The 115,343-nt window shown below is 55.3% G+C and carries 106 protein-coding genes, 1 tRNA gene, 3 rRNA genes and 2 pseudogenes (2 of these 112 cut by a window edge); 58 read left to right on the top strand and 54 right to left on the bottom strand.

Annotation, left to right across the window (positions count from 1 at the left end):
* The 3 genes in view from secB to JL05_RS00275 are tightly spaced (at most 57 nt apart) and all read right to left on the bottom strand, a layout consistent with a single transcriptional unit that may run on beyond the window.
* Window positions 1-332 carry the 5' portion of a protein-export chaperone SecB gene (gene secB, locus JL05_RS00265; RefSeq protein WP_004931139.1) on the bottom strand. The gene continues 139 nt to the left of window position 1, outside the view, so 332 of the gene's 471 nt are visible here — the first part of the coding sequence; it begins with the start codon at window positions 330-332; its stop codon lies off the left edge, out of view.
* 57 nt (window positions 333-389) lie between these two features.
* Window positions 390-638 (bottom strand): glutaredoxin 3, encoded by a 249-nt coding sequence (gene grxC / locus JL05_RS00270; RefSeq protein WP_019452217.1) that lies wholly within the window; start codon window positions 636-638, stop codon window positions 390-392.
* 28 nt (window positions 639-666) lie between these two features.
* On the bottom strand, window positions 667-1,101 hold the full coding sequence (locus tag JL05_RS00275) for a rhodanese-like domain-containing protein (protein ID WP_015379424.1): 435 nt from the start codon (window positions 1,099-1,101) through the stop codon (window positions 667-669).
* Window positions 1,102-1,398: 297 nt separating this feature from the next.
* Here JL05_RS00275 and gpmM point away from each other — a divergent pair, with 297 nt between their 5' ends.
* From gpmM to JL05_RS00290, 3 genes are read left to right on the top strand one after another with little or no spacing between them, the layout of a single operon-like run.
* Window positions 1,399-2,943 (top strand): 2,3-bisphosphoglycerate-independent phosphoglycerate mutase, encoded by a 1,545-nt coding sequence (gene gpmM / locus JL05_RS00280; protein ID WP_021504464.1) that lies wholly within the window; start codon window positions 1,399-1,401, stop codon window positions 2,941-2,943.
* A 9-nt stretch (window positions 2,944-2,952) separates the two neighbouring features.
* Window positions 2,953-4,287 (top strand): murein hydrolase activator EnvC, encoded by a 1,335-nt coding sequence (gene envC / locus JL05_RS00285; protein WP_028128084.1) that lies wholly within the window; start codon window positions 2,953-2,955, stop codon window positions 4,285-4,287.
* A 2-nt stretch (window positions 4,288-4,289) separates the two neighbouring features.
* Complete coding sequence (locus JL05_RS00290; protein ID WP_033631339.1) at window positions 4,290-5,243, top strand: divergent polysaccharide deacetylase family protein; 954 nt, start codon at window positions 4,290-4,292, stop codon at window positions 5,241-5,243.
* A 41-nt stretch (window positions 5,244-5,284) separates the two neighbouring features.
* On the opposite strand, the gene tdh is transcribed toward JL05_RS00290, so the two are convergent.
* Together tdh and kbl are read right to left on the bottom strand one after the other, a co-directional pair.
* The gene (gene tdh, locus JL05_RS00295; protein WP_004931152.1) at window positions 5,285-6,310 is read right to left on the bottom strand and encodes an L-threonine 3-dehydrogenase; all 1,026 of its coding nucleotides are present in this window, start codon (window positions 6,308-6,310) and stop codon (window positions 5,285-5,287) included.
* 9 nt (window positions 6,311-6,319) lie between these two features.
* Window positions 6,320-7,516, bottom strand: coding sequence for a glycine C-acetyltransferase (kbl, locus tag JL05_RS00300; protein ID WP_004931154.1), 1,197 nt, complete (start codon window positions 7,514-7,516; stop codon window positions 6,320-6,322).
* Window positions 7,517-7,756: 240 nt separating this feature from the next.
* On the opposite strand from kbl, the gene rfaD reads away from it, so the two are divergent.
* Genes rfaD through JL05_RS00330 form a run of 6 tightly spaced genes read left to right on the top strand, consistent with a single transcriptional unit; the run spans window position 7,757 to window position 14,130 of the window.
* Window positions 7,757-8,686, top strand: coding sequence for an ADP-glyceromanno-heptose 6-epimerase (rfaD, locus tag JL05_RS00305; protein WP_033631340.1), 930 nt, complete (start codon window positions 7,757-7,759; stop codon window positions 8,684-8,686).
* A 22-nt stretch (window positions 8,687-8,708) separates the two neighbouring features.
* Window positions 8,709-9,755, top strand: coding sequence for an ADP-heptose--LPS heptosyltransferase RfaF (gene rfaF, locus JL05_RS00310; RefSeq protein WP_033631341.1), 1,047 nt, complete (start codon window positions 8,709-8,711; stop codon window positions 9,753-9,755).
* A 2-nt stretch (window positions 9,756-9,757) separates the two neighbouring features.
* Window positions 9,758-10,723: a lipopolysaccharide heptosyltransferase RfaC gene (rfaC, locus tag JL05_RS00315; RefSeq protein WP_033631342.1), complete on the top strand. Its 966-nt coding sequence runs from the start codon at window positions 9,758-9,760 to the stop codon at window positions 10,721-10,723.
* Window positions 10,720-11,886, top strand: a complete 1,167-nt coding sequence (locus JL05_RS00320) for a glycosyltransferase (protein ID WP_033631343.1) — start codon at window positions 10,720-10,722, stop codon at window positions 11,884-11,886. Before rfaC ends, JL05_RS00320 begins: the two co-directional genes overlap by 4 nt.
* Before the next feature lie 28 nt (window positions 11,887-11,914).
* Window positions 11,915-13,156 carry an O-antigen ligase family protein gene (locus JL05_RS00325; protein ID WP_033631344.1) on the top strand — a complete coding sequence of 414 codons (1,242 nt, stop codon included), beginning with the start codon at window positions 11,915-11,917 and terminating at the stop codon, window positions 13,154-13,156.
* Entirely contained in the window at window positions 13,153-14,130 is a 978-nt protein-coding gene (locus JL05_RS00330) for a glycosyltransferase (protein ID WP_033631345.1), read from the top strand. The genes JL05_RS00325 and JL05_RS00330 overlap by 4 nt, the downstream gene beginning before the upstream one ends.
* 36 nt (window positions 14,131-14,166) lie before the next feature.
* On the opposite strand, the gene JL05_RS00335 is transcribed toward JL05_RS00330, so the two are convergent.
* Together JL05_RS00335 and JL05_RS00340 are read right to left on the bottom strand one after the other, a co-directional pair.
* Window positions 14,167-15,261: a glycosyltransferase family 9 protein gene (locus tag JL05_RS00335; RefSeq protein ID WP_033631346.1), complete on the bottom strand. Its 1,095-nt coding sequence runs from the start codon at window positions 15,259-15,261 to the stop codon at window positions 14,167-14,169.
* Between the two features lie 8 nt (window positions 15,262-15,269).
* Complete coding sequence (locus JL05_RS00340) at window positions 15,270-16,226, bottom strand: polysaccharide deacetylase family protein (protein ID WP_033631347.1); 957 nt, start codon at window positions 16,224-16,226, stop codon at window positions 15,270-15,272.
* A gap of 210 nt (window positions 16,227-16,436) precedes the next feature.
* Here JL05_RS00340 and rfaQ point away from each other — a divergent pair, with 210 nt between their 5' ends.
* Genes rfaQ through JL05_RS00355 form a run of 3 tightly spaced genes read left to right on the top strand, consistent with a single transcriptional unit; the run spans window position 16,437 to window position 19,749 of the window.
* Window positions 16,437-17,519 carry a putative lipopolysaccharide heptosyltransferase III gene (rfaQ, locus tag JL05_RS00345; RefSeq protein ID WP_033631348.1) on the top strand — a complete coding sequence of 361 codons (1,083 nt, stop codon included), beginning with the start codon at window positions 16,437-16,439 and terminating at the stop codon, window positions 17,517-17,519.
* Window positions 17,516-18,643, top strand: a complete 1,128-nt coding sequence (locus JL05_RS00350; RefSeq protein ID WP_033631349.1) for a glycosyltransferase family 4 protein — start codon at window positions 17,516-17,518, stop codon at window positions 18,641-18,643. The genes rfaQ and JL05_RS00350 overlap by 4 nt, the downstream gene beginning before the upstream one ends.
* Window positions 18,644-18,645: 2 nt before the next feature.
* Window positions 18,646-19,749, top strand: a complete 1,104-nt coding sequence (locus JL05_RS00355) for a glycosyltransferase (RefSeq protein ID WP_033631350.1) — start codon at window positions 18,646-18,648, stop codon at window positions 19,747-19,749.
* 41 nt (window positions 19,750-19,790) lie between these two features.
* Here the strand turns inward: JL05_RS00355 and JL05_RS00360 are convergent, their stop codons facing one another.
* A complete protein-coding gene (locus JL05_RS00360; protein WP_033631351.1) occupies window positions 19,791-20,804 on the bottom strand; it encodes a glycosyltransferase family 9 protein in 1,014 nt (337 codons plus the stop codon).
* Between the two features lie 125 nt (window positions 20,805-20,929).
* On the opposite strand from JL05_RS00360, the gene waaA reads away from it, so the two are divergent.
* The 3 genes from waaA to coaD are packed head-to-tail and all read left to right on the top strand — an operon-like array spanning window position 20,930 to window position 23,470.
* Entirely contained in the window at window positions 20,930-22,207 is a 1,278-nt protein-coding gene (gene waaA, locus JL05_RS00365; RefSeq protein ID WP_015379436.1) for a lipid IV(A) 3-deoxy-D-manno-octulosonic acid transferase, read from the top strand.
* The gene (locus tag JL05_RS00370; RefSeq protein WP_033631352.1) at window positions 22,208-22,981 is read left to right on the top strand and encodes a glycosyltransferase family 2 protein; all 774 of its coding nucleotides are present in this window, start codon (window positions 22,208-22,210) and stop codon (window positions 22,979-22,981) included.
* A 3-nt stretch (window positions 22,982-22,984) separates the two neighbouring features.
* Window positions 22,985-23,470, top strand: coding sequence for a pantetheine-phosphate adenylyltransferase (coaD, locus tag JL05_RS00375; protein WP_033631353.1), 486 nt, complete (start codon window positions 22,985-22,987; stop codon window positions 23,468-23,470).
* 5 nt (window positions 23,471-23,475) lie between these two features.
* Here the strand turns inward: coaD and mutM are convergent, their stop codons facing one another.
* From mutM to radC, 4 genes are all read right to left on the bottom strand, one after another.
* Window positions 23,476-24,291 carry a bifunctional DNA-formamidopyrimidine glycosylase/DNA-(apurinic or apyrimidinic site) lyase gene (mutM, locus tag JL05_RS00380; protein ID WP_028128080.1) on the bottom strand — a complete coding sequence of 272 codons (816 nt, stop codon included), beginning with the start codon at window positions 24,289-24,291 and terminating at the stop codon, window positions 23,476-23,478.
* Between the two features lie 81 nt (window positions 24,292-24,372).
* Window positions 24,373-24,540 (bottom strand): 50S ribosomal protein L33, encoded by a 168-nt coding sequence (rpmG, locus tag JL05_RS00385; RefSeq protein ID WP_002442576.1) that lies wholly within the window; start codon window positions 24,538-24,540, stop codon window positions 24,373-24,375.
* 11 nt (window positions 24,541-24,551) lie between these two features.
* Complete coding sequence (rpmB, locus tag JL05_RS24525) at window positions 24,552-24,788, bottom strand: 50S ribosomal protein L28 (RefSeq protein WP_004931195.1); 237 nt, start codon at window positions 24,786-24,788, stop codon at window positions 24,552-24,554.
* A 262-nt stretch (window positions 24,789-25,050) separates the two neighbouring features.
* Entirely contained in the window at window positions 25,051-25,734 is a 684-nt protein-coding gene (gene radC, locus JL05_RS00390) for a RadC family protein (protein ID WP_004931197.1), read from the bottom strand.
* A 183-nt stretch (window positions 25,735-25,917) separates the two neighbouring features.
* On the opposite strand from radC, the gene coaBC reads away from it, so the two are divergent.
* From coaBC to slmA, 3 genes are all read left to right on the top strand, one after another.
* Window positions 25,918-27,135: a bifunctional phosphopantothenoylcysteine decarboxylase/phosphopantothenate--cysteine ligase CoaBC gene (gene coaBC / locus JL05_RS00395; protein ID WP_033633512.1), complete on the top strand. Its 1,218-nt coding sequence runs from the start codon at window positions 25,918-25,920 to the stop codon at window positions 27,133-27,135.
* Window positions 27,113-27,571 carry a dUTP diphosphatase gene (gene dut / locus JL05_RS00400; protein WP_015379440.1) on the top strand — a complete coding sequence of 153 codons (459 nt, stop codon included), beginning with the start codon at window positions 27,113-27,115 and terminating at the stop codon, window positions 27,569-27,571. Before coaBC ends, dut begins: the two co-directional genes overlap by 23 nt.
* 250 nt (window positions 27,572-27,821) lie before the next feature.
* Window positions 27,822-28,418, top strand: a complete 597-nt coding sequence (slmA, locus tag JL05_RS00405) for a nucleoid occlusion factor SlmA (protein WP_004931203.1) — start codon at window positions 27,822-27,824, stop codon at window positions 28,416-28,418.
* A gap of 31 nt (window positions 28,419-28,449) precedes the next feature.
* Here the strand turns inward: slmA and pyrE are convergent, their stop codons facing one another.
* The gene (pyrE, locus tag JL05_RS00410) at window positions 28,450-29,091 is read right to left on the bottom strand and encodes an orotate phosphoribosyltransferase (protein ID WP_004931204.1); all 642 of its coding nucleotides are present in this window, start codon (window positions 29,089-29,091) and stop codon (window positions 28,450-28,452) included.
* 96 nt (window positions 29,092-29,187) lie between these two features.
* Entirely contained in the window at window positions 29,188-29,904 is a 717-nt protein-coding gene (gene rph, locus JL05_RS00415) for a ribonuclease PH (RefSeq protein ID WP_025160305.1), read from the bottom strand.
* Window positions 29,905-30,030: 126 nt separating this feature from the next.
* Between rph and JL05_RS00420 the strand changes: the two genes are divergently transcribed.
* Both JL05_RS00420 and JL05_RS24305 read left to right on the top strand, forming a co-directional pair.
* A complete protein-coding gene (locus JL05_RS00420; RefSeq protein ID WP_015379441.1) occupies window positions 30,031-30,894 on the top strand; it encodes a YicC/YloC family endoribonuclease in 864 nt (287 codons plus the stop codon).
* A 201-nt stretch (window positions 30,895-31,095) separates the two neighbouring features.
* Window positions 31,096-32,334, top strand: a complete 1,239-nt coding sequence (locus JL05_RS24305; RefSeq protein ID WP_050501212.1) for a tyrosine-type recombinase/integrase — start codon at window positions 31,096-31,098, stop codon at window positions 32,332-32,334.
* Here JL05_RS24305 and JL05_RS24530 read toward each other — a convergent pair.
* From JL05_RS24530 to JL05_RS00430, 5 genes are all read right to left on the bottom strand, one after another.
* Complete coding sequence (locus tag JL05_RS24530; protein ID WP_081877822.1) at window positions 32,318-33,574, bottom strand: 5-methylcytosine restriction system specificity protein McrC; 1,257 nt, start codon at window positions 33,572-33,574, stop codon at window positions 32,318-32,320. The genes JL05_RS24305 and JL05_RS24530 overlap by 17 nt on opposite strands.
* A 19-nt stretch (window positions 33,575-33,593) precedes the next feature.
* Window positions 33,594-35,129, bottom strand: a complete 1,536-nt coding sequence (locus tag JL05_RS25140) for an McrB family protein (protein WP_081877823.1) — start codon at window positions 35,127-35,129, stop codon at window positions 33,594-33,596.
* Between the two features lie 9 nt (window positions 35,130-35,138).
* The gene (locus JL05_RS24540) at window positions 35,139-36,140 is read right to left on the bottom strand and encodes a DNA-methyltransferase (RefSeq protein ID WP_072010075.1); all 1,002 of its coding nucleotides are present in this window, start codon (window positions 36,138-36,140) and stop codon (window positions 35,139-35,141) included.
* Window positions 36,141-36,218: 78 nt separating this feature from the next.
* Window positions 36,219-36,896: a competence protein CoiA family protein gene (locus JL05_RS25235; protein ID WP_139182636.1), complete on the bottom strand. Its 678-nt coding sequence runs from the start codon at window positions 36,894-36,896 to the stop codon at window positions 36,219-36,221.
* 58 nt (window positions 36,897-36,954) lie between these two features.
* Complete coding sequence (locus tag JL05_RS00430; RefSeq protein WP_139182638.1) at window positions 36,955-37,221, bottom strand: hypothetical protein; 267 nt, start codon at window positions 37,219-37,221, stop codon at window positions 36,955-36,957.
* Between the two features lie 273 nt (window positions 37,222-37,494).
* Here JL05_RS00430 and JL05_RS00435 point away from each other — a divergent pair, with 273 nt between their 5' ends.
* The 3 genes from JL05_RS00435 (at window position 37,495) to JL05_RS00440 (ending at window position 39,827) form a co-directional block, all read left to right on the top strand.
* Window positions 37,495-37,878: a hypothetical protein gene (locus JL05_RS00435; RefSeq protein WP_033631356.1), complete on the top strand. Its 384-nt coding sequence runs from the start codon at window positions 37,495-37,497 to the stop codon at window positions 37,876-37,878.
* Window positions 37,875-39,011 carry a relaxase/mobilization nuclease domain-containing protein gene (locus JL05_RS24545; RefSeq protein ID WP_072010076.1) on the top strand — a complete coding sequence of 379 codons (1,137 nt, stop codon included), beginning with the start codon at window positions 37,875-37,877 and terminating at the stop codon, window positions 39,009-39,011. The genes JL05_RS00435 and JL05_RS24545 overlap by 4 nt, the downstream gene beginning before the upstream one ends.
* 237 nt (window positions 39,012-39,248) lie before the next feature.
* Window positions 39,249-39,827 carry a DUF4755 domain-containing protein gene (locus tag JL05_RS00440; protein WP_033631357.1) on the top strand — a complete coding sequence of 193 codons (579 nt, stop codon included), beginning with the start codon at window positions 39,249-39,251 and terminating at the stop codon, window positions 39,825-39,827.
* Between the two features lie 454 nt (window positions 39,828-40,281).
* Here JL05_RS00440 and JL05_RS00445 read toward each other — a convergent pair whose 3' ends face one another.
* The 8 genes from JL05_RS00445 to JL05_RS00470 form a co-directional block, all read right to left on the bottom strand.
* Entirely contained in the window at window positions 40,282-40,698 is a 417-nt protein-coding gene (locus JL05_RS00445; protein ID WP_033631358.1) for a hypothetical protein, read from the bottom strand.
* Window positions 40,699-40,813: 115 nt separating this feature from the next.
* On the bottom strand, window positions 40,814-41,209 hold the full coding sequence (locus JL05_RS24310) for a hypothetical protein (RefSeq protein ID WP_046623967.1): 396 nt from the start codon (window positions 41,207-41,209) through the stop codon (window positions 40,814-40,816).
* A 27-nt stretch (window positions 41,210-41,236) separates the two neighbouring features.
* Window positions 41,237-43,114: a DNA-binding protein gene (locus JL05_RS00450; protein ID WP_033631359.1), complete on the bottom strand. Its 1,878-nt coding sequence runs from the start codon at window positions 43,112-43,114 to the stop codon at window positions 41,237-41,239.
* Window positions 43,115-44,461 carry a site-specific integrase gene (locus JL05_RS00455; RefSeq protein ID WP_033631360.1) on the bottom strand — a complete coding sequence of 449 codons (1,347 nt, stop codon included), beginning with the start codon at window positions 44,459-44,461 and terminating at the stop codon, window positions 43,115-43,117.
* Window positions 44,461-45,660 carry a tyrosine-type recombinase/integrase gene (locus tag JL05_RS00460; RefSeq protein WP_033631361.1) on the bottom strand — a complete coding sequence of 400 codons (1,200 nt, stop codon included), beginning with the start codon at window positions 45,658-45,660 and terminating at the stop codon, window positions 44,461-44,463. The genes JL05_RS00455 and JL05_RS00460 overlap by 1 nt, the downstream gene beginning before the upstream one ends.
* 334 nt (window positions 45,661-45,994) lie before the next feature.
* On the bottom strand, window positions 45,995-46,201 hold the full coding sequence (locus JL05_RS24315) for a helix-turn-helix transcriptional regulator (protein ID WP_016246690.1): 207 nt from the start codon (window positions 46,199-46,201) through the stop codon (window positions 45,995-45,997).
* Between the two features lie 93 nt (window positions 46,202-46,294).
* Window positions 46,295-47,152, bottom strand: a complete 858-nt coding sequence (locus tag JL05_RS00465) for a DUF6387 family protein (protein WP_033631362.1) — start codon at window positions 47,150-47,152, stop codon at window positions 46,295-46,297.
* A gap of 211 nt (window positions 47,153-47,363) precedes the next feature.
* Window positions 47,364-47,753: a hypothetical protein gene (locus JL05_RS00470; protein WP_033631363.1), complete on the bottom strand. Its 390-nt coding sequence runs from the start codon at window positions 47,751-47,753 to the stop codon at window positions 47,364-47,366.
* Window positions 47,754-48,124: 371 nt separating this feature from the next.
* Here JL05_RS00470 and JL05_RS00475 point away from each other — a divergent pair, with 371 nt between their 5' ends.
* The gene (locus JL05_RS00475; protein WP_033631364.1) at window positions 48,125-49,309 is read left to right on the top strand and encodes a NupC/NupG family nucleoside CNT transporter; all 1,185 of its coding nucleotides are present in this window, start codon (window positions 48,125-48,127) and stop codon (window positions 49,307-49,309) included.
* 34 nt (window positions 49,310-49,343) lie between these two features.
* On the opposite strand, the gene JL05_RS00480 is transcribed toward JL05_RS00475, so the two are convergent.
* A complete protein-coding gene (locus tag JL05_RS00480; protein ID WP_015379443.1) occupies window positions 49,344-49,778 on the bottom strand; it encodes a DUF3574 domain-containing protein in 435 nt (144 codons plus the stop codon).
* 253 nt (window positions 49,779-50,031) lie between these two features.
* Between JL05_RS00480 and JL05_RS00485 the strand changes: the two genes are divergently transcribed.
* The 6 genes from JL05_RS00485 to recG all read left to right on the top strand — a co-directional run bounded on the left by JL05_RS00485 (window position 50,032) and on the right by recG (window position 56,722).
* Entirely contained in the window at window positions 50,032-50,649 is a 618-nt protein-coding gene (locus JL05_RS00485; protein ID WP_025304704.1) for a trimeric intracellular cation channel family protein, read from the top strand.
* A 210-nt stretch (window positions 50,650-50,859) separates the two neighbouring features.
* Window positions 50,860-51,483, top strand: a complete 624-nt coding sequence (gene gmk / locus JL05_RS00490) for a guanylate kinase (protein ID WP_004931218.1) — start codon at window positions 50,860-50,862, stop codon at window positions 51,481-51,483.
* A gap of 54 nt (window positions 51,484-51,537) precedes the next feature.
* Window positions 51,538-51,813, top strand: a complete 276-nt coding sequence (rpoZ, locus tag JL05_RS00495) for a DNA-directed RNA polymerase subunit omega (protein ID WP_004931221.1) — start codon at window positions 51,538-51,540, stop codon at window positions 51,811-51,813.
* 18 nt (window positions 51,814-51,831) lie between these two features.
* Window positions 51,832-53,943, top strand: coding sequence for a bifunctional GTP diphosphokinase/guanosine-3',5'-bis pyrophosphate 3'-pyrophosphohydrolase (spoT, locus tag JL05_RS00500; protein WP_004931224.1), 2,112 nt, complete (start codon window positions 51,832-51,834; stop codon window positions 53,941-53,943).
* A gap of 5 nt (window positions 53,944-53,948) precedes the next feature.
* On the top strand, window positions 53,949-54,644 hold the full coding sequence (gene trmH / locus JL05_RS00505) for a tRNA (guanosine(18)-2'-O)-methyltransferase TrmH (protein WP_004931227.1): 696 nt from the start codon (window positions 53,949-53,951) through the stop codon (window positions 54,642-54,644).
* Entirely contained in the window at window positions 54,641-56,722 is a 2,082-nt protein-coding gene (gene recG, locus JL05_RS00510) for an ATP-dependent DNA helicase RecG (protein WP_033631365.1), read from the top strand. Before trmH ends, recG begins: the two co-directional genes overlap by 4 nt.
* 46 nt (window positions 56,723-56,768) lie before the next feature.
* Here recG and gltS read toward each other — a convergent pair.
* Window positions 56,769-57,979, bottom strand: a pseudogene (gene gltS, locus JL05_RS00515) (sodium/glutamate symporter).
* Window positions 57,980-58,219: 240 nt separating this feature from the next.
* On the opposite strand from gltS, the pseudogene JL05_RS00520 reads away from it, so the two are divergent.
* Window positions 58,220-59,618: pseudogene (locus JL05_RS00520) on the top strand (nucleobase:cation symporter-2 family protein).
* A gap of 128 nt (window positions 59,619-59,746) precedes the next feature.
* Entirely contained in the window at window positions 59,747-61,408 is a 1,662-nt protein-coding gene (locus tag JL05_RS00525; RefSeq protein WP_033631366.1) for an AsmA family protein, read from the top strand.
* 37 nt (window positions 61,409-61,445) lie between these two features.
* Here the strand turns inward: JL05_RS00525 and fabY are convergent, their stop codons facing one another.
* The 6 genes from fabY to JL05_RS25240 all read right to left on the bottom strand — a co-directional run bounded on the left by fabY (window position 61,446) and on the right by JL05_RS25240 (window position 66,697).
* A complete protein-coding gene (gene fabY, locus JL05_RS00530) occupies window positions 61,446-62,393 on the bottom strand; it encodes a fatty acid biosynthesis protein FabY (protein WP_004931235.1) in 948 nt (315 codons plus the stop codon).
* A 21-nt stretch (window positions 62,394-62,414) separates the two neighbouring features.
* A complete protein-coding gene (dtd, locus tag JL05_RS00535) occupies window positions 62,415-62,852 on the bottom strand; it encodes a D-aminoacyl-tRNA deacylase (protein WP_025304712.1) in 438 nt (145 codons plus the stop codon).
* Window positions 62,849-63,742 (bottom strand): virulence factor BrkB family protein, encoded by an 894-nt coding sequence (locus tag JL05_RS00540; RefSeq protein ID WP_004931239.1) that lies wholly within the window; start codon window positions 63,740-63,742, stop codon window positions 62,849-62,851. Before JL05_RS00540 ends, dtd begins: the two co-directional genes overlap by 4 nt.
* 51 nt (window positions 63,743-63,793) lie before the next feature.
* Window positions 63,794-64,384 carry a glucose-1-phosphatase gene (yihX, locus tag JL05_RS00545; protein ID WP_004931242.1) on the bottom strand — a complete coding sequence of 197 codons (591 nt, stop codon included), beginning with the start codon at window positions 64,382-64,384 and terminating at the stop codon, window positions 63,794-63,796.
* A gap of 166 nt (window positions 64,385-64,550) precedes the next feature.
* Complete coding sequence (typA, locus tag JL05_RS00550; protein ID WP_004931243.1) at window positions 64,551-66,374, bottom strand: ribosome-dependent GTPase TypA; 1,824 nt, start codon at window positions 66,372-66,374, stop codon at window positions 64,551-64,553.
* Between the two features lie 56 nt (window positions 66,375-66,430).
* Window positions 66,431-66,697 carry a hypothetical protein gene (locus tag JL05_RS25240; RefSeq protein ID WP_134942553.1) on the bottom strand — a complete coding sequence of 89 codons (267 nt, stop codon included), beginning with the start codon at window positions 66,695-66,697 and terminating at the stop codon, window positions 66,431-66,433.
* Window positions 66,698-66,743: 46 nt separating this feature from the next.
* On the opposite strand from JL05_RS25240, the gene glnA reads away from it, so the two are divergent.
* The 4 genes from glnA (at window position 66,744) to JL05_RS25245 (ending at window position 71,053) form a co-directional block, all read left to right on the top strand.
* Window positions 66,744-68,153: a glutamate--ammonia ligase gene (gene glnA, locus JL05_RS00555; protein WP_004931244.1), complete on the top strand. Its 1,410-nt coding sequence runs from the start codon at window positions 66,744-66,746 to the stop codon at window positions 68,151-68,153.
* A gap of 194 nt (window positions 68,154-68,347) precedes the next feature.
* On the top strand, window positions 68,348-69,397 hold the full coding sequence (glnL, locus tag JL05_RS00560) for a nitrogen regulation protein NR(II) (protein ID WP_004931246.1): 1,050 nt from the start codon (window positions 68,348-68,350) through the stop codon (window positions 69,395-69,397).
* An 8-nt stretch (window positions 69,398-69,405) separates the two neighbouring features.
* The gene (glnG, locus tag JL05_RS00565; protein WP_033631367.1) at window positions 69,406-70,818 is read left to right on the top strand and encodes a nitrogen regulation protein NR(I); all 1,413 of its coding nucleotides are present in this window, start codon (window positions 69,406-69,408) and stop codon (window positions 70,816-70,818) included.
* A gap of 112 nt (window positions 70,819-70,930) precedes the next feature.
* Window positions 70,931-71,053: a YshB family small membrane protein gene (locus JL05_RS25245; RefSeq protein ID WP_015379453.1), complete on the top strand. Its 123-nt coding sequence runs from the start codon at window positions 70,931-70,933 to the stop codon at window positions 71,051-71,053.
* Between the two features lie 34 nt (window positions 71,054-71,087).
* Here JL05_RS25245 and hemN read toward each other — a convergent pair whose 3' ends face one another.
* Both hemN and yihI read right to left on the bottom strand, forming a co-directional pair.
* Window positions 71,088-72,461: an oxygen-independent coproporphyrinogen III oxidase gene (hemN, locus tag JL05_RS00570; protein ID WP_033631368.1), complete on the bottom strand. Its 1,374-nt coding sequence runs from the start codon at window positions 72,459-72,461 to the stop codon at window positions 71,088-71,090.
* Between the two features lie 182 nt (window positions 72,462-72,643).
* Window positions 72,644-73,186 carry a Der GTPase-activating protein YihI gene (gene yihI, locus JL05_RS00575; protein WP_015379455.1) on the bottom strand — a complete coding sequence of 181 codons (543 nt, stop codon included), beginning with the start codon at window positions 73,184-73,186 and terminating at the stop codon, window positions 72,644-72,646.
* Between the two features lie 734 nt (window positions 73,187-73,920).
* Here yihI and yihA point away from each other — a divergent pair.
* Window positions 73,921-74,565, top strand: coding sequence for a ribosome biogenesis GTP-binding protein YihA/YsxC (gene yihA, locus JL05_RS00585; protein ID WP_004931258.1), 645 nt, complete (start codon window positions 73,921-73,923; stop codon window positions 74,563-74,565).
* A gap of 278 nt (window positions 74,566-74,843) precedes the next feature.
* Here the strand turns inward: yihA and spfP are convergent, their stop codons facing one another.
* Window positions 74,844-74,891: a small protein SpfP gene (gene spfP / locus JL05_RS25910; protein ID WP_071892919.1), complete on the bottom strand. Its 48-nt coding sequence runs from the start codon at window positions 74,889-74,891 to the stop codon at window positions 74,844-74,846.
* Window positions 74,892-75,082: 191 nt separating this feature from the next.
* On the bottom strand, window positions 75,083-77,881 hold the full coding sequence (gene polA / locus JL05_RS00590; RefSeq protein ID WP_033631371.1) for a DNA polymerase I: 2,799 nt from the start codon (window positions 77,879-77,881) through the stop codon (window positions 75,083-75,085).
* A gap of 497 nt (window positions 77,882-78,378) precedes the next feature.
* On the opposite strand from polA, the gene yihG reads away from it, so the two are divergent.
* A complete protein-coding gene (gene yihG, locus JL05_RS00595) occupies window positions 78,379-79,275 on the top strand; it encodes a 1-acylglycerol-3-phosphate O-acyltransferase, YihG family (protein ID WP_015379457.1) in 897 nt (298 codons plus the stop codon).
* Between the two features lie 42 nt (window positions 79,276-79,317).
* Here the strand turns inward: yihG and dsbA are convergent, their stop codons facing one another.
* The 3 genes from dsbA to JL05_RS00610 form a co-directional block, all read right to left on the bottom strand.
* The gene (gene dsbA / locus JL05_RS00600) at window positions 79,318-79,941 is read right to left on the bottom strand and encodes a thiol:disulfide interchange protein DsbA (RefSeq protein ID WP_004931264.1); all 624 of its coding nucleotides are present in this window, start codon (window positions 79,939-79,941) and stop codon (window positions 79,318-79,320) included.
* 29 nt (window positions 79,942-79,970) lie between these two features.
* On the bottom strand, window positions 79,971-80,957 hold the full coding sequence (locus tag JL05_RS00605; RefSeq protein WP_033631372.1) for a serine/threonine protein kinase: 987 nt from the start codon (window positions 80,955-80,957) through the stop codon (window positions 79,971-79,973).
* A 98-nt stretch (window positions 80,958-81,055) separates the two neighbouring features.
* Window positions 81,056-81,325, bottom strand: a complete 270-nt coding sequence (locus tag JL05_RS00610) for a YihD family protein (RefSeq protein ID WP_004931268.1) — start codon at window positions 81,323-81,325, stop codon at window positions 81,056-81,058.
* A 148-nt stretch (window positions 81,326-81,473) separates the two neighbouring features.
* Between JL05_RS00610 and mobA the strand changes: the two genes are divergently transcribed.
* Both mobA and mobB read left to right on the top strand, forming a co-directional pair.
* Entirely contained in the window at window positions 81,474-82,064 is a 591-nt protein-coding gene (gene mobA / locus JL05_RS00615; RefSeq protein WP_033631373.1) for a molybdenum cofactor guanylyltransferase MobA, read from the top strand.
* The gene (mobB, locus tag JL05_RS00620) at window positions 82,061-82,579 is read left to right on the top strand and encodes a molybdopterin-guanine dinucleotide biosynthesis protein MobB (protein WP_033631374.1); all 519 of its coding nucleotides are present in this window, start codon (window positions 82,061-82,063) and stop codon (window positions 82,577-82,579) included. The genes mobA and mobB overlap by 4 nt, the downstream gene beginning before the upstream one ends.
* A 72-nt stretch (window positions 82,580-82,651) precedes the next feature.
* On the opposite strand, the gene rrf is transcribed toward mobB, so the two are convergent.
* The 4 genes from rrf to JL05_RS00640 all read right to left on the bottom strand — a co-directional run bounded on the left by rrf (window position 82,652) and on the right by JL05_RS00640 (window position 87,723).
* Window positions 82,652-82,767: ribosomal RNA gene (rrf, locus tag JL05_RS00625) — 5S ribosomal RNA — on the bottom strand.
* 103 nt (window positions 82,768-82,870) lie between these two features.
* Window positions 82,871-85,778 (bottom strand): 23S ribosomal RNA (locus tag JL05_RS00630).
* Window positions 85,779-86,017: 239 nt separating this feature from the next.
* Window positions 86,018-86,093, bottom strand: a tRNA-Glu gene (locus JL05_RS00635).
* A gap of 88 nt (window positions 86,094-86,181) precedes the next feature.
* A 16S ribosomal RNA gene (locus JL05_RS00640) occupies window positions 86,182-87,723 on the bottom strand.
* The 16S, 23S and 5S rRNA genes sit together here with 1 tRNA gene alongside, the layout of an rRNA operon.
* Window positions 87,724-88,198: 475 nt before the next feature.
* On the opposite strand from JL05_RS00640, the gene JL05_RS00645 reads away from it, so the two are divergent.
* On the top strand, window positions 88,199-88,888 hold the full coding sequence (locus JL05_RS00645) for a FadR/GntR family transcriptional regulator (RefSeq protein WP_004933751.1): 690 nt from the start codon (window positions 88,199-88,201) through the stop codon (window positions 88,886-88,888).
* Window positions 88,889-88,955: 67 nt separating this feature from the next.
* A complete protein-coding gene (mdtD, locus tag JL05_RS00650; RefSeq protein ID WP_015379462.1) occupies window positions 88,956-90,371 on the top strand; it encodes a multidrug transporter subunit MdtD in 1,416 nt (471 codons plus the stop codon).
* Here the strand turns inward: mdtD and rbsR are convergent.
* From rbsR to kup, 7 genes are all read right to left on the bottom strand, one after another.
* On the bottom strand, window positions 90,368-91,369 hold the full coding sequence (gene rbsR, locus JL05_RS00655) for a ribose operon transcriptional repressor RbsR (protein ID WP_033631375.1): 1,002 nt from the start codon (window positions 91,367-91,369) through the stop codon (window positions 90,368-90,370). The two genes, mdtD and rbsR, sit on opposite strands and share 4 nt — an antisense overlap.
* 4 nt (window positions 91,370-91,373) lie before the next feature.
* Window positions 91,374-92,300 (bottom strand): ribokinase, encoded by a 927-nt coding sequence (rbsK, locus tag JL05_RS00660; protein ID WP_033631377.1) that lies wholly within the window; start codon window positions 92,298-92,300, stop codon window positions 91,374-91,376.
* A gap of 61 nt (window positions 92,301-92,361) precedes the next feature.
* Window positions 92,362-93,249, bottom strand: coding sequence for a ribose ABC transporter substrate-binding protein RbsB (gene rbsB / locus JL05_RS00665; RefSeq protein ID WP_033633514.1), 888 nt, complete (start codon window positions 93,247-93,249; stop codon window positions 92,362-92,364).
* 24 nt (window positions 93,250-93,273) lie between these two features.
* On the bottom strand, window positions 93,274-94,242 hold the full coding sequence (rbsC, locus tag JL05_RS00670) for a ribose ABC transporter permease (RefSeq protein WP_004933766.1): 969 nt from the start codon (window positions 94,240-94,242) through the stop codon (window positions 93,274-93,276).
* Between the two features lie 6 nt (window positions 94,243-94,248).
* Window positions 94,249-95,754: a ribose ABC transporter ATP-binding protein RbsA gene (gene rbsA, locus JL05_RS00675; RefSeq protein WP_033631379.1), complete on the bottom strand. Its 1,506-nt coding sequence runs from the start codon at window positions 95,752-95,754 to the stop codon at window positions 94,249-94,251.
* Between the two features lie 7 nt (window positions 95,755-95,761).
* Complete coding sequence (gene rbsD / locus JL05_RS00680) at window positions 95,762-96,181, bottom strand: D-ribose pyranase (RefSeq protein ID WP_033631380.1); 420 nt, start codon at window positions 96,179-96,181, stop codon at window positions 95,762-95,764.
* Window positions 96,182-96,353: 172 nt separating this feature from the next.
* Window positions 96,354-98,222, bottom strand: a complete 1,869-nt coding sequence (gene kup, locus JL05_RS00685) for a low affinity potassium transporter Kup (protein ID WP_015379467.1) — start codon at window positions 98,220-98,222, stop codon at window positions 96,354-96,356.
* A gap of 283 nt (window positions 98,223-98,505) precedes the next feature.
* Here kup and ravA point away from each other — a divergent pair, with 283 nt between their 5' ends.
* Window positions 98,506-100,014, top strand: coding sequence for an ATPase RavA (ravA, locus tag JL05_RS00690; RefSeq protein ID WP_139182610.1), 1,509 nt, complete (start codon window positions 98,506-98,508; stop codon window positions 100,012-100,014).
* 2 nt (window positions 100,015-100,016) lie between these two features.
* On the top strand, window positions 100,017-101,480 hold the full coding sequence (gene viaA, locus JL05_RS00695; protein ID WP_033631382.1) for an ATPase RavA stimulator ViaA: 1,464 nt from the start codon (window positions 100,017-100,019) through the stop codon (window positions 101,478-101,480).
* A gap of 6 nt (window positions 101,481-101,486) precedes the next feature.
* On the opposite strand, the gene asnA is transcribed toward viaA, so the two are convergent.
* The gene (gene asnA, locus JL05_RS00700; RefSeq protein WP_033631383.1) at window positions 101,487-102,479 is read right to left on the bottom strand and encodes an aspartate--ammonia ligase; all 993 of its coding nucleotides are present in this window, start codon (window positions 102,477-102,479) and stop codon (window positions 101,487-101,489) included.
* A gap of 155 nt (window positions 102,480-102,634) precedes the next feature.
* On the opposite strand from asnA, the gene asnC reads away from it, so the two are divergent.
* The 14 genes from asnC to glmU all read left to right on the top strand — a co-directional run.
* Window positions 102,635-103,096: a transcriptional regulator AsnC gene (asnC, locus tag JL05_RS00705; RefSeq protein ID WP_004933786.1), complete on the top strand. Its 462-nt coding sequence runs from the start codon at window positions 102,635-102,637 to the stop codon at window positions 103,094-103,096.
* A gap of 100 nt (window positions 103,097-103,196) precedes the next feature.
* Window positions 103,197-103,637 carry an FMN-binding protein MioC gene (gene mioC / locus JL05_RS00710; RefSeq protein WP_016929621.1) on the top strand — a complete coding sequence of 147 codons (441 nt, stop codon included), beginning with the start codon at window positions 103,197-103,199 and terminating at the stop codon, window positions 103,635-103,637.
* Window positions 103,638-104,017: 380 nt separating this feature from the next.
* On the top strand, window positions 104,018-105,907 hold the full coding sequence (gene mnmG / locus JL05_RS00715; protein WP_033631384.1) for a tRNA uridine-5-carboxymethylaminomethyl(34) synthesis enzyme MnmG: 1,890 nt from the start codon (window positions 104,018-104,020) through the stop codon (window positions 105,905-105,907).
* A gap of 138 nt (window positions 105,908-106,045) precedes the next feature.
* Window positions 106,046-106,666, top strand: coding sequence for a 16S rRNA (guanine(527)-N(7))-methyltransferase RsmG (gene rsmG / locus JL05_RS00720; RefSeq protein WP_015379471.1), 621 nt, complete (start codon window positions 106,046-106,048; stop codon window positions 106,664-106,666).
* 639 nt (window positions 106,667-107,305) lie between these two features.
* Complete coding sequence (atpI, locus tag JL05_RS00725) at window positions 107,306-107,689, top strand: F0F1 ATP synthase subunit I (protein ID WP_004933796.1); 384 nt, start codon at window positions 107,306-107,308, stop codon at window positions 107,687-107,689.
* 22 nt (window positions 107,690-107,711) lie between these two features.
* On the top strand, window positions 107,712-108,491 hold the full coding sequence (gene atpB, locus JL05_RS00730) for a F0F1 ATP synthase subunit A (protein ID WP_015376132.1): 780 nt from the start codon (window positions 107,712-107,714) through the stop codon (window positions 108,489-108,491).
* Window positions 108,492-108,540: 49 nt separating this feature from the next.
* Window positions 108,541-108,780: a F0F1 ATP synthase subunit C gene (gene atpE / locus JL05_RS00735; RefSeq protein WP_004093904.1), complete on the top strand. Its 240-nt coding sequence runs from the start codon at window positions 108,541-108,543 to the stop codon at window positions 108,778-108,780.
* Window positions 108,781-108,837: 57 nt separating this feature from the next.
* Window positions 108,838-109,308 (top strand): F0F1 ATP synthase subunit B, encoded by a 471-nt coding sequence (atpF, locus tag JL05_RS00740; protein ID WP_004933804.1) that lies wholly within the window; start codon window positions 108,838-108,840, stop codon window positions 109,306-109,308.
* A 14-nt stretch (window positions 109,309-109,322) separates the two neighbouring features.
* Window positions 109,323-109,856 (top strand): F0F1 ATP synthase subunit delta, encoded by a 534-nt coding sequence (atpH, locus tag JL05_RS00745; protein WP_004933806.1) that lies wholly within the window; start codon window positions 109,323-109,325, stop codon window positions 109,854-109,856.
* Between the two features lie 12 nt (window positions 109,857-109,868).
* Window positions 109,869-111,410, top strand: a complete 1,542-nt coding sequence (atpA, locus tag JL05_RS00750) for a F0F1 ATP synthase subunit alpha (RefSeq protein WP_004933808.1) — start codon at window positions 109,869-109,871, stop codon at window positions 111,408-111,410.
* Between the two features lie 59 nt (window positions 111,411-111,469).
* Window positions 111,470-112,333: a F0F1 ATP synthase subunit gamma gene (gene atpG, locus JL05_RS00755; protein ID WP_004933811.1), complete on the top strand. Its 864-nt coding sequence runs from the start codon at window positions 111,470-111,472 to the stop codon at window positions 112,331-112,333.
* Window positions 112,334-112,365: 32 nt separating this feature from the next.
* A complete protein-coding gene (gene atpD, locus JL05_RS00760; RefSeq protein ID WP_033631385.1) occupies window positions 112,366-113,748 on the top strand; it encodes a F0F1 ATP synthase subunit beta in 1,383 nt (460 codons plus the stop codon).
* A gap of 20 nt (window positions 113,749-113,768) precedes the next feature.
* On the top strand, window positions 113,769-114,188 hold the full coding sequence (locus JL05_RS00765; protein WP_004933814.1) for a F0F1 ATP synthase subunit epsilon: 420 nt from the start codon (window positions 113,769-113,771) through the stop codon (window positions 114,186-114,188).
* A 290-nt stretch (window positions 114,189-114,478) separates the two neighbouring features.
* On the top strand, window positions 114,479-115,343 hold the 5' portion of the coding sequence (gene glmU, locus JL05_RS00770) for a bifunctional UDP-N-acetylglucosamine diphosphorylase/glucosamine-1-phosphate N-acetyltransferase GlmU (RefSeq protein ID WP_033631386.1). Its footprint extends 509 nt past the window's final position; the window shows 865 of its 1,374 coding nt (coding positions 1-865); it begins with the start codon at window positions 114,479-114,481; the stop codon falls past the right edge of the window.

Below are 115,343 nucleotides of genomic sequence, written 5' to 3' on the forward strand. Positions count from 1 at the left end.
CGCGCATACGGGAACAAAATGTTCGGGCAGTATGCGCCCAGGCAATGCGCCAGCTGCGTGCCTTCGATGCCTGCTACCGAGAAGATGCCCGCTTGCTGCACTTCGCACAGGAACGCCGTCTCTTCGCCCAGGGTCGCCGTCACGGTTACGCGCAGTACCACTTCATACACTTCGTCAGCCAGCTGGCTGGACGCGGTATCCAGATCAAGTTTAACTTCCGGCTGCCATTCCTGCTGGAAAACCTGCGGCGCGTTCGGCGCTTCGAAGGAGATATCCTTGGTATAGATACGTTGGATCTGGAAAGCCATTTCGGTGCTGTTTTGTTCTGACATGTGAGTAATACCCTTGGTTAAACGTCCTTATTGACACTCGGTGAACCGGCAAGCTGCTTAAAGCAGCGGATCCAGGCCGCCGCGAGCATCGAGTTCATATAAATCATCGCAGCCGCCGATATGCCGGCCGTCGATGAAAATCTGCGGCACGGTGGTGCGCCCGCTGCGCTCGATCATCACTTCGCGCTTGGCGCTATCGCCGTCGATGGCGATCTCGTTAAACGCCGCGCCCTTGCTGTTCAGCAGCGCCTTGGCGCGATGGCAGAACGGACAGGTCGCTTTGGTGTAGATATCAATGTTAGCCATGGATTGCCACCTCAAATAGGTTAAACGGTTACTTACCGCGCACCAGCGGCAGGTTTTCTCCGCTCCAGCCGGCAATGCCGTCTTTCAGCATAGTCACCTTTTCAAAACCGGCCTTGCTCAGGTTCTCCGCCGGCTCGCGGGAGGCAGTGCCGTTGGCGCACACGACGATGATCGGCTGCGCTTTGTGTTTTTCCAGCTCGCCCAGGCTGCCGTTTTTGATTTCGCTGGCGGTCAGGTTGATGGCGTTGGCCAGGTGACCACGGCGGAAATCGTCGCGGCTGCGGGTGTCGACCACCACGGCTTCTTCTTTGTTGATCAGGCGAATGGCTTCACCACGGGCGATCTCTTTGACCTTGGAGAAACGGCTTTTGAAGGTCATGACGATCACGGCGACCAGCAGAGCGATCCAAGCCAGGCTCAGAATAGGGTGTCTGCTTACGAATGGCATAATTTCTTGCAGCATGGGGTGTAACAACTCCCGTCAGTTAAGGGATAAATAAGTCAAGGTTCCAGAGTATACCTGCCGAGTGCGGCAAATACAGCCAATAAGCAAGCGCGATTGTAGAAACTGCGGGCTGCGCTGAGAAATTCCCGACGTCAGAGCATAAAAGCCCGCGCGATTCGCCGCAACCTTGATCTCTTTGGGCTATTTATCGCCGGCGGCGGTGTAAAATCAGCCGGTTTTTCGAGGGCGAATAGCCATGCTTGCGGCGGGCGCATGGCTATTCGCAGCTTAAAAAGTTCATAAGAGGTCAATGCAATGTCGAACAACAAAAAACCGATGGTCCTGGTGATCCTGGACGGTTACGGCCACCGTGAAGAGCGGCAGGACAACGCGATCCTGAACGCCGGCACCCCGGTGATGGATCGTCTGTGGCGGGAGCAGCCGCATACGCTGATCGCCGCCTCCGGGCTGGATGTCGGCCTGCCCGATGGGCAAATGGGCAACTCCGAAGTCGGCCACGTCAATCTGGGCGCCGGGCGCATTGTGTACCAGGATCTGACCCGGCTGGACAAAGCGATCGCCGACGGCGACTTCTTCACCAACCCGGTGCTGACCGCCGCCGTCGATAAGGCCGTAGCGGCCGGCAAGGCGGTGCATATCATGGGTCTGCTGTCGCCGGGCGGCGTGCACAGCCATGACGAGCACATCCTGGCCATGATCAAGCTGGCCGCCCAACGCGGCGCCAAAGCCATTTATCTGCATGCCTTCCTTGATGGGCGCGACACGCCGCCGCGCAGCGCCGAAGCCCCGCTGCAACGCTGCCGCGACGCCTTCGCCGCATTGGGCGTCGGGCGCATCGCCTCGCTGATCGGCCGCTACTACGCGATGGACCGCGACAACCGCTGGGATCGCGTGCAGCTGGCCTATGACCTGCTGACCGCAGCCAAAGGCGATTCCGTGGCCGAGGATGCGATCGCCGGCCTGCAGGCTGCTTATCAGCGCGGTGAAAACGACGAGTTCGTCAGACCGACCGTGATCCGCGCCGCCGGTGAGGCCGATGCCGCAATGCAGGACGGCGACGCGTTGATCTTCATGAACTTCCGCGCCGACCGCGCGCGCCAGATCACCCGCGCTTTCGTGAACGCCGACTTCGACGGTTTCCCGCGTGCCAAGCAGGTGCAGTTCGGCGATTTCGTGATGCTGACCGAATACGCCGCCGACATCGCGACAGCCTGCGCCTATCCGCCGGCGCCGCTGGCCAACACCTTCGGCGAATGGCTGATGAAGCACGACAAAACCCAGCTGCGCATCTCGGAAACCGAAAAATACGCCCACGTCACCTTCTTCTATAACGGCGGCGTGGAAGCGCCGTTCAAGGGAGAAGACCGCGTGCTGGTCAACTCGCCGCAGGTCGCCACCTATGATCTGCAGCCGGAGATGAGCGCCGCCGAACTGACCGACAAGCTGCTGAGCGCCATCCGCAGCGGCAAATACGACGCCATCATCTGCAACTACCCGAACGGCGACATGGTGGGGCATACCGGCGTGTATGAAGCAGCGGTCAAAGCGGTGGAAACGCTGGACGCCTGCATCGCTCAGGTGGTTGACGCGGTGCGCGACGTCGACGGCCAACTGCTGATCACCGCCGATCACGGCAACGCCGAGCAGATGCGCGATCCGGCCACCGGCCAGGCGCACACCGCCCACACCAGCCTGCCGGTGCCGCTGATTTACGTCGGCAAACCGGCGCGCGCGGTCGAAGGCGGCAAGCTTTCGGACATCGCGCCAACCCTGTTAACGCTGATGGGAATGGAAATCCCGCAAGAGATGACTGGTAAGCCGCTGTTCATCGTGGAATAATCCTTCTCCATGAGGGAGAAGGCGTTTTTTGCACTATCAAGGGTAACCCGAAGCGCAAACGCAGGCAGCCGGCCGCTGCCTGAACGCACCGCGCCAAGGACGTTCACCGCCATGTGCGCCAGCGTATTTTGCGCTGGCGTCTTGCTGTTGCCGCTCGCCGGCCAGGCGGCGGAAGACAATAAATCCCAGCTGAAAGACATTCAGCAGAGCATCGCCGAGAAAGAAAAGGCGGTGAAGCAGCAGCAACAGCAGCGCAGCTCGCTGCAGGATCAGCTGCGTCAACAGGAAAAAACCATCGCCCAGGCCAGCCGCCAGTTGCGCGACACCCAGGGCACGCTCACCCAGTTGGGCAAGGACATTTCCGGCCTGAACGCCTCGATAGCCAAACTGCAAAAACAGCAATCGACCCAGCAAAACCTCCTCGCCAAACAGCTCGACGCCGCCTTCCGGCAAGGGCAGCACAGCGCCGTGCAGCTGATCCTCAGCGGTGAAGAAAGCCAGCGCAGCGAACGTATTCTGGCCTATTTCGGTTATCTGAACGAAGCGCGCCAGAAAACCATCGAAGAGCTGAAACAGACCCGCGCCGAGCTGGCGAAGCAAAAAACCACGCTGGTGGCCAAACAGGGCCAGCAAAAATCCTTACTGAGCGAACAACAGACGCAGCAGCAGAAGCTGGAGCAGGCGCGCGGCGCCCGCAAGAAAACGCTGACCGCGCTGGAAGCCTCGCTGGAAAAAGACCAACAACGCCTGGTGGAACTGCGCCAAAACGAAGCCCGCATGCGCGACAAGATCGCTCGGGCGGAGCGCGAAGCCCGTGCGCGCGCCGAACGCGAAGCGCGTGAAGCGGCCAAAGTGCGCGAACAGGTGCGCATCAAGGAACAGCAGGCGAAGAAAACCGGCACCACCTACAAACCTAGCGAAGCCGATCGCTCGCTGATGGCGCGAACCGGCGGCCTCGGTCGTCCGGCCGGCCAGCTGATGTGGCCGGTGCGCGGCCGCACGCTGCACGGCTTTGGCGAGCAGCAGCAGGGCGAGCTACGCTGGAAAGGCATGGTGATCGAAGCCCGCGAAGGCAGCGAAGTGAAAGCCGTCGCCGATGGCCGCGTGCTGCTGGCCGACTGGCTGCAAGGCTATGGCCTGATGGTGGTGGTCGAACACGGTAAAGGCGACATGAGCGTGTACGGCTACAACCAAAGCGCGTTGGTCAACGTCGGGGCGCAGGTGCGCGCCGGCCAGCCGATCGCTCTGGTCGGCACCAGCGGCGGCCAGGGAACGCCGTCGCTCTATTTCGAAATCCGTCGTCAGGGACAGGCGGTTAACCCACTGCCGTGGTTGGGAAGATAGATTTGCGTTATGTCAAAACCCGTACAGCTTTGTTAATCGGCTGTCTGCTGCAGGTTTACGCTGCGCAGGCAGGAAAACTCTCCATCGTCATCGATGACGTGGGTTACCGCCCTCACGAAGAAAACGCGGTGCTGCAAATGCCGACGGCGATCTCGGTCGCAGTGTTGCCCAACGCGCCGCATGCCCGCCTGATGGCCACCCGCGCCCACAGCCAGGGCCGCGAAGTCTTGATCCACATGCCGATGGCGCCGCTCAGCAAACAGCCGCTGGAACGCGATACCCTGCAGCCTTCCATGAGCAGCGACGAGATCCAGCGCATCATCCGCAACGCGGTGAACAACGTGCCCTACGCGGTCGGCATGAACAACCACATGGGCAGCGCCATGACCTCCAGCCTGCCGGGCATGCAGAAAGTGATGCAGGCGCTCGAAAGCTACCGCCTGTACTTCCTCGACAGCATGACCATCGGCAGCAGCCAGGCGACCCGCGCTGCGGCCGGCACCGGCGTGAAAGTGATCAAACGCAGGGTGTTCCTCGACGATACCGCGAACGAAGCCGACATCCGCCGCCAGTTCAACCGCGCGGTCGAATTGGCGCGGCGCAACGGATCCGCCATCGCCATCGGCCACCCGCGCCCGGCGACGGTGAAGGTGCTGCAGCAGATGCTGCCGTCGCTGCCCGCCGATATCGTGCTGGTCAAACCGAGCGCGCTGCTGAACGAACCGCAGGGCAATGGTGGTGGCAGCTACGTCCCGCCGCCGGTCAAACCGCAAAAACCGCAGCCGAAGAACCCGTTCAGCGGCGGCATCAAGCAGTGCAAGGTCAAACCGCCGAAGGAAAAAGCCAACGCCGGCACCGCGCTGGGCGTTATCGCCGACAGCATTGCCACCTCGCCGCCGGTGACCTTCATCAAGCGTCATTGGCAGCACTGGACGCAAACCAAACCGCAAACATAAAAAAAGGGCCGGAATTCCGGCCCTTTTCACGCCTGCCGAGATCAATCCCAGCTCAGCACCACTTTGCCCGACTTGCCGGAGCGCATGGCGTCGAAGCCCTGCTGGAACTCGTCGATCGAGAAACGGTGGGTGATGATCGGGGTCAAATCCAGGCCGGACTGGATCAGCGCCGCCATCTTGTACCAGGTCTCGAACATTTCACGGCCGTAAATCCCTTTGATAAACAGCCCTTTGAAGATGACCTGATTCCAGTCGATCGACATATCCGAAGGCGGAATGCCCAGCATGGCGATGCGCCCGCCGTGGTTCATCGCATTGAGCAGCGTGCGGAACGCCGGCGGCGCGCCGGACATTTCCAGGCCGACGTCGAACCCTTCGGTCATGCCCAGTTCGGCCATCACGTCGCTGAGGTTTTCCTTGCTGACGTTCACCGCACGGGTCACGCCCATCTTGCGCGCCAGTTCCAGGCGGTATTCGTTAACGTCGGTGATCACCACATGGCGGGCGCCGACGTGTTTGCACACCGCCGCCGCCATGATGCCGATCGGACCGGCGCCGGACACCAGCACGTCTTCCCCAACCAGATCGAACGACAGCGCGGTATGCACTGCGTTACCGAACGGATCAAAGATCGAAGCCAGTTCGTCGGAGATGTTATCCGGGATCTTGAAGGCGTTGAACGCCGGGATCACCAGGTATTCCGCGAAGCTGCCCGGGCGGTTCACGCCCACGCCGACGGTGTTGCGGCACAGGTGCGTGCGGCCGCCGCGGCAGTTGCGGCAGTGGCCGCAGGTGATATGGCCTTCGCCGGACACGCGATCGCCGATGTTGAAACCTTTGACTTCCTGACCGATCGCCACCACTTCGCCCACGTATTCATGGCCGACCACCATCGGAACCGGAATGGTCTTTTGCGACCACTCGTCCCAGTTGTAGATATGCACATCGGTGCCGCAGATCGCGGTTTTGCGGATTTTGATCATGATGTCGTTGTGGCCCAGCTCCGGCTGAGGCACGTCGGTCATCCAAATCCCTTCTTCCGCTTTCAGTTTTGACAGTGCTTTCATGGTTTTACCTTATGCAATAACGCCAAGATCCTTACCGATACGTGTAAACGCCGCCACTGCGCGTTCGATTTGCTCCGGGGTGTGGTCGGCGGACATCTGGGTGCGGATGCGCGCCTGGCCTTTCGGCACCACCGGATAGAAGAAACCGGTCACATAGATGCCTTCCTTGAGCAACGCATTGGCGAATTCCTGCGCCAACTTCGCCTCACCCAGCATCACCGGGATGATGGCGTGATCGGCGCCGGCCAACGTGAAGCCGGCGGCGGTCATTTTTTCGCGGAACAGACGCGCATTGGCCCACAGGCGATCGCGCAGGGCATCGCCCTCTTCCAGCAGTTCCAGCACTTTGATCGACGCGGCGACGATCGCCGGCGCCAGCGAGTTGGAGAACAGGTACGGGCGCGAACGCTGGCGCAGCCACTCCACCACTTCTTTCTTGGCGGCGGTGTAGCCGCCGGACGCGCCGCCCAGCGCTTTGCCTAACGTACCGGTGATGATATCGACGCGGCCCATCACTTCGCAGTATTCATGGGTGCCGCGCCCGTTGGCGCCGACAAAGCCCACCGCGTGAGAGTCATCCACCATCACCAGCGCCTGGTATTCGTCCGCCAGATCGCAAACCCCTTTCAGGTTGGCGATCACGCCGTCCATAGAGAAGACGCCGTCGGTGGCGATCAGGATGTGACGCGCGCCGTCGGCTTTGGCCTGCTTCAGCTGCGCGGCCAGCTCGGTCATGTCGTTATTGGCATAGCGATAGCGCTTGGCCTTGCACAGGCGCACGCCGTCGATGATCGACGCGTGGTTCAGCGCATCGGAGATAATGGCGTCTTCCGGGCCGAGCAGGGTTTCGAACAGCCCGCCGTTGGCGTCGAAGCAAGAGGAGTACAGGATCGCGTCTTCCATGCCCAAAAAGGCCGCCAGTTTCTGTTCCAGCTGCTTGTGGCTGTCCTGGGTGCCGCAGATGAAGCGCACCGACGCCATGCCGAAACCGTGGCTGTCCATGCCCGACTTGGCGGCGGCGATCAGCGCCGGGTGGTTGGCCAGGCCCAGGTAGTTATTGGCGCAGAAGTTGATCACATGGCTGCCGTCGGCGACGGCGATATCCGCCTGTTGCGCGGAGGTGATGATGCGTTCTTCCTTGAACAGCCCTTCACTGCGCGTGGCGGCAAGCTGTTGTTCCAACTGCTGATAAAAAGACGCTGACATTCGGTTATCTCCAGGATTGGGCTATTTGCGGCATATTTTACTGATTTGTAACCAAACTGACGAGAATGCGCGGGAGAGAATATTAAAATTGCAGCAGATATCACGGCAAACGGCGGACTTCAATGGCAATGCGGGATATTCGGAGCCCTTCCGCTGTTTGCCGCGGCATGAAATGCTATTATAACCGCCATTGAGCGTGGGGCATTGTGCCCCGCCAGGCAGCTTAGCAGGGGTAACCCAATGATTATCGTCACAGGCGGCGCCGGCATGATCGGCAGCAACATCATTAAGGCACTGAACGACAAGGGATATCGCGATATCCTGGTGGTGGATAACCTGAAAGACGGCACCAAGTTCGTCAACCTGGTCGATCTGGACATCGCCGACTATATCGATAAAGAAGACTTTATCGCCAGCATCGTGGCCGGCGACGATCTGGGCGATATCGAAGCGGTGTTCCACGAAGGCGCCTGCTCCGCGACCACCGAGTGGGACGGCAAGTACATGATGGACAATAACTATCAGTACTCCAAAGACCTGCTGCACTACTGCCTGGATCGCGAAATCCCGTTCTTGTATGCCTCCTCCGCCGCCACTTACGGCGGCCGCGAAGAGTTCATCGAAGAGCGTGAGTATGAAGCGCCGCTCAACGTTTACGGCTACTCCAAATTCCTGTTCGATCAGTACGTGCGCGAGATCCTGCCGGAAGCGGACTCGCAGATCTGCGGCTTCCGCTACTTCAACGTTTATGGCCCGCGCGAAGGCCACAAAGGCAGCATGGCCAGCGTCGCCTTCCACCTGAATACCCAGATCAACCGCGGCGAAAACCCGAAACTGTTCGCCGGCAGCGAAAACTTCAAGCGTGACTTCATCTACGTCGGCGACGTGGCGGCGGTTAACCTGTGGTTCTGGGAAACCGGCAAATCCGGCATCTTCAACTGCGGCACCGGCCGAGCGGAAACCTTCCAGGCGGTAGCCGACGCGGTGGTGGACTTCCATCAGAAAGGCGCTGTGGAATACATCGAGTTCCCGGAGAAGCTGAAAGGCCGCTATCAGGCGTACACCCAGGCCGATCTGACCAAGCTGCGCGCCGCCGGCTACAACGCACCGTTCAAAACGGTCGCCGAAGGCGTGAAAGAGTACATGGCCTGGTTGAACCGCACCGCATAAGCTGAAGGAATTAACGCTGGGTATGAAAATACTGGTTATCGGCCCTTCTTGGGTTGGCGACATGATGATGTCGCAAAGTCTCTATCGCACCCTGAAGGCCGAATACCCGTCGGCGGAGATCGATGTGATGGCGCCGGCCTGGTGCCGCCCGTTGCTGGCGCGCATGCCGGAAGTCAATCAGGCGCTGGCGATGCCGCTGGGCCACGGCGCGCTGGGGCTCGGCGAGCGCCGCCGCCTGGGGCGCGCTCTGCGCGCCAACCGTTACGATCGCGCTTACGTCCTGCCCAACTCGTTCAAATCCGCGCTGGTGCCCTTCTTCGCCGATATCCCGCAACGCATCGGCTGGCGGGGCGAAATGCGCTACGGCCTGCTGAACGACGTCCGCGTGCTCGACAAGACCGCCTTCCCGTTGATGGTGCAACGCTATGTGGCGCTGGCCTATGACAAAGGCCGCGTTCTGCGCGCCGACGATCTGCCGCAGCCGCTGCTGTGGCCGCGGCTGCAGGTGAGCGACGAAGAGATCGCCGACACCACCGCGGCCTTCAACCTGACCGACAGCCGCCCGATCGTCGGCTTCTGCCCAGGCGCGGAGTTCGGCCCCGCCAAGCGCTGGCCGCACTATCACTACGCGGCGCTGGCTCAGCGGCTGATCGAGAGCGGCTATCAAATCGCGCTGTTCGGTTCGGCAAAAGACCATGAGGCCGGCGAACAGATCCGCGCCGCGTTGCAGGACGACGCCCGCGATTTCTGCCTTAATCTGGCCGGGAAAACCCAGCTGGAGCAAGCAGTTATCCTGATCGCAGCCTGCCGGGCGGTGGTCAGCAACGACTCCGGTTTAATGCACGTTGCCGCAGCGTTGAACAAACCGCTGATAGCCTTATACGGCCCAAGCAGCCCCGACTTCACGCCGCCGCTTTCCGACAAGGCGCGGGTCATTCGCCTGATCAGCGGCTACCACAAGGTGCGTAAGGGCGATGCCGAGCAGGGATACCACCAAAGTTTGATCGATATTCAGCCGCAGCAAGTGTTGGATGCGCTGACGCCGTTACTTGTCGCCAGCGAGGAATAGTCATGCAGGTGTTAATTGTAAAAACCTCCTCGATGGGGGACGTGCTGCATACGCTGCCCGCCCTGACCGACGCGCTGCAGGCCATTCCCGATATCCGCTTCGACTGGGTGGTGGAAGAAGGCTTCAGCCAAATCCCCACCTGGCACCCGGCGGTAGATCGCGTGATCCCGGTGGCCATTCGCCGCTGGCGAAAAAACTGGTTCGGCAACGATACTCGGCAACAGCGCTGCGACTTCAAGCGCGCGCTGCAAGAACGCCGTTACGACGTGGTGATCGACGCGCAGGGCCTGATCAAAAGCGCCGCGCTGATCACGCGCATCGCCAAAGGCAACAAACATGGCCCGGACTGCAAGAGCGCGCGCGAGCCGTTCGCCAGCTGGTTCTACAACGTGCGCCATGAGGTAGACAAACAGCAGCACGCGGTGGAACGCACGCGCGAACTGTTCGCCAAAAGCCTCGGCTACGATAAACCGGGCAGCTACGGCGATTACGCCATCGCCGCACGCTTTCTCAGCCGCCCGCCGGCCGATGCCGGGCAGTATTTGGTGTTTCTGCACGCGACGACCCGTGACGATAAGCATTGGCCGGAGCAAAACTGGCGTGAGCTGATCGCGCTGGCGGCAGACAGCGGGCTGAAGATCAAACTGCCGTGGGGCGCAGAGCATGAACATCAGCGCGCGCTGCGCTTGGCGGAAGGTTTTCCACATGTCGAGGTGCTGCCGAAACTCAGCCTGCAGCAGGTGGCCGAGGTGCTGGCCGGCGCCAGGGGTGTGGTCTCGGTCGATACCGGGCTCAGCCATTTGACCGCCGCGCTCGACAAACCGAACATCACGCTGTTCGGGCCGACCGATCCCGGCCTGATCGGCGGTTACGGGCAAAATCAGCACTCGCTGATTTCGCCGGAAAAAAGCATGGCGACAATCGACGCCGATACGGCATGGCAGGCGTTGCAAAAGGTTATAGCATGAAAAAACTGCACATTATCAACCTGGGTAAAATGGGCGGCGTCGAGCGCCTGTTCCTGCAGTACATCAACGATACCACCGACGGCAGCAACCAGGTCCTGTGCATCAGCGGCGACATTGGCGAAGAGATCCGCCGCCAGTTGCCGGCGCATCAGCCCGTCACCTTCGCCAACCGCCTTATCAATGCGCTGCCGTTGCGTTGCCCGCAGTTCCTGCGCAAATTTTTGCTGAAATGGAAAATTGAACGGGCGAACGCTGACGTGGTGATCGTCTGGGACCTGGTGCCGGGGCTGGCGGCCAAACCCAAGCGCGGCAAGCTGGTTTACTACGATCACGGCTGCTCCTGGCGTTACCCCAAGAATAAAAAGACGCTGCGTTTCTTCGCCATGCTGGACGGCGTCATTTCCGCCTCACACGCGTCGAAGCGGGTGATGGCGCTGCGCTTTAATCTGCCTTGCCCAAATCACGTGGTGATCAACCGCATCAAGACGCCGGCGGGGATCGACGCTGCGCCGAAAACGCTGTCGCAGCCGGTCAGGATCGGCACTGCCTCACGCCTGGTCAGCCTGAAAGGCATCAGCGTTTCATTATTGATGATGCAGGAACTGCTGCGGCGCGGGCATGACGTCACGCTGGAAGTGGCCGGCAAAGGGCCGGATCGCGCGGCGTTCGAAGCGCTGGCGGCACGGCTGCAGCTCGGCGATCGCGTCACCTTCAGCGGTTATCAGGATGACGTCGCCGGTTTCTTCAATCGCACGCACATCTACATGAGCACGCCAATCACCGAGCCGTTCGGCTTGTCCTGCATGGAATCGCTCTATTTCGGCGTGCCGGTCATTTTCCCGCGGGTCGACGGCCAGCCGGAAGCGGTCAGGGACGGGGTCTGCGGCCTTGGCCTAACGCCGTCGGTCACCATCGAACAACACCGGCAGCTCACCGATATCGAGGTCGACTTCCCGCATGAGGTCTACGATCCGCAGACCGACAGCCTGGTGGCGCCCAAGCTGCTGTCGCATATCGACTGTGCAGATGCCGTTGAGAAATTGCTGGAGCGAGAAACCTACCAGACTCTGAGCCGAAATGCGCAGCGCTATCCTGCGGATCATTTCAACTATGCTCAGTTCAAAGTTGAGTTCGACGACACGCTGCGCTCCTTCATCGCTTAATTAAAACGTGAGCCGGAAAACACGCCCAATGTTAAAACACAGAACACCGCACCCTGCCTTTAGCTATCTGATCTATCTGGGGTGCGCCATCGCTTTTTGCACCATTCCTTTCGGTTCCGCGACCGGACGCAATCTGTTTTATGTTTCCAGCTACATCGCCTTTATCGCCGTTTGCCTGTATCCGCGCTACTACTTCAGCAACGTTAGAAATCTGCTGCTGCCCGCGCTGATGTTCAGCGTAGGCATGGGAACCATCCTCTGGATGCACCACTTCAAACAGCCGGGTGAATACATCAACATTTACCGCTCTTATATGTCGACCGGTAAACTCCAACTGGCAACCGCCTTCATCCTGCTGATTGCGCTTAATGAGCGGTTGTGCGTGCAGCGCCTGCTCGTTGTCGTGGCCCTCATTACCGGTCTGGCGGTCAACGGTTATTCACTCTATCAGGGGCTGCGGCTGGATATTCCGCGCGTGGAGCTCAACTTCGATCGCGCCACGGTCGTTGCCTACCTGATGACCGCCATCGATCTGGTGATGATGCAAGCCATCCTGATGCTGCGCACCCGCTACCGTCTGGTGTTGTACATTGCGGCGTTCCTGCTGTCCTTCTCTGCGCTGGTGCTCACCGGCACGCGCGCGGCCATGCTGGTTTACCCGGTGGCGGTTTGCCTGTCACTGCTGGCGACCAAGCATCTGGTATCCAGAAAACACAAGTTTTTGCTGGTCTCCTCGGTGCCATTATTGCTGCTCATCTGCGGATTCGTCTTTAAAGCGCAGATTGAACAACGCATTGCCGACTTCAAAACCAACATGCAACTGATCGATAAACCCGAGATAGATAACTCGATCATTTCCCGGCTGTCGATGCAAACGCTGGCATGGCGTACTGGTTCACAAGCCCCTTGGGGCCAATCCGCCGAACAACGCGGTGAAGAGATCCGCACCATCGTCGCGCAGCAGCCACATCTGTACGGCGTCATGCCCTACATCAACGTTCACCTGCACAACGAACTGCTGGAAACCTACTCGCTCAAGGGCGTCTGGGGCGCACTGCTGCTGCTGGCGCTCTACGCCGGCCTGCTCTTCTCTTCGTTCCGGCCGCAGCGCAACGCGTTACTGCTGAGCGTCAGCGCCAGCCTGTTCGTTTACGGCCTGAGCGACGTCATCTTCTTCAGCACGGAAGGCACCGTCATGTTCTGCCTGGCGCTGATCGCCGCCGTTCTTTCCGTTACGAAACAGCCCCCAGTTCAGGAGCCCGCCTTGTGAATCCTCAGCAGCCGCTGCTCAGCGTTATCGTGCCGTTTTATAATAATGAAGCGTTCGTTATCGCTGCGCTGGATTCGTTATTTGTACAGATTGGCGACGATATCGAGGTGGTGATCATCGACGATGGCTCCACCGACGCCTCCGGTGCGCTGGTCAGCCACTATCTGGCGCAGCGGCGGCATCCGCGCGCGGTCCTTACTTCACAGGCCAACGGCGGCATTGCGCACGCCCGCAACGTCGGGCTACAGCGGGCCACCGGGCGCTATGTCACCTTTCTCGACGGCGACGATCTGCTGAGCGACGACTATCTGGCGATCCTGCGCCCCCTGTTGATCGCCGGTGAATATGACCTGATCGATTTTAATTATCAGAAGTTCACCGAACATCCGTCGACAGCGGATAACCGCGCGGCGCAGCCCGCAGCCTACGACTTTTCACAGTTGGGGCTCGGCTGCCTGCAACCGCTGTTTGCACGCTCGATGTGGCATCTCTGGAGCCGGGTATATAAACGCACGCTGCTGGAAGGGGAAGCGTTCGAAGACGGCAGGCGCTACGAAGACGTGATTTTCACGCCTTTTCAGTATTTCAAAACTCGCCGCATCGCCCATCTTGACTGCGAACTCTACTTCTATCGGGACAACAGCCAGGGCATCACCCGCAATATCAAACCCAAAGATATTGAAGATCTGCTGTTCGCCATGGAGAAGATGCTGCGTTTTGTGGCGCAGCATCCCGGGGATGAGCCGCTGCGCCGGTTAGCCGCACTGATGCTGGCCAACTGCTTTTCCGAGGTGAAAAGCATGTCGAAGGCGGTATACGGCTATTACCATTACGCGCCGGCAACGCTGCATATCCTGCGCCGCGCCGCCGCTGTCTGCCGCAACAGCGACGTGCCGGGCAAAAAAGTCCGCCAGATGCGCTATGCGCGAGTGGATACCTTTCTTTCGAAGCTGCGCGGGCGCAGGCCGCATTAACCGCATCGGCCGGGCGGCCGATGCGTCGTCTCGCCTTTAGCGCGCTAAAGGCACGTGCGCGACCAGCTCGTCATAAATCCGCTGCGGCTGGATAACCCCCATCGGGCCTTCCGCCTCCAGCGGCATCGTATAGCCGGTACGAGACACCTGAATGATGCGATGCAGTTCAGGATCCTGAATCGGCCCGGTGGAACGTGAGTCGGCGGTCACGAACAGGCTGATGGTTTTCACCTTCAACGCCACCGCCAGATGCAACGGCCCGGTATCGCCGGTAACCAGAACATGGAAACTGTCGAGCAACGTCAGCAAACCTTGCAGCCCCGTTTTACCGATCTGGTTATCCACGCAGGCCTGCGTTTGCGGGCCGATCAGACTCAAAAACTGTTTGGCCTTGCCGTCGTCAAACGGTGCGCCAATCAGCACGATGCGTACATTTGGGTGCTTCGCCACCAGCTCATCGGCCAGCCGCGCATAGTGCGCAACCGGCCAGCAACGCGACTCCGTTGACGCCCCCAGCTGAAAACCGATGGTGGGATGCTCGCTGCTTTTGACGCCGCGCTGATAATCCACGGGAATTTCCATCGTCGGATCGTCGCTGCGGCAGCCCAAAATGGAAATCAGCTCCAGCTTGCGGCGCACGAAGTGGCCGTAATAATGGAAGACGTAGTTGGTTAGCCAAGGCTCCAGCCCGCAAATGCCTGAACTGTAGTTATCCCTGATAATGTACTTCGCCCCGGCCAGTACGGCGCTGATGATGTCATAAGGCAGATGGGAATGCAGGATCAGCGCCAAATCCGGCTGATGTTCGCGCAGCGATTTCAGCAACGGGCGCATCGTCTTGATCTTGCTGTCCCAATACACCACGCGATCGTAATAGCGGCCGTTTTCCACCAGCTCGCGGTTTTTCTTGTGCACCACCAGCGTGATGTGCGCGTTGGGGTAGCGTTCCCGCATCGCCCGCAGTGCCGGCGTGTTGAACATGAAGTCGCCCAACGCCGTGGTGGAATAGATGACGATATTGTCAAACTGCTGGGCGCCGTCGAACGTCGCCTTATCCTGAAAACGGCCGTACTTCGCCGTATAGCGCCGCAAGAACCAGTCGGCAACCTTGATTTTCCATTTCTTCGACATGTGCGTGCTTAATTCGCTTTAAGTTGATAATACTCGGCCAGCGTCATGCCCACCGTGCGCTGCTGCAGCCAGTCAAACAGCTGCTCCAGATCGCGGTACAGCCCTTCGATATCCTGCTCGGTTTTGAACGTCGGGCTGCCGCCCGGCATAAATTCGGAGGAGTGCAGCATGAATTCGACGTAGTCATGCCCCTGCGCCAGCGATGTTTCAGCCACGCTTATCATCTTGGCCACATTGCCGCCACTCGGCCGCAGCCAGTTGACGGACGGCGAACGCCGCTTGCCGCGCAGCCGGTCATAGCCCTGCTTGAAGGCATTCATCAGCGCCGAGTGCTTGTACTGGATACTCATCGGCACTTCCAGCAACGACGAAGCGCCCGGTTTGGCGATGTTCTGCGGATCGATGAAATAGGCCTGCGACGGGAACCGGCTATAGTCTGTGCCGCCGTTGCCCTGCGGATTGCCCGGCGAAAACTGCCAGTTGACCCGCGGCGTCACCGAACAGTCCACCTGATAGCCATACTCCAGCAGCAGCGAGGCATAATATTCGTTGAACGCCCAGCGGCCGGCGCGATGGCTGAGCATTTTGGTCTGGAAGGCATCTTCCAGCAGCTTGGTCATGTGATCGACCTTGGCGCGGATCTGATCGGCGGGATACTCGATCAAATAAGGCTTGTGGCGCCAGTCGTCGTCGGTCAGCGGCGTCAGCGGCGGGCTGTTCCAGGCATGCAGGTGCATGCCCACTTCACCCGTGCCGCGAGCGATCACGTCGCGCGCAAACTCGACATAAGCCGGGTCCATCGCCATTTCATAGTTGGTGAGATAAACCGGTTTGAAGGCGTATTTTTCGCACAATGCCTGAAAGCGCGGCAAGAAACGCGTGTTTTCGGTCGCGATGCGATCGTGGTTTTGCCACAGATTATCGCCTTCGGTATCAATGGTGATGAGAAACGCCGGTTTAGTCATGAATATCGAGCCTGATATCAACAGAATGCACTATGTTACGCAGGCCGTTTCGCCAGGGCAAACGACTTTGCTGCCTGGTTTGGACAACGTTGAAGCGCATTCGTCCCCGGCTCGGCGATTTTTTTACGGCCAGGCAAGAAAACCTTGCAACAGTAGCCACATGCGATCGTGTCATTTAGAATCAAAGATTGGTTTCCCAGAAAGCGACTCATGATGAACGACGCGCCAGCCCCAACTTCCGCCCCATCCGTACAGCGTATTTTGATCATAAAACTGCGCCATCACGGCGATATGCTGCTGGTCACGCCGGTCATCAGCAGCCTGCGGCAAAACTACCCGCAGGCGCAGATCGATGTGCTGCTGTATCAGGAAACGCAGGAAATGCTGGCCAGTAATCCGGAACTGTCGACGCTGTTCGCCATTGACCGTCAATGGAAAAAACAGGGCACCCGCGCGCACCTGGGGCACGAACTGGCGCTGCTGCGTCGCCTGAAGGCGCAACGCTACGATCTGGTGGTCAACCTGGCCGATCAATGGCGCAGCGCCATCCTCACGCGCCTGACCGGTGCGCGTATCCGTCTGGGCTTCGATTTCCCCAAACGCCGCGGCTTCCTGTGGCGCCATTGCCACACCCAGCTGGTGCCGGTCGACAATCACGCCCACCTGCATACCGTCGAACAGAATCTTTCGCTGCTGGCGCCGCTGAACCTGCCCGCGCTCAATGAACATGTGACCATGAGTTACGATCCGCAGGATTGGCAGACCTGTGAGCAACGGTTGCAGAAACAGGGCGTCGCCGGCAGTTATATTGTGGTGCAGCCCACCTCGCGCTGGTTCTTCAAATGCTGGAGCGAAGAGAAAATGGCCGCCACCCTCACCGCCTTGCAGGCCGACGGCCACCAGCTGGTGATCACCTCCGGCCCCGACGCCAGAGAACAAGCCATGGTCGAGCGCATTTTGGCGCTCTGCCCGCCACAGGGCGTGATCTCGTTGGCCGGCCAGCTGACGCTGCGCCAACTGGCCGCCCTGATCGACCACGCCAAGCTGTTTATCGGCGTGGATTCGGTGCCGATGCACATGGCCGCCGCGCTGCAAACGCCGTGCGTGGCGCTGTTCGGCCCTTCCAAGCTGACTTTCTGGCGGCCGTGGCAAGCTACCGGCGCCGTGATCTGGGCCGGCGACTTCGGCGAACTGCCCGATCCGGACGCCATCGATACCGGCACCGACGAACGGTATCTCGACCTTATTCCTACAGACGCGGTGATTGCAGCCGCGCGGAGCACGCTGGCATGAAAGCATTCCGTTTGGCGATCGTTCGCCAAAAATATCGCCCGGACGGCGGAGCCGAACGTTTCGTTTCCCGCGCCCTGGAAGCGCTGGAGCAACAGGATCTCGATCTGAACGTCATCACTCGCGAATGGCAGGGCGACGCCAATCCCAACTGGCATATCCACCTGTGTAACCCGTTAAAGCTCGGCCGCATCAGCCGCGAGCGAGGCTTCGCCGTGGCAGCCAGGGCGCTGTGGCAGAAAGAGCGCTTCGATCTGGTGCAAAGCCACGAGCGCATTCCCGGCTGCGACATCTATCGCGCCGGCGACGGCGTACACCGCCGCTGGCTGCTGCAACGCGCGCGTCTGCTGCCGGAATGGCGCCGCAAGTGGCTGTTCTCCAATCGCTATCACCGCTATGTGATGTGCGCCGAACGCGCCATGTACGCCGCGCCCGAGCTGAAAGCCGTCATCTGCAACGCCGAGATGATCAAGCAGGAAATCATCGCCGACTTTGGCGTGCCCGCCGACAAGATCACGGTGATCTATAACGCCATCGACAATCAAAAGTTCCCGCCCGCCGACGAGGCCCTGCGTCAACGTCTGCGCGAGCAATATCAGATCCCGCAACAGGCGCACTGCCTGATCTTCGTCGGCTCCGGTTTCGAGCGCAAAGGGCTGGCCGCCGCCATCCGCGCCGTGGCGGCGACCGACAGTCACCTCCTGGTGGTCGGTAAAGACAAAGCCGAAAAACGCTACCGGGCGCTGGCGCAGTCGCTGGGCTGCGGCGATCGCATTTACTTTATGGGCGTGCAGAAGCAGACCCTGCCGTTCTATCAGGCCGCGGACGCGCTGCTGCTGCCGACGCTGTACGATCCGTTCCCGAATGTAATTCTGGAAGCGATGTCGTGCGGCCTGCCGGTTATCACCAGCACCACCTGCGGCGGCGCCGAGTTTATCACCCCCGGCCAGAACGGCTTCGTGACCGACGCGCTCGATGTACCGGCCATCACGGAGGCTATTCGGGCACTGCCGCGCCAGGCGCTGGGATCATCCATGGGCGAAGCGGCGAGATTGCGCATTATGACGGCTACGCCGGCGCATCTGTCCGAACAGCTGATTTCCCTCTATAACCGGTTACTGGATTAGCTATGCGTATTCTGATGATCATCGACGGCCTGCCGGGAGGCGGCGCGGAAAAAGTGGTGCTGACCCTGTGTCAGGGCATGCAGCAACAGGGGCACGACGTCAGTCTGATCTCGCTGCGCGACGTCTGCAATTACCCTATTCCACCGGGCATTGATTATCAGGTGCTGGCCGATCGCAGCCGTGCCCCCTGGCGCAAGCTGACCGAGCTGTCGCGCCGCGCCGCCGCGCTGGATCGCGCGATAGCCGAACACGAGCGCCAAAACGGCGCGTTCGATCTGGTGTTCTCCAACCTGCATAAAACCGATCGTATCGTCAGCCGCAGCAAGCGGTTGGCCGCGGATCGCCTGTGGTTCTGCATTCACGGCATCCTCTCCACCTCCTACCTCGGTCACCGCAAGGGTCTGGATCGCTGGCTGAAGCAACGCAAAATCGCCAACGTTTACCAGGGAAGAAATATCGTCGCCGTTTCACAGGCGGTCGGCGACGATCTGCAGCGGAACTTGCCGATCCGCCCGCGCCGGTTGGCGGTCATCAACAACCCGTTCGACATCGACGCTATTCAGCAACAGGCGGCGGCGCCTTGCGAACTGGCCGGCCAGGACTATCTGGTGCACGTCGGCCGCTTTCACACCACCAAGCGGCATGACCGCCTGTTGAAAGCCTATGCGCTCTCCGGCATTCAGGCACCGCTGGCCTTGATCGGGTCCGGTGACGACGCCAAAGTCGCCGAGGTCAAACGTCTGGCGACAGACTTGGGCATCGCAGAGCGCGTGTTGTTCCTCGGTTTCCAGAGCAATCCCTACCCGTTTATTCGCCATGCCTCGCTGCTGGTGCTCAGCTCCGACAGCGAAGGGTTTGGCAACGTACTGGTAGAATCGCTGCTGTGCGGCACACCGGTGGTCAGCACTCGCTGCCCGGGCGGCCCTGCGGAAATTCTGGAAAAAGCCGGCATGGCTAACGCGCTGGCGGAATTAAACGAAGCGTCGCTGGCAGAAAAAATGGCGGAGTTTTACGCCAACCCGCCGCAGATAAATCAACAGCAATTGCTGAGCTATGGGCTTGAGCCTATTTGCCATCAATATATTGAGCTGAAAGAAGAACAATAAAAAAATAAATAAGGCAGGGGATGCCTGCCTTATTTTCTTCGTTAGTTGAGCGCCTGCATTTTCTGCCAAACCTCATCGACAGAAACATCTTCACAGTGCCCCGATTCACTTTGCAAAATATGATGGCGGCCAGTCCATGGATGCCAGGACACTTTATCGGTATCGCCAAAGAACACCACCATGTCCTTATTCAACGCAGCAGCAAGATGCATCTGCCCACCGTCGCTGCACAGCACCCGGTCGCATAAATCAAACCCGCCCAACAGCTCACGCACCGACGCCGTCGGATAAAGCGCGACGCGTTCGTTTTGACACAGCGCCAGCAGCTGTTCGGCGCGCTGCTGATCGCCGATGTCGTCCGGTGCCAACGTGCCCTGCGGCGACCAAAAGATCAGCACGCCGGTGCGGGGATCGGCAACCAGACGGTTGATGATTTCGGCATAGCGTTCAACCGGCCAACGCCGTTTCGGGCTGCGGCTGCTGATGTGCACGGCGCATACGCGCTCGACCGGCGGCAGACGTTCCTGCCGCCGCTGCGCCGCCAATTGCCGCTCTTCAGGCGCCAGAAACACCCGCACCGGCGGGATCGGAATGGATTGATCGGTTATCGCCGATAAATAGCTGTAGGTGTGCTCGACCTGATGGAGGCCGCGGAAATCGTCCTTGCGGAACGGGCGATGAATATCTTTCGTGCCCAGATCGGCGCCGATGATATGGGTGGCGCCGGCCATTTTCGCTAGACGCAGGCTGTATTTGCAAGGCACCGGGTTGGCCAGAATAACCGCATCGAACTTTATTTTGCGCAGCTTCAGGAAGATCATCATGCGTTCGAAATAAACGCCCAACGTGGTCTCATTTTTCGCCTTGTGCTTGGCCTTTTTATAGACAAAGACTTTCTCGAGATGAGGATTGTTTTTAACAACATCCTGGCTGACTTTATTGATCAGCAGATAAACTTTTGCGTCCGGATAGGCAATTTTCACCCCCTCAATCAAGGGCGTGGTGCAAACAAGATCGCCGATGTTATCGCGGCGAATAATTAAAATATTCTTCATTCCGAGCCTGTCGGCGAAATCGCTCGCCGGTTGTCTGAAACTGACACCCAAGGTTACCAAATTAGCGCCTTTCCCTTCCAGTTATGGTACTATTCCGAATAACCCATATAAATGAAATTGATAGAATGTTGCTGCGTTTATATCAGGTACTACTCTACCTCATCCAACCCCTGATCTGGCTCCGCTTACTGCTGCGCAGCCGCAAAGCTCCAGCCTACCGTAAACGCTGGGCGGAACGCTATGGCTTCTGCGCCGGGAAAGTCGTGCCAGGCGGCATCATGCTGCATTCCGTCTCCGTCGGCGAAACGCTGGCGGCCATCCCGCTGGTGCGGGCGCTGCGCCATCGTTACCCCGCTTTGCCGATAACTGTGACCACAATGACCCCGACAGGTTCAGAACGCGTCCAGTCCGCTTTCGGCAAAGACGTGCATCATGTCTATCTGCCCTACGATCTGCCCGGCGCCATGAACCGTTTCCTCGACCAGGTGAATCCCAAGCTGGTGATCATCATGGAAACCGAGCTATGGCCTAACCTGATCAACGCGCTGCATCAGCGGCAAATCCCCCTGGTGATCGCCAATGCGCGTCTGTCGGCCCGCTCCGCCGCCGGCTATAAGAAAATTGGCGGATTCATGCGCGATATGCTGCGCCGCATCACGCTGATCGCCGCACAGAACCAGGAAGATGGCGATCGATTTATCGAACTGGGCCTGAAACGCTCGCAGTTGGCCGTCACCGGCAGCCTGAAATTCGATATCTCCGTCACCCCGGAGCTGGCCGCCCGCGCTGTTACATTGCGCCGCCAATGGGCGCCGCGCCGCCCGGTGTGGATCGCCACCAGCACCCACGACGGTGAAGAGACCATCCTGCTGGAAGCGCACCGCAAACTGCTGGAAAAACACCCTGACCTGCTGCTGATCCTGGTGCCGCGTCACCCGGAACGCTTCCCGACCGCCAAAGAGCTGGTGCAGAAGGCCGGCTTCAGTTACACCCTGCGCAGCAGCGGCGAAATCCCGTCCGGCAGCACCCAGGTGGTGATCGGCGATACCATGGGCGAACTGATGCTGCTGTACGGCATCGCCGATCTGGCCTTTGTCGGCGGCAGCCTGGTGGAACGCGGCGGGCACAACCCGCTGGAAGCCGCCGCGCACGCCATCCCGGTGTTGATGGGCCCGCATACTTTCAACTTTAAAGACATCTGCGCCAAGCTTTCGCAGGCCGAAGGCCTGATCACCGTGACCGATGTCGATTCGCTGGTGAAGGAAGTGGCAACCCTGCTGACCGACGAAGACTACCGTCGTTACTACGGCCGCCATGCGGTGGAAGTGCTGTATCAGAATCAGGGAGCGTTGCAGCGCCTGCTGCAGCTGCTGGAACCGCACCTGCCGCCCCGGAGTCACTGAATGAGCAGCCGCAAAAGCCTGTCGGTGGTGATGATCGCCAAAAACGAAGCCGGGTTGTTGCCGGACTGTCTGCGCTCGGTCGAGTGGGCCGATGAAATCATTGTGCTGGACTCCGGCAGCGAAGACGACAGCGTCGCCGTCGCCGAAAGCCTGGGCGCCAAAGTCTTCACGCACACCGACTGGCAAGGGTTTGGCAAGCAGCGTCAGCTGGCGCAAAGCTACGCCAGCCATGACTACGTTTTGATGATCGACGCCGACGAACGCGTCACGCCCGAGCTGCGGCAATCTATCGAACAGGTGTTGAACGCGCCGGAGGACGGCTCTGTCTACAGCTGCGCGCGGCGCAACCTGTTCCTCGGCCGCTTCATGCGCCACAGCGGCTGGTATCCCGACCGCGTCAACCGCCTGTACGCCAACCAACGCTATCGCTATAACGACGATCTGGTACACGAGTCGCTGAACATCGGCGACGCCAAAGTGATCCCCCTCAGCGGCGATATGCTGCACCTGACCTGCCGCGATTTCTTCGCCTTCCAGCGCAAACAGCTGCGCTATGCCGAAGAGTGGGCCACGCAGCGCCACCGGGCCGGCAAGCGTTGCGGCTATTTGTCTATCCTGACCCACACGCTCGGCGCCTTCGTCAAAACCTGGCTGCTGCGCGCCGGCTTCCTGGATGGCAAACAGGGGTTGCTGTTAGCGGTGGTCAACGCGCAATATACCTTCAATAAATATGCCGCATTATGGGCATTGGGCCGCAACTACTCAGAGAAGTGAATCATGACCAGCAAAGCCATTTATCCCGGGACGTTCGATCCCATGACCAACGGCCACCTGGATTTAGTGACGCGCGCGTCGCTAATGTTCGATCACGTCATTCTGGCCATCGCCGCCAGCCCGAGCAAAAAACCGCTGTTCAGCCTGGATGAGCGCGTGGCGTTAGCGACGCAGGTCACCTCACATCTGGGCAATGTTGAGGTACTGGGCTTCAGCGAACTGATGGCACACTTCGCCGCGCACCAGAATGCCAATATCCTGGTGCGTGGCCTGCGTGCGGTGTCTGACTTTGAATATGAATTGCAGCTGGCGAACATGAACCGCCATTTGATGCCAACGCTGGAAAGCGTATTTCTGATGCCTTCCGAAGAGTGGTCGTTCATCTCCTCCTCACTGGTGAAGGAGGTCGCCCGTCACGGCGGCGATATCGCGCCTTTCCTGCCCGATGTGGTCACCCAGGCGCTGATGGCGAAGCTCGCCGCCGAGTGATCGGCTCAGCGCTGGCAGCGGCGGCAAAAGAAGGTGCTGCGCTGCCCGTGCTTGGCGGATTCGATCGGCGTGCCGCACGCGCGGCACGGTTCTCCCGCCCGGCCGTAAACCTGCAACTCCTGCGCGAAATACCCCGGTTTGCCATCCGACTGCAAAAAGTCGCGCAATGTCGTGCCGCCCTGCTCGATAGAGCGCTGCAACACCGCCTTGATGGTCTTCGCCAGCAGTTCCGCTTCGGCTTTGCTCAAGGATCCCGCCGGACGATCGGGCAGGATCCCGGCGCTGAACAGCGATTCGCTGGCGTAAATGTTACCAACGCCGACCACCAACTTGTTATCCATCAGCCACGGTTTGATTAGCGTGCGCTTATTGCGTGATTTTTCATACAGGTAGTCGCCGTTGAACGCTTCGCTCAGCGGTTCCGGCCCCAGATGCGCCAACACGCTGCTGGTCGCCAGGTCTTCGCACCACAGCCAGGCGCCGAAACGGCGCGGATCGGTATAGCGCAGGATCATGCCGTTGCTGATCACCAGATCGACGTGGTCGTGTTTGCCGGCTTCGTCTTCGTTTTCCTCGCGCAGCATGCGCAGGCTGCCCGACATGCCCAGGTGCACGATAATCCAACCGTTCTCCAGCTCGATCAGCAGGTATTTGGCCCGGCGCTGCACGCTGAGCACCGGCCGATCGCTCAGCGTCAGGATCTGCTCGGAAACCGGCCAGCGCAGGCGCGCATTGCGCACCACCGCATACTGAATGCTGTGGCCGACAAGATAAGGCTCTATACCGCGTCTGCTCGTCTCAACTTCCGGTAATTCAGGCATCTGGCTTCCCCTCCGACGTTTTCTACCCTTTATAAAACAAAAAACCCGGCCAAGGCCGGGTTTTTCATTAATCCACTAAAATTATTTAATTTTAGCTTCTTTGTATACTACGTGCTGACGGACAACTGGATCGAATTTCTTCAGTTCCAATTTTTCCGGCTTAGTACGCTTGTTCTTCGTGGTGGTATAGAAGTGACCAGTACCAGCAGAAGAAACCAGCTTGATCTTCTCGCGAACACCTTTAGCCATGATTCAGTTCCTTAATACTTCTCACCACGGGCACGCAGATCGGCCAGAACCGTCTCAATACCCTTCTTATCGATAACACGCATACCTTTAGCAGATACACGCAGAGTTACAAAGCGCTTCTCAGCCTCAACCCAAAAACGGTGTGAGTGCAGGTTAGGCAGAAAACGGCGTTTGGTCGCGTTCATTGCGTGGGAACGGTTGTTACCGCTCACCGGGCGCTTGCCAGTAACTTGGCAGACTCGGGACATGTCTATTCTCCAAAAATCAAATCAGCTCGAGCTTCGTATAGGGTATGGCCGCCTCGTCAGGCTTTTAGAGCCCATCTCAGCAAACTTCATACTGAGGAGACTCTCGTCATCAGGTAGAAACCACACATCAGGTCAGAAACCTGCTGAGATAGGCTCTTGCGCCAAACCCAAGATTCTCAAAGGTGGCGTAGTATACGCTCTGAAGCGTAAGTGCTCAAGTCCCGAACAGCTAAAGATCCCACAAGGATCGCGAAAAAATCGCTTAAAGCCATCCGCGCTCGGCAAAAGAGACGCATTCACCCCGACCGATCACCAAATGATCAAGCACTCGGATCTCCAATAACTGACAGGCTTTCACCACCTGTTCCGTTATCAAACGGTCGGCATGACTGGGTTCAGCCTTACCCGAAGGGTGATTATGCGCGAGAATCAGCGCGGCGGCATTAGCCTTCAACGCTTCACGCACAATTTCTCTCGGATAGACGACGACGCTGCTGATGGTACCAGCAAACATCTCCTGATGGCGAATAACCCGATGCTGATTGTCTAAAAACAATACCAAAAAGACCTCTCGCTCGCGATGCGCCAGCAGGCTTTGCAGATAATGCTGGGTGACGCGCGGGTTGAGCATGGCGTTTTCCTGCGACAAGTGGCTGGAAAAGAAGCGCAGCGCCAGCTCGGCAATCGCCTGCAGTTGGGTATAGCTGGCGTCGCCCAGGCCTTTTTGGCTGCAAAAAGCCTGATGGTCGGCCGACATCAGGTGATAAAGCGAGCCGAATCGGCGCAGCAGTTGCTCCGCCAGCTGCATCACATGCACGCCGGGCAACCCGGTGCGCAAGAAAATGGCCAACAGCTCTGCGTCAGACAGCGACGCCGCCCCCTGCATCAACAGCTTTTCACGCGGCGCCAACGCGCCCGGCCAGCACGCCACAATCGGGTTGCTCATCGTGTTCCTCCCTGAAAGGGCTACAGCATGCCATGCGCCACCCGACGCGTTCGACAGGTGTTTGATAACATTGCGAAGTGTTTCGCAAAGCACAATGTAACGCCTTGCAGCCATTGCGGAATCGCTCACCTGAACGGCGGATATGCTAAAATGGCGCATCTTTCGGCTTTCAATCGGACAATGATGATGACGGGACTTTCCGGCAAACATATTGTGCTTGGCATCAGCGGCGGCATCGCCGCCTACAAGTGCCCAGAGCTGGTGCGCCGCCTGCGCGACAGGGGCGCGGAAGTGCGCGTGGTGATGACCCACGCAGCCAAGGCGTTCATTACGCCGCTGACGCTGCAGGCCGTTTCCGGCCATCCGGTGTCCGACGATCTGTTGGATCCCGCCGCCGAAGCCGCCATGGGCCACATCGAGCTCGGCAAATGGGCGGATCTGGTGATTCTGGCGCCGGCGACCGCCGATCTGCTGGCGCGCGTCGCTGTCGGCATGGCCAACGATCTGCTGACCACCGTCTGCCTGGCGACCGACGCCCCTATCGCCGCCGCGCCCGCCATGAACCAGCAGATGTATCGCGCCGCCGCCACGCAGGCCAACCTGCAAACGCTGCAGGCGCGCGGCATGCTGCTCTGGGGGCCGGACAGCGGCAGCCAGGCCTGCGGCGACGTCGGCCCGGGCCGCATGCTGGATCCGCTGGACATCGTCGAGCTGGCGAGCGGTCATTTCTCCGCCCCGCAGGATCTGCAACATTTGCAGGTTATGATCACCGCCGGCCCGACGCGTGAAGCGCTGGATCCGGTGCGTTTCATCAGCAATCACAGCTCCGGCAAAATGGGCTTCGCCATCGCCCGCGCCGCCGCCGCCCGCGGCGCGCAGGTGACGCTGATCGCCGGGCCGGTGAGCCTGCCGACGCCGCCGAAGGTCACACGCGTGGACGTCACCAGCGCGCTGGAGATGGAGCAGGCAGTGCAACAACGCGCCGCTCAGCAGCAGATTTTCATCTCCTGCGCCGCCGTGGCCGACTATCGCCCCGAGCGGATCGCCGATGAAAAAATAAAAAAACAGGGTGATGAAATCGTCCTCAAGATGGTAAAAAACCCCGATATCGTCGCCGGCGTGGCGGCGATGACCAAAAATCGACCGTTTGTCGTGGGGTTTGCCGCCGAAACCCAGAATGTGGAAGAATACGCGCGGCAAAAACTGGCGCGTAAGAAGCTGGATTTGATTTGCGCTAACGATGTATCGCTTGCAGAGCACGGGTTCAACAGCGACACCAATGCCCTGCATCTTTTTTGGCAGGATGGAGAGAAACGCCTGGCGCTGAGCGACAAGGCACTCCTTGGCCAACGTTTAATAGACGAGATAGTCAGCCGTTATGATGAAAAAAATCGACGTTAAGATCCTCGACCCGCGCATCGGTCAGGATTTCCCGCTACCGACCTACGCTACGCCGGGCTCCGCCGGTCTCGACCTGCGCGCCTGCCTGGACAGCGCGGTAGAGCTGGCGCCGGGTGAAACCACGCTGCTGCCTACCGGTCTCGCGATCCACATCGCCGACGCCAGCCTGGCGGCGGTGATCCTGCCGCGCTCAGGCCTGGGCCATAAGCACGGCGTCGTGCTGGGCAATCTGGTCGGCCTGATCGACTCCGATTATCAGGGCCAGCTGATGGTGTCCGTCTGGAACCGCGGCCAGAAGCACTTCACCATCGAGCCGGGCGAACGCATCGCGCAGATGGTCTTCGTGCCGGTGGTGCAGGCCGAGTTCAACCTGGTGGAAGAGTTCGACAGCAGCGAGCGCGGCGAAGGCGGCTTCGGCCACTCGGGGCGCCACTAAGCGCCACCCAATGCACGAGGGCCGGCAGGGAAACGTCGCCTGAACCTTGCTTTCCGGGGAGATGGATGTCTCTGCGGCAAGGTTTTACCGCGACAATTGCAGCGCACACCAGGCAGCGCGGAAAAAGGCCGTTAAGGCCGCTGACCCCAGCATCGTAAAAAAGCTATCACATAAGCCGCACAGAGCCTGCTCTGCAGCGGCCGGTGCGCGGGTTTCCGTCAGTTAAGTTTTAGCAAGGGTCTAATCAGACATGGCAGAAAAAGAAAAGACGAAAAGGAATCGGCGCGAGGAAATATTGCAGGCGTTAGCCCAGATGCTGGAGTCCAGCGACGGCAGCCAACGCATCACCACCGCCAAGCTCGCCGCGAACGTGGGTGTTTCTGAAGCTGCGCTGTACCGGCATTTCCCCAGCAAGACACGGATGTTCGACAGTCTGATCGAGTTTATCGAAGACAGCCTGATCACCCGCATCAACCTGATCTTGCAGGACGAGAAAGAGACGTTTAATCGTCTGCGCCTGATTTTGCTGCTGATTCTGGGCTTTGCGGAGCGCAACCCAGGGCTGACGCGCATCATGACCGGCCACGCGCTGATGTTTGAACAGGATCGCCTGCAGGGCCGCATCAACCAGCTGTTCGAGCGCATCGAGGCGCAGCTGCGTCAGGTGCTGAAAGAGCGCAAATTGCGCGAAGGCAAAGGCTTTATCGTCGATGAAACGCTGCTGGCCAGCCAACTGCTGGCCTTCTGCGAAGGCATGTTGTCGCGCTATGTGCGTTCGGAATTCCGCTATCGCCCCACGCAGGAATTCGACGCCCGCTGGCCGCTATTAGCGGCACAGCTGCAATAACGAAAACGCCGGGCATGCCCGGCGTTGTTATTTATACTCCGTACTGCTCACGGTAAGCGCGCACCGCCGCCAGGTGGTCCGCCATCTCCGGTTTCTCTTCCAGATAGGCGATCAGATCCTTCAGCGTGACGATTGAAATCACCTTGCAGTGATAGTCGCGTTCCACTTCCTGAATGGCGGAGATATCCGCGCGGCCGCGTTCCTGGCGGTCGAGGGAGATCAGCACGCCCGCCAGCGAAGCGCCGCTGGCGCCGATGATTTCCATCGACTCGCGGATCGCGGTGCCGGCGGTGATCACATCGTCCACCAGCATCACGCGCCCCTGCAGCGGGCTGCCCACCAGCGAACCGCCTTCGCCATGGGTCTTGGCTTCCTTGCGGTTAAAGCAGTAAGGCACGTCGCGTTCATGGTGTTCCGCCAGCGCCACCGCCGTGGTGGTGGCGATAGGAATGCCTTTATAGGCCGGGCCAAACAGCAGGTCGAAATCGATGCCGGAATCCATCAGGGCTTCGGCGTAGAAGCGCCCCAACAGCGCAAGATCGCGCCCGGTATTAAACAGGCCGGCGTTGAAGAAATACGGGCTGGTGCGGCCGGATTTCAGGGTGAACTCGCCGAACTTCAATACCTGCTTGTTAAGCGCGAACTCGATAAACTGGCGCTGATAGGCTTTCATTATTGCTTCTCCTCGTCTGAATCTGCTTGGGTCTTGTCATTACTGCCGCCCGATCGCCGGGCATAAAAAAGGCGACTTCTCAGTCGCCTTGAAAAATCAGTCCGCCAGCGCCGCTTTCTGCGCCTGGAAGATGGTTTCGATGCCCCCTCGGGCCAGCGCCAATAGCGCCAACAGCTCATCGTGGCTGAACGGCTCGCCTTCGGCGGTGCCCTGCACTTCAATCATGCGGCCGTCTTCCATCATCACTACGTTCATGTCGGTTTCCGCCGCGGAATCCTCCACATACTCCAGATCGCACAGCGCTTCGCCATTGACGATGCCGACGGAAACCGCCGCCACCATGCCCTTCATCGGGTTAGCTTTCAGCTTGCCGTTGGCCACCAGGGTGTTCAGCGCGTCGGCCAGCGCCACGCAGGCGCCGGAGATGGAGGCGGTGCGGGTACCGCCGTCGGCCTGCAATACGTCGCAGTCGAGGGTGATGGTGAATTCACCGAGCTTTTTCAGATCTACCGCGGCACGCAGCGAGCGGGCGATCAGGCGCTGGATCTCCAGCGTGCGGCCGCCCTGCTTGCCTTTGGCGGCTTCACGGGCGTTGCGGCTGTGGGTGGAGCGCGGCAGCATACCGTACTCGGCGGTGATCCAACCTTGCCCCTGGCCTTTCAGGAAGCGCGGAACGCCCTCTTCTACCGTGGCGGTGCACAAGACTTTGGTATCGCCAAACTCAACCAGCACTGAACCTTCAGCGTGTTTGGTATAGTGACGGGTCAGTGTCAGTGGGCGAACTTGCTGTGGTGCTCTGCCTGCAGGACGCATGGGCTCTCTCCGGCTTCAAATCAACTATTGGCTGCGCATTATACGGGCTTCGTGACGTAATGCCTATCCTGCCCGCAGCCGCGACGCTATAATCGCCCCATCTTTTCCTATTACGGGTACGCATCAATGATCCGCAGCATGACCGCCTACGCCCGGCGTGAAATCAAGGGTGAATGGGGCAGCGCAGCCTGGGAGCTGCGTTCCGTTAACCAGCGCTACTTAGAAACCTACATCCGCCTGCCGGAACAATTCCGCAGCCTGGAGCCGGTGATCCGTGAACGTATCCGTGGCCGCCTGACCCGCGGCAAAGTCGAATGCAACCTGCGTTTCGAACTGGATCCAAGCGCGCAAAGCTCGCTGATCCTGAACGAAAAGCTGGCCAAACAGCTGGTCGAAGCCGCCAACTGGGTGAAAATGCAGAGCGACGAAGGGGAAATCAACCCGATCGACGTGCTGCGCTGGCCGGGCGTGATGTCCGCGCAGGAGCAGGATCTGGATGCCATCAGCGCCGAGCTGATGCAGGCGCTGGACGGCGCGCTGGATGACTTTATCGTCGCACGCGAAAGCGAAGGCGCCGCGCTGAAAACGCTGATCGAACAGCGCCTCGACGGCGTCAGCGCCGAAGTGGTCAAAGTGCGCGCCCAGATGCCGAACATCCTGCAATGGCAGCGCGAGCGCCTGGTCAGCAAGCTGGAAGAGGCGCAGGTGCAGCTGGAAAACACCCGCCTGGAGCAGGAGCTGGTGCTGATGGCGCAGCGCATCGACGTCGCCGAAGAGCTGGACCGCCTGGAAGCGCACGTGAAAGAGACGCACAACATCCTGAAGAAGAAAGAAGCCGTCGGCCGCCGCCTCGACTTTATGATGCAGGAGTTCAACCGCGAATCGAACACCCTGGCCTCCAAGTCGATCAATGCCGACGTCACCGCCTCCGCCATCGAGCTGAAGGTGCTGATCGAGCAAATGCGCGAGCAGATCCAGAATATCGAGTAAATTATTTTAAAGTCCACTTGAATCCATAAGCCCATGTTAAATGGGCTTTTTTATTTGAAAGATAGTCTATATAAGACCATTCAGATTTATTAAAAACCACCAGAAAATGGGGAGTAGAACGGGGAGCATTTTTGCTTTACTAGCCCGATCTGGCAGTTTATAACAATGTACCCCCCACTACTTTTTCCATCAGGACAGATTATGACCTCACTCACAGCCAGGACAGTTCAGGCTCTCATCAAAGCAAGAGAACCGGGGAAGTTTGGAGATGGGCGAGGCTTGTACCTGAAAGTCCCACAAAAAGGTGAGGCGTATTGGATGCTTCGATACACAATCGGCTCTAAGAGACGAGAAATCACCTTAGGTAAGGTATCTCATCTATCTCTGTCCGAGGTTCGTAGCCTCGCTGAGGATACTCGAAGAAAAGTTGCCACCGGGGATGATCCTATTGCTGAGAGAAAACTCAATCGCCCTAAGCAACTGACCACAGTAGATGGACTGTTTGAAGACTGGCACAAAGACCTGGTTAGGCGGTTGAAGCATCCACAAATCCCAGAAAGGGTATACAGGAAAGATATTGCTCCTACGATTGGTCAACTTTCTTTGGCGAAGATAACCCCCATTGATGTTCGAGCCATTCTCCAAAAAATTACAGATAGCGGAAGGCCAACCATTTCAAATGATGCCCTACTCTACATGAAGCAACTCTTCGACCATGCAATCAAGCTTGGATTATTGTTAAACAATCCAGCTTCTGCGTTTAAGGTCAATGATGCAGGTGGAATCGAAAAAAGCAGAGAAAGAGCATTGAGTCTGGAAGAAATTGGTCAGGTGTTTAAAGTTTTCAGAGAACACTCTGACAGCTTCTCTCGTGATAACTACCTTGCATGTGCCCTACTTCTACTGCTGGCAGTTCGAAAAAGTGAACTTACGGAAGCGCCTTGGTCAGAATTTGACCTTGATGAGAAAAAGTGGTCTTTACCAAAAGAAAGGAGTAAGTCAGGAGTGGGCATTGTGATTCCGCTACCCCCACTGGCAATTGAAATGTTAAAAGAGCTAAAGGTCAGAGCTTTTGGTTCTGATTATGTCTTTCCTAACCGCAGATCCAGTAAGAATCTACATATGGGAAAAGATACCCTCAACAGGGCGATAGCCAAGCTATTCGGGGTAGAACCGGGTAAGAGGAAGCAACCACCTAATGTAATGGGTAATATTGAATATTTCACAGTCCATGACTTACGAAGGACTTGCAGAAGTTTACTTGCATCACTGTCTGTTCCCCCACATGTCGCAGAAAGATGTCTGAACCATAAGCTGAAGGGTGTAGAAGGTATTTATGACAGATATGATTATTTTGATGAAAGAAAAGAAGCCTTACAAAGGCTTTCAGAAAGATTATCAAAAAAACCATTTGAACACTTCATTATTCCAGCTTTATAAGTGATTTTTTAATACTCTGATTCATTTGTTCTATCGAGTTTTTAATATCACCTTTGAGACTAAACTTACAATGGTAAAATTTAATACCACTATTTATTGTACCAATAAATTCGAGGTCGGTATTTTCATCCATTGAAGGAGATATCCATAATGCCACGGATGTTTTGAGTGCTGTCGCATGACTAATTAATTGATAACGGTCAGACTCATCAATTTTAGGTTTATATTTTACCTCACCAAGCATGATAGGAACCTTCCCTTTTTTAAAAATCAAATCAGGTTTAACTGGAAACCTTTTATTATCAGAAAAAAGAATACCTTGATGTTTTTTTTGGTTTCCATCAAAAACACGAACTCCAAACTTCATAAAATAATTCGAAATGCAATTCCTTATAAAGTTTTCAAAAACAACATCCATATTAAAGAGAAAAGAAGGCATTCTAGTTCCGTCTGGATTGAAAGAGAAACCTATTTTTTTATAACCTAAAAGAATTGCATAAGTAGTAAGAAGACCATCATAATGTTTTTTATTAACAGAGTCAGCCTGATTCAGCAACGTATGATAGTCTGGATTCATTTGACGCGGCTCAAGCATTTCCAATATACTCAGCGCCTCTAGAAGAATATTTTTTTCCTCTTCAACGTTATTAAGCAATCGTGATTTTTGAAGAAACGCCAAACAACTTTTCTTAATTGTTTGGTTTAAAGCAATATCTCTTGAGAAAATGAATACATCTGAGGCTACAGTATAATGATTGCCTTTTAAAATATGTTTTTTTAAAGTTCGCCCGAAGTTTAAACTAGGCCTATAAAAACCTTCTTCTTCTTCTAATTTATATTTTCTTGTAAAAGAGCTATCTAAGATAGGTCTTAGGAAAAAACAAAAACTCTTTAAAAGCACTTTTAAAGGAACATCACTATCATTAACTTCATAGCTTCGCAGAAATGGTAATAATGAATCACAAGATACATCTGAAATTCTGACCATTTCCCAAAGATTGACAATAGGGAACTTTGGTTTGATATTTATGATTATTTCGCTTGTTAAAGGCAATAGCCCTACAATGCCAAGAACCCGTAATTCAATGCCATTAATTGTATCTCTTAAATCTATTACGGATAACTTCCTGGCACTTTCAAAAATTAGTGAATTACCGAATTGATCGTAAAGCATTTCTTTAGGGAAACGTCTAGTCTCCCTTTCAAACAAATCTATTACCAATGTTTTAGAGTCATTCATTTTATATCTCTAATTATTTTCACTCGAAATTGTCATCAGTTAATAGTTCAATTATTTTCTGTTTAGTCTCTTCATACTTGCTTCGATCATGCAATAATGCCCTTTTTAACGGAAGCGATATTTTAGCTTTCCATATAGACATTAAATCTTCTTGAGACTTAACTTTCATGAATCCAGCATGGCCAAAACCATTTGGGAAAGCATTATTTATTAAATTAAATACAAAAATGATTTTTCTTATTAGCGAATCTTCTATCCCTTCATCTTGTAATTTTTTTTCAAGAGTAAGTTGGTCCGGTTCAAAATTTATAACCCAAAACCGTCTCAAAAGAGCATCATCAAGCTCAGTAATGGAACGGTCATAAGGATTAGCTGTAGCTAATATAATTATATTTTCAGGTATGAAAACTTCTTTGCCAGAGAATGGCAAGGTAAAAATTTTATTCCTATAATCTCTTTCTATATATGTTAAAGCTTCACCAAATATTCTTTGGACATCACCTCGATTTAATTCGTCTATAACGATGACATGAGGTTTATCATTACTTAACTTAGCTTTCTCACAAAACTCTAAAAAAAGTCTTGGTGCCAGCTCATAGGTAATATTCTGATTCACTTCAGAATATTTTGGTCTAAACCCTTCAACAAAGTCGTCATAACTTATAGCTGGATGAAATTGAAGATATATTATATTTTCCTCACTGGTAATTTTATTGGCTATTTTTCGAGCATAGTGGGTTTTACCAGTACCAGGGGGACCTACAAATAAAAAATTCAAACTTTCCTGATTACGGATGGATGCCATAATTTCAGAGTATATACTGTCATCATCACCTAACTCAGGTTCTACTATTTCATCTTCAACCATAGAATCACTTACTAAAGATTCTTTGAATTTCGGAGCTAAATTTTCTAATATTATATTCGAAGATTGTTTTTCATTATCTAATTCAGGCCAAGGTATATCACCAAAAATTCTAAATCTTTCATGGAAAGCTGGTGGAAAACTATCTATACCAAGCTCTTGAGTTAAAAGAAAATTAAATAACAAATCCCACGAAACTATATTATCTGGGAATCCTTTAAATGCAAATAACCATATGAGGAAGTATTCAAACCTGAAACTATCTGGGACTTCATTCTCAAACCTTGGTTGGAACTGATCCGTTAGTTTAACAAGGGATTTTTCTCCTTCAATTAACCCCTGCAACCTCATCTCTCTATATCCACGAGATGAAAAAAGATTACCCCACATCTTAGTATCTTGCCGAATAACAAAATCCCCACTATAGGGACCTGTTTTCCAACCAACAACGTCTTTAAAACGGGGACGAAGAAGATTATTACCTCTTTTAGTTGGAGGAATATCCAATAAATTACCATTAAAATACCTGTCCAAAAAGTGATCCGTACCTAATTTTTTAGACATATCAACAACTTCCGTTGTACTCACTTCATTAGAAGCAAATACGAAAGCAGGCAAAAGCCAATTTCCATTGAACTGTTGGAGATGCTCTATAGCCTCGATAATTGATGAAATTTTGAAGTATTTCATGGTAATCCCTTATTTTTTATTGCCAGGCTTTCTAAAATTGGCTTTATTACCAGCCCAAGAACTCCATAAAGGTGATGGCTGTGAGACTCTTTGGATAATTTTATCAAACTCAATCCTTTGATGACCGTCTGCCTCAAGGGAAGTGTCAATAAAATCAATGTAGTCGGGACTCATATCAATACCAACAACATTGCGATCATTAGCTAAAGAAGTAAAAATAGTAGTACCACTACCTACAAATGGATCTAGCACATGCCCACCCACCGGACTACCGATCTCAATGCATCTTCTTACTAATTCAGAAGGAAATGAAGCATTGTGATTAGCTCGACGACTTCTTTCGATAGGGATATTCCATACATCTTCTTCAACAAGCATAGAACGATCGAAGCTGTAAAAACGGCTTTTGGAAAACATGAAAACGAACTCATATTGTCTGTAAGGACGATCTCTTGCCGTAGGTTCGACAAATGCATTACAACGGTTCCAAATGATAGAACTTCGCAAAGTCCATCCTCGGTTCTGCATAGCAAATGCAACTTTCCACGGGATACCAATTAAACTTTTTTTAGGTATATCCCAACCACTTTGGTCTACAGGTCTAACCTTCTGCCGTAAAAAATCTCTGGAGGCGCATTTAGGATCGCGACCATGCGGCTGCCCATTGCCAGAATAATATGTATCACCAATGTTAAGGAAGAAAACGCCCTCTGGATGTAAAGTTCGCTTTACTTCATCGAATACCGTCATCAATTGTTCAATGTAAGCTTCCACAGAAGCTTCATGCCCTAATTGTCCTTCATAACCATAATCTCTTACCCAGAAATAAGGTGGAGAAGTAACGGCAACGTTGAATACATTGTCTGGAAGTTTTTTCAGGCAAGAAGCGGAGTCGCCCTTTAGCAAGCCCGCCATGTGCATAGCACCAGACTTAAAGCACATTTTATCTTCAGTCTGCTTATTGACAGCTTGGAAACTTGTGGCAAGATCCAGTTCTAAGTTTTTCTTCATGATATTCCTAAATATTATATCTTCTAAGGATGCACCCTTTATAATACCACAAAAACACCCGAATTGGAACTTGTTATTTTATAGCAGTTTCTTTGCTAATGCGTATTGAACTGGCTCAGGAGTCGATAAAACCATCTCTATTTTGTCTACTTGTTGTAAAGTAATATCTACAACGTAAATATATCTCTTTTGCAATCCAGAAGAGTTCCAGGGAGCATTAGGGCTATTATTTAAAGAAGGTATTGGCTCTAATACAAAAAACATGTCGGATTTTCGGCTAGGACCATTTTTAGTAGTTTTGTAAGATGGAAATAGTGAACAACATACAAGTAGCACATAAGATATGTAGTCAAATTGCATTCCCTTATACGACCAAATATCTAATTGGTTAGCATTCTTTAAACAATTTTGCATATCATACCAATTAAAATTGAGTTGGGGAAATTCTTTTCTAATTTTAAAATAAATATTCCATAAGTTTTCTTTAGTCCAGTTCTTTGCAGCAACCCTCAAGGATGGATCTTTTGGAATATTTATCAAATTTGAGAATGGAATATTATTTTTGTTTATCGATGGACAATTAGAACCAGGCTTATGGGCAAAATGCGCCCTTTTCTGAGCAGCTTTAGATTTCGTAGTTAAACGCTGATCGCAAATAATACAACATGGTATACTAAGATTGTAATCAAGTAGCCAAACCTCTATAGGAATCAGATTTTTTTGACTATCTCCTGATTTGTATGCTTTATTTGTCATAGTCCCTCCCTTGTAAGTTAAAAGAGTATGGACTATTGTTCAAAATATTTCAATACGTTCAAATGAGTAGTAGACAATTTGATATATACAATTGAAAAGCACCACGGTTATTGTATTTTTCCCATATTAATGAAATGACTTTCATTGATGCATCATATTCAAGACCCACTATATACTGATGGAAGCTTTCCTCTCCATACGTAACTATAAACTCAGATATTTTATCAACATTCTTTTCAAAATAATCATCTAAGTTATCAATATTAAATTTTATATCATATATAGCTGAAATAACTTGCCACTTTAATTTCTCTTTTTCTATCATAAGGATCATCTCATCTTAAATTTAATCATTTAATACTTGCAATATTTATTTATGTCAAGTCTTCCACGTTATAATCCATAAGCAAGGGCTAACTCTACGAAGCTACGCTTCTTTGAGTTCCCTTGTTTTTCGCCCTACGGTTGAAAAATAAGAACCGGGTCAAATTCAAAATATTGACATATCAAATTTTTGAAATATAAATGTACAAAGTGCTGCAAAGGAATTGCTCACAATAAAAGTAATACAAAACCTAATATACGAAAAGGAGCTTCTATGAAAGAAACTATAGGATTACAATTCTGTAAGAAAAACAACAAAGTCCCAGCTAAATCATTGCGTACTCATTGTGTCAGCGCCCGATTCAACCATGAAGAACTACAGCTTCTCAACACGAAACGCGGTGATAAAAGCAAGGGAGAGTGGCTTCGCTTAGCGTCCCTGGATAAGCTTCCTTTGTCCGTTCCGGCCATCAACATAGAAGCCTGGAAATCTCTGAGCGAAATTTCACAGAAGCTGAACAAGCTTGTCGCTCATCTGGATAACAAAAGCCAGGGTAGCTCTCTGACGCAAACAGAACTATTCGCAGTGAAGCGCCAGATCTCTGAGCTTCGCATAAATCTTGTTGGTGCTGATCTATGGGGAGAAATAAATGAATGAAAGGGATGCAAAAAATCAAAAGAGGAAAAACCTTTAATTGCCTTATTTCTTATTTATTAAAACCTGCTTCGCACCACATGTCAGATCCGTATGTAGTCGGTGGCAATGTCATAGAAAGCTTCGCAGAAGCACTAAGTGCAGAGTTCAACACAACGAAGCTTCTACGTCCTGATGTCAGTAAACCCGTATGGCATAACTCTTTGCGTCTTCCTTGTGGTGAGTCTTTACCAAGAACGCAATGGAAACAGATAGCCGATGACTACATGAAGCGTATGGGCTTCTCTGAGACGCATCTACGAGCTTACGTCCTACATGATGATGGAGAGGGTCAGCATATCCATATAGTAGCAAGTCGCATCGATACCATATCAGGGAAGCTGTATCTGGGAAAAAACGAGAATCTTATCAGCACCCGTATCATCCAGGAACTTGAAAAAGACTACCAGTTAACCAGAACCAAAGGACCTGATGCTCTGAAACCTCCTGCCTCACCTGCTGCCAAACGTAAAAAATCACGTAATGAAGCAATGTTAGAAGAGAGAACAGGCGAGAAATGTGCAAAGACGCTCATACAAGAAGCTATAGATACACTGCTCACAAGCCAGATTTCCGAAGACGAGTTTGTGCAGCAGCTTGCAGTTCAGAAGATAAAAGCGCTACCCAACAGGTCTTCGACTGGAAAAATGAATGGTTTTTCCTTTGAGTACGCCAATATTTCATTCAAGGCTTCTCAGCTTGGTAAAAAGTATTCATGGAAAAACTTAGAACAGCTCATACGCATTGATACAATCCAAACGATGGCGTCTGATGCAATAGTTTGTTTTGGTGCAGTAGATGCGAGCGACATATTGCTTCCCTTACCTGAACGACCTCAACCACTGTTGAAAGAAAATTTGGATGCTAAAACAATAACAGCTACCAATAGTTATATAAATCTCACAATGAGATGGATAGAAGCAATCCCCTGGTTAGATAGCATAGTTGGTATCGTAAAAAGCTTGCATAACTCTTTCTTTGAACGCAAAAACAAACCAGCAATAATCTTTTCTGCTTCACCACTTTCTATAGACCTACCATCTCCTCCGTCTGTTGAAAAACCTGTGAAAACAAACATTTTTAGACTGAAAATTTAGCTTAAAACAACCTAAAAACCCTATACTGTTGATTTTATGACAAATAATTGATCGTTATAATCGATCGATTAATCACAAATGATAGCCAGCACCTATCAAATTGCAAAATATCGATCGGTACAAATGATTTGATAACTTTACAGCTTTGTACAAAATGTACGTTGAAGGAACTATCAGCTAAAAGACTGATTTTACTAGCCTATTTTTAATATCGTTCTATCATACAGGAAAAACCGTATGAAATTCTTCATGATGAAACGTGTAATGCTGGCGATTGCACTCCCTGTTTTTGTTGCTTTTTTTGGGGGCGCTAAGGTCATGTCAGTTTATTGGGTGCCCCTGTTTTTTATCAGTGCGATGCTATGTGCAACAGCTTATGGCAAATATGTCGTCAGGAAAAACAATGATGCTACATTCAATTATCTGAATGAAAATAATGATGGGATCTATATTCATAAATTCAATGACTGCGAGATTAGGTTAGACAAAAATAAACAAGAAGTATTTCTTAAAAATAGCGCAGGGGCAAAAACGTATTCTTTTGATGATATCAAAGAGTGGCACTACAACATTACATACGGTGGTGAAGTTGCAGGTGCTGGATTAACTAGTATCAGAGAGAACGGTAAAACATTAGGCCAAAACATCGCTGATACAGGTCTCTTTATCCGCGTAAAAGACGTTCGTAAACCAGAGTGGCATATCCGGTTCTATCCCCGTAATGATGCTTTTAATTCGCGTAATGGGTTGAATGATTTGAAGACGCAGCTCAACCAATGGATGGAGATCTTTGATCAGAATTTAAATGCTGCATAGAAAATTTTTAATAATCGCTAAGCCTGTATGCTGACATACAGGCTTTTTTTATTTTACAGTAATTAAATTTGACAACAGGAAAATGGTACGTCATAAGTTGAATAATATGGCTACCAGTGCTAGCTGGTAGCCATATATCAGCAACCCCTTAGTAAACCGGTTGGCTATACAAAAGGATGCTGATAAAAATCGCTATCCTTAGCAGGTTTGTGAGATTATTATGCATAATCCACCTCCTTCTTTATAATTGTTATTTTAAGGACCTGTGGTCCAAGTGTATAGTAGCAGCAAAAGCACCCTCATGGGTGCTTTTTTTGTTCATCTAAGGGTATGTAATTGAGAAGTGTGAAGGAATTCCGCTTTGGAGAGAACTTCTTGTTGATAGTCAAGCCACGTTTTTCGATGGGTAAGATACGACATAGCATTCAGGCTAAAAATTCAAAAGCTAAAGATACTATTTATGTCCATGACTTATATTAAACTCGATGTCCCTTTTCCTCAAACTCATAGCCAACAGAGATCTATCATATTTTCTTTTTTCTGTTATAAATACACTTTCCGAATTAGCTTTGTTTTTCATGATAAAGTGAATAAGTAATCCACACATTCTTCTTATTCTCTCAGCGTCGATTACTCTTTTTTCAACATTGTTAATAAAGCAGTAATAAGAGGTAAGCATAAAAGATAAAACAATATCCCTGTTAGCTAACTCTATATTATCAATGTCATTTTTATACTTGATATAGAAACCTACACAAAAAAGGTAAGATTTATCAATTATATCTGATTCTGATAGTCCAGACTCTTCGAGTTTCTTCACGAAACGTTCAAAAAGAATTAGAAAACGCTCCATGCTATTTAATTTTTCCATAATATGCATCCTTGCAATTTATTTTGGTCATCCTGACAATCAATAAATAACAGTATTAGTTTAAAAATCAATACCTCAGTAAAAATATATTTACAGCATGTAATATTAAATTTACTTAATTGTCGTTTTTTGCACGTAATGGTTCATTTAGCTGGTGTGGCTTAAGTCCATATTTATATGAATTGTACTGCCATAGTGTAAACTGTTCTTTATATCTATTATTCTGCTTTTTAAGTATTTCAATTTCGACCTCCAGCCCCTTAATTCTCTGGGCTGCAATATTCAGATTGGCAGGTTTTCTAAAAACCTTCCCATTAATTTTTAACCTTTCCTTTTTCAATAAATACGCATGAACTATCTCTTTATGCATATTCAATGACTGGCGAGTAGGTTTCTTCCCTATATGGGATTTTACTGACTCACATAACAATTCCCATGTTAACTTTCCATCCCAAGTATTTATAGTGTTTTTTATTTTATTAATGTCATTTTGTGTTAAGTGTTTCGCCATAACATCCTCCAATATTTTTATAATAAATTATTTACCTGTTTTGAAATGGTTTCTTTTCTCAAGATTATTTAATACGTCTTCATGAAATGAAACCCATTTGTCTGCGCCATAAAAGCCATCATCTACTGCTTGTTTTGCCATTTTAAGAAACAAACTTATTTTATTGATAACTTCTTTCTGCTGTTGCTCATTCATCTCACCATAATCTTCCCATCCATATGCCTGAGCTTCTGCCAATTTTCGGCAAGGGGGAATGACATAGTTATGAATACAATAACCCTCTGATGTCAAGTGAGCCGCACCATGAGCCAGATTCTCTAATACAACCATATTATTAGATTTGTTATCCATAGGGGAGCAATAACGATTACTTCCGAGTTTTAAACTACTTATCTTTTCAAGTATCTCTTCCTGAGATGTGTGATTATAATTTTTGTTTTGTAAAACACTAACTCTTCCTGACCATTTTGCTATATTTAATTGAGATAAATCACCCAATTGTGCGATTGTGTTTAGTAGATGCCTAGGTTGATGAGTGCGTAAGAAAAGACATTTGCCAAACTGATCAAAGTAGCCATGACGTTTAAAAATATTGTTAACCTCAGGTTTCATCTTTCGAGATTTCTCTATATCTCGTGATAAATCACTATAACTAGGTTTGTAAAGTGTATAGCAAGCTGTCATTTTAACTTCATGGCATTGATGCAAATTCAGCAAACATAATGCATTACTATACCTAACTGACTTTTCTTTATCTAACCAAGGGAAATCCTGCGGTAAATTTTTTCTTATCAACTTCCAGAGTTTATGTAGCGTATAGTATCTATCAGAGTAATTCAGAAACGAGACTCCGCCATCAAGACTCGTGCGCTTTAATTTATTAATACATTGTCCTTTATCATCCAATCGATAGCCAAGAGCATGACAAACCTGACGAACATCAAGTGGTTCATGTTCATCCACTTCAGGACAAAGCGGGTGTCTATAAAATTTATCAGGTGAGCGTTCACACCATCTGGCAAGAGAGCGGGCATTTTCAGAAAGTTTAAGTAATCTTGAAACAGCTTTTTGGGCGACAGGGATCATGACATCAGGTATCCACTTAATAGTCGCACCACCACCTTTCGCAGCATAATAACGAAGCCCATAACGCTCCACACCATTTCTATCTTTCCTTGTTATTTCACAGTCAGCAGGTAAAGCCAAAATCTCTGAGGCACGACTTGGTGAACACATTAATAAAGCAATAACAGATGTAGTAAAAAGATCTCTTGAGCTAAGTTTTTCATCTGGCCTTGAAAATATCTCCGCTATTGAAAATAGGGCACGCTCATCTGGTAATTTGTGTATCCTATCTTCATCTTCTTTTTCTGGGAGGTAGTTGTTTTTAAATCTTGGTTTAACTGGATTTGTCCAGCTAATAAACCCACACCTGACAAAGCGATGTTCAGATAAAAAAATACTTAATTTTTGAAGTTCATAACCACATTGATGAAGAACATTGCTCTTATAATGTTTACTTGCTATCTGTAAAGCTTCATCCAGAACTATGGTAGAAACATTATATACATGTGCATTATGACAAGTTTGCAAAAGAGCTTTTTCAAGACATCTTAATGCCAATATTTTTCTTCCAGGTGTCTTAACTGAACTCAAAGCCTGATTGTACCTTATATAGCTTTTAGCGAAATCAATAAAATCACTATCCAGTCTATCTTTACTTTCTACCAATCCGTATCCTGCTTTCAATTTTCGAAAGGCTGCAATTCCTTTCCACGAACTGGAATTCCAGTCTATAATATCATCATAAATAGTTAATTTATCACGACAGAATGTTATAAAATTTCTGACATTTTTGATTGCATCCAATTCATGACTTGCTTTAAATTCAACAAGATTATTCATCTATACCTCCTTAACTGATTTTTTAAAATAAATACACCCATGACATGGCATTGCGGTTTTTTTTATGCAAGATAAACTCGTTTTCCCTGTTAATAAATCACCGCTATTATGTGTAGGTGCAACTCCACTAATCTTGGCTTTACCAAGAAAGGCATCTGCAATAAGTGCCAAACCATTAGAAACTGCCTGATTGATTTTTTCAGCATTATCAGCAAGGTTTTCTGTATAAATACCCACACTCAAGATTGACGAATGATCTAATAACTCTGCAATTATCTCGTCCCTATACCCTTCACGAGCAAGTTTTGTTCCTAAGGTATAACGTAACCTGTATGCGTTTACTGTTATACGTTCTCCAGTTCTTTCTGAAATTACATTTTCTTTTTTGACAATTTTTTTTAAAGATACTCCAAATATATTTTTGGGTGCATGAAGCCTATCAGAAACTAACAAATCAAAAACATCTACCTTTCCACTTAATATTTCATATTTTCTGGCATCAAGAAAAACCGGTACTTCATTTTTTTCTTCCAATAGAAGATGTCTATCAATGTAAGCCTCTACAAGAGATATAGAATTATTCGCCTGTCGCATCATCACGTTATAAAGATTACCATCAATTCTCAATTCTCTGAAAATCTGCCTGAATCCAAAACCTTGTTTCACCCTGGGGATTCTCAAAAAGAATACTTCACTTCCATCTGATTTTTCATTTTTAATTATATCCTTAAATTTCAATGCGATAAGCTGTGATGCCCTTCGTCCTGTAAAACTAACTAACAACGCCGATGAGTATTCTAAAAGAGTTATTTTTTTATCTTTGTATGCACTATGAATAGCCTGATTTAACGAATTGTGTTCATTATCAGTCATAGCCCCCTTATTTGGGTCCTCTTGCTTAATAACAGAGCCTCGTGTTTTTACCTTTAACACCATTGATTTCATCAAAGTTATTACACTATCATCAACACCATAATAACCAATAGAATGCCATTTTTTTAAAAACGCCCTCAAAACAATTAAGTCTTTTATCTTTGAATATGAAATGAGTGATCTATAATTCAAAATATCAAATTCGGAAACAAATATAGAATTAGTCCTTATAAAAAAATCTTTCATAATGACATTAATTCTTCTAACATACCCAGCACTATAGTTGCTTGCATAAAAAGCAAGCGTGTTTATATACCCTTCAATAAGTGAGGAATGAATGAATTTTAATATACCCCCAACATTTACACTAGAACCACTATCTAATTTCCATTTAGCTTCATCAATGTTAAAAAAATAACCATACTGTTTCGCTTGTCTATTACTATTATCCGATTTACATTCTTTCTTATTCATTACAACAATCCTTTTATTAGTTCTTGTTGCATAGCGAGAGATGCTTTATGAGCTTCCTCAATAACATGTCTCCTGTTATATATTTTTGCAGTTCCAGATCCCTCTTTCCATCCCATTAGATAAGACCTAATTTGCTCTTCTTTTTCCTGGGAGATACCTTCGCTCAATCCATCCATTTTCTTGGAAAACTCGTAATTCCAAGTATGCCTTAATTGGTGTCCACATAAACCCGATAGCTCTGGATGAGAGTTTCTGATTAGTTTGATTATCTTATGATATGCTGAAATTGATAGCGGCATACCATGAGTATTACCAGATTTGTAAGTAATAAACATAAAGTCGTTGAATTTTGATTTATTTATTTTATTTCGATTTACCGTTATATAATAATATATTTCACTCATTAAATCCTTCTCCACTGAAAATATTCGCTCACTCGTTTTTACAAGTGGTTGATTCACTCGCGGGTCAAAATTATCATCAGGTCTTCTTTTAATCACAATGGTGGAATTAATAAAATCAATATCACTTACTCTGAGGTTTAACACTTCACCAGCTCTAATGCCGAATGAAAAAAGCATGAGTATAATTAATCTATTTCTTGGTTGAACTAAATCTGAGAAAGGATTTAATTCCGAACCCGGCTCGATAATATTAAATAAAAGATCAAGTTGTCTTCGGCTTAGAGACTTATCAGGCATCTCCTTTTTATATACATTTGAACCCAAAGGTCTTTTATGATTTAACTCAGCTATAAAAGCATCTACCCTATCTTTATTTTTTTTACCGTCTGATAGAGCCAAATGCATCTGGCAAAGCCACTTCATATAATCGATAACCACACCCAGCCTAAAATATTTAGTTGGATTTTTCACAGAGGATGGATGACTTCTAAGACTACCTTTTTTTGAATTCTTTGACATATAATCAGAAAGACTATCTATCTCATTGGATTTCATAAATTCTTGGATTAATATTCTTTTATCTATATCTATATTATTTAAAGAAAAATAATTCATTAGTAATGCTAAGACCCCTGCAACAGCTCGCATAGTGTTAATGGAGTTTGCTCTATTTCTTATATGTGTGGTTAGATAAAGATTAGGATAATAAATTGGTTCTCCTGTTTTCTTATCAATCACATGACAGAACCTCTCACCATTTTTAAAAATAAAATTATTAACGCCATGCTTTTCCATATCCCCTCCTAGAAATTTTACAAAACTTTATTGGAAACAGATATTATTAAATTAATATTTAATTTTTTACAAAAATAATTAACTTTAATTCTATTCTTTTTGTTTTATATCAATAACAAAGCAATATAAATTTTCGCACCTTATATAAGGTGAATCTAGCCTATTTTATAAATACCAAATACTTAATAGTTAACCTCAGAGTCTTATAAAGACTAAGTTAGTTCTAATCTGTAATTTTTTTTGTAAAATATATAGGGTTTTTATTAATTTATTTTTTACATTATAGATAAAAAACAGTTTATCATATGCCATAAAAAGATTTTAGTTGATTGACTCATTCAACATTATTTCTTGAATTTTTAATAGCCAATTGAATCCACTCTTCAACTTCACTTTCAATGAAAGCAACAGCACGAGAGCCAATTTTGATAGGTGCTGGGAAAAGATGTTGATTGATAAGATGATAAATCCAGGCTTTTCCATAACCTGTTCGATTTAGAACTTCGGGAAGGCGAATAAGGCGTGTATTGAGCTGATTCATAGTCGTTTCCTCTTGTGTTTCTTTGATGAAAACGACTATACGAATGAATCAGCAACAAAAGTAGCGAACTTCATAACACCTAAATGATAGAAATTAACTCTTTTCAGAATCAGAGAGTTTCATGGTGTCTGAAACTCTCATGTTTTTTAAATGGCTATTCTTGTTTATGAAGTAATAAAACTGCCTGATGAAGTCAACTGAGGCCGCTTTGAGGGCAAGTGGTCTGTCGGTATCCTTTACATGATAGTGAAGTCTGATCTGACTTTCATCATCATCATCGGTATAAAGCAGCCTGGACAGTCGATCATCCGATACACGAATCTGTTTAATCTTTGTCCAAACTAAAATGTCGAGCATAGGGATGATTCGATAGTTGATAAGCTTCTTAATGGTTCCATATCCAAAGCGAACGGAATCCAGAGGGTTTTCCTGTATTTCCATGTACTTACGCCACTGAGGTAATGCCGCTTTGAGTGATTCCGCAATTTCGTCGTCTGTGCCACTTGAGAGATCAACTTCTAACATGACTGTTCTTTGGAATTGGTCGGGTAAACTTTCGTAGAGAGTTTCTTCCTGTAGCTCACCGTTGATTGAATACTTATCATCGCCATGCCACACAAAAGTGCCCCGTTGCATTGAGATGATGCTCAGTTCAGCAAGTCGTTCAAGTGTAGTTAGAAAGAAATGAGGCGGTTGAAACAATCGGTTGTCCGGTGCCATATAGCCAAGTTGCTTTTCCTCAATCAAGAATGGATTTCCGCTGAAAATTTTTTCGAAGTATCCCATTAGGGCTTTTGCCTCAAAATCCTCCCTGTAGCTTTTGAAGAACAGTGTTCTGGCCCACAGCTCGTGGTATAACTGTAGAAGGGTGAGATCTTCGAACTTACGATATGTGTCGATATCTAACCATTTCTTGATTTCTTTTGTATGTTCAGTTGTCCAGTTTTTCACTCATCCTCTCCGTCTATAACTCAATATTTAAGTAAACTATACGGGGGGTGATTCGGGGAGTAAATATCGATTTAAAGATCTTTAGTTGTTATCAAACCGCTGATTATTAAAGAAAATAACAATGAAATCGATATTCAGATCCAGAACATCGAGTGATCCCGCTCCGCTCACCGTCAAGCCCGCGCCACGCGGGCTTTTTTCCGGCTGCAGATCAGCGATAGGCGGCCGCTTGCTCCTCACCGATCAACCCCATTTTCTGCAGCTGCACCGCAATGCTCCAGGTTGAGCGCTCGAACTCATCGCTCAGCGCTTCCAGCGTCGTCCCGGCCGCATGGCTCTCGCGCAGCCGCAGCTTTTCCTCTTCCGGCCAGGGGAAGTAGGCATTGGCCGGCCGCCCCTCGGCCAGATTCTTCTGCCGCTTCTCCTCCGGTGTCAGCCGGGCTTTTTTCTGCAGTTCGGATTCACCGTCAAACTCGTTGGCCAACGCGAACAGCAGCCGGATAGCCTCCGGCGCGCAGGCCGCCGAAGCCGGTCTCAACAGCTCGCCGGTGTCGGGATTAACGCCGTTGGCCAGCGCCCTGAGCAACGTGCCGGTATTCATCGTTCGCCTCCTGGTTTGAGAAAATGCGCGCCAGTCGCGGCGCCTTGCCCAAACATGTTTCTCCGCCTTAGCCAAGAAAACCACATTTTGCGCCGGGAAAAATCGCCCATTGCGAGCCAGATTCCAGGTGCCTGAACGTGCGGGACGGTGGTTGCATCAGGCTGCGAGCCGGCAGGCATCATGGAAGACGGCTCACTAAGGCACTTCGGGGGCTTATGAAAAACTGCCGAGCAGCGCGTGCGGATGACAATCGGCAAGATATCCCGCATGCCATAAGTATTTTGTTCTAATTATCACGCAAGGTAATGAAAGGACGGCAATGCTGTGGCTAAATGTGTTTTTTTCCTGCCCGTGAACCGTACGGACCGTTTATGCCACAAATTCTGCAATTTATTATGGCCCTGGTGGTGATCATCGCCCTGGCGCTGCTGGTCAGCAATAATCGCAAGAAAATCCGCCTGCGCTATATCATCCAGCTGTTGGTGATCGAAGGCGCGCTGGCCTACTTCTTCCTGCACTCCGCCAGCGGGCTCAGCGTGATCAAACACGTCGCCGGCTTCTTCGACACCCTGCTCGCCTACGCCGCCCAAGGATCGGAGTTCGTATTCGGCGGCATGAGCAAGGATGGCCTGGCGTTCATCTTCCTCGGCGTTTTGTGTCCTATCATCTTTATTTCCGCCCTGATCGGCATTTTGCAGCATTTCCGCATTCTGCCGCTGATCATCCGCATGGTGGGCACCCTGCTGTCCAAGGTCAACGGCATGGGCAAGCTGGAATCGTTCAACGCCGTCAGCACGCTGGTGCTGGGGCAGTCAGAGAACTTCATCGCCTACAAGGGCATCATCGGCGACATCTCGCCGCGCCGCATGTACACCATGGCCGCAACCGCCATGTCGACGGTATCGCTCTCCATCGTCGGCGCCTACATGTCGATGATCGACGCGCAGTACGTGGTGGCGGCGTTGATCCTTAATATGTTCAGCACCTTCATCATCCTGTCGATCATCAACCCGTATCAGGTCGAAGACGAGCCGGAGCTGAAGCTGAACAAGCTGCACGAAGATCAGAGCTTCTTCGAAATGCTGGGCGAGTACATTCTGGCCGGATTCAAGATTGCGATGATCATCGCGGCGATGCTGATCGGCTTTATCGCGCTGATCTCCGCCGTCAACGCGCTGTTCTCGGCGGTGCTCGGCATCAGCTTCCAGCAGATCCTCGGCTACGTGTTCTATCCGCTGGCCTGGCTGATCGGCATCCCGGCGGAGGAGGCCCTGAAGGCGGGCAGCATCATGGCGACCAAACTGGTGGCCAACGAATTCGTGGCGATGATTGAACTGAAGAAGATCGCGGCGGAGCTGTCGCCGCGCGGGCTGGGCATTTTGTCGGTGTTCCTGGTGTCGTTCGCCAACTTCGCCTCCATCGGCATCGTCGCCGGCGCCATCAAAGGACTGAACGAGCAGCAAGGCAACGTGGTTTCCCGTTTTGGCCTGAAGCTGGTTTACGGCTCGACGCTGGTGAGCCTGTTGTCGGCAGCCATCGCCGGCCTGGTGCTGTAATCCCCACTCCCGGCCAGGCGGCCGGGAGTGCGTTTTAGAACGCCACGCACACCGGCGCATCCACCCGCATCACCGAATCCTGCGCAAACTGCTGCTTATAGCCGCTGCGCAGCGCCTCGATATTCGCCTCGCTCTCTTTGCCCGGCGCATGGATCAGCAGCAGCGCCTTGCTGTTCTCGCGCGCCAGTTTGCCGTCGTGGCCCAGCCACTGCCCTTTGGCATCAAACACCGTCAGCCCGTCTTTAAAACGTGGTGTCACCTGGCTATCGACGAAGGTTTGCCACTCGGCGGCGGTGATCGCCGGCCCCGCCGGCCGGTTCAGGCCGAAGTAGAGCGTTGTCTGCACCAGCGGATCGCCGGTGCGGCAAGCCGGGGTGGGGGAAACAGCCTGGTGGCCTGGCGCCACGCAGCCGCTCAGCAGCAGGGCTGCCATCATGGCGCCAGCAGCCAGTCTCGGGGAGTTTTTCATCTGCAGTCTCGGTTTCTCGGTTGAAGGATTCGCTGCAAAAATCATAGTCAGCGATGGAAATTAGCGCGAAATTTCTAATGCTTTCATTAACAGCCAGATGTTAAAAAAGGCTGGTTATCGGCAATAAAAACGGAGTTTGAATTAGCTATATTAATCCGAAATGCCATCAGTGAAAAAAACTCAGTGGCGCGCGTCCTCGGCGGCGATTACCCTGCCGGCCATCATTCTGACGCAAGTACGCTGTGAATCCCTTATGTTACTGAGCATCCTTTATATCATCGGCATCACCGCCGAAGCCATGACCGGCGCGTTGGCGGCCGGCCGCCGCCAAATGGACATGTTCGGCGTGATCATCATCGCCTCGGTCACCGCGATCGGCGGCGGGTCGGTGCGCGATATGCTGCTCGGGCATTTTCCGTTGGGCTGGGTCAAACACCCGGAATACATCGTCATCGTCGCAATAGCGGCGATCGTCACCACCTGGGTGGCTCCTCTGATGCGCCATCTGCGCCGCCTGTTTCTGGTGCTCGACGCCGTCGGCCTGATTGTCTTCTCGATCATCGGCGCGCAGGTGGCGCTGGATATGGGGCACAGCGCGATTATCGCCGCCATCGCCGCAGTGATCACCGGCGTCTTCGGCGGGGTGCTGCGCGACATGTTCTGCAACCGTATCCCGCTGGTTTTCCAGAAAGAAATCTACGCCGGCATCTCCTTCAGCGCCGCCTGGCTGTATATCGGCCTGCAGCACCTCAGCCTGCCGCACAATCTGGTGGTGATCCTCACGCTGGTCGCCGGCCTGAGCGCGCGTCTGATCGCCCTGCGCTTCCGCCTCGGTCTGCCGGTGTTCAACTACCAACATCCGGATCACTGATCCCGGGGCGGCAGCGCGCCGCCGCTGGGCCAAAACTGCCAAAATATCGCTCTTCAGCGCGCATATTCGCGCATTCGCCGCTTTTTCCGCGCAAAGCCACGGGCAAAATGCGAGCTAACGCTGCACCCGGCGCGTTAGCCGTGTATACTGTGCGGAGAAAATACACATCCGCTGTTTTTGGCATATCAACCGTTATCAACGAACATCATCATGGCTCAAGGCACGCTTTATATTGTCTCTGCTCCCAGTGGCGCAGGTAAATCAAGTCTGATTCAGGCTTTGTTAAAGACGCAACCGCTGTACGACACGCAGGTTTCGGTTTCGCACACCACGCGCGACAGCCGCCCGGGTGAAAATCACGGCGAGCACTATTTCTTCGTCTCGAAAGACGAATTCCGCCGGATGATCGAGCAGGATGCGTTTCTTGAGCACGCCGAAGTGTTCGGCAACTATTACGGCACCTCGCGCGCCGCCATCGAACAAGTGTTGGCGACCGGCGTAGACGTGTTTCTGGATATCGACTGGCAGGGCGCGCAGCAAATCCGCGCCAAAATGCCGCAGGCGCGCAGCATCTTCATTCTGCCGCCGTCGAAGGAAGAACTGGGCCGCCGCCTGCGCGGGCGCGGGCAGGATTCCGAAGAGGTGATCGCCAAACGCATGGCCCAGGCCGTGGCGGAAATGACGCATTACGCGGAGTACGATTACCTGATCGTGAACGATGATTTCGATCTGGCGCTGTCCGATCTGAAGACCATCATTCGCGCCGAACGCCTGCGTTTGGGCCGCCAGTTGCTGCGGCATGACGCTTTAATCAGCAAACTATTGGCAGACTGAAGGCAGTTTCAGTATCATGCCCAGTCTTTTCGTCACCTGTGGAGTAGCACAAATATGGCACGCGTAACTGTTCAAGACGCTGTAGAGAAAATTGGTAACCGTTTTGACCTGGTGTTGGTCGCTGCTCGTCGGGCGCGTCAGATCCAGACCGGCGGCAAAGATGCACTGGTTCCGGAAGAGAACGACAAGTACACCGTTATCGCCCTGCGCGAAATCGAAGAAGGCCTGATCACCAGCCAGATCCTCGACGTGCGTGAGCGCCAGGAGCAGCAAGAGCAGGAAGCCGCAGAGATTCAAGCGGTTACCGCGATTGCTGAAGGTCGTCGTTAATTAGACAGCGAGTCCGCCTTGTACCTGTTTGAAAGCCTGAATCTGCTGATTCAACGTTACCTGCCCGAGGAGCAGATTAAGCGCCTCAAACAGGCATACCTCGTCGCGCGCGACGCGCACGAGGGCCAGACACGCTCCAGCGGTGAGCCCTACATTACTCACCCGGTCGCCGTGGCCTGCATCCTGGCGGAAATGCGTCTCGACCACGAGACGCTGATGGCGGCGTTGCTGCACGACGTCATCGAAGACACCCCGGCCACCTATCAAGATATGGAACAGCTGTTCGGCAAGAGCGTCGCCGAACTGGTCGAGGGCGTCTCCAAGCTCGACAAGCTGAAGTTCCAGGACAAGAAAGAAGCGCAGGCGGAAAACTTCCGCAAGATGATCATGGCGATGGTGCAGGATATCCGCGTCGTGCTGATCAAGCTGGCCGACCGTACGCACAACATGCGCACCCTCGGTTCGCTGCGCCCCGACAAACGCCGGCGCATCGCGCGTGAAACCCTGGAAATCTACAGCCCCCTCGCCCACCGCCTGGGTATTCATCACCTGAAAACCGAGCTGGAAGAGCTGGGCTTCGAGGCGCTGTACCCAAACCGCTACCGCGTGATCAAGGAAGTGGTGAAAGCCGCGCGCGGCAACCGCAAAGAGATGATTCAAAAAATCCTCTCCGAGATCGAAGGGCGGCTGACGGAAGCCGGCATCGCCTGCCGCGTCAGCGGGCGGGAAAAACACCTCTATTCCATCTACCTCAAGATGCACCTGAAAGAACAGCGTTTTCATTCCATCATGGATATCTACGCGTTCCGGGTGATCGTCAAAGAGGTCGATACCTGCTACCGCGTGCTCGGCCAGGTGCACAGCCTGTATAAACCGCGCCCGGGGCGGGTGAAAGATTACATCGCCATTCCCAAGGCCAACGGCTATCAATCGCTGCATACCTCGCTGATCGGCCCGCACGGCGTGCCGGTCGAAGTGCAGATCCGCACCGAAGACATGGATCAGATGGCTGAGATGGGGGTGGCCGCGCACTGGGCTTACAAGGAAAGAGAACAGGGCGAAACCGGCACCACGGCGCAGATCCGTGCCCAGCGCTGGATGCAAAGCCTGCTGGAGCTGCAGCAAAGCGCCGGCAGTTCGTTTGAATTTATCGAGAGCGTCAAATCCGATCTGTTCCCGGATGAGATTTACGTTTTCACCCCGGAAGGCCGCATCGTCGAGCTGCCCGCCGGCGCCACGCCGGTCGACTTCGCCTATGCGGTGCATACCGATATCGGCCATGCCTGCGTCGGCGCGCGCGTCGATCGTCAGCCGTACCCGCTGTCGCAGTCGCTGACCAGCGGCCAGACCGTCGAGATCATCACCGCGCCGGGCGCGCGGCCCAACGCCGCCTGGCTGAACTTCGTGGTGAGCTCGAAAGCGCGCGCCAAGATTCGCCAGATGTTGAAGAACCTCAAGCGCGACGACTCCGTCGGCCTCGGCCGCCGTCTGCTCAACCATGCGTTGGGCGGCAGCCGCAAACTGGCCGAAATCCCGCAGGAAAACATTCAGCACGAGCTGGACCGCATGAAGCTGGCGACGCTGGACGATCTGCTGGCGGAAATCGGCCTCGGCAACGCCATGAGCGTGGTGGTGGCGAAGAACCTGCAGGGCGATCAGTCCAGCCTGGGCACCTCTTCCGGCGTGCGCAACCTGGCCATCAAGGGCGCCGACGGCGTATTGATCACCTTCGCCAAGTGCTGCCGTCCGATTCCGGGCGACCCGATTATCGCTCACGTCAGCCCGGGCAAAGGGCTGGTGATCCACCATGAATCCTGCCGCAATATTCGCGGCTATCAGAAAGAGCCTGAGAAGTTCATGGCGGTCGAGTGGGATAAAGAGACCGAGCAGGAGTTCATCGCCGAGATCAAGGTGGATATGTTTAACCACCAGGGCGCGCTGGCCAACCTGACGGCGGCGATCAACGCGGCCGAGTCCAATATTCAGAGCCTGAACACCGAAGAGAAAGACGGTCGGGTTTATAGCGCCTTTATCCGCTTGACCACCCGCGATCGCATCCATTTGGCAAACATTATGCGTAAAATCCGTATCATGCCGGATGTGATCAAAGTTAACCGCAACCGAAACTAGCGCTTATGAGTCCTGAACGCTATGCGCGGATTTGTGAAATGCTCGCGACCCGGCAGCCGGATCTGACGGTCTGCCTGGAGCAGGTGCACAAGCCGCATAACGTCTCCGCCATTATCCGCACCGCCGACGCCGTCGGCGTGCATCAGGTCCACGCCGTGTGGCCCACCACCCGCATGCGCACCCTGGTCTCCTCCGCCGCCGGCAGCAACAGCTGGGTCAGCGTTAAAACCCACCGCACCATCGGCGACGCGGTCGGGCACCTGAAAGCGCAGGGCATGCAAATTCTGGCTACCAACCTGTCTGCGCGCGCGGTCGATTTCCGCGAGGTGGACTACACCCGGCCAACCTGCGTGCTGCTCGGCCAGGAAAAAACCGGCATCACCGAAGAAGCGCTGGCGCTGGCCGATCAGGACATCGTCATTCCGATGATCGGCATGGTGCAATCGCTCAACGTCTCCGTGGCTTCGGCGCTGATCCTGTATGAGGCGCAGCGCCAGCGGCAAAACGCCGGCCTGTACCGTCGCGACAACAGCATGCTGGACGAAGAAGAGCAGCAGCGTCTGCTGTTCGAAGGCGGTTACCCGGTGCTGGCCAACGTGGCCAAGCGCAAAGGGCTGCCGCGCCCGCAGATCGATGAACAGGGCCAGGTGGTCGCCAGCGCCGAATGGTGGGCGGCCATGCAGGCGACGGTACGCAAATGAAAGGCCGCCTGCTGGATGCTGTCCCACTCACCACGCTTTCCGGGGTTGGCGCCAGCCAGGCGGGCAAATTGGCCAAACTCGGCCTCGACACCATTCAGGATCTGCTGCTGCACCTGCCGCTGCGCTACGAAGACCGCACCCGCCTCTACCCGATCAACGATCTGCTGCCGGGCATCTACGCCACGGTAGAGGGGGAAGTGCTGCGCAGCGACATCAGTTTCGGCCGCCGCCGCATGCTGACCAGCCAGATCAGCGACGGCACCGGCATCCTCACCATGCGGTTCTTCAACTTCAACGCCGCAATGAAAAACAGCCTGGCCACCGGCCGCCGCGTGACCGCCTACGGCGAGATCAAACGCGGCAACCACGGCGCGGAAATCATCCATCCGGAATACCGCATTCAGGGCGAAGCCAGCGAGGTTGAGCTGCAGGAGTCGCTGACGCCGGTTTATCCCACTACCGAAGGGGTGCGGCAGGCCACGCTGCGCAAGCTGACCGATCAGGCGCTGGCGCTGCTGGATACCTGCGCCATCGCCGAACTGCTGCCGCCGGAGCTGAGCGGCGGCCTGATGAGCCTGCCGCAGGCGCTGCACACACTGCACCGCCCGCCGCCGGACATCCAGCTGGCGGATCTGGAGCTGGGCAAACACCCGGCGCAAAAACGCCTGATCCTCGAAGAGCTGTTGGCGCATAACCTCAGCATGCTGGCGGTGCGCGCCGGCGCCCAGAGTTACCGGGCGCAGCCGCTGCTGCCGGACGATCGGTTGAAAAACCGTTTTCTCGCCCAGCTGCCGTTCTCGCCGACCGGCGCGCAAACGCGCGTGGTGGCCGACATCGAAGCCGATATGCAAAAAGACTTCCCGATGATGCGGCTGGTGCAGGGCGACGTCGGCTCCGGCAAAACGCTGGTGGCGGCGCTGGCGGCGCTGCGCGCCATCGCGCACGGCAAACAGGTGGCGCTGATGGCGCCGACCGAGCTGCTGGCCGAGCAGCACGCCAACAATTTCCGCCAGTGGTTTGAACCGCTGGGGCTGGAGGTCGGCTGGCTGGCCGGCAAACAGAAAGGCAAGGCGCGCATCGCGCAGCAGGAAGCCATCGCCAGCGGCCAGGTGTCAATGGTGGTCGGCACCCACGCCATCTTCCAGGAGCAGGTACAGTTCAACGGCCTGGCGCTGGTGATCATCGATGAGCAGCACCGCTTCGGGGTACATCAGCGGCTGGCGCTGTGGGAGAAAGGCGAAGAGCAAGGCTTCCACGCCCATCAGCTGATCATGACCGCCACGCCGATCCCGCGCACGCTGGCGATGACCGCCTATGCCGATCTCGACACCTCGGTCATCGACGAGCTGCCGCCGGGCCGCACGCCGGTGACCACCGTCGCCATTCCCGATACCCGCCGCGCCGACATCATTCAACGGGTGAAGAGCGCCTGCCTGGAAGAGGGGCGGCAGGCTTACTGGGTGTGTACGCTGATCGAGGAATCTGAGCTGCTGGAAGCGCAGGCGGCGGAAGCCACCTGGGAGGAATTGAAAGCCGCATTGCCGGAGCTGAAGGTGGCGCTGGTGCACGGCCGCATGAAAGCGCAGGAGAAGCAGGCGGTGATGCAGGCGTTTAAACAGGGCGAGCTGCAGCTGCTGGTCGCCACCACGGTGATCGAAGTCGGCGTCGACGTACCGAACGCCAGCCTGATGATCATCGAAAACCCGGAACGGCTGGGCCTGGCGCAGCTGCACCAGCTGCGCGGCCGCGTAGGGCGCGGCGCGGTGGCCTCACACTGTGTGCTGCTGTACAAAACGCCGCTGAGCAAAACCGCGCAAACGCGCCTGCAGGTGCTGCGCGACAGCAACGACGGCTTTGTCATCGCCCAGCGCGATCTGGAGATCCGCGGCCCGGGCGAGCTGCTCGGCACCCGCCAGACCGGCAGCGCCGAATTCAAAGTGGCGGACCTGCTGCGCGACCAGGCGATGATCCCCGAAGTGCAGCGCGTCGCTCGCCACCTCCACCAGCACTACCCGGAACACGCCCAGGCGCTGATTGAACGCTGGCTGCCGGAGAAGGCGCGCTACTCCAACGCATAAAAAAGGGCGCCGACGGCGCCCTCTTCTTTTTTTCTGGCTCGCGATATCACCCCACCGCCGGGAACACCGGCAGCAGCAGATACAGCTTGATGACGATGGCGTTGGCGATATCGATAAAGAACGCCCCCACCATCGGCACCACCAAAAACGCCACGTGCGACGGGCCGAAGCGATCGGTGATCGCCTGCATGTTGGCGATCGCCGTCGGCGTGGCACCCATGCCGAAGCCGCAGTGGCCGGCGGCCAGCACCGCCGCGTCGTAGTTCTTGCCCATCACCCGGTAGGTGACGAATATCGCGTACAGCGCCATCACCAGCGTCTGCACCGCCAGGATCGCCAGCATCGGCAGCGCCAGCGAGGCCAGCTCCCACAGGCGCAGGCTCATCAACGCCATCGCCAGGAATAGCGACAGGCTGACGTTGCCCAACACCGACACCGCCCGCTCGAACACGGTATAGAAGCCGGTGAAGGCCAGCGTGTTGCTGAGGATCACCCCGACGAACAGCACGCAAACGAAGTTCGGCAGTTCAAACACCGTGCCGCCCAGCAGGCCGGCAATCAACTGCCCCAGGCTCAGACAGATGGCGATCATGGCGATGGTTTCGATCATCACCAGCGAGGTGATGAGACGGCCGCTTTCCGGCTTCTCAAAACCGCTCGGCTGCACGCTGTCATCCGGGGTGCCTTCCGGCGTAGAGGAGTGTTTGACCAGATAGCGCGCCACCGGGCCGCCGATCAGGCCGCCCAGCACCAGGCCGAAGGTGGCGCAGGCCATGGCGACTTCCGTGGCGTTTTCAAAACCGTAGCGCTCGATGAACAGCTTGCTCCAGGCCGCCCCGGTGCCGTGGCCCCCGACAGGGTGATCGATCCGGCAATCAGGCCCATCAGCGGATCCAGCCCCAGCATTTTCGCCATGCCGATGCCGATGGCGTTCTGCACGATAAGCAGCCCCAGCACCACGAACAGGAACACTACCAGCACCTTGCCGCCGGCGCGCAAACGCGCCAGGTTGGCGTTCAGGCCGATGGTGGCGAAGAAGGCCAGCATCAGCGGATCCTTCAGCGACATGTCAAAACTGACTTCCCAGTTGACGAGCTTTTTCAGGGCTAACAGCAGAAGGGCCACCAGCAAACCGCCGGCGACGGGAGCGGGAATGGTATATTTTCGCAGCAGGGGAATGGTTCTGACGCACTTGCCTCCGAGGAGCAAAACCAGCGTCGCCGCGACTAACGTGCCATAAGTATCAAGATGAAACATCTAGGTACTCCATGTAAGGGAAAAGATCCAAATAAAAATAATAAGTTATAGAAAACCACTTAGTTTTTAAACTTGATGAGTGCAGGATTAGAAGTAAAAAACGCTGAGATGACAAGAAAAAATGAATGAAAATGCGACATAAACGGGAAAGTCGGCAACATAATATTTACGCGCAACCGTTTGCTTTTGCGGGGCGGGGCATTAAAATGCCTGCTTTGCCGTATCTGGAAACGCCACACCATGAGCATGTCATCCTCCGAGCTTGATGCCGCGCGCCAAGCCGCCTCAGAACCCCGCGCCAGTGAACTGATTTATCGCCTGGAAGATCGCCCGCCGCTGCCGCAAACGCTGTTTGCCGCCGGCCAGCATCTGCTGGCGATGTTCGTCGCGGTGATCACACCGGCTCTGCTGATCTGCCAGGCGCTGGGCCTGCCGGCACAGGATACCCAGCACATCATCAGCATGTCGCTGTTCGCCTCCGGTCTGGCTTCCATTCTGCAAATCAAAACCTGGGGGCCGGTGGGTTCCGGGCTGTTGTCGATTCAGGGCACCAGCTTCAATTTCGTTTCGCCGCTGATCATGGGCGGTCTGGCGCTGAAAAACGGCGGCGCCGACGTGCCGACCATGATGGCCGCGCTGTTCGGCACGCTGATGGTCGCTTCCTGCACCGAAATTTTACTGTCGCGCGTGCTGCATCTGGCGCGCCGCATTATCACCCCGCTGGTTTCCGGCATCGTGGTGATGATCATTGGCCTGTCGCTGATTCAGGTCGGTCTGACCTCGATCGGCGGCGGCTACGCCGCGATGAACGATCACAGCTTCGGCTCGCCGAAAAACCTGCTGCTGGCCGGCGCGGTGCTGGCGGTCATCATCCTGCTGAACCGCCAGCGCAACCCTTACCTGCGCGTCGCTTCGCTGGTGATCGCCATGGCGGTCGGCTATCTGTTGGCCTGGGCGATGGACATGCTGCCCCCGACGCATCGGCAGCCCCACGGCGGCGATCACCATCCCCACGCCGCTCTATTACGGCCTGGGCTTCGACTGGAACCTGCTGCTGCCGCTGATGCTGATCTTTATGGTCACCTCGCTGGAAACCATCGGCGACATCACCGCCACCTCTGACGTCTCCGAACAGCCGGTCAGCGGGCCGCTGTACATGAAGCGCCTGAAGGGCGGCGTGCTGGCCAACGGCCTGAACTCGATGCTGTCGGCGGTGTTCAACACCTTCCCCAACTCCTGCTTCGGCCAGAACAACGGCGTGATCCAGCTGACCGGCGTCGCCAGCCGCTACGTCGGCTTCGTAGTGGCGCTGATGCTGATCGCGCTGGGGCTGTTCCCGGCGGTGGCCGGCTTCGTGCAGCACATTCCCGAGCCGGTACTGGGCGGCGCGACCATCGTGATGTTCGGCACCATCGCCGCCTCCGGCGTGCGCATCGTGTCGCGCGAGCGCCTGAACCGCCGCGCCATCATGATCATGGCACTGTCGCTGGCCGTCGGCATGGGCGTCTCTCAGCAGCCGCTGATCCTCCAGTTCGCGCCGGACTGGCTGAAAACCCTGCTCTCTTCCGGCATCGCCGCCGGCGGCATTACCGCCATCGTGCTGAACCTGGTGTTCCCGCAGGAACACGAGAAAAAGTAACCCGTCCATTGGCGTTCAAACGGCCGCTTGCGGCCGTTTTTTATTGTCTATCAGACCATTGCCCTTGAGATGCCCGGCCAATTGCGGCATAAACAGGGTATCTTTTTTGACCGATGCGGATGTAGACGATGAAATTTATCGGAAAGCTGTTGCTGACGTTGCTGCTGCTGACCGTGCTGGCGGCGGTGGTGCTGTATCTGGTGGGGCAAACCCGCTGGGCGGCAGGCCGCCTGAGCGCCTGGATCAGCGACAACAGCGAATACCGCCTGTCGATAGGAAAAATCACCCATTCGTGGCGCCAGCCGGACCAGATCGGTCTGGAAGAGGTGCAGCTGGCGCGCAATGGCCAGCCGCAGGCGCTGGCCGCCAAACGCGTCGATCTCGGCCTCAGCCTGCGCCAAATCACCGAACCGCGCTATTTCCACAGCGTCACGCTGCGTGACGGCACGCTGAACGTGCAGCCGCAGACTGCTGCGCTGCCTGTACAGGCCGACGTGCTGCAGCTGAGCAACATGGCGCTGCAATCCAACGATAACGAGTGGCAGCTCAACGCGCAGCGGGTCAATGCCGGCATCACGCCGTGGCGCCCGCTGGCCGGCCATCTGCTGGGGGACAACAATCAGTTCCAGTTCAGCGCCGGTTCGATGACGCTGAACGGCATTCCCGCTTCGAAGGTGTTGGTGCAGGGGGAGCAAAAACAGGGCCAGCTGCTATTGAACAATTTCGGCGCCGATCTGGCGCAGGGCGACCTGACCGGCGTGGCCAGCCGCGCCGCCGACGGCAGTTGGCAAGTGGATCGCCTGCGGCTGAGCGGCGTGCGCATGCAGACCCCGTTGACGCTAGCGGAATTCATGCAGCGCTTTACCACCCTGCCGCCGGTCACCCTCAAGCGTTTCGATCTGATCGACGCGCGCCTGGAAGGCAAGGCGTGGGCGTTTAACGATCTCGATCTGTCGCTGCAAAACGTCAGCATCGAAAAAGGCGACTGGCGCAGCGAAGACGGCTCGCTCAACGTCAATGCCAGCGATGTGATCAACGGCGGTTTCCACCTGATCGACCCGATCGCCACCCTGCGCCTCTCCTCCGCCGGCATCGCCATTCAGCAATTCACCACCCGCTGGGAAGGCGGGCTGCTGCGCACCTCCGGCAATTGGCTGCGCGCCGGCAAACGCCTGCAGCTGGATGAAGTGGCCATGGCGGCGCTGGAGTACACCCTGCCTATCGACTGGCGCGAGCTGTGGCTGAAACCGCTGCCGGACTGGCTGGCGGAGGTGTACGTCACCAAGCTGACCACCAACCGCAATCTGATCATCGACATCAACCCGGCGTTTCCGTTCCAGATCACCGCGCTGGACGGTTACGGCAGCAACCTGCTGCTGGCGCGCGATCGCCAGTGGGGCATCTGGTCCGGTTCGCTGAACCTGAACGGCAGCGAGGCCACCTTCAACAAGATCGACGTGCGGCGCCCTTCGCTGGCGCTGAACGCCGACGCCAACCAGATCGCCGTCACCGAACTCAGCGCCTTTATGCCCAATGGGCTGCTTGAGGCCAACGCGACCGTCGATCAGCTGCCGGGCAAACCATTCCTGCTGACGCTGCACGGCCGCTCGGTACCGCTCAATACCTTGCAGCAATGGGGATGGCAGCCGGTGCCGCTGACGGGCGACGGCAACCTTGAGCTGCAGTTGAAAGGGCTGTTGAACAGCGACGGGCCGTTCAAAGCTTCATTGAAGGGGACTCTGCAAGCCACCGCCGGCGACGGCCAGACGGTGAACCAACAGCTGCCGTAATCTATCGCGCGGCCCGCCGCCAGGCAGGGCCGCCGTTTTACTCTTCCAGCGCTTCGGAACCGCCCTGATCCAGCGGCACATCCGGCTCGGCCGGCAACACCATGTAAGTGCCTTCGAACACCGCGCCCTTATCCTCATCGCCGAACAGATGCACTTCGGCGTGCACGCGCGCACGGCGGCCCCGCGCCAGACGCGCCAAATCACCGCTTAGCGAACCGAGATCCGCCACCGCCCGCGGCCTGCCGGTGATCGGTTTGCTGTAGCGAATGTGCGCGTCCGCCAGAATGATAGTGCCACCGAGATGGCGCTCGCGCAGCAGCAGCCAAATCAGCCCCCAGGCGGTCAGCGTCGCCAGCGAGAACAGGCTGCCGGCAAACAGCGTATGGTGCGGGTTCTGGTTGCCGATCTCCGGCATGGTGGTGACGAAGCGCTGGCCGGTGTACTGGCTGATGCGCACGCCCATCTTTTCGCTCAGGGGGATATGTTCATACCAGGCCTGCTGCAATTGGCCGCACCAATCGGGGCGATGCAGGATATCGTCCAGCGTCGCTACCGGTTTGATCATCAAAAAGTGGCGGATCGGGGTGGTCTGCGGTGCAGTGATCTCGCCCTGATTGACGAACCCCAGCTTGGCAAAGAAATCCACCGCGTCTTCACGGGCGCTGCACACCACCCGCTTCACGCCTTCCTGCCGCGCGACGGACTCCAGCGTCATCGCCACCAGCGTCCCCAGCCCTTTATCCTGCAGCGTCGGGTCTACCGCCAGAAAACGGATCGCCGCCTCGTTATCAGCATTGATGTACAGCCGCCCGATGGCGACGATTTTACCGGCTTCATCCACCACCATTTGGTGATGGGCCATGGCGTCATAGGCATCCTTTTCCGAACCCACCGGCTGGTGCAGCGGCTTGCGCAGCATTTCCCAGCGAAACTGGTAATACTCTTTCAGTTCTTGCTCTGTTACGGGTACTCGTAGGTGATACATAGACGCCTGTTCTCCGAATGCTTAGACCTGTAGCCAGAATGTCACCGGACCATCGTTGACCAGCGCCACCTGCATGTCGGCGGCGAACTCGCCGGTCTGGGTCTCTACGCCGCGTTCGCGGCACTGGCCAACAAAATATTGATACAACCGATCGGCTTCTTGCGGCGCCGCGCCGCGCGAGAAGCTGGGCCGCATGCCTTTCTGGGTGTCCGCCGCCAGGGTGAACTGCGAAACGACCAGCACGCTGCCCCCGGCCTGCTGGACGTTGAGGTTCATCTTGTCGTTCTCGTCGCCGAAAATACGGTATCCCAACACGCGTTCGCACAGGCGCTGCGCTTTTTGCTCGTTATCGCCCTGCTCCACGCCCAATAACACTAACAAACCGGGGCCAATTTTGCCTACCGTCTCGCCACCCACCGTGACGCTGGCGTTTAACACCCGTTGAATCAACGCAATCATTCCTGCTGCCCTTCTGGTTTTGGTTCCTGTTGCTCCGCCTTCTGCCGGCGGTAGTCGCGGTATTCGCCGATGGTCACGGTAATTTCCGCGCCGAGTAACACGATACACCAGCTCCAGTAGACCCACAGGAATAAAATCGGGATCACCGCCAGCACGCCGTAAATCAGCTGATAGGAAGGGAACATGGTGACGTACAGCGCGAATCCCTTCTTGCCCAGCTCGAACAGCAATCCGGCCACCACCGCGCCAATCAGCGCGTCTTTGGGCGGCACGCGCACCGTCGGCACGATGCAATACAGCAGCCAGAAGGAGATGCACGACAAAATCAGCGGGAAGATGCGCAGCACCTGATCCACCAGGCCATTGACGCCGGTCTGCGCCAGCCAGTTGAGCGACAGCAGGTAAGAACTGATGGCCATGCTGGCGCCCACCAGCAGCGGCCCCAGCGTCAGCACCATCCAGTACACGGCGAAGGAGAAGACGATCGGCCGTTTGTTCTTGCTGCGCCAGATGGTGTTCAGCACGCTGTCCACCGAGGAAATCAGCAACAGCGCAGTGACGATCAGCCCGCAGGTGCCGACGGCGGTCATCTTGTTGGAATTGGCGACGAACTGTTCCAGGTAGTTCTGGATCACGTTGCCGGCGGCCGGCACGAAATTGGAAAAGATAAAGCTCTTCAGCTGCTCGCTGATGTCGGAAAACATCGGGAAAGCCGCGAACAGCGCGAACACCACCGTGACCAGCGGCACCAGCGACAGCAGGGAAACATAGGCGAGATGGCCCGCCAACATCGTCAGGCCATCATGATCGATACGCTGGTACAGCAGCCGTCCGAAGGTGACGCCGGGCTTAATCGCAGAGGGCAGCTTCTTGCGGCGGAAAAACGACATGGTCACTCCTTGATGTCCGTTGATACGCCTTAAGCTTAACGCGCCCTGCGCTCATTGAGCAAAATAGGCCGGCACCACGTCGCGATCGGTGACGTGCACCGTCTTGATCCCCAGCGCCTGCGCGGCGAGGACGTTCGCCGGGTGATCGTCGAAGAACACCGCGTCGGCGGCGGCGGTGTTTTCCGCGGCCAGCACATGTTGATAGATATCGGCCTCCGGCTTGCGCATGCCGAGATCTTGCGACAAATAGAGATGATCGGCGGCGGCGGCCACTTCAGGATAGTGCTGCGGCCAGTAGTTGCAGTGCAGGCGGTTGGTGTTCGACAGCACCACCACCCGGTGGCCTTCGTTGCGCAGGCGCTGCATGATGTCGATCACTTCCGGGCGCAGCGCGACAAATACCGCCTGCCAACCGGTGGCGAATTGTTCGAAGCTGAGCGCAATGCCCATTTCATCGCACAGCTTGCCGGCGAAGTCTTCATCGCTGATTTCACCGCGCTCATGTTGCTGGAACACCTCACCCATGGCGAAACGATCGGACAGCACCGCCAACGGCGTGCCGCTCAAATTGCTCCACACGCCCAGCACACGCTTGAAATCGATATCGACGATCACATTACCTAAATCAAAGATATACAGCATAGTCCTCTCCTGATGGGCCGGTGAGATTTCACTGTAGCGGGAAAAGGAACAGCTGAACAGGGAGCGAACGGAAAAGCGCATAGCGCGCCGCACAAACGGGGAACAACAGAGGAAAAAACTCAGGGCGCGAGAACCGCGCCCTAAGCATGAGACACTCAATCAGCGATTAAGCGTCTTTAGGACCGCGGCTGGCACGCTTACGATCGTTTTCCGTCAGGTGACGCTTACGGATACGGATCGAGGTTGGCGTTACTTCTACCAGTTCGTCGTCATCGATGAACTCCAGAGCTTGCTCCAGGGTCATTTTGATGGCCGGAACCAGGGTAGTTGCTTCGTCAGTACCGGAAGCACGCATGTTGGTCAGCTTCTTACCGGTCAGGCAGTTTACGGTCAGGTCGTTGGAACGTGAGTGAATACCGATGATCTGGCCTTCATACACTTCCGCACCGTGGCCCAGGAACAGCTTGCCGCGATCCTGCAGGCCGAACAGCGCGAACGCGACCGCTTTGCCCTGGCCGTTGGAGATCAGCACGCCGTTCTGACGCTGGCCCACTTCGCCCGGACGCACGTCGTCGTAGTGGCTGAAGGTGGAGTACAGCAGGCCGGTACCCGAAGTCATGGTCATGAATTCGTTACGGAAGCCGATCAGACCGCGGCTTGGGATCACGTAGTCGAGACGCACGCGGCCCTTACCGTCCGGATCCATGTTTTTCAGGTCAGCTTTACGCTCACCCATCGCCTGCATCACGGAACCCTGATGCTGCTCTTCGATATCCAGCGTTACGTTCTCGAATGGCTCCTGCTTGCGGCCATCGATTTCGCGGAAGATAACTTTCGGACGGGAAACCGCCAGCTCGAAACCTTCGCGACGCATGTTTTCGATCAGCACCGACAGGTGCAGCTCGCCACGACCGGATACGCGGAAGGCGTCCGCATCGTCGGTTTCTTCGACGCGCAGCGCCACGTTGTGCACCAGCTCTTTGTTCAGACGGTCAAGGATCTGACGCGACGTCACGTACTTGCCTTCTTTACCGCAGAACGGCGAGGTGTTGACGTTGAAGAACATGGTGACGGTCGGTTCGTCGACGGACAGCGCCGGCAGCGCTTCTACGGCGTTGGTGTCGCAGATGGTGTCGGAGATGTTCAGCTCGCCCAGGCCGGTGATGGCGATGATGTCGCCCGCTTCCGCCAGGGTGCTGTCGATACGCTCCAGACCCAGGTGACCCAACACTTTACCCACTTTACCGTTGCGAGTTTTGCCTTCGCTGTCGATGATGGTGACCTGCTGGTTCGGCTTCACTTTACCGCGCTTGATGCGGCCGATGCCGATAACGCCCAGGTAGTTGTTGTAGTCCAACTGGGAGATCTGCATCTGGAATGGCGCTTCCAGCTCAACCTGCGGCGCAGACACGTGGTCGACGATCGCCTGATACAGCGGGGTCATGTCTTCCGCCATGTCGGTGTGATCGACGCCGGCGATGCCGTTCAGCGCAGAAGCGTAGATGATCGGGAAGTCGAGCTGCTCGTCGGTCGCGTCGAGGTTCACGAACAGGTCGAACACCTGATCCACAACCCAGTCAGGGCGCGCACCTGGACGGTCAACCTTGTTGATGACCACGATCGGCTTCAGACCGTTGGCGAAGGCCTTCTTGGTCACGAAGCGGGTTTGCGGCATAGGGCCATCCATTGCATCCACAACCAGCAGCACCGAGTCAACCATCGACATCACGCGCTCTACCTCGCCGCCGAAGTCGGCGTGTCCCGGGGTATCCACGATGTTGATACGGTAACCGTTCCAATTAATGGCGGTGTTTTTTGCGAGGATGGTAATCCCACGCTCTTTCTCCAAATCGTTGGAGTCCATTACGCGTTCGGTGGCTTCCGCACGCTCTCCGAAAGTACCGGATTGTTGCAGCAGCTTATCAACCAGGGTGGTTTTACCATGGTCAACGTGGGCAATAATGGCGATGTTACGCAAATTTTCGATCACAGCTTTGCCTCGGGCATTAGAAATAGCGCGCTATTGTACACGTATTAAGCGAGGGACTAAACAAGATCACAACCATCTCTTATAAACAACCGCGTACCGGTCAGTTTGTGATCCCTTTCACGGTGCAAAAAGCCGCAATCGTTGCACTTTTGCACCATTTCAGTGCCCACGCTCACCCCAATTGCACCATTTCGGTGCAATTTATCACTGATGGTGCATACTGTGGTTGGGTAAAACCCGCGCAGAAAGGCGATGAAAGCCTTTTTTAAAAGTTGGCACGCTTTTCGCTTTAGTCTTTTCAAGGCGAAAAAAGCCAGTTCCACAGATTCGTTCCACGACGACGACAATGATAAACCGGGAGAGTTAAGTATGTCCGCTGAACACGTTTTGACGATGCTGAATGAGCATGAAGTGAAATTCGTAGACCTGCGTTTCACTGACACCAAGGGTAAGGAACAGCACGTGACTATCCCGGCTCACCAGGTAAACGCCGACTTCTTCGAAGAAGGTAAAATGTTTGACGGCTCCTCTATCGGTGGTTGGAAGGGCATCAACGAATCTGACATGGTGCTGATGCCGGACGCCAGCACGGCGGTTCTGGATCCGTTCTTCGAAGAACCTACGCTGATCATTCGCTGTGACATTCTCGAGCCGGGCACCATGCAAGGCTACGATCGCGACCCGCGCTCCATCTCCAAACGCGCCGAAGACTTCCTGCGCTCCTCCGGCATCGCGGACACCGTGCTGTTCGGGCCAGAGCCTGAGTTCTTCCTGTTCGACGACATCCGCTTCGGCAGCAGCATCCGCGGTTCCCACGTGGCGATCGACGACATCGAAGGCGCCTGGAACTCCGGCACAAAATACGACGGCGGCAACAAAGGCCACCGTCCGGCGGTGAAAGGCGGTTACTTCCCGGTTCCACCGGTCGACTCTTCGCAGGATCTGCGTTCCACCATGTGTCTGACCATGGAAGAGATGGGCCTGGTGGTTGAAGCGCACCACCACGAAGTGGCGACCGCCGGTCAGAACGAAGTGGCAACCCGCTTCAACACCATGACCAAGAAAGCCGACGAAATTCAGATCTACAAGTACGTGGTGCACAACGTGGCGCACGCCTTCGGTAAAACCGCGACCTTCATGCCGAAACCCATGTTCGGCGACAACGGTTCCGGCATGCACTGCCACATGTCGCTGTCCAAGAACGGCACCAACCTGTTCGCCGGCGACAAATACGGCGGCCTGTCTGAAACCGCACTGTTCTACATCGGCGGCATCATCAAGCACGCCAAGGCGATCAACGCGCTGGCCAACCCGACCACCAACTCGTACAAACGTCTGGTGCCAGGCTACGAAGCGCCGGTGATGCTGGCTTACTCCGCCCGTAACCGCTCCGCGTCCATCCGTATCCCGGTGGTCGCCAGCCCGAAAGCGCGCCGCATCGAAGCCCGCTTCCCGGATCCGGCGGCTAACCCATACCTGTGCTTCGCCGCGCTGCTGATGGCCGGCCTGGACGGCATCATCAACAAGATCCACCCTGGCGACGCCATGGACAAAAACCTGTACGACCTGCCGCCGGAAGAAGAAGCCGAGATCCCAAAAGTGGCCGGCTCGCTGGACGAGGCGATGGCCGCACTGAACGAAGACCGCGAGTTCCTGACCCGCGGCGGCGTGTTCACCGACGATGCGATCGATGCCTACATCGAACTGCGCAAAGAAGAGATGGACCGCATTCGCATGACGCCACACCCGGTTGAGTTCGAACTGTACTACAGCGTCTAAGTTCTACCCGCGCCGTCTGCCCTGGCGGACGGCGCCCACAATTTTTGTTATCGCTTTTTTGTTGCCGTGGAAACTTTCAGCCCATCTTCGGATGGGTTTTTTTCTCCACCGTATTTTCTGCAAAACTATTCCATACCGTGTCGATCCCGGATGGAGTAGGATAGATGCACTAAAAAGGTGCAGGAGTCTGCTGTATGGCAACTGGCAAGCTGCCCGATGCTGGGCAGATCCTCAATTCACTCATCAACAGCATCCTGCTGTTGGATGACTCTCTGGCGGTTCACTACGCCAACCCGGCGGCACAGCAGCTGCTGGCGCAAAGCTCCCGCAAGCTGTTCGGCACGCCGCTGCCCGATTTGCTCGGTTATTTTTCGCTGAACGTCTCTTTGATGCGCGAAAGCCTGCGCGCCGGGCAGGGCTTCACCGACAACGAAGTGACTCTGGTGGTCGACGGCCGCGCGCATATCCTTTCCCTGACCGCTCAGGCGCTGCCGGAAGGCTATATCCTGGTCGAACTGGCGCCGATGGACAATCAGCGCCGCCTGAGCCAGGAACAGCTGCAGCATGCCCAACAGGTGGCGGCCCGCGATCTGGTGCGCGGTTTGGCGCACGAAATTAAAAACCCGCTGGGCGGCCTGCGCGGCGCGGCGCAGCTGCTGGCCAAGGCGCTGCCCGATCCGGCGCTGACCGAATACACCAAGGTGATCATTGAGCAGGCCGATCGGCTGCGCAATCTGGTGGATCGCCTGCTCGGACCGCAGCGGCCCGGCCAGCACATCACCCAGAGCATCCATCAGGTCGCGGAGCGCGTCTGCCAGCTGGTGTCGCTGGAAATGCCGGATAACGTCACGCTGGTGCGCGACTACGATCCGAGCCTGCCGGAAATGGCCCACGACCCGGATCAGATAGAACAGGTGCTGCTGAACATCACCCGCAATGCGCTGCAGGCGCTGGGTGAGGCGGGCGGCACCATCACGCTGCGCACCCGCACCGCGTTTCAGATAACGTTGCACGGCACCCGCTATCGCCTGGCGGCGCGCATTGACGTCGAAGACGACGGCCCCGGCGTGCCGGCGCAGCTGCAGGACACGCTGTTTTACCCGATGGTCAGCGGCCGTGAAGGCGGTACCGGCCTGGGATTATCCATCGCCCGCAATCTGATCGATCAGCATTGCGGAAAAATTGAGTTCAACAGTTGGCCAGGTCATACCGAATTCTCGGTCTACCTGCCCATTCGTCAGTGAGGTTTGCAATGCAACGAGGGATAGTCTGGATCGTCGATGACGATAGCTCCATCCGCTGGGTGCTTGAGCGCGCGCTCACCGGCGCGGGCCTGAGCTGCGCCACCTTCGAAGGCGGCAATGACGTGCTGGAAGCCTTGGCCACGCAAACCCCCGACGTGCTGCTGTCCGATATCCGCATGCCGGGCATTGATGGTCTGGCGCTGCTCAAGCAGATCAAACAGCGCCACCCGATGCTGCCGGTGATCATCATGACCGCGCATTCGGATTTGGACGCCGCCGTCAGCGCCTATCAGCAAGGGGCCTTCGACTACCTGCCGAAGCCGTTCGACATCGACGAAGCGGTGGCGCTGGTCGAGCGCGCCATCAGCCATTATCAGGAGCAGCAGCAGCCGGTGCGCAGCCAGCCGGCCAGCGATCCGGCGGCGGACATCATCGGCGAAGCGCCGGCGATGCAGGACGTGTTTCGCATCATCGGCCGGCTGTCGCGTTCGTCGATCAGCGTGCTGATCAACGGCGAATCCGGCACCGGTAAAGAGCTGGTGGCACATGCGCTGCACCGCCACAGCCCGCGCGCCAAATCACCGTTCATCGCCCTGAACATGGCCGCTATTCCCAAGGATCTGATCGAGTCCGAGCTGTTCGGCCACGAGAAAGGCGCCTTCACCGGCGCTAACCAAATCCGTCAGGGGCGCTTTGAACAGGCCGACGGCGGCACGCTGTTCCTCGACGAGATCGGCGATATGCCGCTCGACGTGCAAACGCGCCTGCTGCGGGTGCTGGCGGACGGCCAGTTCTACCGGGTCGGCGGCTATGCGCCGGTGAAGGTCGACGTACGCATCATCGCCGCCACGCACCAGAACCTGGAGCTGCGGGTACAGGAAGGCAAGTTCCGCGAGGATCTGTTCCACCGCCTGAACGTGATCCGCGTACACCTGCCGCCGCTGCGCGAACGCCGTGAAGACATCCCGCGGCTGGCGCGCCACTTCCTGCAGATCGCCGCCAAGGAGCTGGGCGTCGAGGCCAAGAACCTGCATCCGGAAACCGAAACCGCGCTGACCCGCCTGCCCTGGCCGGGCAACGTGCGCCAGTTGGAGAACACCTGCCGCTGGCTGACGGTGATGGCCGCCGGGCAAGAGGTGCTGATTCAGGATCTGCCGGGTGAACTGTTCGAAACCGCTGTGCCGGAGAGCCCCAGCCACAGTCTGCCGGACAGTTGGGCCACGCTGCTGGCGCAGTGGGCCGATCGCGCGCTGCGTTCCGGTCATCAAAATCTGCTGTCGGAAGCACAGCCGGAAATGGAGCGCACGCTGCTCACCACCGCCCTGCGCCACACCCAAGGGCACAAACAGGAAGCCGCGCGCCTGCTGGGCTGGGGGCGCAATACCCTCACCCGCAAGCTTAAAGAGCTGGGCATGGAATAGGAACGGGGTGGATGATGAAAAACGCAGTCCGGCGCACAAAAAAACGCCAACCACAGACTTTACAGCCGGCGCGGGCGCAGTATGATCGTGTCGCACACTCTGGAGGTTGACGATGCTGGACTCATTCATCGTATTCATTTCTCAGGGCGCGGAGCTGGGCTCCGCCGCCAGCCACACCCCGCAGGCGGCGGTCGCCGCGGTGTTGTGCGCCGCGCTGATTAACTTCTTCAGTTAAAAAAACAGCCGCATCAGCGGCTGTTTTTTCATCCTCAGATCACCCGAGAGAACTGCTGGCTGCGCGCCTGTTGCCGCAGATAGCGGTCGAAGCACATGCAAATATTGCGGATCAGCAAGCGCCCGCGCGGCGTGACGCGAATGCCCTGCTCGTCGCGCTCCACCAGCCCATCGCGTTCAAACGGCGCCAGCAGCTGCAGGTCTTCGGCGAAGTAAGCGGTGAAATCGATGCCGTATTGCCGTTCGAGCGGCTGATACGCCAACCGGAAGTTGCAGATCAGGGTTTTGATCAGATCGCGCCGCAGGCAATCGTCGTCCGTCAGCGCCAGCCCGCGCCACAGGGCGTTGCCCTGCGCCGGTACGCTCTCATAGTAATGCTTCAGCTCTTTCTGATTCTGCGCATAGCTGTCGCCGAGCATGCTGATGGCCGACACACCCAACCCCAGCAGATCGCTGTCGCCCTGGGTGGTGTAGCCCTGGAAATTGCGGTGCAGCTTGCCTTCGCGTTGCGCAATCGCCAGCTCATCGTCCGGGCGTGCAAAGTGATCCATACCGATGAACTGATAGCCGGCGTCAGTCAGGAACGCGATGCTCTGCTGCAGGATATCCAGCTTCTGCTGCGCGCTGGGCAGATCGGCGTCTTTGATTTTGCGCTGGGCGGCGAATAAATTCGGCATATGCGCGTAGTTGAACACGCTGAGGCGATCGGGATTCAGTTCAGCCACCCGCTGCAGGGTGAAGGCGAAGCTTTCCGGCGTCTGTTTCGGCAGGCCGTAGATCAGATCGATATTGGTCGAGCGGAAGCCCAGCGCTTTGGCCCGCTCGATCAGGGCGAAAATGAAGGCTTCATCCTGCTCGCGGTTGACCAACTGCTGCACCTGCTTGTTGAAATCCTGCACCCCCATGCTCAAACGGTTAAAGCCTTCGGCGCGTAAATGATCGAGCACATCCAGCGCTATCTCGCGCGGATCGACTTCGATCGACATCTCCGCATCGGGCAGAAAATCAAAATGTTCGCGCAGCACCGCCACCAGCCGGCTGATTTGCGCTTTATCCAGATAGGTTGGCGTACCGCCGCCCCAGTGCATCTGGCCAACCTTGCGGCCGGCGAACAGCGGCGCACGGCTGGCGATCTCTTGCGCCAAAACGTTCAGGTATTCGTCGGCCTTGTGCGTCTGGCGCGTCACCAGCTTGTTGCAGCCGCAGAAGTAGCACAGCTTATGGCAGAAAGGGATATGCACATACAGCGACAGCGGGCGCTCAGGGTAGCGCACCGCGGCGCGTTGAAACGCCGCTTCGTCGTAGCGCTGGTTAAACTCGAGCGCCGTGGGGTATGAGGTATAACGCGGCCCTGAGTAGTTATATTTTTGGATCAGGGCCAAATCCCAGACAATCGTCTGCTCTGACATGCTCACTCCTTCCGATATCTTTTTCTACCGGGCCGGGAGAGAGGCGGTTGTCTGCGCTGTCTGGCCACGGAAGCGCTGCGAAAACGCGCTTTGCGCTTAGACAGCCGCCATAGTTTACCGAATAACCACAGCAGATAACACATCAAGAGTAGGGCTATTGTCGGGATCAGCCACATGGCGCGTTAAAAGGCGTCCTTCGGGTTACCGCCTTTCAGCAGCTTCAGAATATCTTCCTGCTTCTCTTCTTCTTCTTCGTCGTCTTCATCGCCCAGCTCGATGCCCAGCACGTCCATCAGCACATCGATACGATCCAGCGTCTTGTCGACATACGCCTGCTCTTGCGCGTTCAGCGTTTCGCCATCGTCGATGCGATCCAGCAGCGCGTTCAGGCGTTCGTCATTTTCCAGCTTCGCCAGCTCTTCTTCCGGCGACAGACGCGGTTTCGCTTCGGCCTTTGGCTTCGGCTGCGGTTTGGCCTTCACTTTGGTTTCGTCGACCACCAGCGCAACCGGCACTTTACTGCCGATACGCGGATCTTTGGCTTCCGCCGCCGATTTGTTTTTCTGGCTGCCGGACTCGACCTGAGTGCGTGAACCGGAAGCGTGGCCGCGGCGCTTTTTCAGGCGTTTGCGCTCGCGCGCTTCCTGATCGAGCTCCATACGGCTTTTCTTTTTCGTTTTTGACTTCGCCGCGCTGCCGCGAGGTGCTTTTGATGGCTGGTTCATAGCGTGTGCTCTTAGGTATGTAGATTCAGTATAGAATTGCGGCGGAATCTAGCAGAAAGCGGACAAAGAAAAAAGGCGGCAGGTTAAACCTGCCGCCTATTTCGCACCTTCTTGCGAAGGGTATTCCTGTTACGCGCTCCTTGCGTACATGCAACATCCCGGTTTTTCCTTCTGCTATAACCGCATTCCCTGCCACTACGTCCTTCATCCTGAAAGGAAAATCGTCCATGGCGCAATCCATTCGCATCCGCTCTTCCCGAGCGCGCTTCCTGCGGGCATCCAAACTGCCGATACTTCACCATCCGATGTGCCTGCCGCCTATTCCGGTGCGAAAGGGTCACTTCCTTTTGCGTTCATCCTGGCACTCATTGCACGCCCTGTGCATTCCCTGAGATTTGTCATCCTTCCCGGATGTTCCCTAATCCTGCGCAACCCTGCGTTAACGAGTACTTTACGTTATTGTTGCGAAGGCTCAAGGCACCTGACGCCGATTTGACTGACATTTCCACACAACGAAAAAACAACATGTTGTTTTTAAAATAAAAATAGAAATATCACTTTCGAATAAAGCGACATTACCCGCGATTCGAATGGCAAATGTCTCACAACGTACGGTCGGCTTAACTGTCGTTTTATCGCGCCCCGCCGCTTAAAAACGGAGAAACACGCCATTTTTACCGCTGATGCAGTTATAATCGCCAACCAGTTAGCCATCCTCACGGAGACGAAAAATTTTGACCAGCAAGAACTACAACTATCATGTGACCCATTTCGTCACCAGCGCACCCGATATTCGCCATCTTCCGGGGGATGCAGGAATTGAAGTCGCCTTTGCCGGCCGTTCCAACGCCGGTAAATCCAGCGCGCTGAATACGCTGACCAACCAAAAAAGCCTGGCGCGCACCAGTAAGACGCCGGGGCGCACCCAGCTGATCAACCTGTTCGAAGTGGAAGACGGCATTCGTCTGGTCGACCTGCCGGGTTATGGCTACGCCGAAGTGCCGGAAGAAATGAAGCGCAAATGGCAACGCGCGCTGGGCGAATACCTGCAGATGCGCAACAGCCTGAAAGGGCTGGTGGTGCTGATGGATATCCGCCATCCGCTGAAAGATCTCGACCAGCAGATGATCCAGTGGGCGGTCGACGTCGGCACGCCGGTGCTGGTGTTGCTGACCAAGGCCGACAAGCTGGCCTCCGGCGCACGCAAGGCACAGCTCAACATGGTGCGTGAAGCGGTGCTGCCGTTTATGGGGGATATCCAGGTCGAAGCCTTCTCATCGCTGAAAAAGATCGGCGTCGACAAGCTGCGCCAGAAGCTGGACACCTGGTTTAACGAGATCCCGCCGGAAGTGCTGCCGGAAGAGGACATCGGCGAATAAGCCCTGATCGCACGTTTGAGCCGATGTCTTACCGCATCGGCTTTTTTATGCCCGCAGATCGGCCGCAGGCGGGATTTTTTGTTATCTAATTACACTTTTGAAATAAAGCCATCATAAAGACTTATTGCCAAAACGGGCTTGTCTCGCCGAATTACGCGGATTGAGGGAGCGGAAGCTGAAATGAAAAGCGAGGCCGAGCGATAGGAAAAACGTATGGTTTGCTGCTGTTTTTACAATAAAAAACGCCCCAGTCAATACTGACTGGGGCGGCTAAATATTCAGCCAAATCCGATTACGTGAAGTAAAAGGTCTGAAAGATAGAACATCTTACCTCTGTACCCTACGCCTGTAACTCTACATCATTTTTTCGCAGGGAAAAAGAATTTTTTGTAGTTTACTTACACAATTTGCGGCGCAAGAACGGCGAAGTTGGGGAAACTATCGCCGCATCTTGTAGCTTAATTACGAAAAGTGCTTAGCTTCTCGCCAGTTAGCGCATACGGCGATAACCCGGCGATCAGTGCGCTTCATCCCAGTTCATGCCGACGCCCACATCGACCTTCAGCGGCACCGCCAGGGCCATGCTGCCTTCCATCAGTTGGCGGATGCGCTGGCTGGCTTCTTCGATCACCGATTCATGCACCTCGAACACCAATTCATCGTGCACCTGCATGATCGCGCGCACCAACGGCTTCTCCTGCCCTTGCAGCCAGGCGTCGACCTCGATCATCGCACGCTTGATGATATCGGCTGCCGTGCCCTGCATCGGGGCGTTGATGGCGGCGCGCTCGGCCGCCTTGCGGCGCATGGCGTTGCTGGAGCGGACGTCCGGCAGATACAGACGGCGGCCGTCCAGCGTGCTGACATAGCCCTGCTCGGAAGCCTGCTGACGGGTGCGCTCCATGTAATCCAGCACGCCCGGGTAACGCTCGAAGTAGAGATCCATATAGCGCTGGGCTTCCCCACGCGGGATCCCCAACTGACGCGCCAGGCCGAAGGCGCTCATGCCGTAAATCAAACCGAAGTTAATCGCCTTGGCGCTGCGGCGCTGCTCGCCGGTCACTTTATCCAACGGCACGCCGAAAACTTCCGACGCCGTGGCGCGGTGAATGTCTTTCCCTTCGGCAAAGGCCTTCAGCAGCCCCTCATCCTGTGACAGATGCGCCATGATGCGCAGCTCGATCTGCGAGTAGTCGGCCGCGACGATGCGGTAGCCTTCCGGCGCAATAAAGGCCTGGCGAATGCGCCGCCCTTCTTCGTTGCGCACCGGGATGTTCTGCAGGTTCGGATCGCTCGAGGAGAGGCGGCCGGTGGCGGTCACCGCCTGATGGTACGAGGTATGCACCCGCCCGCTGACCGGATTGATCATCAACGGCAGCTTGTCGGTATAGGTGGTCTTCAGTTTCGCCAAGCCGCGGTATTCCAGGATCACCTTCGGCAGCGGGTAGTCCAGCGCCAGCTCGGCCAGCACCTCTTCGTTGGTGGACGGCGCCCCGCCCGGGGTTTTCTTCAGCACCGGCAGCTTTTGCTTTTCGTACAGGATCGCCTGCAGCTGCTTGGTCGACGCCAGGTTGAACGGCTCTTCCGCCAGCTCGTGGGCCTGCGCCTCCAACTCTGCCAGACGCTTGGCCAACTCCTGGGAGTGGGCCGACAAAATGGCCGGATCGATCAGCACCCCGGTGCGTTCGATATGCGACAGCACCGGCAGCAGCGGCATTTCAATCTCATTGAATACCGTCAGCAGTTCCGCGCTCTGTTTCAGCTGCGGCCACATCGCCAGGTGCAGCTGCAGCGTGACATCGGCGTCTTCGGCGGCGTAAGGCGCCGCCTGCTCCAGCGCGATCTGATTGAACGTCAGCTGGTTTTTGCCCTTGCCGGCGATCTCTTCGAAGGTGATGGTTTTGTGGCCCAGATAACGATCGGCCAGGCTGTCCATATCGTGACGGCCGCCGACGCTGTCCAGCACATAGGACTCCAGCATGGTGTCGTAGGCGATGCCGCGCATCTCGATGCCGTAGCGCGCCAGCAGGCTCATGTCGAACTTCAGGTTTTGCCCGACCTTGAGCGCCTTCTCGTCTTCCAGCAGCGGCTTGAGCGCCTCCAGCACGTAAGCGCGATCCAGCTGCGCCGGCGCATCCAGGTAATCGTGCGCCACCGGCAAATAAGCCGCTTCGCCCGGCGCGACCGCGAAGGACAGGCCGATCAGGTTGGCGGTCAGGGTATCCAGACCGTCGGTTTCGGTATCGAAGGCAAACACGTCGGCCTTTTTCAGCCGCGCCAGCCAGTCGGTAAAGGTCGCTTCATCCAGGATAGTGACATACCCGTCCTGGGACAGCTTGGCTTCCGCCAAGGCTTTCGGCGCTTCCACGGCGGCTGCCGGTTTGGCGACGCCGGCAGCTTTCGCGCCCGCGCCTTTCTTGTTTTCCAGCCAGACGCCGGCTTCCACGTCCGCCAGCCAGCGTTTGAACTCGTACTGTTTGAACAGCTGTTGCAGCGTATCGACATCCGGCTCGGAGACCGTCAGGTCCGCGCAGGTCAGATCCAGTTCGACGTCGGTTTTGATCGTCGCCAGCTTATAGGAGAGGTACGCGACCTCTTTGTTCTGCTCCAGCTTGGCCGCCATGGTTTTGGCGCCGCGGAAGCTCAGCGTGGCGATGTTCTCCAGATTGCCGTACAGCGCATCCAGCCCGCCGATCCCCTGCAGCAACGCCTGGGCGGTTTTCTCGCCCACGCCCGGCACGCCGGGAATGTTGTCCGATGAATCGCCCATCAGCGCCAGGAAGTCGATGATCAACTCCGGCGGAATGCCGTACTTGTCGCACACTTCCTGCGGGCCGAGGATCGTGTTGTTCATGGTGTTGATCAGGGTGACGTTCGGCGTCACCAGCTGCGCCATGTCTTTGTCGCCGGTGCTGATCAGCACCGCATGGCCGGCCTTTTCGGCCTCCAGCGCCAGCGTACCGATAACGTCGTCCGCCTCAACGCCGGGTGTCACCAGCAGCGGCAGGCCCATCGCTTTGACCATGCTGTGCAGCGGCTCGATCTGCGCGCGCAGATCGTCCGGCATCGGCGGCCGGTGTGATTTGTATTCAGCGAAGAGATCATCGCGGAAGGTCTTCCCTTTGGCATCAAACACCACGGCAACGTGGCTCGGTTGATACTGCAGCAGCAGGCTGCGCAGCATATTCAGCACGCCGTACATCGCGCCGGTCGGCTCGCCCGCCGAGTTGGTCAGCGGCGGGAAGGCGTGATAAGCGCGGTAGAGGTAGGAGGAACCGTCAACCAGGATTAGTGGGTTTTCTGCAATCTGGGCCATAGCGTTTCTTTATCGTGATCGGACATAGGGGTAAGCATGCCATAGCTGGCCGCCGGAGACGAACCTTAGCGTGCATTGCGGACGAAAATGATGTGATTGTGTGCGAGGATCCGCAAGATCTTACCTGTGGATAACTTTGTGCATAGAAAAGAGACCGAATTATAACGCTGCGATTATCGTTATAACGGCGAATAAAATTCCTATTTAAATCACCGCGTTAAAAGAACGAATTCCGGCGATGCTTTATTACTGGCATTTATTGAATTTGTGGATATAACTTTCGCCGGATTTTAATCGCACTATTAATCAAATTCGGCGCCTCAATTACCATAGCACAAGCTGGACAAGTTGCACGAAAACTCAGCAAATGGTTATCCATCGAGACGAAAAACAGTGATTTTTAGCGGCGCTTTACCCCGGCGATTTCTGTTAAAATGCGTTTTTGTTCATGCGCTTTGGCATGCAACGATGTTCCCAACAACCGTCAGCCCATAATCATGCCAAGATTGTTAACGCCTGTTATCTTTATCATTTCCGTCATACTTACCATTCTGGTGACGGTGTTGTGCTCCATCCCCATCACGCTGGCCGGCATCGTGAAACTCCTGGTGCCCATTCCCGCCGTCTGGCGATATATCTCGGCTTTCGCCGATTTCATGATGTGGTGTTGGTGCCAAGGGCTGGCGTTGTTATTGCGCATTAACGGGCAATTGCGTTGGGATATTGAAGGGCTGGAAGGGTTGGATCGCAAAAACTGGTATCTGCTGATCAGCAACCACGAAAGCTGGTCGGACATTGTTGTGTTATGCGTGCTGTTCAGAAATCATATTCCAATGAATAAGTATTTCCTCAAGCAACAGCTCGCCTGGGTGCCTTTTGTCGGCCTGGCCTGCTGGGCGCTGGATATGCCATTCATGAAGCGTTATTCCCGCGCCTATTTGCTCAAGCACCCGGAAAAACGCGGCAAGGATATCGAAACGACGCGCCGTTCCTGCGAAAAATTCCGCCAGCGCCCAACCACCATCGTCAATTTCGTCGAGGGTTCGCGCTTCACTGAAGCCAAGAAAATTAAAAGCAATTCGCCGTATCGCAATTTGCTGGCGCCTAAAGCCGCCGGCATCGCGTTTACCCTTAGCGCGCTGGGCAATCAGTTCGACAAAGTGTTGAACGTTACTCTGCTCTATCCGGAAAATAACCAGCGGCCTTTTATGGATATGCTGTGTGGGCGGCTGACGCGTATCGTGGTGAGAATAGAGACGCTGCCGATCGATGAAACCCTGCACGGCGACTACTTCAACGACAAACAGTTCAAGCGGCGCTTCCAGCTGTGGCTGAATACGCTGTGGCAGGAAAAAGACCGGTTGCTGGATAAATTGAAGCGGCAATACGGATAAAAAAACGCCGGCGATGCCGGCGTTTTTCATGTTGAATCAGGCTTATTTCTGCTGGCTGAGGAATTTAACCACATCGGCGAACTGCTTCACGTAAGCGTCCATCGAGCTGGTGTCCAGGCCATCGTTTTTCACCATGTATTTGCCGTTGACGAATACCGCCGGCACGCCGCGCAGCTGCAGATCTTCTGCGGCTTTCTCCTGTTGAACCACCAGAGATTTCACCACGAAGCTGTTCCAGGCCGCGTCATAATCTGCGGCGGTCACGCCCGCTTTCACGAAGACGTTGCGGATATCGTCCGGCGTTTGCACGGTCTGGGTTTTCTGCACCGCTTCAAACATCAGCGGGCTCACCTTGTCTTCCACGCCCAGCGCCATCGCCACCGCCCACGCCTGAGTCAGCTGTTTGCCCAACGGCCCCAGGAACTCCACGTGGTACTTGGTCATTTTGGTGCCGGCAGGCAGCGCTTTCTTTACGTTCTCAGACACATGATAGACCTGCTCGAACTGGTAGCAGTGCGGGCAGTAGAAGGAGAAGAACTCCAACACCTGCGGCTCGCCGGTCACCGGTTTGTCCAGAGTCACATACTGAGCGCCATCGCTAAACTGTGCCGCCGAGGCACTGAATGCCATTACCATGCCAACGAGCGCCAACCATATTTTTTTCATAAGACTAAACTCTCCATTGTGTTAAAGCTTCAATACATTGGCGTCAGCTGCAGAGGGGGCTCCTGCAACAGCTTAACCTGTTCGGTGAAGGCCGCAGTCTGAGACAACCAGAAATCAGACTCCGCCATCCACGGAAAACTCTTAGGGAAGGCCGGATCCTGCCAGCGGCGAGCGACCCAGGCCAGGTAATACACCATGCGCATCGCCCGCAGTGGTTCAATCAACGCCAGCTCGCGCTGATCGAACTCGGCAAATTCGCTATACGCCTCCAGCAAGACATCCAGCTGCATCAGTTGATCGCGACGTTCGCCGTGCAGCAACATCCACAGATCCTGCACTGCCGGGCCGTTGCGCGCGTCATCAAGATCGACGAACAGCGGGCCATCGCGCCACAGAATATTGCCCGGATGGCAATCACCGTGCAAACGGCGCGGCTGCCAGTTCAGATGCCAGTGCGACTTGATCGCCGCAATCAGATTATCCGTCGCCTGCAGGAACGCGTCACGCTGCGTTGCCGGTAGCAGCTCGCAATCGGCCAGCACCTGACGCGGGGCGGTGAGGTACTCTTCAATCCCCATCGTTGGCCGCTCAGCGAACAAACGCTCACCGCCGACCTGGTGGATACGCCCCAGAAAACGGCCCACCCATTCCAACTGATCCAGATTGTCTATCTCGTATTGCCGGCCCCCCACGCTGGGGAACAGGGCAAAGAAAAAGCCGCCGTGCGTATGCAGCGTAGCGCCTTGCAACGCCAACGGCGCCACCGCCGGGATCTCTGCGCCGGCCAGATCCAGAGCGAACTGATGTTCCTCACCGATCTGTGCGGCGCTCCAGCGCTCCGGGCGGTAAAACTTCACCACGTAGCGCCGGCGATCTTCGTCCATAAACTGATAGACGCGGTTCTCGTAACTGTTCAGCGCCGTGAGGCCGGAATCGACGCGCAGGCCAACTCCTTCTAGCGCGTCCATAATCAAATCGGGCGACAGGGTTTCGAAATTAAAAGCAGAGTTATTCATAACGTTCGTTTGATCGCTGACAGCACGGTGCCGGGAATGAGAAATAGTAGCATTAATGGCGCATTTCACGCGCTATGCTTCCTCGCACCGCACGAGGATCAGTCCTTGATAACGCCGCGAGCGCGCAGCAGCGCCGTTTTAAAATCTTCTTCGTAATCTTTCTTCAGACCCGGGATCTGATCCGTGCCGGCACTACCGCGCATTTTCAGGTGATAAATGAGAATATCGTCGCTCAGTTCGGACAACTCGCCCTGGAAGCCCGCTTCCTTCGCCAGCTTTTGCAAAAACTGCATCAAATTGAGATCGGGATCTTCCTGCCAGGCAGGGTGCAACAGCTCGATCAACTCGTTTACGCGATGCGTTTTCATCTCAATATCGTCCAATAGCATGAATAAACTCACAAAGTAACAGGCTTACCCACACAGTGAAAGAACCGGCTTGTCAATAAAGGTAAATCCTGATGTCACGCCTGCTTTAGCGCTACAATCAGCCCATCGACAAGGCGGGATAAACGAGATGCATAAAGAAATCAGCGGCGTCATTTTGGCCGGTGGACGGGCCACGCGTATGGGCGGTGAAGACAAAGGCCTGGTGTCGATTGGTGGTATCGCACTCTATCAACACATATTGGCTCGGTTACGGCCGCAGGTGGCTTCCATCGTCATCAGCGCCAATCGCAATCAGGCATGTTACCAGGCGAGCGGTTTGCCGGTGATTGGCGATCTGACGCCCGATTTCGCCGGGCCGTTGGCCGGTATGCTGGCCGGGCTCAAGCAATCTTCCAACGAATGGGTGGCCTTCGTCCCTTGTGACGTCCCCGACTTTCCCGCTGACTTAGTGGCACAACTCTGGCGGCAAAAAGGCGCAGCGCCGGCGGCCTTTGCCAGTGATGGCGAGCGAGATCACCCTACGCTGGCGTTATTGCATACCCAACTAGCGCCGCAGCTGGCCGACTACCTGGCGCGCGGTGAACGCAAGCTGATGCTGTTCTTGCATCAAATTGGCGCACAACGCGTAGTGTTCAGCGGGCAGCAAACGGCATTTCATAACCTGAATACGCCGGAAGACTGCCTACATTGGCAGCAAACACGAGAGCTAAAGAAATGAATCGTTCATTGCCCCCCTTGCTGGCCATCGGCGCCTACAGCGGTACGGGAAAAAACACCCTGCTCAAACAGCTAATCCCGTTGCTGAAACAACGCCAGGTAAGGATTGGACTGATCAAACATACGCATCACGATATGGATGTGGATACGCCAGGTAAGGACAGCTATGAGCTGCGTAAAGCGGGCGCCGAGCAAACGCTGGTCGCCAGCGATCGCCGCTGGGCATTAATGACCGAAACGCCGGAGCAACAACCTTTGGATCTGCGCTATCTGGCTGAGCGTTTTGATGCCGATAAGATCGATTTAATTCTTGTTGAAGGGTTTAAACATGAGCCGGTCAGCAAAATCCTGCTTTATCGGGCCGAGATCGGCAAACCGTTGGAAGACATGTTGGATCAGTTTGTCGTGGCGGTAGCCAGCGACCGACCACTATCCATCTCAGCTAAGCAGCTGGATCTCAATCAACCGGAAAGCATCGCCGACTTTATTGTCGAGTGGTTGAAAGGCGCAGCGTAGCTGCGCTTTTTTACGTATTGCACATAGCAAAAAGCCCTGAACGTCAGTTCAGGGCTTTCGGCTTTATTTGATGCCTGGCAGTGTCCTACTCTCGCATGGGGAGACCCCACACTACCATCGGCGCTACGGCGTTTCACTTCTGAGTTCGGCATGGGGTCAGGTGGGACCACCGCGCTATTGCCGCCAGGCAAATTCGTTTTGATCAACCCGCTTCATCGCTGAAGCCTGTCAATCCAATCTGTCAACAAGCTGAATATTGTCTCGGTCTCACCAAAACACCTTCGGTGTTGTAAGGTTAAGCCTCACGGATCATTAGTACTGGTTAGCTCAATGCATCGCTGCACTTACACACCCAGCCTATCAACGTCTTAGTCTTAAACGTTCCTTCAGGGGCCTTGAAGGCCCAGGGAAGACTCATCTTGAGGCAAGTTTCGCGCTTAGATGCTTTCAGCGCTTATCTTTTCCGCACTTAGCTACCGGGCAATGCCATTGGCATGACAACCCGAACACCAGTGGTGCGTTCACTCCGGTCCTCTCGTACTAGGAGCAACCCCTCTCAATCTTCCAACGCCCACGGCAGATAGGGACCGAACTGTCTCACGACGTTCTAAACCCAGCTCGCGTACCACTTTAAATGGCGAACAGCCATACCCTTGGGACCTACTTCAGCCCCAGGATGTGATGAGCCGACATCGAGGTGCCAAACACCGCCGTCGATATGAACTCTTGGGCGGTATCAGCCTGTTATCCCCGGAGTACCTTTTATCCGTTGAGCGATGGCCCTTCCATTCAGAACCACCGGATCACTAAGACCTACTTTCGTACCTGCTCGAGCCGTCACTCTCGCAGTCAAGCTAGCTTATGCCTTTGCACTAACCTCACGATGTCCGACCGTGATTAGCTAACCTTCGTGCTCCTCCGTTACTCTTTGGGAGGAGACCGCCCCAGTCAAACTACCCACCAGACACTGTCCTCACCCCGGATCACGGGGCCGAGTTAGAACATCAAACATTAAAGGGTGGTATTTCAAGGATGGCTCCACGCAGACTGGCGTCCACGCTTCAAAGCCTCCCACCTATCCTACACATCAAGGCTCAATGTTCAGTGTCAAGCTATAGTAAAGGTTCACGGGGTCTTTCCGTCTTGCCGCGGGTACACTGCATCTTCACAGCGAGTTCAATTTCACTGAGTCTCGGGTGGAGACAGCCTGGCCATCATTACGCCATTCGTGCAGGTCGGAACTTACCCGACAAGGAATTTCGCTACCTTAGGACCGTTATAGTTACGGCCGCCGTTTACTGGGGCTTCGATCAAGAGCTTCGCCTTGCGGCTGACCCCATCAATTAACCTTCCAGCACCGGGCAGGCGTCACACCGTATACGTCCACTTTCGTGTTTGCACAGTGCTGTGTTTTTATTAAACAGTTGCAGCCAGCTGGTATCTTCGACTGGCTTCAGCTCCATCCGCAAGGGACTTCACCTACATGCCAGCGTGCCTTCTCCCGAAGTTACGGCACCATTTTGCCTAGTTCCTTCACCCGAGTTCTCTCAAGCGCCTTGGTATTCTCTACCTGACCACCTGTGTCGGTTTGGGGTACGATTTAATGTTACCTGGAGCTTAGAGGATTTTCCTGGAAGCAGGGCATCAACTACTTCTGCACCGTAGTGCATCGTCATCACGCCTCAGGGTTAACATGCAACCGGATTTACCAGGTCACACCCCCTACACGCTTAAACCGGGACAACCGTCGCCCGGCCAGCCTAGCCTTCTCCGTCCCCCCTTCGCAGTAACACCAAGTACAGGAATATTAACCTGTTTCCCATCGACTACGCTTTTCAGCCTCGCCTTAGGGGTCGACTCACCCTGCCCCGATTAACGTTGGACAGGAACCCTTGGTCTTCCGGCGAGCGGGCTTTTCACCCGCTTTATCGTTACTTATGTCAGCATTCGCACTTCTGATACCTCCAGCAACCCTCACAGGCCACCTTCAACGGCTTACAGAACGCTCCCCTACCCAACAACGCCTAAGCGTCGCTGCCGCAGCTTCGGTGCATGGTTTAGCCCCGTTACATCTTCCGCGCAGGCCGACTCGACCAGTGAGCTATTACGCTTTCTTTAAATGATGGCTGCTTCTAAGCCAACATCCTGGCTGTCTATGCCTTCCCACATCGTTTCCCACTTAACCATGACTTTGGGACCTTAGCTGGCGGTCTGGGTTGTTTCCCTCTTCACGACGGACGTTAGCACCCGCCGTGTGTCTCCCGTGATAACATTCTTCGGTATTCGGAGTTTGCATCGGTTTGGTAAGCCGGGATGGCCCCCTAGCCGAAACAGTGCTCTACCCCCGAAGATGAGTTCACGAGGCGCTACCTAAATAGCTTTCGGGGAGAACCAGCTATCTCCCGGTTTGATTGGCCTTTCACCCCCAGCCACAAGTCATCCGCTAATTTTTCAACATTAGTCGGTTCGGTCCTCCAGTTAGTGTTACCCAACCTTCAACCTGCCCATGGCTAGATCACCGGGTTTCGGGTCTATACCTTGCAACTAGTCGCCCAGTTAAGACTCGGTTTCCCTACGGCTCCCCTATACGGTTAACCTTGCTACAAAATATAAGTCGCTGACCCATTATACAAAAGGTACGCAGTCACACCACGAAGGTGCTCCCACTGCTTGTACGTACACGGTTTCAGGTTCTATTTCACTCCCCTCGCCGGGGTTCTTTTCGCCTTTCCCTCACGGTACTGGTTCACTATCGGTCAGTCAGGAGTATTTAGCCTTGGAGGATGGTCCCCCCATATTCAGACAGGATGTCACGTGTCCCGCCCTACTCATCGAACTCACGACCTGTGCATTTTAGTGTACGGGGCTATCACCCTTTGCTGCGCGACTTTCCAGACGCTTCCACTAACACACAAGCCGATTCAGGTTCTGGGCTCCTCCCCGTTCGCTCGCCGCTACTGGGGGAATCTCGGTTGATTTCTTTTCCTCGGGGTACTTAGATGTTTCAGTTCCCCCGGTTCGCCTCATGCCACTATGTATTCATGACATGATAGTGTGTCGAAACACACTGGGTTTCCCCATTCGGGTATCGCCGGTTATAACGGTTCATATCACCTTACCGACGCTTTTCGCAGATTAGCACGCCCTTCATCGCCTCTGACTGCCTAGGCATCCACCGTGTACGCTTAGTCACTTAACCTCACAACCCGAAGATGTTTCCATCGTTCGCGCTGCAAACATTTGAGAGACTCTATGACAGGTTACTCTTTATCCCAATACTTCTACGGAGGGACAAATTTCAGCCGTCATGTTTCAATTTTCAGCTTGTTCCAGATTGTTAAAGAGCAATATCTTAAACATGACTCGGAAGTCATCTTTAAGATATGGTGTATCGTCAGATACTTTGGACCGCCGCTTTCACCGGGTGGGTCGGAAGCTTGGCGTCCCCTAGGGGATTCGAACCCCTGTTACCGCCGTGAAAGGGCGGTGTCCTAGGCCTCTAGACGAAGGGGACACGACACCGTACTTTTATGACGCTTTTGCTCGTTACTTTTTCATCAGACAATCTGTGTGAGCACGCCACTCGAAGCAATATCTTTAGGTAAGGAGGTGATCCAACCGCAGGTTCCCCTACGGTTACCTTGTTACGACTTCACCCCAGTCATGAATCACAAAGTGGTAAGCGCCCTCCCGAAGGTTAAGCTACCTACTTCTTTTGCAACCCACTCCCATGGTGTGACGGGCGGTGTGTACAAGGCCCGGGAACGTATTCACCGTAGCATTCTGATCTACGATTACTAGCGATTCCGACTTCATGGAGTCGAGTTGCAGACTCCAATCCGGACTACGACGTACTTTATGAGGTCCGCTTGCTCTCGCGAGGTCGCTTCTCTTTGTATACGCCATTGTAGCACGTGTGTAGCCCTACTCGTAAGGGCCATGATGACTTGACGTCATCCCCACCTTCCTCCAGTTTATCACTGGCAGTCTCCTTTGAGTTCCCGGCCGAACCGCTGGCAACAAAGGATAAGGGTTGCGCTCGTTGCGGGACTTAACCCAACATTTCACAACACGAGCTGACGACAGCCATGCAGCACCTGTCTCAGAGTTCCCGAAGGCACCAATCCATCTCTGGAAAGTTCTCTGGATGTCAAGAGTAGGTAAGGTTCTTCGCGTTGCATCGAATTAAACCACATGCTCCACCGCTTGTGCGGGCCCCCGTCAATTCATTTGAGTTTTAACCTTGCGGCCGTACTCCCCAGGCGGTCGATTTAACGCGTTAGCTCCGGAAGCCACGCCTCAAGGGCACAACCTCCAAATCGACATCGTTTACAGCGTGGACTACCAGGGTATCTAATCCTGTTTGCTCCCCACGCTTTCGCACCTGAGCGTCAGTCTTCGTCCAGGGGGCCGCCTTCGCCACCGGTATTCCTCCAGATCTCTACGCATTTCACCGCTACACCTGGAATTCTACCCCCCTCTACGAGACTCTAGCTTGCCAGTTTCAAATGCAGTTCCCAGGTTGAGCCCGGGGATTTCACATCTGACTTAACAAACCGCCTGCGTGCGCTTTACGCCCAGTAATTCCGATTAACGCTTGCACCCTCCGTATTACCGCGGCTGCTGGCACGGAGTTAGCCGGTGCTTCTTCTGCGAGTAACGTCAATTGATGAACGTATTAAGTTCACCACCTTCCTCCTCGCTGAAAGTGCTTTACAACCCGAAGGCCTTCTTCACACACGCGGCATGGCTGCATCAGGCTTGCGCCCATTGTGCAATATTCCCCACTGCTGCCTCCCGTAGGAGTCTGGACCGTGTCTCAGTTCCAGTGTGGCTGGTCATCCTCTCAGACCAGCTAGGGATCGTCGCCTAGGTGAGCCATTACCCCACCTACTAGCTAATCCCATCTGGGCACATCTGATGGCAAGAGGCCCGAAGGTCCCCCTCTTTGGTCTTGCAACGTTATGCGGTATTAGCTACCGTTTCCAGTAGTTATCCCCCTCCATCAGGCAGTTTCCCAGACATTACTCACCCGTCCGCCGCTCGTCACCCGGGGAGCAAGCTCCCCTGTGCTACCGCTCGACTTGCATGTGTTAAGCCTGCCGCCAGCGTTCAATCTGAGCCATGATCAAACTCTTCAATTAAAAGCTTGATGTGCTTCCACTCGAGAAGCGATGCTCAAAGATTTACTGCATGAATTTTACTTCAGTTAGTCACTCTTCAAGACTTGATATTTTTTTGCATCCGAAGATGCTGGATATCGTCTTGTGGAGTGCCCACACAGATTGTCTGATAAATTGTTAAAGAGCAGTGCCGAGAAACTCATCGGCGCGGGCTGCGTATACTACGCTTTTCGCCCGGAGAGTCAAGCGTTTGTTTCGCTTTCTTCTCGCTGACCCGGCGGCTTGTCAGTCGTTGTTCCCGGTCAGTGGAGGCGCATTATAGGGAGTTCTCGGCAGGCCGCAACCCCTAATTGCAAAAAACTTTTCAAGCGCGGTTTTTTTCAACAAAAGGGCAAAAAAGCGGCGAATTAATGTCACTTTTTCAGGCAAACAGCCATAAAAGCTGGCGATCACTGGAGTAAAATAGAAATAACGATGTCAGTAAGGACCCGCAGCCATGCCGTTAAATGCACAACAACAGGCCGCCCAACGCAATCTTTCTTATCTGCTTGCAGAAAAACTCGGCCAACAAATTCTGGCAGGCGATTATCAGGCCGGCAGCATCCTGCCTGGTGAAATGGAACTGGGCGAGCAATTCGGCGTCAGCCGCACCGCGGTGCGCGAAGCGGTAAAGATGTTAGCCGCCAAAGGCATGTTGTTGCCGCGCCCGCGCATTGGCACCCGCGTGATGCCGCAAAGCCAATGGAATTTCCTCGATCAAGATTTACTGACCTGGTGGATGACGCGGGAAAACTTCGATCAGGTGATGCAACACTTCCTTATCTTGCGCACCTCGCTGGAGCCGCAGGCCTGCGCGTTGGCGGCAAACCACGCCAGCCCGCAGCAAACCAAGTTGCTGGCGGGGCTGATGGCGGAAATGCGCGCGCTGCATACCCAGTTTGATCGCGAGCGTTGGATCCAGGTCGATACCCAATTCCACCAGCTTATCTACGAGGCCAGCGGCAACCCGTTCCTGACCTCGTTCGCCAACCTGTTCAGTTCGGTGTACCAAAGCTACTTCCGCGCCATCACCGGCAATGAAGTGATCAAGCTGCGCCATCATCAGGCTATCGTCGATGCGATACTCGCCGGAGACAGCGCCGGCGCGCTTGTCGCCTGCCAGGTGCTGCTGAAAGAGAAAGACTAGACACGCTCCCCGCTTATATATAGAAGAAAGAGACGAGGGACAGACGACCATTTAACCAGGACCGACCATGACCCAATCCGCGCGCAGTATGGCAGGACTACCGTGGATCGCCGCAATGGCGTTCTTTATGCAGGCGCTGGACGCCACTATCCTCAACACCGCGCTGCCGGCGATCGCCCAAAGCCTGGGGCGTTCGCCGCTGGCGATGCAATCGGCCGTCATCAGCTACACGCTGACGGTGGCGATGCTGATCCCGGTCAGCGGCTGGCTGGCGGATCGCTTCGGCACCCGGCGCGTGTTCATCTTCGCCGTCACGTTATTCACCCTCGGTTCGCTGCTGTGCGCCTTGTCTCCTACGTTGAGCGTGCTGGTCGCCTCTCGCGTGCTGCAGGGCATCGGCGGCGCGATGATGATGCCGGTCGCGCGATTGGCGCTGCTGCGCGCCTACCCGCGCAGCGAACTGCTGCCGGTGCTGAACTTCGTCACCATGCCCGGCCTGGTCGGGCCGATTCTCGGGCCGCTGCTGGGCGGCTGGCTGGTAACCTACGCCACCTGGCACTGGATTTTCCTGATCAATATCCCTATCGGTCTGCTCGGCATCTTCTATGCACGCAAATACATGCCGGACTTCACCACGCCCAAACGCCGCTTCGATTTCCTCGGTTTTATGCTGTTCGGCCTGAGTCTGGTGCTGATCTCTACCGGGCTGGAGCTGTTTGGCGAGCGGGTGCTGGCCAGCTACGTTTCGTTGGGTATTCTGCTCAGCGGTTTCGTGATGCTGTTCGGCTACATCGCGCACGCCCGCCGTCATCCTCAGCCGCTGATCGGTCTCGACCTGTTCAAAACCCGCACCTTCTCGGTCGGCATCGCCGGCAACGTCGCTTCCAGGTTGGGCACCGGCTGCGTGCCGTTTTTAATGCCGCTCATGCTGCAGGTGGGCTTCGGCTACACGGCGATCGTCGCCGGTTGCATGATGGCGCCAACCGCCATCGGCTCACTGATGGCGAAATCCACCGTCACTCAGGTGCTGCGCTGGTTTGGCTACCGCAAAACGCTGGTCGGCATCACCGTTATCATCGGGGTGCTGATCGCCCAGTTTGCCCTGCAAAGCCCGGGCATGCCGCTGTGGCTGATGATCCTGCCGCTGTTCGTGCTGGGCATGGCGATGTCCACCCAGTTCACCGCCATGAACACCATCAGCCTGGCGGATTTGAACGACGCCAACGCCAGCGCCGGCAACAGCGTCCTGGCGGTCACCCAACAGCTGTCCATCAGCTTCGGCGTGGCGATCAGCGCGGCGGTGCTGCGTTTTTACGAATCCCTGTCGTTAGGCACCATGATCGACCACTTCCATTACACCTTTATCACCATGGGGATCGTCACCGTGGCGTCGGCGCTGGTGTTTATGTTGCTGAGAAGGAAAGATGGCCGCAATTTGATCAGCGGCCAGGAAAGCAAGAAAGAAGCGAAGGCGGCCAGTTAACGGCGGCCCACCGAAGCGCGTTCCACCAGCTCGGGCGTCAGCACCAGCACCTGGGGAGCGCGCTCCGGGTTTTGCAGGCGGTTGATCAGCGCATCGATCGCCAGCTCGCCCAGCGAATCCTTCGGTTGATGAATGGTGCTCAGCGGCGGCGCCAGATAACGCGCCAGCTCAATATCATCGTACCCCATCACCGCCATATCCTGCGGCACGGAAAGCCCGGCCTGATACAGCGCCTGATAAACGCCTACCGCCACCGCGTCGTTGCCGGCGAACACCGCATGCGGCGGCTCTTCCAGCGCCAGCAGTTGGCGCATGGCGCTCACGCCGCCCTCAAACTCAAAGTCGCAATGCACTTCATACCCTGTCGGAACCGGTAATCCGGCGCGACGCATCGCGTTGCGATAGCCTTCCAGCCGGTGACGGGCGGTGGTTTTATCCTGCGGGCCGGCGATGCAGGCGATCTTGCGGTAGCCGCGGGCGATCAGATGATCGGTCGCCATCTCGCCGCCCAGCAGCGAGTTATCCTGAATAATATCGTTGGCACCCTCGAACGGCGCCCAGTCCATCATCACGATCGGCAATGACGGGTAGCGGCTCAGGGCATCTTGCGATGGCCGGTGGTTTTCGGTGCACATCAACAGCAAACCGTCGACGCGCTTTTGCAGCAGTGTCTCCATGCTGCGGTTCATGCGCGCGGCGTCTTCTTCGGTATTGCACAGGATCAGACTGTAGCCACGTTCATAGCAGCTGCGCTCCACGCCGCGCACCACTTCGGCATAAAACGGGTTGTTGCTGGCGGTCACCAGCATGCCGATGGTGCGGGTTTGATTAAGCTTCAGGCTGCGCGCCAGCGCGGAAGGCGCATAGTTCAACTGTTCCACGGCCGCCATGACCTTGTCGCGCACGCTGTCGCTGACAAAGCGATTGTTGTTGACCACATGCGAAACAGTCGAGGTTGAAACGCCCGCCAGGCGAGCGACATCTTTCATGGTGGCCAAAGGATCACCCCTGCTGCTGCAAGAAGGTGTCGATCTCTTCGCGCCACGGCACCGAAGGCTGCGCGCCGGGGCGGGTTACGGCGATCGCCGCCGCCGCATGGGCGAAACGCACCGCGTCGGCCATGCTGTTGCCTTCCAACAGGGCGGTCACCAGCGCACCGTTAAAGGTATCGCCGGCGGCGATGGTGTCCACCGCTTGCACCTTGAAGCCAGGCACCAGTTTGCCGTTGCCGTTTTCGCTCAGCCACACGCCGCGGCTACCGAGGGTGATGATCACCGTCGCGATGCCTTTGTCGTGCAGCGCCTGCGCCGCCCGCGCCGCATCGGCGTCGTTGTCCACGGCGATGCCGGTCAGGCGCTGCGCTTCGGTTTCATTCGGGGTGATCATATCGATCATGCCCAGCAGCTCGTCCGGCAGCTCGCGCGCCGGGGCCGGGTTGAGGATCACCTGCGTTTGATGTTGCTTCGCCAGGCGGGCGGCGGCGATCACCGTCTCCAGCGGCGACTCCAGCTGCATCAGCAGGGCATCGGCGTCGATCACTTTTTGTTGGTAGCGCGCCAGGTAATCCGGCGTCACCGCGGCGTTGGCGCCGGCATAGATGCCGATCACGTTCTCGCCCTCGGCGTTGACGAAGATCAGCGCCACGCCGGTGGTGCTGTCGGCGATGGCTTCAATCGGTTGAGTATCAATGCGATCGCTCGCCAGCTGCCGGCGGATACGCTCGCCGATATCGTCGGCGCCTACGCAGGCGATAAAGGCGATATCCGCCCCGCTGCGCCCGGCCGCCACCGCCTGATTCGCGCCTTTGCCGCCAAACGCCACCTTATACTGTTTCCCGATCACCGTTTCGCCCGGGTGAGGGAATTGTTCAATATTGAGGATATGGTCGGCATTGATGCTGCCCAGAACCACCAGCTTACCTGTTTCCATCGCATTGATTCCTGAATTGCGCGCCATCGTAAACGCCCCGTCCCGATGGCGCTGGTATGACTTACTGAGTGACCAGTTTCAAATCGACCGGAATGGTCGTCGGCACTTTTTCGCCTTTCAGCACCTTATCGGCGGTTTCCACGCCGATCACGCCGATCTGATCGGGACGCTGCGCCACGGTCGCCGCCAGCTTGCCGCCTTCGACCGCTTTCACGCCGTCGGCGGTGCCGTCGAAGCCTACCACGATCACGTCGGTTTTACCGGCGGTTTGCAACGCGCGCAGCGCGCCCAACGCCATTTCATCGTTTTGGGCGAACACCGCCTGCACATCCGGATGCGCAGTCAGCAGGTTCTGCATCACGTTCAGGCCCTTGGTGCGATCGAAATCGGCCGGCTGGCTGGCCAGCAGTTTGAATTTATTCTGATCCAGCGACTGTTTGAAGCCTTCGCCGCGTTCACGCGCGGCGGAAGTGCCGGCGATGCCTTCCAGCTGAATCACTTTGGCATCGGCGCCTGCTTTTTTGGCGATGAAGTCACCGGCCATTTTACCGCCCACGCGGTTGTCCGAGGCAATGTGGCTCACCACGTCGCCCTTGCTCGCCACGCGGTCCAGCGTGATGACCGGGATCTTAGCCTGGTTGGCCATCTTGATGGCGTTACCGACCGCATCGGAGTCGGTCGGGTTGATCAGCAGCAGCTTAGGCGCCCGCACCATCAGATCCTGCACGTTGGCCAGCTCTTTCGCCGGGTTGTTCTGGGAGTCCAGCACCACCAGGTTGTAGCCCAGCTTATTGGCCTCTTGCTGCGCTCCGTCCTTCATCGAGACGAAGAACGGGTTGTTGAGAGTGGACACCACCAGCGCGATGGTCTCTTTGGCCATGGCATTGGCGCTCAGGGTGGCGCTCAGCGCGATGGCGGAGGCTAAGGTTGCCAGTTTTTTCATTTTCATCATCGTGATTCCTGTAGGGGGAGGTTACTTGTTGCTTTTGTTATCTACCAGAACCGCCAGCAGTATCACCACTGCCTTCACGATCATTTGGTAGTAGGAAGAAACACCCAATAAATTCAGGCCGTTGTTCAGGAAGCCGAGGATCAGCGCCCCGATCAACGTGCCGACGATGCGCCCCTTGCCGCCGGCCAGGCTGGTGCCGCCCAGCACCACGGCGGCGATAGCGTCCAGCTCATAGCCGGTGCCGGCGGTCGGCTGTGCCGACGACAGGCGCGCCACTTCGATCACCCCCGCCAGCGCCGCCAGCAGGCCGCACAGCGAGTAGACGATAATCTTCACTTTATCGACGCTGATGCCGGACAGACGGGTCGCCGCCTCGTTGCCGCCCAGGGCATAAATATAGCGGCCCAGGCGCGTATGGTGCAGCATATACCAGGCGGCGATGAACACGATCGCCATGATCCAGATCGGCGTAGGCACGCCCAGCGGACGGCCGATGCCAAACCAGCCGAAGGTGTCGGCCACGTCGGTAAAACCGGTGTTGATCGGGCTGCCGTTGGTGTACACCATGGTGACGCCGCGCAACAGCAGCATCATCACCAGCGTGGCGATAAAGGCCTGCACTTTGCCTTTGGCGACGATCACCCCGGTGCAGGCGCCAACCGCGGCGCCCAGCGCCAAGGCCGCCGCCACCGCCACCAGCGCGTTGACCTCAAAGCCGACGATCGACGCCGCCACCGCGCCAGTCAGCGCCAGCAGCGATCCCACCGACAGATCGATGCCGGACGTGAGGATCACCAGCGTCATCCCCACCGCCATGATGGCGTTCACCGAAGTCTGCTGCAGAATATTGAACAGGTTGTTCAGGGTGAAGAAGTTCGGGCTCATGGAAGAGACCACGGCGATCAGCACCAGCAGCGCAATCAACGACTTCTGCTCTAACAGCCACTCTTTACTGAACCAGCGCTTAGCTGCGATAGTCTGGGAACTCATATCTGATTACTCCTGCTTTACGCCGTATTGCTTGCCGACGGCTGCCGCCATCAACGCTTCCTGGGTGGCCTGTTCAATCGGGAACTCGCCGCTGAGATGCCCTTCATGCATCACCAGAATGCGATCGCTCATGCCCATCACCTCCGGCATTTCCGAAGACACCAGAATGATGCTCAGCCCTTCCTGTTTGAACTGGTTGATTAACTGATAGATCTCTTTTTTGGCGCCGACATCGACGCCGCGCGTCGGCTCATCGAGGATCAGCACCTTCGGCCGGGTCATCAGACCGCGGGCGATCGCCACTTTTTGCTGATTGCCGCCGGAAAGCAGGCCGATAGGCTGCTCCATCGACGGCGTTTTGATATTGAACAGCCGGATGAAATCCCCCACCGCCTGCCGCTCGTCGGCCTGTTTCAGGCTGCCGTCGGCGCGGCTAAAGTAGCGCAGCGCGGTCAGCGACATGTTTTCCTTCACCGACATGCCCAACACCAGGCCGTCACGCTTGCGGTCTTCCGAGATATAGACGATGCCGTTCGCCAATCCATCCTGCGGCGAATGGGCGACCACCTCGCGGCCGTCCAGGCTGACGGTGCCGGCCTTGCGCGGCGCGGCGCCGTACAGGATCTTCATCAATTCGGTGCGCCCGGCGCCCATCAGCCCGGCCACGCCGAGGATCTCGCCGCGGTACAGCGTAAAGCTGACGTCTTCAACGCCGGGGCCGGAAAGATGACTGACTTCCAGCCGCTTTTCACCACGCGGCAAATCCAGGCGCGGATATTGTTCTTCCAGCTTGCGGCCGACCATCATCTCAATCAGCAAATCCTCCTGCAGCTCGCTCACCGGCCGCTCGGCGATAAACTGCCCGTCGCGAAACACGGTCACGTCGTCGCAGATTTCAAAGATCTCTTTCAGACGGTGCGAGATATAGACGATGCCGCGCCCTTCGGCCTTCAGCTCATTGATAACCTTGAACAGAGAGGCGGTTTCGGTGTCGGTCAGCGCATCGGTCGGTTCGTCCATGATGATCACTTTCGATTCGAAGCTCAGCACCTTGGCGATCTCCACCATCTGCTGATCGCCGATCGACAGCTCACCCACCAGCCGGTGGCTGCTGTAGCGGAGATTGAGCCGCGCCAACAAGCGATCGGCCTCGGCGTACATGCGCTTCCAGTCAATGCGGCCGAAACGGTTGACGAACTCGCGGCCGAGGAAGATGTTTTCCGCAATTGTCAGCTGCGGGATCAGGTTCAGCTCCTGATGGATAATGCCGATGCCCGCTTCCTGCGAATCCTTGGGCCCGTTGAACGCCACCTCTTTACCGAGAAAATACTGGCTGCCGGCGTCTTTCTGGTAGATGCCGGTCAGCACTTTCATCATGGTGGACTTCCCGGCGCCATTTTCCCCCACCAGCGCCATCACCTTGCCGGGATAAACGCTGAGGGCGGCGCCGGAAAGCGCCTTCACGCCGGGAAAGGCTTTATCAATCCCTTTCAGTTGCAGTAAAGGTTGCATAAACGCCTCAGAAAGTTACGCCGGCGCACAGGATCACGTTCGCGTAAGGCGAACACTCCCCGCTGCGGATCACCGCCCGGCTGTGCTCGGTTTGCGCTTTAAACGCCTGATGGCTGATATAACGCACGTTGATGGTATTGCCCTGGCGTTGGCCCAACACGCTCAGTTCAGCCAACAAGGTTTCATGGAGCTGCGGATTCTGTTTCACGATCTCTTCCGCCAGAATGGCGCTTTCTACCTGCATCTCTTGCGTGACCGCCGCGAACACCTGCATAAAGGTCGGCACACCCTGCGTCAGCGCCAGATCGATGCGCTGCGTCGCCGCCGGTATCGGCAGGCCCGCATCGCACAGGGTGAGCTGATCGGTATGCCCCAGGCGGGCAATCACGGCAGACACGTCAGAATTCAGTAATACGCCTTTTTTCATCTTCTCACTCCGCTAGCGAAACGTTTCGCTCTTTGATGGGGAGTTTAAAAAAACGACAGGGGAAGGCAACCGGGACAATGCAGAAGTGTGATCGCTATCGAAACGTTTCGTTCGCGCACGGAGAAAGCGCAAACAAAAGGGGCTCAGCCATGCTGAGCCCCTGTCAGGCGGATTAGATCTCGACCTGCGTGCCGAGTTCGATGACCCGGTTCGGCGGGATTTCGAACTGATCCGGCGCGCGCAGGGCATTGCGGCTCAGGGCGACGAACAGTTTGCCGCGCAGGTAGAGGTACCACGGCCGCTTGGTGAGGATCAGCGATTCATGGGACATGAAGAACGACGTCTCCGACATGCGGCACGGCAACCCTTCCAGCCCGCAGCGGTGGAACACCTCCTCGACGTTCGGCGTTTCGCGCCAGCCGTAGCTGGCCACCACCCGCCAGAAGGTCGGCGACAACTGTTCGATGGTCACCCGGCGCACATTGTGCACGTAAGGCGCATCCTCGGTGCGCAGCGTCAGCAGCACCACGCGCTCATGCAGCACCTTGTTGTGCTTCAGGTTGTGCAACAGCGCAAAAGGAATGACGTTGGTGGCGCGCGACAAGAACACCGCCGTACCCGGTACCCGCACCGGCGGCGATTTCTCCAGCGAGGCGATCATAGCCTCCAGCGAGTTGCCGTGTTCATGCAGGCGGCGCAGCAGGCGGAAGCGCTCGCTCTTCCAGGTGGTCATAATGATGAACATCACCAGCGCCAACGTCAGCGGCAGCCAGCCGCCAGAGAACAGCTTCAGGGCGTTGGCGGAGAACATCGGCACGTCGATGATCAGCAAGATGGTCACGATGCCGATCGCCAGGAAGCGATTCCAGTGCCAATTATTGATCGCCACCGAGGTGACCAGAATGCTGGTCAGCACCATAGTGCCGGTGACCGCGATGCCGTACGCCGCCGCCAGGTTGCTGGAGTGCTCGAAACCGATGATCACCAGCACCACCGAGATGTACAGCGTCCAGTTGATCACCGGAATGTAGATCTGGCCGGATTCCATTTCCGAGGTGTGAATGATGCGCATCGGCGACAGATAGCCCAGGCGCACCGCCTGGCGAGTCAGCGAGAAGACGCCGGAAATCACCGCCTGTGAAGCGATCACCGTCGCCAGGGTCGCCAGAATCAGCAGCGGGATCAGCGCCCAATCGGGCGCCAGCAGGAAGAACGGGTTTTTGATCGCCTCCGGATTTTTCAGCAGCAGCGCCCCCTGGCCGAAGTAGTTGAGCACCAGCGAAGGCAGCACCACGGTGAACCAGGCCAGACGGATCGGGAACTTGCCGAAGTGCCCCATATCGGCATACAGCGCCTCGACGCCGGTGATCGACAACACCACGGCCCCCAGGGCGAAGAACGACACCTTCTTATATTCCATGAAGAAGTTGAGCGCCCATTTGGGATTCAGCGCCTGCAGCACTTCCGGGTTTGAAATGATGCTGCGCGCGCCCAGTACCGCCAACACGATGAACCACAGCAGCATTACCGGGGCGAACAGCTTGCCGACGCTGCCGGTGCCGTGCTTTTGGATAACGAACAGCAGCGTCAACACCAGAATGGAGAGCGGCACGATATAGGCGTCAAGCGCAGGCGCGGCGATTTCCAACCCCTCTATCGCCGACATCACCGAGATAGCCGGGGTGATCACCACCTCGCCATAGAAGAAGCTGCCGCCGATCAGGCCCAGTATCACCAGCACCGCAGTAGTGCGCGCCGAGGTATTGCGCCCGGCCAGCGACATCAGCGTCAGAATACCGCCCTCGCCGGCGTTGTCCGCGCGCATCACGTAGGTGAGATATTTGAGGGAAACGATCACGATCAGCATCCAGAAAATCAGCGACAGGAAGCCGAAAACCACGTCTGGACGAACATCGAAGCCGTAATGGCCGGAGAAACACTCTCTCAGCGTATAGAGAGGGCTGGTGCCGATATCACCGTAGACCACGCCGATGGCAGCCAGGGTTACCGCCGATAAGGACTGCTTATGCTCTGCGCTCATAATTCGTTTCTTTATCAGAACATCCGTTAGCGATGCATCCGCATCAGGCAAAATACGGGCTCAAAGATCCGTCACGCCCACCAGAAAGCCGCACAGTATGCACCATTTATACCGCTTGCCTACCCTTATATCAGAGCCGAAAAATAAACAAAATGTGAACCGAATATCCGGCTTAACGTAGAAAAATATTACTAATCAACGGGCTATACCACTAAAAATAATGGTGGTTTATCATCGGATTATCGACCAAGATTGGCTAACTCTCGGACAATACGACGATTATATGACGCTATCATCCCTTCTGGCAGAACGAATTTCCCGCCTCAGCAGCGCGCTGGAGAGCGGCCTTTATGAGCGGCAAGAGGCGATCCGCCTGTGCCTGCTGGCGGCGCTGAGCGGCGAAAGCGTATTCCTGCTCGGCCCGCCCGGCATCGCCAAGAGCCTGATCGCGCGCCGGCTGAAGTTTGCCTTCCGCAACGCCCGCTCCTTTGAATACCTGATGACGCGTTTTTCCACGCCGGAAGAGGTCTTTGGCCCGCTCTCTATCCAGGCGCTGAAAGATGAGGGGCGCTATCAACGTCTGACCGCCGGCTATCTGCCGGAAGCGGAGATCGTGTTTCTGGACGAGATCTGGAAGGCCGGCCCGGCGATCCTCAACACCCTGCTGACGGCGATCAACGAACGCCGCTTTCGCAACGGCAACAGCGAAGAACCGATCCCGCTGCGCCTGCTGGTCACCGCCTCCAACGAACTGCCCGAAGCGGACAACAGCCTCGAAGCCTTATATGACCGCATGCTGATCCGCCTGTGGCTGGACAAGGTGCAGGATAAACAGAATTTCCGCTCGCTGCTGGTCAACCGCCAGAGCGAAAGCCAAAACCCGGTGCCGGCGGCGCTAAGCATCAGCGACGAAGAGTTTCTGCAGTGGCAACCGCAGATCGACAAAGTCGCGCTGCCGGAAACCTGTTTTGAGCTGATTTTCCAGCTGCGCCAGCGGCTGGACGCGCTGGAGCAGGCGCCATACGTCTCCGATCGGCGCTGGAAAAAAGCCCTGCGCCTGCTGCAAGCCTGCGCCTTCTTCAGCGGGCGCGACGCCATCGCTCCGCTCGATCTGATGCTGTTGAAAGACTGCCTGTGGCACGATCTCACCTCGCTGAAACTGCTGCAACAGCAGATCGACCAATTGCTGACCGAGTCGGCCTATCAGCAGCAGTCGATGCTGATCCAGTTGCAACAGATCCACACCCGCTGGCTGCAGGACCAGCAGCAACAAAGCGACCGGCAGGCCATCAGCCTGGTGAAAAAAGGCGGCATGTTCAGCCGTAAACCGCAATACGCGCCGGCCACGCCCTTCGCCGGCGGCACCCTCACCCTGCTGTTGCAAAAGCCGCTGCAGCTGCATGACATTCAGGTCAACCACCTGAGCATCGAGAGCAGCGCGCTGGACAATTGGCTGCAAAAAGGCGGCGACGTGCGCGCCAAGCTGAACGGTATCGGCTTTGCGCAGCCGATCGACCTGGAAGTGGATGACCAACTGCACCTCACGGTGTTGGACGTCAGCCGCCAGCCGTCATTGCTGGCGCTGCCGGGCAAACAGGCCACCGCCACGCCGCAGGCGCTGCTGGATGAAATGGACGCATTGGCCCAGCGCCTGGCGGAGCAACGCCGCGCCTTCAGCCAACATCAGCCTTGTCTGTTCACCCCCGCCGCCGGCCTGGCCAAGATCGAAGCCAGTCTGCTGCAGGTCGCGGAACAGGTTAAACAGCAACTGCAGCAAATGCGCGGCCAGTAACCATGCTCAGTCTGGAGACGCTCGATCTGCTGCTGGCGATCACCGAAGGCGAGATGATCGAAGAGATGATCGTCGGCATGCTGGCGGCGCCGCAGCTGTCGGTATTCTTTAAAAAGTTTCCGGCCCTTCGCCGAGCGCTGGATCGCGATCTGCCGCGCTGGAAGCTGCAGCTTAAGGAACGCCTGCAGGAGGCGATGGTGCCGCCGGCGCTGGCGCAGGAATTCTATCGCTACCAGCAGTGCCAGCTGGAGAACAACACCCAGTTCTATCACAACCTCAACGACACCATGGAGCTGCTGCGCCAGCTGGCCTCACCGTTTTATGAACAGGCGCGCGCGCTGGTGGACGCCGCCGATCTGCCCAATCATCCGCTGGACGACAGCTTTCAAACGCTGTTTCTGCAGCGCTGGCGCATCAGCCTGACGCTGCAGGCCACCATGCTGCACCACCAACTGCTGGAACAAGAGCGCGAGCAGCTGATGGCGGAACTGCAGGAGCGGTTGGCGCTGAGCGGCGCGCTGGAACCTCTGCTGTCGGAAAACGACACCGCCGCCGGCAGGCTGTGGGACATGAGCAAAGGCCAGCTGCAGCGTGGCGATTATCAGCGGCTGGTGGAGTACGGCAACTTTTTGCAGCAGCAGCCGGAGCTGAAAAAACTGGCGCAACAGCTGGGCCGCAGCTATCAGGCCAAGGCGGTGCAGCAACAGGACGCGCAGCCGGAGCCGTTCAGGGTCATGGTGCAGGTGCCGGCCACGCTGCCGGAAGAAGTGAGCGGCATTCATCAAAGCGACGACATTCTGCGCCTGCTGCCGCCGGAGCTGGCGACGCTGGGGATTGAAGAGCTGGAATTCGAGTTTTATCGCCGCCTGTTGGAAAAGCGGCTGCTGAGCTACCGTCTGCAGGGCGACGTCTGGCAGGAACAGATCCTGATCCGCCAGGTCACTCACCAGCAGCAGGATCAACAGCCGCGCGGGCCGTTTATCGTCTGCGTGGACACCTCCGGATCGATGGGCGGTTTCAACGAACAGTGCGCCAAGGCGTTCTGTCTGGCGCTGCTGCGCATTGCGCTGGCGGACAACCGCCGCTGCTATATCATGCTGTTCGCCAACCAGATCGTGCATTACGAACTCACCGCCGCCAGCGGCATCGAGCAGGCAGTGCGCTTTCTCGGCCAGCAGTTTCGTGGCGGCACCGATCTGGCGGCCTGCCTGAACGCCACCGTCACCAAAATGGCGGAGAGCGGCTGGTTCGACGCCGATGCGGTGATCATTTCCGATTTTATTGCCCAGCGGTTGCCGGAGGAGGTAATAAAGAAGGTGAAACAGCAGCAGCAAAGCCACCAGCAACGTTTCCACGCGGTGGCGATGTCCGCCTACGGCAAACCCGGCATCATGCGCATCTTCGATCATATCTGGCGCTTTGATACCGGGCTGAAAAGCCGTTTGATGCGCCGCTGGCGGCGCTAGGCGAGATTAGAGCAGGCCTTCGACCGAGCCGCGCACTTCCGGCGACCACACGCCGCATTGCACCTGGCCGATATGCGACAGTTGCAGCAACAACATCACCAGACGCGACTGACCGATGCCGCCGCCGATGGTCTGCGGCATATCGCCGCGCAGCAACGACTGGTGCCATTCCAACGCCATGCGCTCTTCATCGCCGGTCAGCGCCAGCTGATGTTTCAGCGCGGCGGCGTCAACGCGGATCCCCATGGAGGACAGCTCGAAAGCGTCCTGCAGCACCGGGTTCCACACCACGATATCACCGTTCAGGCCCGCCAGGCCATCCGCCGTCGGCGTGGTCCAGTCATCATAGTCCGGCGCCCGCACATCGTGCGATTTACCGTGTGACAGCTTGCCGCCGATGCCAATCAGGAACACTGCGCCCAATTCTTTGGCGATCGCCCGCTCACGCCCCTTGGCGTCCAGATCAGGGTAGCGCTGCAGCAGGGTTTCGCTGTGCACGAAGTGGATCTGTTCCGGCAGGAACGGGGTCAGGCCATGCTCGCGGCTGACTTCCGCCTCCGTCGCCTTGATCGCAGCGTAAATGCTGCGCACGGTGTTTTTCAGGTAGTCCAGGCTGCGCTCACCGTCGCCCATCACCCGCTCCCAGTCCCACTGATCGACGTACACCGAGTGGATAGGCGTCAGGCGGTCTTCATCCGGGCGCAGCGCCTTCATATGGGTATACAGGCCTTCGCCGGCGCCGAAATCGTAGCTGCCCAGGGTTTTGCGTTTCCATTTCGCCAGCGAATGCACCACTTCGAAGGTGGCGTCCGGCAAGGTTTTGACTTTGACCTGCACCGCTTTCTCGCTGCCGGAAAGGTTATCCTGCGTGCCGTCGCCCAGGCGGCTAAGGATCGGGGCTTGCACTTCGATCAGACCGAGCTGTTGCTCCAGCTGGCGGGAGAAGAAGGATTTGACCTGGCTGATTTGTTGTTGTTTTTGGATAAACTGTTTTTTCATTGCCGTATCTCTTGTAAACCTGTCTCTGTTGCCATCGATTAAGCAACAAAACGACACAACAATTCAATATCCATCAATCAATATTGCCTTTTCACTTTTAATCGTTCATTTTTACCCGGACAGAATTCAACAATCGTTAATTAATGGGGGATTAAATGGCGGAAATTTATCAGATCGATAATCTCGATCGCGGCATTCTCAACGCCCTGATGGACAATGCGCGCACACCGTACGCCGAACTGGCGAAAAACTTCGCCGTCAGCCCCGGCACCATTCATGTGCGGGTGGAGAAGATGAAGCAGGCCGGGATCATCACCGGCGCGCGCATCGACGTCAGCCCCAAACAGCTGGGCTACGACGTGTGCTGCTTTATTGGCATCATATTAAAGAGCGCCAAGGATTACCCTTCGGCGCTGAAGAAGCTGGAAAGCCTGGAAGAAGTGGTGGAAGCCTATTACACCACCGGCCACTACAGCGTCTTTATTAAGGTAATGTGCCGATCGATCGACGCGTTGCAACAGGTACTTATCAACAAGATCCAGACCATCGACGAGATCCAGTCCACCGAAACGCTGATCTCACTGCAGAACCCCATTATGCGCACCATCGTGCCGTAACCCGCCAAATTGCATACCCACATTATCCACAGGTAGATCCCAGCCGATTCACAGCGTACAATGCAGCCACTTTGAGTGAGAAGGTTGGGATCGTTGGTTCATGGCAGACATTACTCTGATCAGTGGCAGTACGCTTGGCAGCGCCGAATACGTGGCTGAACATTTGGCTGAAAAGCTGGAAGACGCGGGTTTCTCTACCGAGATGCTGCACGGCCCTGAACTGGATGAACTGCCGTTGACCGGCCGCTGGCTGGTGGTCTCTTCCACGCACGGCGCCGGCGAATTGCCGGATAACCTTCAACCGCTGTTGGAACAGATCGCTGAGCAGCAGCCGGATCTTTCCGAGGTACAGTTCGGCGCCGTCGGTTTGGGCAGTTCGGAATACGATACCTTCTGCGGCGCAATCAAACAGATCGACGATCTGTTGATCGCCAGAGGCGCTAAAAGGATCGGCGATCGCCTCGAGATCGACGTGACCGAGCATGAAATTCCCGAGGATCCGGCCGAGGAATGGGTAAAAAACTGGATCAATTTACTCTAATTCGTCTAAAGATCGTGCGAACGATTGTGGATAACTATACTTAAAAGCAGGGTAAAAGCCGTAGTTATCCCAATAACAACCGTAGTGCGCTTTTTGTCCTGTGCATAACAAGCCTTTTAGATCCCAGCTTATCTGCATCGGGATCACCGATCATTCACAGCAAACGATCCTCCTTAATCTGCTGATCTTCATCGTGAATAGTCACTTATCCACAGAGGATCGCGATCCTAATAAGAGATCTAATAAAGAGATCTTTAAATAAAAAAGATCTTCTTTTAATTACCGACGATCCTGACCACTTGGTCGATCGTCTAAACTTGAGTAGAATCCCCGACCCCAGGGCAAATACGATCGTTCGCAATACGGCGAGGTGCAGTTCCATGTTTTATCCAGATCAATTTGACGTCATCATCATCGGTGGTGGCCATGCAGGTACCGAGGCCGCCATGGCCGCGGCGCGCATGGGACGTCAGACTTTATTATTGACACACAATATCGATACGCTGGGACAGATGTCCTGTAACCCGGCGATTGGCGGTATTGGTAAAGGGCATCTGGTTAAGGAAATTGATGCACTCGGCGGCCTGATGGCAACGGCGATCGACCACGCCGGCATCCAGTTTAGGATACTAAACGCCAGCAAAGGCCCTGCCGTTCGCGCCACTCGCGCTCAGGCGGATCGCGTCCTGTATCGGCAAGCGATCCGTACCGCGTTGGAGAACCAGCCCAACCTGATGATCTTCCAACAGCCGGTTGAGGATCTGATCGTCGAAAACGATCGCGTCGTGGGCGCCGTCACCCAAATGGGCCTGAAATTCCGCGCCAAGGCGGTGGTATTGACCGTAGGCACCTTCCTGGACGGCAAGATCCATATCGGCCTGGAGAATTACAGCGGCGGCCGCGCCGGGGATCCTCCTTCGATCTCGCTGTCGCAGCGTTTGCGTGAACTGCCGCTGCGCGTTAACCGCTTGAAAACCGGTACACCGCCGCGCATCGACGCCCGCACTATCGATTTCAGCGTACTGGCACCGCAACACGGCGATACGCCGGTGCCGGTATTCTCGTTCCTGGGCGATGCCAGCCAGCACCCGGAACAAATGGCGTGCTACATCACCCACACCAATGAAAAAACGCATGACGTGATCCGCAATAACCTCGATCGCAGCCCGATGTATGCCGGGATCATCGAAGGGATCGGCCCACGTTACTGTCCGTCGATCGAAGACAAGGTCATGCGTTTTGCCGATCGCAACGCGCACCAGATCTTCCTTGAGCCGGAAGGCCTGACCAGCAACGAGATTTACCCTAACGGGATCTCCACCAGCCTGCCGTTCGACGTGCAGATGCAAATCGTCCGTTCAATGGAAGGGATGCAGAACGCGCGTATTATTCGCCCTGGTTATGCCATCGAGTACGATTTCTTCGATCCGCGCGATCTGAAACCGACGCTGGAAAGCAAATTTATTCAGGGCCTGTTCTTCGCCGGCCAGATCAACGGCACCACCGGCTATGAAGAAGCCGCCGCACAGGGGCTGCTGGCCGGTCTGAACGCCGGGCGTTTCGCCGATGAACAAGAGGGCTGGGCGCCACGTCGCGATCAGGCCTACCTCGGCGTGCTGGTGGACGATCTCAGCACCCTTGGTACCAAAGAGCCGTACCGCATGTTTACCTCACGCGCCGAGTATCGTCTGATGCTGCGCGAAGACAACGCCGATCTCCGCCTGACGGAAAAAGGCCGTGAACTCGGCCTGGTGGACGACGTGCGTTGGGCGCGCTACAGCGAGAAGCTGGAGCGAATCGAACGCGAACGTCAGCGCCTGCGCGACATCTGGATGCACCCGCATGCCGAGAACGTCGAACAGGTCAATGCGTTGCTGAAAGCGCCGCTGTCGCGTGAAGCGAACGGCGAAGAACTGCTGCGCCGCCCGGAGATGGATTACGCGCAGTTAACCGGCACCGACGCCTTCGCGCCGCCGCTGGACGACGTACAAGCCGCCGAGCAGGTCGAGATCCAGGTCAAATACGAAGGCTATATCGCTCGCCAGCAGGAAGAGATCGAAAAACAGCAGCGCAACGAGAACACCGTGCTGCCGCTGGATCTTGACTACCGTCAGGTTTCGGGACTGTCGAACGAAGTGATCGCCAAGCTGAACGATCACAAACCGAACTCCATCGGCCAGGCTTCGCGCATCTCCGGCATTACACCGGCGGCGATCTCGATTTTGCTGATCTGGCTGAAAAAGCAGGGACTGCTGCGCCGCAGCGCATAAATCCCGCTTCCAGGCGGCCGTTTGCTCAACCCGTAGCCAAACGGCCGCTGACATCACTTGCGCCCTGAATTATCATAGTCGCCTCATTGCGCCAGCTAACCATCCGCTGGTCGTTCAGCGCCTGCCAGAGGATCCGTTGTGCAAAAAAAATTAGACTCGCTGCTCGCGGCAGCAGGCATTGAGCTGCCCGATCAGCAGAAACAGCAGCTGCTGGGCTATGTCGGCATGCTGGATAAGTGGAACAAGGCTTATAACCTCACGTCGGTGCGCGATCCGCAGCAAATGCTGGTGCGCCACATCCTCGACAGTATTGTGGTCAATCCGCATCTGCAGGGCTCGCGTTTTATCGATGTCGGCACCGGCCCCGGCTTGCCGGGCATTCCGCTGGCGATTGTGCGCCCGGACGCGCATTTCACGCTGCTCGACAGCCTGGGCAAGCGCGTGCGTTTCCTGCGCCAGGTGCAGCATGAGCTGGGCCTGAACAATATCGAGCCGGTGCAGAGCCGCGTCGAAGCGTTTCCGGCCGAGCCACCGTTCGATGGCGTGATCAGCCGGGCATTCGCTTCGCTGCAGGATATGCTGTCCTGGTGCCATCACCTGCCGGCGAAAGGGCAGGGGCGTTTTTACGCGTTGAAAGGCGTGCGCCCGGATGAAGAACTGACGCAGCTGCCGGCTGGCGTTAGCCTGGAGTCCATCGTGCGGCTGCAGGTGCCTGAACTGGAAGGCGAACGTCATCTGGTGATTCTTAAGGCAAACTGAGTTTGCTTTTGATCAAACAAGCGTGAATTAAAGGTCGTACCCAGCAGAAAGATAAGCAGGCTAATCAGTTGGTCGCTTTTTTTAGTTAATTTACTTTTTATTAACACAAAAAACGCGGCTAATTAGCGACAATAGAGTAATTGCATTTAGAAATAGTCACGTTAGCAATCATGTGCGAAAGATTGGCGTTTGCTGCTAATGTTAATTGGCTGTTGGAATATTGCCCCGCTGCTTGTCAATAAAAGGTTTTCATCGGGTATACGGATTGTTTTTGAACAGTTAACTAGTAATGTTTTGATTTATATAATTTTTTTATCGCTCAAATTGCTAAAGACGGTTTGGTTGACCATCGGCTATAAATCAGGAAGGGACATTACTGTGATCGGCTTCGCGTTTCTAAACGCAACGCTGGAATAATCAGACAATTAAATGCGCCCTATTATTCCGACCGTTTTCTTGTGAAAATAGGCTGGAATAGGGAAATTTAAATAATTGTTCACCTTTTCGCTACTTATCGATTGAATTCGTTGGTATGCCCCGTATAATTTGCTCGTTTTTTGCTGCTTGACTCAGGACAGCAAAAACAGTTGTATACGTCACTCAGCATACCCCCTCTGGGGTACGGAGAGAACAAACGTCATGTCTGTGTCCCTTTACAGCGGGAAAGTCGCACGCAAACTGCTGTTTTTGCAGTTAATGACTTTTGTTCTGATCAGCGTTGCTTTCTGGCTGAAAAGCCCGGAATGGAGCGCTTCGGCGTTGGCAGGCGGTCTCGCCGCCTGGTTGCCGAGTGCAATGTTTATGCTGTTTGCCTTGCGCCATCAGGCGCAAACGCCGGCGCCCGGTAGGGTTGCCTGGTCGTTCGCCATCGGCGAGGGGCTAAAGGTCGTGATCACCATCGTTTTGCTGATCGTGGCGCTGGGGGTGTTCAAGGCGGAGTTTATACCGCTTGGCCTGACCTATTTAGCGGTGTTAGTGGTGCAGATAGTGGCACCGGCCGTGATTAACAGTTACCGAACTTAACTAAATAAGGGTAAGAGGCATCATGTCTGCAGGAGAAGTCTTGACTCCACAGGAGTATATCGGTCACCACCTGACGCAGCTTCAGGTCGGGACTGGGTTCTGGTCGATCAACATCGACTCGATGTTTTTCTCCGTCGTCCTCGGGGCGCTTTTCCTGGTGATCTTCCGCAAAGTGGCTAAAAACGCCACCAGCGGCGTGCCGGGTAAACTGCAAACCGCCGTGGAGCTGGTGGTCGGTTTCGTCGACAGTAGCGTGCGCGACATGTACCACGGCAAGAGCAAGGTGATTGCGCCGCTGGCGCTGACCGTGTTCGTCTGGGTGTTCCTGATGAACTTGATGGACCTGCTGCCCATCGACTTCCTGCCTTACGTTGGCGAACACATCCTCGGCCTGCCTGCGCTGCGCGTGGTGCCTACCGCCGATGTGAACGTCACGCTGTCGATGGCGCTGGGCGTGTTTATCCTGATTCTGTTCTATAGCATCAAAATGAAAGGCGTTGGCGGGTTTGTTAAAGAGTTGACCATGCAGCCGTTCAACCACCCTGTATTCATTCCTATCAACCTGATTCTTGAAGGTGTCAGCCTGCTGTCCAAACCTGTTTCACTGGGTCTGCGACTGTTCGGCAACATGTATGCGGGTGAGTTGATCTTCATCCTGATTGCCGGCCTGTTGCCGTGGTGGTCACAGTGGGTCCTGAGCTTGCCTTGGGCTATCTTCCACATCCTGATCATTACGCTTCAAGCCTTTATTTTCATGGTTCTGACGATCGTCTATCTGTCGATGGCGTCTGAAGAGCACTGATTTTCTTAAAACACTTGCACTTTTAAACTGAAACAAACTGGAGACTGTCATGGAAAACCTGAGTATGGATCTGCTGTACATGGCTGCCGCTGTGATGATGGGTTTAGCGGCAATCGGTGCTGCGATCGGTATCGGCATCCTGGGTGGTAAATTCTTGGAAGGCGCTGCTCGTCAGCCTGACCTGATTCCTCTGCTGCGTACACAGTTCTTTATCGTTATGGGTCTGGTCGACGCCATCCCGATGATCGCTGTAGGTCTGGGTCTGTACGTGATGTTCGCCGTCGCGTAAGTAGAGCAACCCTCTACGACGTAACCAAACTATTAACTTTTAAAGAGGCATTGTGCTGTGAATCTTAACGCAACAATCCTCGGCCAGGCCATCGCGTTCGTTCTGTTTGTCTGGTTCTGCATGAAGTACGTATGGCCGCCGATCATGGCTGCCATCGAGAAGCGTCAGAAAGAAATCGCTGACGGCCTCGCTTCTGCAGAGCGTGCCAAAAAAGATCTGGACTTAGCGCAAGCCAATGCGACCGACCAGCTGAAAACTGCTAAAGCAGAAGCTCAGGTGATCATCGAGCAAGCGAACAAACGCAAAGCTCAGATCATGGATGAAGCGAAAGCCGAAGCCGAGCAGGAACGTAACAAAATCGTGGCGCAGGCTCAGGCTGAGATCGAAGCCGAACGTAAGCGCGCTCGTGAAGAGTTGCGTAAGCAAGTCGCGATGCTGGCAATTGCCGGCGCCGAGAAGATCATCGAACGTTCCGTGGATGAAGCTGCTAACAGCGACATCGTTGATAAACTGGTCGCTGAACTGTAAGGAGGGAGGGGCTGATGTCTGAATTTGTAACTGTAGCTCGCCCCTACGCCAAAGCAGCTTTTGACTTTGCCGTTGAGCACCAAAGCGTAGAGCGCTGGCAGGAAATGCTGGCGTTTGCGGCTGAAGTCACTCGCAATGAACAGATTTCTGAACTGCTGTCTGGCGCGGTTGCGCCAGAAACGCTGTCCAAGACGTTCATCGCGGTTTGTGGCGATCGGCTCGACGAACATGGCCAGAACTTTATCCGTGTAATGGCCGAAAATGGACGTTTACTGGTTCTTCCTGCCGTGCTGCAGCAGTTCATCGAACTGCGCGCCTCGCTGGAATCCACCGTCGAAGTCGAAGTGCTCTCTGCGAGCGCGCTGAACGACGAACAGCAGGCGAAAATCGCCGCTGCGATGGAAAAACGTCTGTCACGCAAAGTTAAGCTGAATTGCAAAATTGACAAGTCTGTACTGGCCGGCATCGTTGTTCGCGCCGGCGATATGGTGATTGATGGCAGCGTTCGCGGTCGTCTTGAACGCCTGACAGACGTCTTGCAGTCTTAAGGGGACTGGAGCATGCAACTGAATTCCACCGAAATCAGCGAACTGATCAAGCAGCGCATTGCTCAGTTCAATGTAGTGAGCGAAGCTCACAATGAAGGTACTATCGTTTCCGTCAGTGACGGGATCATCCGCGTACACGGCCTGGCCGAAGTTATGCAGGGCGAAATGATCGCGCTGCCTGGCAACCGTTACGCAATCGCATTGAACCTGGAGCGCGACTCCGTCGGTGCCGTGGTCATGGGTCCGTACGCGGATCTGGCCGAAGGCATGAAGGTTAAATGCACCGGCCGTATCCTGGAAGTTCCAGTCGGTCGTGGTCTGCTGGGCCGCGTAGTTAACACCCTGGGCGCGCCAATCGACGGCAAAGGCCCGATTGAGAACGACGGCTTCTCTCCGGTAGAAGCTATCGCGCCAGGCGTTATCGAGCGTCAGTCCGTTGATCAGCCGGTTCAAACTGGCTACAAATCCGTTGACGCCATGATTCCAATCGGCCGTGGCCAGCGTGAGCTGGTGATCGGTGACCGTCAGACCGGTAAAACCGCGCTGGCGATCGATGCGATCATCAACCAACGCGACTCCGGCATCAAATGCGTTTACGTGGCTATCGGCCAGAAAGCGTCCACCATCGCTAACGTGGTGCGCAAACTGGAAGAGCACGGCGCATTGGCCAACACCATCGTGGTGGTGGCGACCGCTTCCGAATCCGCTGCACTGCAATACCTGGCGCCATACGCCGGTTGCGCAATGGGCGAATACTTCCGTGACCGCGGTGAAGACGCGCTGATCGTGTACGATGACCTGTCCAAACAGGCCGTTGCTTACCGCCAGATTTCCCTGCTGCTTCGTCGTCCGCCAGGTCGTGAAGCTTACCCAGGCGACGTATTCTACCTGCACTCCCGCTTGCTGGAGCGCGCAGCGCGCGTCAACGCCGAATACGTTGAAGCCTTCACCAAAGGTGAAGTTAAAGGCCAAACCGGTTCACTGACCGCTCTGCCGATCATTGAAACCCAGGCGGGTGACGTTTCCGCGTTCGTTCCGACCAACGTAATCTCGATTACCGATGGTCAGATCTTCCTGGAATCCAACCTGTTCAACTCCGGTATTCGTCCGGCAGTTAACCCGGGTATCTCCGTATCCCGTGTTGGTGGCGCCGCGCAGACCAAGATCATGAAGAAACTGTCCGGTGGTATCCGTACCGCGCTGGCGCAGTATCGTGAACTGGCTGCGTTCTCCCAGTTCGCATCCGATCTGGACGACGCGACCCGCAAACAGCTGAGCCACGGTCAGAAAGTGACCGAGCTGCTGAAACAGAAACAGTATGCGCCGATGTCGGTTGCACAACAGTCTCTGGTGCTGTTTGCCGCAGAACGCGGTTACCTGAACGACGTCGAAGTCGCCAAAGTGGTGAGCTTCGAAGCCGCGCTGGTAGCCTATGCGGACCGCGAGCACGCCGAACTGCTGAACCACATCAACCAAACTGGCAACTTCAATGATGAGATCGAGGGCAAGTTGAAAGACATCCTCGAGACCTTCAAGAAAACCCAGTCCTGGTAACGCCGAACGGTCCTGCTGTTGAAAGACAGCAGGCCGTCTGGCACTGAGGAGAAGCAGAGATGGCCGGCGCAAAAGAGATACGTAGTAAGATCGCTAGCGTGCAAAACACGCAAAAGATCACTAAAGCGATGGAAATGGTCGCCGCCTCCAAAATGCGTAAATCGCAGGATCGCATGGCGGCCAGCCGTCCTTATGCAGAGACCATGCGCAAAGTGATTGGTCACCTTGCGTTAGGGAATCTGGAGTACAAGCACCCGTACCTGGATGAGCGTGACGTTAAGCGCGTCGGGTATCTGGTGGTGTCTACTGACCGTGGTCTCTGCGGCGGCTTGAACATCAACCTGTTCAAAAAGCTGCTGGCGGAGATGAAAGCCTGGTCCGAAAAAGGCGTCGAAACCGATTTGGCGCTGATTGGCTCTAAAGCGGCCTCTTTCTTTGGTTCCGTGGGCGGCAACGTGGTTGCCCAGGTGACCGGCATGGGGGATAAACCTTCCCTGTCGGATCTGATCGGGCCGGTGAAAGTGATGCTGCAGGCCTACGACGAAGGTCGTTTGGACAAGCTGTACATTGTCAGCAACAAATTTGTTAATACGATGTCCCAAGAGCCGCAGGTGCTTCAGCTGCTGCCGTTACCGCCAGCCGATGACGAAGAGCTGAAGAAAACGCCTTGGGATTACCTGTATGAACCCGATCCAAAAGTGCTGCTTGATACCTTGCTGCGCCGCTATGTGGAGTCGCAGGTTTATCAGGGCGTCGTGGAAAACCTGGCCAGCGAGCAGGCCGCACGAATGGTCGCGATGAAAGCCGCAACCGATAACGGCGGTAGCCTGATCAAAGAGCTGCAGTTGGTATACAACAAGGCGCGTCAGGCCAGCATCACTCAGGAACTCACCGAGATCGTTTCGGGAGCCTCCGCGGTTTAAGCTAGGTTTACGAATTACGTAGAGGATTCAAGATGGCTACTGGAAAGATTATCCAGGTAATCGGCGCCGTGGTGGACGTCGAGTTCCCTCAGGATGCCGTACCGAAAGTGTACGACGCCCTTGAGGTAGAAAACGGCACCGAAAAACTGGTGTTGGAAGTTCAGCAACAGCTGGGCGGTGGCGTGGTTCGCTGTATCGCAATGGGGACCTCCGACGGTCTGCGTCGCGGTCTGAAAGTGAACAACCTGGACCACCCGATTGAAGTGCCGGTGGGTAAAGCTACCCTGGGCCGTATCATGAACGTATTGGGTCAACCGATCGACATGAAAGGCGACATCGGCGAAGAAGAGCGTTGGGCGATTCACCGCGCGGCGCCAAGCTACGAAGAGCTGTCCAACTCCCAGGAACTGCTGGAAACCGGTATCAAGGTAATGGACCTGATTTGTCCATTCGCCAAGGGCGGTAAAGTCGGTCTGTTCGGCGGTGCGGGCGTGGGTAAAACCGTAAACATGATGGAGCTGATCCGTAACATCGCGATCGAGCACTCCGGTTATTCCGTGTTTGCGGGCGTGGGCGAGCGTACTCGTGAGGGTAACGACTTCTACCACGAAATGACCGACTCCAACGTTCTGGACAAAGTATCCCTGGTTTACGGCCAGATGAACGAGCCACCAGGTAACCGTCTGCGCGTTGCGCTGACCGGTCTGACCATGGCTGAGAAATTCCGTGACGAAGGCCGTGACGTTCTGCTGTTCGTTGACAACATCTACCGTTACACCCTGGCCGGTACCGAAGTGTCCGCACTTCTGGGCCGTATGCCATCCGCGGTAGGTTATCAGCCAACGCTGGCGGAAGAGATGGGCGTTCTGCAAGAACGTATCACCTCGACCAAGACCGGTTCCATCACTTCCGTACAGGCCGTTTACGTTCCTGCGGATGACTTGACTGACCCGTCACCAGCCACCACCTTTGCGCACTTGGACGCAACCGTGGTACTGAGCCGTAACATCGCTTCTCTGGGTATCTACCCGGCCGTTGACCCGCTGGATTCCACCAGCCGTCAGCTGGATCCGCTGGTTGTTGGCCAGGAGCACTACGACGTAGCGCGTGGCGTGCAGTCCATTCTGCAACGCTACCAGGAACTGAAAGATATCATCGCGATCCTGGGTATGGACGAGCTGTCTGAAGAAGACAAACTGGTCGTATCCCGTGCGCGTAAGATCCAACGTTTCCTGTCTCAGCCGTTCTTCGTGGCAGAAGTCTTCACCGGTTCTCCGGGCAAGTTCGTATCGCTGAAAGACACCATCCGTGGTTTCAAAGGCATTATGGACGGCGACTATGACCACCTGCCGGAGCAGGCGTTCTACATGGTTGGCACCATTGAAGAAGCAGTGGAAAAAGCCAAGAAACTGTAACGCCTTGAGAGGAGGGTGATATGGCTATGACTTACCATCTGGATGTAGTCAGCGCGGAAAAACAGATGTTTTCCGGCCTGGTGCAGAAGATCCAGGTGACAGGCAGCGAAGGTGAACTGGGGATCTTCCCTGGCCATGCGCCGCTGCTGACTGCCATCAAGCCTGGCATGGTGCGTATTGTTAAGCAGCACGGTGAAGAAGAGTTCATCTACCTGTCCGGCGGCATCCTCGAGGTGCAGCCGAGCGTGGTTACCGTGCTGGCGGACACTGCTATCCGTGGTACTGACCTCGACGAAGCGAGAGCGTTGGAAGCTAAGCGTAAAGCTGAAGAACACATTCGCAGCTCTCATGGCGATGTCGACTATGCTCAGGCATCCGCTGAACTGGCGAAAGCGATCGCAAAACTGCGCGTTATCGAGCTCACCAGAAAAGCGATGTAATGTTTGGGTGCCCGGCACCCAACTTTAAGAAAGCGGCCTATAGGGTCGCTTTTTTTTTACTTTAAAATAAGCATTTCAGCCCGGTGGGCGGTGTGGTGTATAACCGCTGATATCGGGAAATAAACGTCGCCGATCGCCGACAGTTTTTTCGTCCCGATGCCGAATTCGCCGTGATAGCGGCAGACCAAGGCCCACGCGGCCTGCGCCGGGTTCGTGCAGAGAAATATGTAGTAATATCGTCGCTAAACGGTTTTACTTTCGTCTATCAAAATGGAGTTATCAGGTTGCTTATGTCGAACAGCGCAATGAGCGTGGTCATCCTCGCCGCGGGCAAGGGAACACGCATGTATTCCGATCTTCCCAAGGTCTTACATCCGTTGGCCGGCAAGCCGATGGTGCAACACGTCATTGATGCCGCGATGAAACTGGGCGCGCAACAGGTTCATCTGGTATACGGCCACGGCGGCGATCTGTTGAAAAGCACGTTGACCGAAGGCGCGCTGAACTGGGTGCTGCAGGCCGAGCAACTGGGTACCGGCCATGCGATGCAGCAGGCCGCGCCGCACTTTGCCGACGATGAAGACGTGCTGATGCTGTACGGCGATGTGCCGTTAATCTCCGTGGATACGCTGCAACGCCTGCTGGCGGCCAAGCCGCAGGGCGGCATCGGCCTGCTGACGGTCAAGCTGGACGATCCGAGCGGTTACGGCCGCATCGTGCGTGAGCAGGGCAACGTGGTGGGCATCGTCGAACACAAGGACGCCAGTGAGGCACAGCGCCAGATCAACGAGATCAATACCGGCATCCTGGTGGCGAACGGGCGCGATCTGAAGCGCTGGCTGGGAATGTTGAATAACGACAACGCACAGGGCGAGTTTTACATCACCGATATCATTGCGTTGGCCCATGCCGACGGCAAGAAAATCGAAGCCGTGCACCCGTCGCGTTTAAGTGAAGTGGAAGGCGTGAACAACCGTCTGCAGCTGGCGACTCTGGAGCGCGTATTCCAGTCGGAACAGTCTGAAAAGCTGCTGTTGGCCGGCGTGATGCTGTTGGATCCGGCGCGTTTCGATCTGCGCGGGGAACTTGTTCACGGCCGTGACATCACTATTGATGCGAATGTGATTATCGAAGGTCACGTCAAGCTGGGCGACC

The sequence above is a fragment of the Serratia nematodiphila DZ0503SBS1 genome (genome assembly GCF_000738675.1).
Lineage (GTDB): Bacteria > Pseudomonadota > Gammaproteobacteria > Enterobacterales > Enterobacteriaceae > Serratia > Serratia nematodiphila.

Coding starts and splice junctions, on each gene's coding strand:
- grxC (WP_019452217.1), bottom strand. CDS start 638: ATGGCTAACATTGATATCTACACCAAAGCGACCTGTCCGTTCTGCCAT.
- JL05_RS00275 (WP_015379424.1), bottom strand. CDS start 1,101: ATGCTGCAAGAAATTATGCCATTCGTAAGCAGACACCCTATTCTGAGC.
- gpmM (WP_021504464.1), top strand. CDS start 1,399: ATGTCGAACAACAAAAAACCGATGGTCCTGGTGATCCTGGACGGTTAC.
- envC (WP_028128084.1), top strand. CDS start 2,953: ATGAGGGAGAAGGCGTTTTTTGCACTATCAAGGGTAACCCGAAGCGCA.
- tdh (WP_004931152.1), bottom strand. CDS start 6,310: ATGAAAGCACTGTCAAAACTGAAAGCGGAAGAAGGGATTTGGATGACC.
- kbl (WP_004931154.1), bottom strand. CDS start 7,516: ATGTCAGCGTCTTTTTATCAGCAGTTGGAACAACAGCTTGCCGCCACG.
- rfaD (WP_033631340.1), top strand. CDS start 7,757: ATGATTATCGTCACAGGCGGCGCCGGCATGATCGGCAGCAACATCATT.
- rfaF (WP_033631341.1), top strand. CDS start 8,709: ATGAAAATACTGGTTATCGGCCCTTCTTGGGTTGGCGACATGATGATG.
- rfaC (WP_033631342.1), top strand. CDS start 9,758: ATGCAGGTGTTAATTGTAAAAACCTCCTCGATGGGGGACGTGCTGCAT.
- JL05_RS00320 (WP_033631343.1), top strand. CDS start 10,720: ATGAAAAAACTGCACATTATCAACCTGGGTAAAATGGGCGGCGTCGAG.
- JL05_RS00325 (WP_033631344.1), top strand. CDS start 11,915: ATGTTAAAACACAGAACACCGCACCCTGCCTTTAGCTATCTGATCTAT.
- JL05_RS00335 (WP_033631346.1), bottom strand. CDS start 15,261: ATGTCGAAGAAATGGAAAATCAAGGTTGCCGACTGGTTCTTGCGGCGC.
- JL05_RS00340 (WP_033631347.1), bottom strand. CDS start 16,226: ATGACTAAACCGGCGTTTCTCATCACCATTGATACCGAAGGCGATAAT.
- rfaQ (WP_033631348.1), top strand. CDS start 16,437: ATGATGAACGACGCGCCAGCCCCAACTTCCGCCCCATCCGTACAGCGT.
- JL05_RS00350 (WP_033631349.1), top strand. CDS start 17,516: ATGAAAGCATTCCGTTTGGCGATCGTTCGCCAAAAATATCGCCCGGAC.
- JL05_RS00355 (WP_033631350.1), top strand. CDS start 18,646: ATGCGTATTCTGATGATCATCGACGGCCTGCCGGGAGGCGGCGCGGAA.
- JL05_RS00360 (WP_033631351.1), bottom strand. CDS start 20,804: ATGAAGAATATTTTAATTATTCGCCGCGATAACATCGGCGATCTTGTT.
- waaA (WP_015379436.1), top strand. CDS start 20,930: ATGTTGCTGCGTTTATATCAGGTACTACTCTACCTCATCCAACCCCTG.
- JL05_RS00370 (WP_033631352.1), top strand. CDS start 22,208: ATGAGCAGCCGCAAAAGCCTGTCGGTGGTGATGATCGCCAAAAACGAA.
- coaD (WP_033631353.1), top strand. CDS start 22,985: ATGACCAGCAAAGCCATTTATCCCGGGACGTTCGATCCCATGACCAAC.
- mutM (WP_028128080.1), bottom strand. CDS start 24,291: ATGCCTGAATTACCGGAAGTTGAGACGAGCAGACGCGGTATAGAGCCT.
- rpmG (WP_002442576.1), bottom strand. CDS start 24,540: ATGGCTAAAGGTGTTCGCGAGAAGATCAAGCTGGTTTCTTCTGCTGGT.
- rpmB (WP_004931195.1), bottom strand. CDS start 24,788: ATGTCCCGAGTCTGCCAAGTTACTGGCAAGCGCCCGGTGAGCGGTAAC.
- radC (WP_004931197.1), bottom strand. CDS start 25,734: ATGAGCAACCCGATTGTGGCGTGCTGGCCGGGCGCGTTGGCGCCGCGT.
- coaBC (WP_033633512.1), top strand. CDS start 25,918: ATGATGACGGGACTTTCCGGCAAACATATTGTGCTTGGCATCAGCGGC.
- dut (WP_015379440.1), top strand. CDS start 27,113: ATGATGAAAAAAATCGACGTTAAGATCCTCGACCCGCGCATCGGTCAG.
- slmA (WP_004931203.1), top strand. CDS start 27,822: ATGGCAGAAAAAGAAAAGACGAAAAGGAATCGGCGCGAGGAAATATTG.
- pyrE (WP_004931204.1), bottom strand. CDS start 29,091: ATGAAAGCCTATCAGCGCCAGTTTATCGAGTTCGCGCTTAACAAGCAG.
- rph (WP_025160305.1), bottom strand. CDS start 29,904: ATGCGTCCTGCAGGCAGAGCACCACAGCAAGTTCGCCCACTGACACTG.
- JL05_RS00420 (WP_015379441.1), top strand. CDS start 30,031: ATGATCCGCAGCATGACCGCCTACGCCCGGCGTGAAATCAAGGGTGAA.
- JL05_RS24305 (WP_050501212.1), top strand. CDS start 31,096: ATGACCTCACTCACAGCCAGGACAGTTCAGGCTCTCATCAAAGCAAGA.
- JL05_RS24530 (WP_081877822.1), bottom strand. CDS start 33,574: ATGAATGACTCTAAAACATTGGTAATAGATTTGTTTGAAAGGGAGACT.
- JL05_RS25140 (WP_081877823.1), bottom strand. CDS start 35,129: ATGAAATACTTCAAAATTTCATCAATTATCGAGGCTATAGAGCATCTC.
- JL05_RS24540 (WP_072010075.1), bottom strand. CDS start 36,140: ATGAAGAAAAACTTAGAACTGGATCTTGCCACAAGTTTCCAAGCTGTC.
- JL05_RS25235 (WP_139182636.1), bottom strand. CDS start 36,896: ATGACAAATAAAGCATACAAATCAGGAGATAGTCAAAAAAATCTGATT.
- JL05_RS00430 (WP_139182638.1), bottom strand. CDS start 37,221: ATGATAGAAAAAGAGAAATTAAAGTGGCAAGTTATTTCAGCTATATAT.
- JL05_RS00435 (WP_033631356.1), top strand. CDS start 37,495: ATGAAAGAAACTATAGGATTACAATTCTGTAAGAAAAACAACAAAGTC.
- JL05_RS24545 (WP_072010076.1), top strand. CDS start 37,875: ATGAAAGGGATGCAAAAAATCAAAAGAGGAAAAACCTTTAATTGCCTT.
- JL05_RS00440 (WP_033631357.1), top strand. CDS start 39,249: ATGAAATTCTTCATGATGAAACGTGTAATGCTGGCGATTGCACTCCCT.
- JL05_RS00445 (WP_033631358.1), bottom strand. CDS start 40,698: ATGGAAAAATTAAATAGCATGGAGCGTTTTCTAATTCTTTTTGAACGT.
- JL05_RS24310 (WP_046623967.1), bottom strand. CDS start 41,209: ATGGCGAAACACTTAACACAAAATGACATTAATAAAATAAAAAACACT.
- JL05_RS00450 (WP_033631359.1), bottom strand. CDS start 43,114: ATGAATAATCTTGTTGAATTTAAAGCAAGTCATGAATTGGATGCAATC.
- JL05_RS00455 (WP_033631360.1), bottom strand. CDS start 44,461: ATGAATAAGAAAGAATGTAAATCGGATAATAGTAATAGACAAGCGAAA.
- JL05_RS00460 (WP_033631361.1), bottom strand. CDS start 45,660: ATGGAAAAGCATGGCGTTAATAATTTTATTTTTAAAAATGGTGAGAGG.
- JL05_RS24315 (WP_016246690.1), bottom strand. CDS start 46,201: ATGAATCAGCTCAATACACGCCTTATTCGCCTTCCCGAAGTTCTAAAT.
- JL05_RS00470 (WP_033631363.1), bottom strand. CDS start 47,753: ATGAATACCGGCACGTTGCTCAGGGCGCTGGCCAACGGCGTTAATCCC.
- JL05_RS00475 (WP_033631364.1), top strand. CDS start 48,125: ATGCCACAAATTCTGCAATTTATTATGGCCCTGGTGGTGATCATCGCC.
- JL05_RS00480 (WP_015379443.1), bottom strand. CDS start 49,778: ATGAAAAACTCCCCGAGACTGGCTGCTGGCGCCATGATGGCAGCCCTG.
- JL05_RS00485 (WP_025304704.1), top strand. CDS start 50,032: ATGTTACTGAGCATCCTTTATATCATCGGCATCACCGCCGAAGCCATG.
- gmk (WP_004931218.1), top strand. CDS start 50,860: ATGGCTCAAGGCACGCTTTATATTGTCTCTGCTCCCAGTGGCGCAGGT.
- rpoZ (WP_004931221.1), top strand. CDS start 51,538: ATGGCACGCGTAACTGTTCAAGACGCTGTAGAGAAAATTGGTAACCGT.
- trmH (WP_004931227.1), top strand. CDS start 53,949: ATGAGTCCTGAACGCTATGCGCGGATTTGTGAAATGCTCGCGACCCGG.
- recG (WP_033631365.1), top strand. CDS start 54,641: ATGAAAGGCCGCCTGCTGGATGCTGTCCCACTCACCACGCTTTCCGGG.
- JL05_RS00525 (WP_033631366.1), top strand. CDS start 59,747: ATGAAATTTATCGGAAAGCTGTTGCTGACGTTGCTGCTGCTGACCGTG.
- fabY (WP_004931235.1), bottom strand. CDS start 62,393: ATGTATCACCTACGAGTACCCGTAACAGAGCAAGAACTGAAAGAGTAT.
- dtd (WP_025304712.1), bottom strand. CDS start 62,852: ATGATTGCGTTGATTCAACGGGTGTTAAACGCCAGCGTCACGGTGGGT.
- JL05_RS00540 (WP_004931239.1), bottom strand. CDS start 63,742: ATGTCGTTTTTCCGCCGCAAGAAGCTGCCCTCTGCGATTAAGCCCGGC.
- yihX (WP_004931242.1), bottom strand. CDS start 64,384: ATGCTGTATATCTTTGATTTAGGTAATGTGATCGTCGATATCGATTTC.
- glnA (WP_004931244.1), top strand. CDS start 66,744: ATGTCCGCTGAACACGTTTTGACGATGCTGAATGAGCATGAAGTGAAA.
- glnL (WP_004931246.1), top strand. CDS start 68,348: ATGGCAACTGGCAAGCTGCCCGATGCTGGGCAGATCCTCAATTCACTC.
- glnG (WP_033631367.1), top strand. CDS start 69,406: ATGCAACGAGGGATAGTCTGGATCGTCGATGACGATAGCTCCATCCGC.
- JL05_RS25245 (WP_015379453.1), top strand. CDS start 70,931: ATGCTGGACTCATTCATCGTATTCATTTCTCAGGGCGCGGAGCTGGGC.
- hemN (WP_033631368.1), bottom strand. CDS start 72,461: ATGTCAGAGCAGACGATTGTCTGGGATTTGGCCCTGATCCAAAAATAT.
- yihI (WP_015379455.1), bottom strand. CDS start 73,186: ATGAACCAGCCATCAAAAGCACCTCGCGGCAGCGCGGCGAAGTCAAAA.
- polA (WP_033631371.1), bottom strand. CDS start 77,881: ATGGCCCAGATTGCAGAAAACCCACTAATCCTGGTTGACGGTTCCTCC.
- yihG (WP_015379457.1), top strand. CDS start 78,379: ATGCCAAGATTGTTAACGCCTGTTATCTTTATCATTTCCGTCATACTT.
- dsbA (WP_004931264.1), bottom strand. CDS start 79,941: ATGAAAAAAATATGGTTGGCGCTCGTTGGCATGGTAATGGCATTCAGT.
- JL05_RS00605 (WP_033631372.1), bottom strand. CDS start 80,957: ATGAATAACTCTGCTTTTAATTTCGAAACCCTGTCGCCCGATTTGATT.
- JL05_RS00610 (WP_004931268.1), bottom strand. CDS start 81,325: ATGAAAACGCATCGCGTAAACGAGTTGATCGAGCTGTTGCACCCTGCC.
- mobA (WP_033631373.1), top strand. CDS start 81,474: ATGCATAAAGAAATCAGCGGCGTCATTTTGGCCGGTGGACGGGCCACG.
- mobB (WP_033631374.1), top strand. CDS start 82,061: ATGAATCGTTCATTGCCCCCCTTGCTGGCCATCGGCGCCTACAGCGGT.
- JL05_RS00645 (WP_004933751.1), top strand. CDS start 88,199: ATGCCGTTAAATGCACAACAACAGGCCGCCCAACGCAATCTTTCTTAT.
- mdtD (WP_015379462.1), top strand. CDS start 88,956: ATGACCCAATCCGCGCGCAGTATGGCAGGACTACCGTGGATCGCCGCA.
- rbsK (WP_033631377.1), bottom strand. CDS start 92,300: ATGGAAACAGGTAAGCTGGTGGTTCTGGGCAGCATCAATGCCGACCAT.
- rbsB (WP_033633514.1), bottom strand. CDS start 93,249: ATGAAAATGAAAAAACTGGCAACCTTAGCCTCCGCCATCGCGCTGAGC.
- rbsC (WP_004933766.1), bottom strand. CDS start 94,242: ATGAGTTCCCAGACTATCGCAGCTAAGCGCTGGTTCAGTAAAGAGTGG.
- rbsA (WP_033631379.1), bottom strand. CDS start 95,754: ATGCAACCTTTACTGCAACTGAAAGGGATTGATAAAGCCTTTCCCGGC.
- rbsD (WP_033631380.1), bottom strand. CDS start 96,181: ATGAAAAAAGGCGTATTACTGAATTCTGACGTGTCTGCCGTGATTGCC.
- kup (WP_015379467.1), bottom strand. CDS start 98,222: ATGAGCGCAGAGCATAAGCAGTCCTTATCGGCGGTAACCCTGGCTGCC.
- ravA (WP_139182610.1), top strand. CDS start 98,506: ATGACGCTATCATCCCTTCTGGCAGAACGAATTTCCCGCCTCAGCAGC.
- viaA (WP_033631382.1), top strand. CDS start 100,017: ATGCTCAGTCTGGAGACGCTCGATCTGCTGCTGGCGATCACCGAAGGC.
- asnA (WP_033631383.1), bottom strand. CDS start 102,479: ATGAAAAAACAGTTTATCCAAAAACAACAACAAATCAGCCAGGTCAAA.
- asnC (WP_004933786.1), top strand. CDS start 102,635: ATGGCGGAAATTTATCAGATCGATAATCTCGATCGCGGCATTCTCAAC.
- mioC (WP_016929621.1), top strand. CDS start 103,197: ATGGCAGACATTACTCTGATCAGTGGCAGTACGCTTGGCAGCGCCGAA.
- mnmG (WP_033631384.1), top strand. CDS start 104,018: ATGTTTTATCCAGATCAATTTGACGTCATCATCATCGGTGGTGGCCAT.
- atpI (WP_004933796.1), top strand. CDS start 107,306: ATGTCTGTGTCCCTTTACAGCGGGAAAGTCGCACGCAAACTGCTGTTT.
- atpB (WP_015376132.1), top strand. CDS start 107,712: ATGTCTGCAGGAGAAGTCTTGACTCCACAGGAGTATATCGGTCACCAC.
- atpE (WP_004093904.1), top strand. CDS start 108,541: ATGGAAAACCTGAGTATGGATCTGCTGTACATGGCTGCCGCTGTGATG.
- atpH (WP_004933806.1), top strand. CDS start 109,323: ATGTCTGAATTTGTAACTGTAGCTCGCCCCTACGCCAAAGCAGCTTTT.
- atpA (WP_004933808.1), top strand. CDS start 109,869: ATGCAACTGAATTCCACCGAAATCAGCGAACTGATCAAGCAGCGCATT.
- atpG (WP_004933811.1), top strand. CDS start 111,470: ATGGCCGGCGCAAAAGAGATACGTAGTAAGATCGCTAGCGTGCAAAAC.
- atpD (WP_033631385.1), top strand. CDS start 112,366: ATGGCTACTGGAAAGATTATCCAGGTAATCGGCGCCGTGGTGGACGTC.
- JL05_RS00765 (WP_004933814.1), top strand. CDS start 113,769: ATGGCTATGACTTACCATCTGGATGTAGTCAGCGCGGAAAAACAGATG.